111 protein-coding genes, 1 tRNA gene and 1 riboswitch (2 of these 113 running past the window's edge) are annotated in these 115,343 nt (G+C 31.2%); of the genes, 64 read left to right on the top strand and 48 right to left on the bottom strand.

Features of this window, described 5'->3' with window-relative positions; genetic code table 11:
* Both LY08_RS03210 and LY08_RS03215 read right to left on the bottom strand, forming a co-directional pair.
* Positions 1-1,232, bottom strand: the 5' portion of a protein-coding gene (locus tag LY08_RS03210; protein WP_111659002.1) for an endonuclease. Its footprint begins 640 nt before the window's first position; only the first 1,232 of its 1,872 coding nucleotides appear in the window; the start codon lies at positions 1,230-1,232; the stop codon falls past the left edge of the window.
* A 125-nt stretch (positions 1,233-1,357) separates the two neighbouring features.
* Entirely contained in the window at positions 1,358-2,569 is a 1,212-nt protein-coding gene (locus LY08_RS03215; protein ID WP_111659003.1) for an RsmB/NOP family class I SAM-dependent RNA methyltransferase, read from the bottom strand.
* A 163-nt stretch (positions 2,570-2,732) separates the two neighbouring features.
* Between LY08_RS03215 and LY08_RS03220 the strand changes: the two genes are divergently transcribed.
* The 11 genes from LY08_RS03220 (at position 2,733) to LY08_RS03270 (ending at position 10,882) form a co-directional block, all read left to right on the top strand.
* Entirely contained in the window at positions 2,733-3,311 is a 579-nt protein-coding gene (locus LY08_RS03220) for an RNA polymerase sigma factor (RefSeq protein ID WP_111659004.1), read from the top strand.
* 52 nt (positions 3,312-3,363) lie between these two features.
* Complete coding sequence (locus LY08_RS03225; protein WP_111659005.1) at positions 3,364-3,684, top strand: hypothetical protein; 321 nt, start codon at positions 3,364-3,366, stop codon at positions 3,682-3,684.
* Between the two features lie 2 nt (positions 3,685-3,686).
* Positions 3,687-4,148, top strand: coding sequence for a Spy/CpxP family protein refolding chaperone (locus LY08_RS03230; protein ID WP_111659006.1), 462 nt, complete (start codon positions 3,687-3,689; stop codon positions 4,146-4,148).
* A gap of 138 nt (positions 4,149-4,286) precedes the next feature.
* Positions 4,287-4,571 (top strand): EF-hand domain-containing protein, encoded by a 285-nt coding sequence (locus tag LY08_RS03235; RefSeq protein WP_111659007.1) that lies wholly within the window; start codon positions 4,287-4,289, stop codon positions 4,569-4,571.
* A gap of 38 nt (positions 4,572-4,609) precedes the next feature.
* Complete coding sequence (locus LY08_RS03240) at positions 4,610-6,067, top strand: CotH kinase family protein (RefSeq protein ID WP_170120597.1); 1,458 nt, start codon at positions 4,610-4,612, stop codon at positions 6,065-6,067.
* Between the two features lie 103 nt (positions 6,068-6,170).
* The gene (locus LY08_RS03245) at positions 6,171-6,920 is read left to right on the top strand and encodes a hypothetical protein (RefSeq protein ID WP_111659008.1); all 750 of its coding nucleotides are present in this window, start codon (positions 6,171-6,173) and stop codon (positions 6,918-6,920) included.
* A 78-nt stretch (positions 6,921-6,998) separates the two neighbouring features.
* A complete protein-coding gene (locus LY08_RS03250) occupies positions 6,999-7,541 on the top strand; it encodes an EF-hand domain-containing protein (RefSeq protein ID WP_111659009.1) in 543 nt (180 codons plus the stop codon).
* Between the two features lie 86 nt (positions 7,542-7,627).
* Positions 7,628-8,413, top strand: a complete 786-nt coding sequence (locus LY08_RS03255) for a YHYH protein (protein WP_111659010.1) — start codon at positions 7,628-7,630, stop codon at positions 8,411-8,413.
* Positions 8,414-8,423: 10 nt separating this feature from the next.
* The gene (locus LY08_RS03260; RefSeq protein ID WP_111659011.1) at positions 8,424-9,041 is read left to right on the top strand and encodes a toxin-antitoxin system YwqK family antitoxin; all 618 of its coding nucleotides are present in this window, start codon (positions 8,424-8,426) and stop codon (positions 9,039-9,041) included.
* A 4-nt stretch (positions 9,042-9,045) separates the two neighbouring features.
* Complete coding sequence (locus LY08_RS03265; protein WP_245907542.1) at positions 9,046-9,714, top strand: SCO family protein; 669 nt, start codon at positions 9,046-9,048, stop codon at positions 9,712-9,714.
* 79 nt (positions 9,715-9,793) lie between these two features.
* Positions 9,794-10,882 (top strand): WD40/YVTN/BNR-like repeat-containing protein, encoded by a 1,089-nt coding sequence (locus tag LY08_RS03270; protein WP_111659013.1) that lies wholly within the window; start codon positions 9,794-9,796, stop codon positions 10,880-10,882.
* A 29-nt stretch (positions 10,883-10,911) separates the two neighbouring features.
* On the opposite strand, the gene LY08_RS03275 is transcribed toward LY08_RS03270, so the two are convergent.
* From LY08_RS03275 to LY08_RS03305, 7 genes are all read right to left on the bottom strand, one after another.
* Complete coding sequence (locus tag LY08_RS03275; protein ID WP_111659014.1) at positions 10,912-11,355, bottom strand: sensor of ECF-type sigma factor; 444 nt, start codon at positions 11,353-11,355, stop codon at positions 10,912-10,914.
* A 10-nt stretch (positions 11,356-11,365) separates the two neighbouring features.
* Positions 11,366-11,848 (bottom strand): hypothetical protein, encoded by a 483-nt coding sequence (locus tag LY08_RS03280; RefSeq protein ID WP_111659015.1) that lies wholly within the window; start codon positions 11,846-11,848, stop codon positions 11,366-11,368.
* 33 nt (positions 11,849-11,881) lie between these two features.
* Positions 11,882-12,427, bottom strand: a complete 546-nt coding sequence (locus tag LY08_RS03285) for an RNA polymerase sigma factor (RefSeq protein WP_111659016.1) — start codon at positions 12,425-12,427, stop codon at positions 11,882-11,884.
* Between the two features lie 265 nt (positions 12,428-12,692).
* On the bottom strand, positions 12,693-14,522 hold the full coding sequence (locus LY08_RS03290; RefSeq protein WP_111659017.1) for an ABC transporter ATP-binding protein: 1,830 nt from the start codon (positions 14,520-14,522) through the stop codon (positions 12,693-12,695).
* On the bottom strand, positions 14,523-16,253 hold the full coding sequence (locus LY08_RS03295) for a phospho-sugar mutase (protein WP_111659018.1): 1,731 nt from the start codon (positions 16,251-16,253) through the stop codon (positions 14,523-14,525).
* Positions 16,254-16,324: 71 nt separating this feature from the next.
* Entirely contained in the window at positions 16,325-17,278 is a 954-nt protein-coding gene (locus tag LY08_RS03300; protein ID WP_111659019.1) for a glycosyltransferase family 2 protein, read from the bottom strand.
* Between the two features lie 36 nt (positions 17,279-17,314).
* A complete protein-coding gene (locus tag LY08_RS03305; protein ID WP_111659020.1) occupies positions 17,315-17,845 on the bottom strand; it encodes a DUF4199 domain-containing protein in 531 nt (176 codons plus the stop codon).
* 159 nt (positions 17,846-18,004) lie between these two features.
* Here LY08_RS03305 and LY08_RS03310 point away from each other — a divergent pair, with 159 nt between their 5' ends.
* The 4 genes from LY08_RS03310 to LY08_RS03325 all read left to right on the top strand — a co-directional run bounded on the left by LY08_RS03310 (position 18,005) and on the right by LY08_RS03325 (position 21,147).
* Positions 18,005-18,256 carry a type B 50S ribosomal protein L31 gene (locus tag LY08_RS03310; protein ID WP_111659021.1) on the top strand — a complete coding sequence of 84 codons (252 nt, stop codon included), beginning with the start codon at positions 18,005-18,007 and terminating at the stop codon, positions 18,254-18,256.
* Between the two features lie 119 nt (positions 18,257-18,375).
* On the top strand, positions 18,376-19,551 hold the full coding sequence (locus tag LY08_RS03315) for a GlmU family protein (protein ID WP_111659022.1): 1,176 nt from the start codon (positions 18,376-18,378) through the stop codon (positions 19,549-19,551).
* Positions 19,552-19,649: 98 nt separating this feature from the next.
* Positions 19,650-20,357, top strand: coding sequence for a lysoplasmalogenase (locus LY08_RS03320; protein ID WP_111659023.1), 708 nt, complete (start codon positions 19,650-19,652; stop codon positions 20,355-20,357).
* Between the two features lie 73 nt (positions 20,358-20,430).
* Positions 20,431-21,147, top strand: coding sequence for a lysoplasmalogenase (locus tag LY08_RS03325; RefSeq protein ID WP_111659024.1), 717 nt, complete (start codon positions 20,431-20,433; stop codon positions 21,145-21,147).
* Here LY08_RS03325 and LY08_RS03330 read toward each other — a convergent pair.
* A complete protein-coding gene (locus tag LY08_RS03330) occupies positions 21,144-22,763 on the bottom strand; it encodes an ABC transporter substrate-binding protein (RefSeq protein WP_111659025.1) in 1,620 nt (539 codons plus the stop codon). The genes LY08_RS03325 and LY08_RS03330 overlap by 4 nt on opposite strands.
* A gap of 131 nt (positions 22,764-22,894) precedes the next feature.
* Between LY08_RS03330 and mtaB the strand changes: the two genes are divergently transcribed.
* Positions 22,895-24,226, top strand: a complete 1,332-nt coding sequence (mtaB, locus tag LY08_RS03335) for a tRNA (N(6)-L-threonylcarbamoyladenosine(37)-C(2))-methylthiotransferase MtaB (RefSeq protein ID WP_111659026.1) — start codon at positions 22,895-22,897, stop codon at positions 24,224-24,226.
* Between the two features lie 37 nt (positions 24,227-24,263).
* Here the strand turns inward: mtaB and LY08_RS03340 are convergent, their stop codons facing one another.
* The gene (locus LY08_RS03340) at positions 24,264-24,560 is read right to left on the bottom strand and encodes a GNAT family N-acetyltransferase (RefSeq protein ID WP_211305915.1); all 297 of its coding nucleotides are present in this window, start codon (positions 24,558-24,560) and stop codon (positions 24,264-24,266) included.
* Between the two features lie 122 nt (positions 24,561-24,682).
* On the opposite strand from LY08_RS03340, the gene LY08_RS03345 reads away from it, so the two are divergent.
* The 5 genes from LY08_RS03345 (at position 24,683) to LY08_RS03365 (ending at position 31,546) form a co-directional block, all read left to right on the top strand.
* Positions 24,683-25,342 carry an alpha/beta hydrolase family protein gene (locus LY08_RS03345; protein WP_111659027.1) on the top strand — a complete coding sequence of 220 codons (660 nt, stop codon included), beginning with the start codon at positions 24,683-24,685 and terminating at the stop codon, positions 25,340-25,342.
* 51 nt (positions 25,343-25,393) lie between these two features.
* Positions 25,394-26,323: a lytic transglycosylase domain-containing protein gene (locus tag LY08_RS03350; RefSeq protein ID WP_111659028.1), complete on the top strand. Its 930-nt coding sequence runs from the start codon at positions 25,394-25,396 to the stop codon at positions 26,321-26,323.
* The gene (gene cls, locus LY08_RS03355) at positions 26,324-27,781 is read left to right on the top strand and encodes a cardiolipin synthase (protein ID WP_111659029.1); all 1,458 of its coding nucleotides are present in this window, start codon (positions 26,324-26,326) and stop codon (positions 27,779-27,781) included.
* Positions 27,782-27,798: 17 nt separating this feature from the next.
* Positions 27,799-28,173, top strand: coding sequence for a sulfite exporter TauE/SafE family protein (locus LY08_RS03360; protein WP_111659326.1), 375 nt, complete (start codon positions 27,799-27,801; stop codon positions 28,171-28,173).
* 94 nt (positions 28,174-28,267) lie between these two features.
* Positions 28,268-31,546, top strand: coding sequence for a T9SS type B sorting domain-containing protein (locus tag LY08_RS03365; RefSeq protein WP_111659030.1), 3,279 nt, complete (start codon positions 28,268-28,270; stop codon positions 31,544-31,546).
* Positions 31,547-31,554: 8 nt separating this feature from the next.
* Here LY08_RS03365 and LY08_RS03370 read toward each other — a convergent pair whose 3' ends face one another.
* Positions 31,555-32,133: a tetratricopeptide repeat protein gene (locus LY08_RS03370; RefSeq protein ID WP_111659031.1), complete on the bottom strand. Its 579-nt coding sequence runs from the start codon at positions 32,131-32,133 to the stop codon at positions 31,555-31,557.
* Between the two features lie 210 nt (positions 32,134-32,343).
* Between LY08_RS03370 and rpmH the strand changes: the two genes are divergently transcribed.
* The 4 genes from rpmH to LY08_RS03390 all read left to right on the top strand — a co-directional run bounded on the left by rpmH (position 32,344) and on the right by LY08_RS03390 (position 36,956).
* Complete coding sequence (gene rpmH / locus LY08_RS03375; RefSeq protein ID WP_034059443.1) at positions 32,344-32,505, top strand: 50S ribosomal protein L34; 162 nt, start codon at positions 32,344-32,346, stop codon at positions 32,503-32,505.
* Between the two features lie 102 nt (positions 32,506-32,607).
* Positions 32,608-35,460 (top strand): carbamoyl-phosphate synthase large subunit, encoded by a 2,853-nt coding sequence (gene carB / locus LY08_RS03380; protein ID WP_111659032.1) that lies wholly within the window; start codon positions 32,608-32,610, stop codon positions 35,458-35,460.
* A gap of 208 nt (positions 35,461-35,668) precedes the next feature.
* A complete protein-coding gene (locus tag LY08_RS03385; protein ID WP_170120598.1) occupies positions 35,669-36,157 on the top strand; it encodes an ankyrin repeat domain-containing protein in 489 nt (162 codons plus the stop codon).
* A 7-nt stretch (positions 36,158-36,164) separates the two neighbouring features.
* The gene (locus tag LY08_RS03390; protein ID WP_111659033.1) at positions 36,165-36,956 is read left to right on the top strand and encodes a T9SS type A sorting domain-containing protein; all 792 of its coding nucleotides are present in this window, start codon (positions 36,165-36,167) and stop codon (positions 36,954-36,956) included.
* 68 nt (positions 36,957-37,024) lie between these two features.
* On the opposite strand, the gene LY08_RS03395 is transcribed toward LY08_RS03390, so the two are convergent.
* From LY08_RS03395 to LY08_RS03445, 11 genes are all read right to left on the bottom strand, one after another.
* The gene (locus LY08_RS03395) at positions 37,025-37,579 is read right to left on the bottom strand and encodes a YceI family protein (protein ID WP_111659034.1); all 555 of its coding nucleotides are present in this window, start codon (positions 37,577-37,579) and stop codon (positions 37,025-37,027) included.
* 38 nt (positions 37,580-37,617) lie between these two features.
* On the bottom strand, positions 37,618-37,983 hold the full coding sequence (locus LY08_RS03400; protein ID WP_111659035.1) for a hypothetical protein: 366 nt from the start codon (positions 37,981-37,983) through the stop codon (positions 37,618-37,620).
* A gap of 11 nt (positions 37,984-37,994) precedes the next feature.
* On the bottom strand, positions 37,995-38,843 hold the full coding sequence (locus tag LY08_RS03405; protein WP_317046872.1) for a DUF5777 family beta-barrel protein: 849 nt from the start codon (positions 38,841-38,843) through the stop codon (positions 37,995-37,997).
* Between the two features lie 4 nt (positions 38,844-38,847).
* Positions 38,848-39,225: an OB-fold protein gene (locus tag LY08_RS03410; RefSeq protein ID WP_111659037.1), complete on the bottom strand. Its 378-nt coding sequence runs from the start codon at positions 39,223-39,225 to the stop codon at positions 38,848-38,850.
* A 71-nt stretch (positions 39,226-39,296) separates the two neighbouring features.
* Positions 39,297-39,854, bottom strand: coding sequence for an acyl-CoA thioesterase (locus tag LY08_RS03415; protein WP_111659038.1), 558 nt, complete (start codon positions 39,852-39,854; stop codon positions 39,297-39,299).
* A complete protein-coding gene (locus LY08_RS03420; protein WP_111659039.1) occupies positions 39,851-40,102 on the bottom strand; it encodes a hypothetical protein in 252 nt (83 codons plus the stop codon). The genes LY08_RS03415 and LY08_RS03420 overlap by 4 nt, the downstream gene beginning before the upstream one ends.
* Positions 40,102-40,470, bottom strand: coding sequence for a 6-phosphogluconate dehydrogenase (locus LY08_RS03425; protein ID WP_111659040.1), 369 nt, complete (start codon positions 40,468-40,470; stop codon positions 40,102-40,104). The genes LY08_RS03420 and LY08_RS03425 overlap by 1 nt, the downstream gene beginning before the upstream one ends.
* Positions 40,471-40,481: 11 nt before the next feature.
* Positions 40,482-41,801, bottom strand: a complete 1,320-nt coding sequence (locus tag LY08_RS03430) for a DNA recombination protein RmuC (protein ID WP_111659041.1) — start codon at positions 41,799-41,801, stop codon at positions 40,482-40,484.
* Between the two features lie 76 nt (positions 41,802-41,877).
* Entirely contained in the window at positions 41,878-42,672 is a 795-nt protein-coding gene (locus LY08_RS03435) for an ABC transporter ATP-binding protein (protein ID WP_111659042.1), read from the bottom strand.
* Positions 42,673-42,786: 114 nt separating this feature from the next.
* A complete protein-coding gene (locus tag LY08_RS03440) occupies positions 42,787-43,818 on the bottom strand; it encodes a FecCD family ABC transporter permease (RefSeq protein WP_111659043.1) in 1,032 nt (343 codons plus the stop codon).
* Positions 43,815-44,972 (bottom strand): ABC transporter substrate-binding protein, encoded by a 1,158-nt coding sequence (locus LY08_RS03445; RefSeq protein ID WP_111659328.1) that lies wholly within the window; start codon positions 44,970-44,972, stop codon positions 43,815-43,817. The genes LY08_RS03440 and LY08_RS03445 overlap by 4 nt, the downstream gene beginning before the upstream one ends.
* Before the next feature lie 182 nt (positions 44,973-45,154).
* A riboswitch (cobalamin riboswitch) is annotated at positions 45,155-45,376 on the top strand.
* Between the two features lie 67 nt (positions 45,377-45,443).
* Between LY08_RS03445 and LY08_RS03450 the strand changes: the two genes are divergently transcribed.
* Positions 45,444-47,369 (top strand): TonB-dependent receptor plug domain-containing protein, encoded by a 1,926-nt coding sequence (locus LY08_RS03450; RefSeq protein ID WP_111659044.1) that lies wholly within the window; start codon positions 45,444-45,446, stop codon positions 47,367-47,369.
* Between the two features lie 41 nt (positions 47,370-47,410).
* On the opposite strand, the gene LY08_RS03455 is transcribed toward LY08_RS03450, so the two are convergent.
* Positions 47,411-48,874, bottom strand: coding sequence for a S41 family peptidase (locus tag LY08_RS03455; RefSeq protein WP_111659045.1), 1,464 nt, complete (start codon positions 48,872-48,874; stop codon positions 47,411-47,413).
* Positions 48,875-48,981: 107 nt separating this feature from the next.
* Between LY08_RS03455 and LY08_RS03460 the strand changes: the two genes are divergently transcribed.
* Genes LY08_RS03460 through LY08_RS03475 form a run of 4 tightly spaced genes read left to right on the top strand, consistent with a single transcriptional unit; the run spans position 48,982 to position 51,105 of the window.
* Positions 48,982-49,491, top strand: a complete 510-nt coding sequence (locus tag LY08_RS03460) for an RNA polymerase sigma factor (protein ID WP_111659046.1) — start codon at positions 48,982-48,984, stop codon at positions 49,489-49,491.
* A complete protein-coding gene (locus tag LY08_RS03465) occupies positions 49,478-49,954 on the top strand; it encodes a hypothetical protein (protein ID WP_111659047.1) in 477 nt (158 codons plus the stop codon). The genes LY08_RS03460 and LY08_RS03465 overlap by 14 nt, the downstream gene beginning before the upstream one ends.
* A 36-nt stretch (positions 49,955-49,990) precedes the next feature.
* Entirely contained in the window at positions 49,991-50,557 is a 567-nt protein-coding gene (locus LY08_RS03470) for a DUF4252 domain-containing protein (RefSeq protein ID WP_111659329.1), read from the top strand.
* A gap of 5 nt (positions 50,558-50,562) precedes the next feature.
* On the top strand, positions 50,563-51,105 hold the full coding sequence (locus LY08_RS03475) for a DUF4252 domain-containing protein (RefSeq protein WP_111659048.1): 543 nt from the start codon (positions 50,563-50,565) through the stop codon (positions 51,103-51,105).
* A gap of 54 nt (positions 51,106-51,159) precedes the next feature.
* Here the strand turns inward: LY08_RS03475 and LY08_RS03480 are convergent, their stop codons facing one another.
* The 3 genes from LY08_RS03480 to LY08_RS03490 all read right to left on the bottom strand — a co-directional run bounded on the left by LY08_RS03480 (position 51,160) and on the right by LY08_RS03490 (position 53,358).
* A complete protein-coding gene (locus LY08_RS03480) occupies positions 51,160-51,357 on the bottom strand; it encodes a hypothetical protein (RefSeq protein ID WP_111659049.1) in 198 nt (65 codons plus the stop codon).
* A gap of 2 nt (positions 51,358-51,359) precedes the next feature.
* Positions 51,360-52,703 carry an adenylosuccinate lyase gene (gene purB / locus LY08_RS03485; protein WP_111659050.1) on the bottom strand — a complete coding sequence of 448 codons (1,344 nt, stop codon included), beginning with the start codon at positions 52,701-52,703 and terminating at the stop codon, positions 51,360-51,362.
* An 88-nt stretch (positions 52,704-52,791) separates the two neighbouring features.
* Complete coding sequence (locus tag LY08_RS03490) at positions 52,792-53,358, bottom strand: adenylosuccinate lyase (RefSeq protein ID WP_111659051.1); 567 nt, start codon at positions 53,356-53,358, stop codon at positions 52,792-52,794.
* Between the two features lie 36 nt (positions 53,359-53,394).
* Here LY08_RS03490 and LY08_RS03495 point away from each other — a divergent pair, with 36 nt between their 5' ends.
* Together LY08_RS03495 and LY08_RS03500 are read left to right on the top strand one after the other, a co-directional pair.
* A complete protein-coding gene (locus LY08_RS03495) occupies positions 53,395-53,868 on the top strand; it encodes a heme-binding domain-containing protein (RefSeq protein ID WP_111659052.1) in 474 nt (157 codons plus the stop codon).
* A 50-nt stretch (positions 53,869-53,918) separates the two neighbouring features.
* Positions 53,919-55,154, top strand: coding sequence for a glycosyltransferase (locus tag LY08_RS03500; RefSeq protein ID WP_111659053.1), 1,236 nt, complete (start codon positions 53,919-53,921; stop codon positions 55,152-55,154).
* Here the strand turns inward: LY08_RS03500 and LY08_RS03505 are convergent, their stop codons facing one another.
* The 10 genes from LY08_RS03505 to LY08_RS03550 all read right to left on the bottom strand — a co-directional run bounded on the left by LY08_RS03505 (position 55,155) and on the right by LY08_RS03550 (position 65,490).
* The gene (locus LY08_RS03505; protein WP_111659054.1) at positions 55,155-55,379 is read right to left on the bottom strand and encodes a hypothetical protein; all 225 of its coding nucleotides are present in this window, start codon (positions 55,377-55,379) and stop codon (positions 55,155-55,157) included.
* Positions 55,380-55,452: 73 nt separating this feature from the next.
* Complete coding sequence (locus LY08_RS03510; RefSeq protein ID WP_111659055.1) at positions 55,453-57,153, bottom strand: sodium:solute symporter; 1,701 nt, start codon at positions 57,151-57,153, stop codon at positions 55,453-55,455.
* Between the two features lie 247 nt (positions 57,154-57,400).
* Positions 57,401-59,929, bottom strand: coding sequence for a PIG-L family deacetylase (locus LY08_RS03515; RefSeq protein WP_111659056.1), 2,529 nt, complete (start codon positions 59,927-59,929; stop codon positions 57,401-57,403).
* Positions 59,930-60,049: 120 nt separating this feature from the next.
* Complete coding sequence (gene corA, locus LY08_RS03520; RefSeq protein WP_111659057.1) at positions 60,050-61,129, bottom strand: magnesium/cobalt transporter CorA; 1,080 nt, start codon at positions 61,127-61,129, stop codon at positions 60,050-60,052.
* A gap of 9 nt (positions 61,130-61,138) precedes the next feature.
* The gene (locus LY08_RS03525; RefSeq protein WP_111659058.1) at positions 61,139-61,669 is read right to left on the bottom strand and encodes a mechanosensitive ion channel domain-containing protein; all 531 of its coding nucleotides are present in this window, start codon (positions 61,667-61,669) and stop codon (positions 61,139-61,141) included.
* Between the two features lie 32 nt (positions 61,670-61,701).
* Positions 61,702-62,607: a septum formation inhibitor Maf gene (locus LY08_RS03530; RefSeq protein ID WP_111659059.1), complete on the bottom strand. Its 906-nt coding sequence runs from the start codon at positions 62,605-62,607 to the stop codon at positions 61,702-61,704.
* Between the two features lie 31 nt (positions 62,608-62,638).
* Complete coding sequence (locus LY08_RS03535; RefSeq protein ID WP_111659060.1) at positions 62,639-63,232, bottom strand: Maf family nucleotide pyrophosphatase; 594 nt, start codon at positions 63,230-63,232, stop codon at positions 62,639-62,641.
* A 5-nt stretch (positions 63,233-63,237) separates the two neighbouring features.
* A complete protein-coding gene (locus LY08_RS03540) occupies positions 63,238-64,170 on the bottom strand; it encodes a geranylgeranylglycerol-phosphate geranylgeranyltransferase (RefSeq protein ID WP_111659061.1) in 933 nt (310 codons plus the stop codon).
* Between the two features lie 41 nt (positions 64,171-64,211).
* The gene (locus tag LY08_RS03545) at positions 64,212-64,742 is read right to left on the bottom strand and encodes a KdsC family phosphatase (RefSeq protein ID WP_111659062.1); all 531 of its coding nucleotides are present in this window, start codon (positions 64,740-64,742) and stop codon (positions 64,212-64,214) included.
* A complete protein-coding gene (locus LY08_RS03550) occupies positions 64,732-65,490 on the bottom strand; it encodes a Rossmann-like and DUF2520 domain-containing protein (protein ID WP_111659063.1) in 759 nt (252 codons plus the stop codon). The genes LY08_RS03545 and LY08_RS03550 overlap by 11 nt, the downstream gene beginning before the upstream one ends.
* A gap of 58 nt (positions 65,491-65,548) precedes the next feature.
* Here LY08_RS03550 and LY08_RS03555 point away from each other — a divergent pair, with 58 nt between their 5' ends.
* Positions 65,549-65,959 (top strand): group III truncated hemoglobin, encoded by a 411-nt coding sequence (locus LY08_RS03555; protein WP_111659064.1) that lies wholly within the window; start codon positions 65,549-65,551, stop codon positions 65,957-65,959.
* Between the two features lie 85 nt (positions 65,960-66,044).
* Positions 66,045-69,257: a cytochrome c biogenesis protein CcsA gene (gene ccsA, locus LY08_RS03560; RefSeq protein ID WP_111659065.1), complete on the top strand. Its 3,213-nt coding sequence runs from the start codon at positions 66,045-66,047 to the stop codon at positions 69,255-69,257.
* A gap of 75 nt (positions 69,258-69,332) precedes the next feature.
* On the opposite strand, the gene LY08_RS03565 is transcribed toward ccsA, so the two are convergent.
* The gene (locus tag LY08_RS03565; RefSeq protein WP_111659066.1) at positions 69,333-70,217 is read right to left on the bottom strand and encodes a hypothetical protein; all 885 of its coding nucleotides are present in this window, start codon (positions 70,215-70,217) and stop codon (positions 69,333-69,335) included.
* A gap of 238 nt (positions 70,218-70,455) precedes the next feature.
* Between LY08_RS03565 and LY08_RS03570 the strand changes: the two genes are divergently transcribed.
* The 3 genes from LY08_RS03570 (at position 70,456) to LY08_RS13550 (ending at position 71,386) form a co-directional block, all read left to right on the top strand.
* Positions 70,456-70,644, top strand: coding sequence for a hypothetical protein (locus tag LY08_RS03570; RefSeq protein WP_111659067.1), 189 nt, complete (start codon positions 70,456-70,458; stop codon positions 70,642-70,644).
* Positions 70,645-70,787: 143 nt separating this feature from the next.
* Complete coding sequence (gene mscL, locus LY08_RS03575) at positions 70,788-71,234, top strand: large conductance mechanosensitive channel protein MscL (RefSeq protein WP_111659068.1); 447 nt, start codon at positions 70,788-70,790, stop codon at positions 71,232-71,234.
* A 2-nt stretch (positions 71,235-71,236) separates the two neighbouring features.
* Entirely contained in the window at positions 71,237-71,386 is a 150-nt protein-coding gene (locus LY08_RS13550) for a hypothetical protein (RefSeq protein ID WP_170120599.1), read from the top strand.
* 31 nt (positions 71,387-71,417) lie between these two features.
* Here the strand turns inward: LY08_RS13550 and LY08_RS03580 are convergent, their stop codons facing one another.
* Positions 71,418-71,789 carry a hypothetical protein gene (locus tag LY08_RS03580; RefSeq protein ID WP_111659069.1) on the bottom strand — a complete coding sequence of 124 codons (372 nt, stop codon included), beginning with the start codon at positions 71,787-71,789 and terminating at the stop codon, positions 71,418-71,420.
* 140 nt (positions 71,790-71,929) lie between these two features.
* Here LY08_RS03580 and LY08_RS03585 point away from each other — a divergent pair, with 140 nt between their 5' ends.
* From LY08_RS03585 to LY08_RS03615, 7 genes are all read left to right on the top strand, one after another.
* Positions 71,930-73,078, top strand: coding sequence for a trans-sulfuration enzyme family protein (locus tag LY08_RS03585; protein WP_111659070.1), 1,149 nt, complete (start codon positions 71,930-71,932; stop codon positions 73,076-73,078).
* A 10-nt stretch (positions 73,079-73,088) separates the two neighbouring features.
* Positions 73,089-73,982, top strand: a complete 894-nt coding sequence (gene rlmF, locus LY08_RS03590) for a 23S rRNA (adenine(1618)-N(6))-methyltransferase RlmF (protein ID WP_111659071.1) — start codon at positions 73,089-73,091, stop codon at positions 73,980-73,982.
* Positions 73,983-73,985: 3 nt separating this feature from the next.
* The gene (gene bshB1, locus LY08_RS03595) at positions 73,986-74,702 is read left to right on the top strand and encodes a bacillithiol biosynthesis deacetylase BshB1 (RefSeq protein WP_111659072.1); all 717 of its coding nucleotides are present in this window, start codon (positions 73,986-73,988) and stop codon (positions 74,700-74,702) included.
* Between the two features lie 75 nt (positions 74,703-74,777).
* Positions 74,778-74,853, top strand: a tRNA-His gene (locus LY08_RS03600).
* 191 nt (positions 74,854-75,044) lie between these two features.
* A complete protein-coding gene (locus LY08_RS03605; protein WP_111659073.1) occupies positions 75,045-75,380 on the top strand; it encodes a tRNA-binding protein in 336 nt (111 codons plus the stop codon).
* A gap of 3 nt (positions 75,381-75,383) precedes the next feature.
* Entirely contained in the window at positions 75,384-76,283 is a 900-nt protein-coding gene (locus tag LY08_RS03610) for a bile acid:sodium symporter family protein (RefSeq protein ID WP_111659074.1), read from the top strand.
* A complete protein-coding gene (locus LY08_RS03615; RefSeq protein ID WP_245907543.1) occupies positions 76,283-77,320 on the top strand; it encodes a 1-acyl-sn-glycerol-3-phosphate acyltransferase in 1,038 nt (345 codons plus the stop codon). Before LY08_RS03610 ends, LY08_RS03615 begins: the two co-directional genes overlap by 1 nt.
* 72 nt (positions 77,321-77,392) lie before the next feature.
* On the opposite strand, the gene LY08_RS03620 is transcribed toward LY08_RS03615, so the two are convergent.
* On the bottom strand, positions 77,393-77,803 hold the full coding sequence (locus LY08_RS03620) for a PUR family DNA/RNA-binding protein (protein WP_111659075.1): 411 nt from the start codon (positions 77,801-77,803) through the stop codon (positions 77,393-77,395).
* A gap of 84 nt (positions 77,804-77,887) precedes the next feature.
* A complete protein-coding gene (locus LY08_RS03625) occupies positions 77,888-79,630 on the bottom strand; it encodes an ABC transporter ATP-binding protein (RefSeq protein WP_111659076.1) in 1,743 nt (580 codons plus the stop codon).
* A gap of 133 nt (positions 79,631-79,763) precedes the next feature.
* Between LY08_RS03625 and LY08_RS03630 the strand changes: the two genes are divergently transcribed.
* The 5 genes from LY08_RS03630 (at position 79,764) to LY08_RS03650 (ending at position 89,722) form a co-directional block, all read left to right on the top strand.
* Entirely contained in the window at positions 79,764-80,867 is a 1,104-nt protein-coding gene (locus LY08_RS03630; RefSeq protein WP_111659077.1) for a Glu/Leu/Phe/Val family dehydrogenase, read from the top strand.
* A gap of 109 nt (positions 80,868-80,976) precedes the next feature.
* Complete coding sequence (nusB, locus tag LY08_RS03635; protein WP_245907544.1) at positions 80,977-81,921, top strand: transcription antitermination factor NusB; 945 nt, start codon at positions 80,977-80,979, stop codon at positions 81,919-81,921.
* A gap of 88 nt (positions 81,922-82,009) precedes the next feature.
* Positions 82,010-82,507: a DUF1573 domain-containing protein gene (locus LY08_RS03640; protein WP_111659078.1), complete on the top strand. Its 498-nt coding sequence runs from the start codon at positions 82,010-82,012 to the stop codon at positions 82,505-82,507.
* Positions 82,507-82,803 (top strand): preprotein translocase subunit YajC, encoded by a 297-nt coding sequence (yajC, locus tag LY08_RS03645; protein ID WP_111659079.1) that lies wholly within the window; start codon positions 82,507-82,509, stop codon positions 82,801-82,803. Before LY08_RS03640 ends, yajC begins: the two co-directional genes overlap by 1 nt.
* A gap of 277 nt (positions 82,804-83,080) precedes the next feature.
* Positions 83,081-89,722: a LamG-like jellyroll fold domain-containing protein gene (locus LY08_RS03650; RefSeq protein ID WP_111659080.1), complete on the top strand. Its 6,642-nt coding sequence runs from the start codon at positions 83,081-83,083 to the stop codon at positions 89,720-89,722.
* 48 nt (positions 89,723-89,770) lie between these two features.
* Here the strand turns inward: LY08_RS03650 and LY08_RS03655 are convergent, their stop codons facing one another.
* From LY08_RS03655 to LY08_RS03685, 7 genes are all read right to left on the bottom strand, one after another.
* Positions 89,771-90,373, bottom strand: a complete 603-nt coding sequence (locus tag LY08_RS03655; protein WP_111659332.1) for a YdeI/OmpD-associated family protein — start codon at positions 90,371-90,373, stop codon at positions 89,771-89,773.
* Positions 90,374-90,385: 12 nt separating this feature from the next.
* Complete coding sequence (locus LY08_RS03660; protein WP_111659081.1) at positions 90,386-90,802, bottom strand: hypothetical protein; 417 nt, start codon at positions 90,800-90,802, stop codon at positions 90,386-90,388.
* Between the two features lie 106 nt (positions 90,803-90,908).
* The gene (gene secA, locus LY08_RS03665) at positions 90,909-94,265 is read right to left on the bottom strand and encodes a preprotein translocase subunit SecA (RefSeq protein ID WP_111659082.1); all 3,357 of its coding nucleotides are present in this window, start codon (positions 94,263-94,265) and stop codon (positions 90,909-90,911) included.
* Positions 94,266-94,499: 234 nt separating this feature from the next.
* Entirely contained in the window at positions 94,500-94,721 is a 222-nt protein-coding gene (locus LY08_RS03670; protein ID WP_006989959.1) for a DUF2795 domain-containing protein, read from the bottom strand.
* A 163-nt stretch (positions 94,722-94,884) separates the two neighbouring features.
* Complete coding sequence (locus LY08_RS03675) at positions 94,885-95,457, bottom strand: cob(I)yrinic acid a,c-diamide adenosyltransferase (protein ID WP_111659083.1); 573 nt, start codon at positions 95,455-95,457, stop codon at positions 94,885-94,887.
* A gap of 124 nt (positions 95,458-95,581) precedes the next feature.
* Positions 95,582-96,361, bottom strand: coding sequence for an O-methyltransferase (locus LY08_RS03680; protein WP_111659084.1), 780 nt, complete (start codon positions 96,359-96,361; stop codon positions 95,582-95,584).
* A 29-nt stretch (positions 96,362-96,390) separates the two neighbouring features.
* Positions 96,391-98,262, bottom strand: coding sequence for an ABC-F family ATP-binding cassette domain-containing protein (locus LY08_RS03685; protein ID WP_111659085.1), 1,872 nt, complete (start codon positions 98,260-98,262; stop codon positions 96,391-96,393).
* A 221-nt stretch (positions 98,263-98,483) separates the two neighbouring features.
* Between LY08_RS03685 and LY08_RS03690 the strand changes: the two genes are divergently transcribed.
* The 15 genes in view from LY08_RS03690 to LY08_RS03760 are tightly spaced (at most 30 nt apart) and all read left to right on the top strand, a layout consistent with a single transcriptional unit that may run on beyond the window.
* On the top strand, positions 98,484-99,284 hold the full coding sequence (locus tag LY08_RS03690) for a polysaccharide biosynthesis/export family protein (RefSeq protein WP_111659086.1): 801 nt from the start codon (positions 98,484-98,486) through the stop codon (positions 99,282-99,284).
* 9 nt (positions 99,285-99,293) lie between these two features.
* The gene (locus LY08_RS03695) at positions 99,294-101,750 is read left to right on the top strand and encodes an exopolysaccharide transport family protein (RefSeq protein ID WP_111659087.1); all 2,457 of its coding nucleotides are present in this window, start codon (positions 99,294-99,296) and stop codon (positions 101,748-101,750) included.
* 4 nt (positions 101,751-101,754) lie between these two features.
* Positions 101,755-102,633: an ABC transporter permease gene (locus LY08_RS03700; protein ID WP_111659088.1), complete on the top strand. Its 879-nt coding sequence runs from the start codon at positions 101,755-101,757 to the stop codon at positions 102,631-102,633.
* Between the two features lies 1 nt (position 102,634).
* Entirely contained in the window at positions 102,635-103,879 is a 1,245-nt protein-coding gene (locus LY08_RS03705; protein ID WP_111659089.1) for an ABC transporter ATP-binding protein, read from the top strand.
* Positions 103,858-105,933, top strand: coding sequence for a methyltransferase domain-containing protein (locus tag LY08_RS03710; protein ID WP_111659090.1), 2,076 nt, complete (start codon positions 103,858-103,860; stop codon positions 105,931-105,933). The genes LY08_RS03705 and LY08_RS03710 overlap by 22 nt, the downstream gene beginning before the upstream one ends.
* Positions 105,920-106,810 (top strand): hypothetical protein, encoded by an 891-nt coding sequence (locus tag LY08_RS03715; RefSeq protein ID WP_111659091.1) that lies wholly within the window; start codon positions 105,920-105,922, stop codon positions 106,808-106,810. The genes LY08_RS03710 and LY08_RS03715 overlap by 14 nt, the downstream gene beginning before the upstream one ends.
* Positions 106,810-108,081: a glycosyltransferase gene (locus LY08_RS03720; RefSeq protein ID WP_111659092.1), complete on the top strand. Its 1,272-nt coding sequence runs from the start codon at positions 106,810-106,812 to the stop codon at positions 108,079-108,081. Before LY08_RS03715 ends, LY08_RS03720 begins: the two co-directional genes overlap by 1 nt.
* 27 nt (positions 108,082-108,108) lie before the next feature.
* Positions 108,109-108,888, top strand: coding sequence for a glycosyltransferase family 2 protein (locus LY08_RS03725; protein WP_111659093.1), 780 nt, complete (start codon positions 108,109-108,111; stop codon positions 108,886-108,888).
* Positions 108,889-109,839, top strand: coding sequence for a glycosyltransferase family 2 protein (locus LY08_RS03730; protein WP_111659094.1), 951 nt, complete (start codon positions 108,889-108,891; stop codon positions 109,837-109,839).
* A gap of 17 nt (positions 109,840-109,856) precedes the next feature.
* Entirely contained in the window at positions 109,857-110,744 is an 888-nt protein-coding gene (locus tag LY08_RS03735) for a glycosyltransferase family 2 protein (RefSeq protein ID WP_111659095.1), read from the top strand.
* Between the two features lies 1 nt (position 110,745).
* Positions 110,746-111,858: a glycosyltransferase family 4 protein gene (locus tag LY08_RS03740; RefSeq protein WP_111659096.1), complete on the top strand. Its 1,113-nt coding sequence runs from the start codon at positions 110,746-110,748 to the stop codon at positions 111,856-111,858.
* A gap of 30 nt (positions 111,859-111,888) precedes the next feature.
* On the top strand, positions 111,889-112,815 hold the full coding sequence (locus LY08_RS03745; RefSeq protein ID WP_111659097.1) for an NAD-dependent epimerase/dehydratase family protein: 927 nt from the start codon (positions 111,889-111,891) through the stop codon (positions 112,813-112,815).
* A 3-nt stretch (positions 112,816-112,818) separates the two neighbouring features.
* Positions 112,819-113,859: a glycosyltransferase family protein gene (locus LY08_RS03750; protein WP_111659098.1), complete on the top strand. Its 1,041-nt coding sequence runs from the start codon at positions 112,819-112,821 to the stop codon at positions 113,857-113,859.
* Positions 113,840-115,000, top strand: coding sequence for a glycosyltransferase family 4 protein (locus LY08_RS03755; RefSeq protein ID WP_111659099.1), 1,161 nt, complete (start codon positions 113,840-113,842; stop codon positions 114,998-115,000). Before LY08_RS03750 ends, LY08_RS03755 begins: the two co-directional genes overlap by 20 nt.
* Before the next feature lie 24 nt (positions 115,001-115,024).
* Positions 115,025-115,343, top strand: partial view of a glycosyltransferase family 2 protein gene (locus LY08_RS03760; protein ID WP_158526725.1) — the start only. It continues 629 nt past the right edge of the window; only the first 319 of its 948 coding nucleotides appear in the window; the start codon lies at positions 115,025-115,027; the stop codon falls past the right edge of the window.

The following is a 115,343-nucleotide window of genomic DNA, read 5'->3' on the forward strand; positions in this document are numbered from 1 at the left end:
ATATCTGCTCCTGTGAAGTTTGCAATCTCTAAAGCTTTGTTGTTACTAGAGCCTTCCATATATTCTGAAAGAAATAAATCGCTACTACTTGAACTTCCTGCTAATGTGGTTTCTGAAGCAGATGTACTTAGTGAAGACATATTACCAGCTGCATCTTTTGCTAAAATTGTAAAATTATATGTAGTTTCTGGTGTAAGCCCAGAGACAGTAAATGTGGTAGCGTTAGAATTTGTTGACACATAAAAGGCGCCACCAATATAAACATCATAAGCAGTTACTGCAATATTATCTGTAGATGCTGTCCAAGCTAAGTCTACTGTAGTTGCAGTAGGGTTAGAGGCAACTAAATTTGTTGGAATTGAAGGTGGTTGCGAATCTGCAGATGGATTCCAAATTGCATTTACATATTCTGGGTGATCTATAAACGGATTTCTATTATTTTGTATTGCAAATATGGCGTTGTTTCTGTCTATTTCTCTTTGGGATACAGGATCGTTGTTATGCCATGTTAGTAATAAATTTAAAAAAGCATCAGTAAATACTTGATCACTAGTATTGTTAAACATGTCATAATTATAACTTGCTACTGTACTTTCATAACGTGTGGCAAAGTAAAAGTGCATTCTTGCTATATCTCCTTTAAATTCGTCTATAGGCTCAAAAACAGTACCTGAATATCCAGTTACTGCACTAGACCCTCTTTTAGACCCATTAGAGTAGGGTTCTGGACTAGGAGTAGCTACAACCCCAAAAGGAAAACTACCACGTTGACCATTAATATATTTATCTGTTGGTACCACAAAATGTGCGTCAGAGCGCATAGGTGAAGCACTTCCAAATGTAGATTGTGGAATAATGTGTTCTCTATTGTAAAACTGACCTTCTGCTGTTCCGCCAGTTCCCATATCTTGTTGGCTTGGATCTGAATCGTAGAAATATTCATGAATATCTGCCCCTATTGGGTTCTCGGTGTACATATCTAACATTGACCCATTGTTTTCATAATATAAATCAACATCAGAAGTTAAATAAGTATTATAAAGTGCACCATATCCTGGGTCTGTAGAGGTGTATTCTGGAGATAGTCCATCATTAGTGTCATCTATAATGGCTTTTAATTGTGTTTTAAGTGTGTACTCTGTTCCAGTAGCACTACTGTAGTAGTTAGCAGGCACTTGCGCTAAAGCAAACGTTGAAATTAATACAGTAATTAGAAAGTAAATATGTTTCATAATTTAATTTGGGTTGTTATAACGTAGTTGCAATAATATAATGCAACATTTTTTTTATATAATAAACGTGTAAAATTAAACTTTTTAACGACAAAATACGAATTTTGAGGATGAAATACGTAAAACTACTTCTTTTCTAATAATGCCATATAGAAACCATCATAACCCGTTTCATGTGACAAAATCTTATTATCTTTTACTAAAGAGAAGTCTTTTCCGTGTTCTGAAGCTAAAAACTTTTCGACTTGTTCTTGGTTTTCAGAGGGTAAGATAGAGCAAGTCGCATAGACCAGTTTACCACCGGATTTTACCATTCTAGAATAGGTGCTTAAAATTTCGGCTTGCGTGTTTTTAATCCTATCTATAAATTCTGGTTGCATTTTCCATTTAGCATCTGGGTTTCTACGTAACACTCCTAATCCAGAACATGGTGCGTCTATTAATACTCGATCTGCTTTGTCGTATAATTTTTTAATGACTTTGGTCGATTCTATATGTCGTGGTTCTATATTGTGTGCACCATTACGTTTAGCACGACGCTTTAATTCTTTTAACTTGTTAGCATAAATGTCTAAAGCAATAATCTGACCTTTATTTTGCATTATAGATGCTAAATGCAAAGTTTTACCTCCAGCTCCAGCACAAGTATCTATTACACGCATTCCTGGTTCTACATCTAGATATTCTGCTACCAATTGAGAGGAAGCATCTTGGACTTCAAAATGTCCATTCTGGAAAGCTTCCGTAGTAAATACATTGGCACGTTCTTTTAATTTAAGCGCATCAGGATATCCTTTGATGTCTTCAGTCTCTATATCTAAATCAAATAAATCTGCTTTTAGTTTTTCTTTAGTGGTTTTAAGGGTATTTACTCTTAAAATCACATCTGCTTGTTGGTTTAAAGCTGTAGCTTCTTTGTCCCAAACTGCATCGCCTAGTTCTTTTGCAGCTAGTTCATCCATCCAATCTGGAAAAGATTCTTTTATTTTTCTAACCTTAGACAATTCGTCAAAACGACCTTTAATTTTTCTAGTTGGTGTGTTTTCAAAATATTTCCAATCTGGTAGAGTAATGCCTTTTAATGTTGCCCAAACAGCAAACATACGCCAAATATCATCTCTGCTAAATGGTTCTTTTACTTCAGCAATTTCGGCATAAAGACGTTTCCAACGTACAATGTCATAAGTGGTTTCGGCAACAAAACCTCTGTCACGACTTCCCCAACGTTTGTCTCGTTTTAATAATTGTTGTACGACTTTGTCTGCATAATAACCTTCGTTAAAAATAAGTAACAAACCATCTACGGTTGCAAAGCATAAGTTTCTGTGTAAGCGCATTTTTTTCTGTTTAAAAACGTGCAAAGGTACGTTATTTTAAAGGAAATTATGTTGTTTTTTATTAATAAGATGAATAACTTATTTTTTCAGATTAAATAAAGTTTTAGCGCAAGTTTTTTCTAATTTGTGCATCTCAATACCTTAGACCAAAATTTTATTCTTTTTGACTGAAACGGAATTTATAGAACAACTTAAAAATCAAACTAGAGCTTCTTATAGCAGGTTACTAGACGATTTTCAGCAAAAAGTGTTTGGGACTTGCTTATCCTTTGTGCCAAATAAAGAAGATGCAGAAGATATAGCACAAGAGGTGTTTGTTGAAGTGTTTAACTCAATTCATAAATTTAAAGGCGATTCTAAACTGTCCACTTGGATTTACAGAATTACAACCAACAAATGTCTAGAATTTATAAGAAAGAGGAATGCAAAAAAGCGTTTTGCTTTTTTACAATCGCTAACAGGAAGTGATTACACATTAGATAAAGCTAGCTATTTTACAGAGATTAATCATCCTGGTTTAATGCTTGAACAAAAGGAAACTAGCGAAACTTTATTTTTAGCGATTAATAAATTACCCGAAGCACAGCAACTAGTATTTACATTAAACAAAATAGATGATAAAAGCTATAAAGAGATAAGTGAAATAACTAATAAAAGTATTGGTTCTATCGAGTCTTTGTTATTTAGAGCTAAAAAAAATTTACAATCTATATTATTCGAATTTTATAACAACCATAATTAAGACGCAAGTTTTTTAAGATTTATGCATCTAAAATTATGAATTACAAATACAAATGGAAACAAATAAAAACATACATGAAAGAGTAGACCATACATTACACAGTTTGGAACAACTACAACCTGTAAATGTGTCACCGTTTTTTAAAGATAAAACCATGCAACGCTTATTTGCAGAAAAAGAAGTGGTAGAGTCTAAGTCATTATTTAGTTGGTTTACACCACAATTGCAATTAGCTATGTTAGTTTGTGTATTAGCAATTAATGTATATGCTATAGCACAAATTAAAAATTCTAGTTATAACGCATCTATTTCAAGTTTCGCTTCAGAATATGGATTAACAACTGAAACTAATTCATCTATATTAAATCTATAATTATGAAAAAGAATACAATTCTATACCTATTAATCTTTGTTTTAATTGTTGTAAACGGGTTTTTCTTATATAATTACTTGGTAAGACCACAACATCAAGGACCAAAGGAATCTGGAAATTTTATAGCAAAGGAGTTACATTTAAATAAGGCACAAATGCAAGAATTTAACACTCTTGAAGATAAGCACCATAATGTTATGAAAGGTATTAATGATGATATTAAAAATGATAAAGATGCCTTGTTTGAAAAAATAACAGCTTCTCAAATTAATAAAGCTACTGTTGACAGTTTAATTACTTCAATTACAAACAAAAAAGGGTTAAAAGAAAAGGAAATGTTTAGCAGACTAAGAGGTATTTACTTGTTGTGTAACGATAAACAAAAAGAACGTTTTAGCGATATTATAAAAAAAGCAAGACGATTTGACAATTCAGTTCCAAAAAATCCACCTAAGCGGGATTAAAAATATTAGTTTAATTAGGCTATTTAAAAAGACAATCTAATTTTAAGAAGGTCTTTTTTTTGTGTTTTATTTAACAAAGCGCTGCACAAGTTTTTAAATAAAAGGTCATCTAAAACTACATAACTAAAAAAATTAAAGATGAAAAGTGGCACAATAAAATTGACAATCTTAACCTTGGGGATAATAGTATTGATTTCAAATAATTCTTTTGGACAATCTCAAAACAGACAAGAAAAAAAACCACCAACATTTAGTCAACTATTAAAAGAAATGGATAAAAATGAAGATGGTAAATTGTCTGTAGATGAAATTAAAGGTCCATTAAAAGAAGATTTTGATAAAATTGATACAGATGAGGATGGATTTATCTCAGAAAAAGAATTTAAAAAAGCACCTAAACCTAAAAGAAGAGAACGTAATTAAATAGTTTTCAATTAATAAAATCTAAAAACCAATAAAGGATGAAAAGATTAAACAAAAATCTAAAATTATTAATGGCAACATTAATATTTACCTTAACTGTAGTAACAATTAATAGTTGCAGTAGTGATGATACTTCAATTACTACTGAAGAAGAAGAAGAGGAAGTTGTAGTTGTAATAGATGATACAGATTTTGAAGCAACAGACTGGACTACAGCAACCCACACCAAAGATGTTGATCCAAATTTTACTGAAGTTTTTCAGGACAATGCAGTAAAACGATTAGATATTGTTATCACAGAAGGACGTTGGCAAAATATGTTAGATGATATGACTAATCTTTACGGAGCATTTGGAGCTGGTTCTGGTGGTGGTCCAGGAGGAGGTGGTCCAGGAGGAGGGCTTGTAGAAACTGATGAAAACCCAATTTTTGTGCCTGCAGAAGTTTTTTATAATGGCATAGAATGGTATAGAGTTGGTGTGCGTTTTAAAGGAAACTCTAGCCTACAAACTAGCTGGCAAAATGGGATTTTAAAATTATCATTCAAATTAGACTTTGATGAGTTTGAAGATGATTACCCACAAATCAACAACCAACGTTTTTATGGCTTTAAAAAATTAAGTCTTAAAAATAATTATGATGATAAATCTATGTTACGCGAAAAAGTAGCAACAGATGTGTTTAGAAATGCTGGGTTAGCAGCTTCTCATACTGCTTTTTATACTGTTTACGTAGATCATGGAGATGGACCACAATATTTTGGATTATATACTATGGTAGAAGAGGTAGATGATACTGTTATAGATACACAATTCTCTGACGATAATGGTAATTTATACAAGCCAGATGGTGATGCAGCAAGTTTTGCAGCAGGTACTTATGACGAGGATGAGTATGTAAAAAAAACCAATGAAGATGAGGCAGATTTTAGTGATGTTTCTAATTTATTAGCCATTATTAATGATGGCACAAGAACATCAGATCCAGCCACTTGGAGAACAAATTTAGACGCCACTTTAGACACAGAAGTATTTTTAAAATACTTGGCTGTAAATACGGTTATTCAAAACTGGGATACATATGGGCGTATGACACATAATTATTTTTTATACAATAATCCAGACAATAGTAAATTAACTTGGATCCCTTGGGATAATAACGAAGCTTTACAACTAGGAAAACAAGGAGGTTCACTTCCATTAGATTTTTCAGGATTAAATGCTTCAGAATGGCCTTTAATAGGATATATGTATCAAGATTCGGTTTATAAAACACAATATGACACTTATGTTCAAGAATTAGTAGATGGCGCGTTTAATGTTAGTACAATTCAGTCATTGTATGCTTCATATTCAGCTTTAGTACAACCTTACGCAACATCAGAAGTTGCAGGTTATAGTTTTTTAAATAACAGTTCAGAGTTTCAAACTGCAATTAACGAGTTAAATGCGCATGTACAATCTCGCGCTACAGCAGTAAGTGATTATTTAAATTAAAAAAGAAAAGAATTTAAAACAGTTTTTGATTGGTTAGTAGTAGTTAAAGGCTTCGTAAGCGATTTCGAGGCTTTTTTCTTTTTTAAATTAATCGTTTAATATCATGAAAATATTCAGAAAAATTAGAAGAACATTAATTGTTTCAGGTAAAACTAAAAGTTATTTACTATACGCTTTTGGCGAAATTATATTAATTGTGATTGGTATATTAATCGCTTGGAAGATTAACAGTTTAAATGAGATTAGAAAAAATAAAATTGTAGAACTTAAAATATATCAAACGTTATTAGAAGAATTAGATGCTAACGCAATAGTTTTAGATTCTTCAATTGCTAATTATACAAACAACTTAAAAATCATAAGAACAACAATTAAAAGTATTGGTTTGAAGCCAGATCAATTAAGCGATAAAATTAAAGAAGGCATTGTAAACGTTAATTATAAACCAATCCAATTGCATAATGGAGCAATAAACTCGGTTAACAGTACAAACAAATTTGAATTTATAGAAAATGTATTATTAAAAGATCTTATAGCATCGTATCCAAATGAGTTAGATAGTTTTGAAAGTCAGGAGGCCAAAATTAAAAATATAGTTATCAATAAATTGCAACCAGTCATTGAAAAGCACGTGTCTTTAATTGATATTCTTTCTGTTAGAGATTTAGAATTTAAACGTGTTCAAAGTGTTTTAAAACCATCTAATTATATGGAGTTACTCAATAGTAGAGATTACCAAAACGCTATAGTCGATAGACTTTTACAAACAGAAAATCAATTAGTAATCGCCAAAAGTTTAAAAGAAAAAACGCAGACAATAGTTGTAAAATTAAATAACGAGTTAGGGAGTTAATTATAATTACATAAAAACTTAATGAATAGACAGCAAGTTTTTTTGTAGTACTGCATCTAAATAACAAACACAATACAGATGAAAAACAAAAAATTAAAATCCGCTTTAACCTTAATAATTATATTACTAACTTTTAGCTTATACGCACAAGGACCTCCTGGAGGTGGTCAAGGTGGAGGAAGAGGTCAAGGTCAGCAAGGAGGACAACGTGGCGGAAAGCCAGATGCGTCTAAAATTCTAGAAAAATTAGACACTAATAACGATAAAGTTATTGATAAGGACGAAGCTTCAAAAGATCAAAGAGGTAAAATTGCAGAAGACTTTGATGAGATAGATACTAATGATGATGAGGTTATAGATTTAGAAGAACTTAAAGCTTCTTTAAATGACAGAAAACCTAAAAAGATTTCAGCTAAAAAAATAATAAAAGAGCTAGACGATAATGACGATGGGACTTTAAATAAACTTGAAGTTGCTGCAAAAAATAAAAAAGAATTATCAGAGAATTTTAGCGAAATTGATACTAATAACGATAACGAACTTGATTTGGAAGAATTAAAGGCGTTTTATGCTAAAAATCTGGACAAGCCAAAAAAAAATAAAAGAAGAGAGAGAGACTAAAGAGTATAAATGTTAATTTATCTTTAAAGTCCTATAAAACAATTGTTTGCATCTAAATATCATATAATAATAAAACACTAAAATCCATGAAAATTTATTTTAAACCCTTTACCTACATTACAATTTTTGCATGTATCATATTATCTTGTAGTAATGATGATACTTCAAATACTACAAGTAATAACAACAATGATGATGTTGCAGTAACAGAACTTCACGCAGCGTTTACAGAGTTTAATCCAGATGCAGTCACCGTTATTTTATCAGATGATGGTACTGAATATTATATTGAAACAACTGGGTTTCCTGACCATACCTCAATTTATTGGGAGCCAAGTCATGCATTGTATATAGATGAACCTGGAGTTACAAAAACAACTCAAAACACTTACATTGGTGGTGGACAAGGTGAAGCTGCAAGCTTTACAGTTGATGCAACTCCTAATTTAACAGGTGCAACTGTTGCAACACAATTAAATACTATTGGAATAGCTGTTAGTGGTGCCTCTATATTTAATGATCAAGAAGGTATGGGAGATTTAGATCAAGCAGCTCAAAGCTTAGATTGGGCAGGAGCACATAAAGGTCCAGGTGTGTATCACTACCATTTAGAGCCTACACCAATTTCTAGTGATGACGACAGTTTAGTGGGTATTTTACTTGATGGTGTCTTTATTTACGGAAGACAATGTAGTTCTACAGGAACTCATCCAACAGACCTTGATGCTTCAGGTGGTCATACAACTACAACACAGTTTACTAATGGAGTAGAAGAGTATCATTATCATATTATTAATGACGTGTATCCTGCAGGTAATTATGCATATGCACCAGCATATGTTTTATTTGCTGGTCCATTTCAGGGATACTAAAATTTTAACTATGAAATCAATTCTATTAATAACACTTATTATATTTTCAATATTAGGTTGTAAAGAAACTTCAACTAGTAAAAATACTAGTTCTGTTATTCTTGAAGAACAATCTATGGTTATTGATAGTGTAGAAGTTTTGAAGGAAGAATTGGTTCTTAATGGAAATAAGGGTATCTGGTATTATAAGGATAAACCGTACAATGGTTATTCTTTAAGCTATTATCCAAATGGCGTTTTAAAAGAAAAATGGGGTTTTTTTAATGGTAAAAGAGAAGGGGTTGCTAGACGTTGGACAAACAATAAAATACTTCAATCAGAATATTATTATAAAAATAATAGGTTAGATAGTATTTATAAAACTTGGTGGGAAAATGGTGTTTTGGCTGGTGAAACCTACTATAAAAACGGTGTTAAGCAAGGTGAAGAAAGAAAATGGTTTTCAAATGGGCAATTAAATAAATTAAGGCATTTTGTAAATGGAAAAGAGGAGGGTTTTCAAAAAGCTTGGCTTGCAAACGGTAAAATATACGTTAATTATGAAGCTAAAAATGGACGTATTTTTGGACTTAGCAGAGCAAACTCGTGTGTTAGATTAGAAGATGAAGTTGTTGTTAGAAAAAAATAATATTATGAAATACTTAGGTGTCCTAGTACTACTAGTTTTAGTAAGTTGTAAGAAGGAGGTAAAAAAAGAAAATATTACAGTTGTTGAAAATAGTAGGGTTGACTATTTACCGTATTATAACGATGACTCTTTTACACCGCATTGGTTAACACCAAATACTGAAGAAGAAAAACAGTTTCATAAAATTCCGGATTTTGCGTTAACAAATCAATTAGGTGAGGTTGTAACACAACAAACATTTAAAGATAAAATTTATATTACAGATTTCTTTTTTACAACTTGTCCTGGTATTTGCCCTAAAATGACTGGAAATATGGCAAAAATTCAGGAAGAATTTAAGAATGACAAAGACATCTTATTATTATCACATTCTGTAATGCCAAGTACAGATTCAGTCTCTGTTTTAAAAGCTTATGCTAATAATAATAATGTTATTGATAATAAGTGGCATTTAGTAACAGGTAACAGAAATGAAATTTATAATCTTGGAAGAGATCATTATTTTGTAGAAAGCGATTTAGGAGAAGTAAAAAGTATTGACGATTTTCTACATACCGAAAACTTCTTGTTGATAGACAAAAACAAACATATTCGTGGTATCTATAATGGATTAAACAGAGCGTCAATAGCGCAATTAATAGTGGATATTTATGCATTAAAAAAAGAAGAATAAAAATTTTGGTTGATTTTTATTTAATAAAGGCTTCGCTATAATGGTGAAGCTTTTTTACTTTTATAAAAATTTGAAACCGATGAAACATTCCATTATATTTCTTTTACTAGTAACAATTTTCTTTTCTTGTGAAAAGAAAGAACAATTAAAACTTAAAACATTTTCTGAGGTACACTTTCAAACCCTTTTGCAAGATTCTACTTTAAATGTAAGAGCTTTGGAAATTGATAAAGAAGGAGTTGGAATTTTTGCTTCTTCTAATGGTAATTTAGGAAGTATCTTTAAAGAAAGGTATCTTGACATGAATTTGAACCACAAAGAAGAATTAGTGGCTAGAATTTTTCATACTATACATTTTAAAAAAGATTCGATTCCAAATTTTAGATCCATAGCAAAAACAAGAAAAAGTACATACGCATTAGGAATAGGTTCTCCAGCTATATTAATTAAAGTATCTGAAAGCTACGATTGGCCAATCGTTTACCAAGAAAACCACCCAAAAGCCTTCTACGATTCAATGGAATTTTGGAACGACCAAGAAGGTATTGCTATTGGCGATCCAACAGACGATTGTATGAGTGTGATTATTACTAGAGACGGCGGAAACACTTGGAATAAATTATCCTGTGACGTATTACCAAAAGCTAAAGAAGGCGAAGCTGCTTTTGCAGCAAGCGATACTAATATTGCTATAGTTGGAGATCACACTTGGGTAGCTACAGGAGGAAAGGCTAGTCGTATTTTGTATTCTCCAGATAAAGGAAATACATGGACAGTGTATGACACACCAATCGTACAGGGTTTAGAAACTACAGGTATGTATAGTATCGATTTTTATGATGCGTTAAATGGTTTTGCAATAGGTGGCGATTATACCAAAGCAGATGCTAATATTAAAAATAAAATTAAAACCTTGGACGGTGGTAAAACATGGACTGTAGTGTCTGATGGAGTAGGACCAGGTTACAGAAGTTGTGTGCAATATGTGCCTAATAGCAATGCACAACAATTAGTGGCAATTGGCTTTAAAGGGATAGATTACAGTAGTGATGCTGGTAATACCTGGAAGCATTTAAGTGATGAAGGCTTTTATACACTAAGATTTTTGAACGATAGCGTAGCTTATGCTGCAGGAAATGGAAGGATAAGTAAATTAACCTTTAAATAAAAAAAGGAAGCTATTTAGCTTCCTTTTTGTTATTCTTTTTTAGAATGGTTACGTCTTTGTCTAAACTCTTCTATCATTTTTCGTTTAAAAGAGCGTTCTGCTTTAAATAAACTTATAATTTTTGTTGCTGGTAATACTGCTAATAAATCGTTTACATATTTATTTTCAAGCTCTTGCTTTTGTTTTTCAATGTTTAGCATGTTAAGCAACATTTTTTTTGCTTCACTTTCAGATAATTCATCAACATTTATTTCTTTTCTTTTGTCAAAAGACTCCTTTCTAAGGGTATTAATCTTTTCTTCATGCGCATTGTAAATTGGCCAAAACGCTTGTGCTTCTTTTTTAGTTAAATCTAATTGCTCTGTAATATGAGCTACTTTTAAAGCTTTAAGCTTTTCTCTTTGTTTGTCATTTTGGGCAACTGCACCAAAAGAAATCAATAGGATTAGTAATGTTATAATATGTTTTTTCATGGTCTTGTGTTTATTCTTGATATAAATCGTTTAAATCAATATCATCAATATAATCTTCTACATCTATTAAATTGTCATCTATAAAATCTGTTTGAGAGAGTTCTGAGTCTTCAATTAATAGATTAAGGTCGTGTATTTCTATTTCGTCTATAATGTAATTTTCTACTGTATCGTTATTTAATTTTGCTAAAGAGGGAGTTGGGTTAAATACATTTAAGCTAAATAACAGTACAATAGTTGCTGCAATACTGGTTACAGATACCCAAACTTTTTTACTAAATATAGATATAATTTTAGGTTCGGGTTTTTGTATTTGTTGTAAAACTGAACGCTCTACAGTATCAAAATACCCTTCAGGTGCAGTAAAGCCACTAGTTTTTGGTAAAGCATCTAATTGTGCTTTTTCCAAAATACGGTCTTCCATTCCTTTAAAGTAATCTTTAGGAACTTTAAAACCAGAAGTTTTAATTGTATTTAAGTTTTCTTTTTTCATTATAATACTAAGACTAAAATAATCTTAAAAAGTTTAATGGTCTTTTAAGTAGGCTTCTATTTTTTTTGCTGCCAAGTGGTATGATGCTTTTAAAGCTCCTTCACTAGTTTCTAAAATCTCTGATAATTCGCTATATTTTAATTCTTGAAAATATTTCATGTTAAACACTAATTGTTGCTTTTCTGGAAGCGTAGCAATTGCTTGTTGTAATTTTAATTGAATGGCGTCACCTTCAAAATACACATCAGACTGTAAATTGTTAATCAATACATCTAGTGTGTCTTCACTTTTTATGTTTTTAAGTTTAGTGTTCTTCTTTAAAAACGATAAAGACTCGTTAGTAGCTATTCTGTACAACCATGAGTATAATTTACTATCTCCTTTAAACTTATCTATATTTTTAAACACTTTAATAAACGTGTTTTGTAAAACGTCATCTGCATCGTCATGAGACTTAACAATATGTCTTATATGCCAATATAACCGCTCTTTATAAAGCGAAATTAAAGTTTTAAAAGCAGCATTTTTATTGGTGTCCGATTGTAACTGCTTGACTAGTTTGGTCTCTTTTTCTGACATATTTATATTAGACACTAATTTAGCAGAAAAGTTTAATATAAATTAATGCTTTTTTAGATTTCTGAAAATCAGTTGATTATACTCAAAATTATCGTTTAAATGTAAATTAATACGATAAAGTGTATTTTTTTCTTGTTTTGTATGTTTTTTTATTATAAGTTTACATTGTAAAACTTACTTATTTAGTTAGCCCCAAATCTAACTATTAACTAAAAAAAGGATAAGCAGCTGCTTATCCTTTTTTATTTTAATTTGTTTAGAATTATTATTCAAAACTTTGCATCTCAACTAGTTTTTTATACATCCCATTTTTATTGAGAAGCTCTGTATGTGTGCCTTGTTCTACTATTTGTCCTTTTTGCATGACAATAATTTCATCTGCATTTTGTATGGTAGAAAGTCTGTGTGCTATTACAATAGAAGTACGGTTTTTCATCATGTTCTCTAATGCAACTTGCACTAAACGCTCGCTTTCGGTATCTAATGCAGAGGTAGCCTCATCCAAAATCATGATTGGAGGATTTTTTAATACAGCTCTAGCAATACTTAAACGTTGTTTTTGTCCACCAGAAAAATTGTTACCTGCATCACCAACATTAGTTTCAATACCGTTAGGTAATTGACTAACAAATTCCCAAGCATTAGCAATTTTTAAAGCGTCAATAATTTGATCATCGGTTGCAGTTTGATCACCAATTAAAACATTGTTTTTAATGGTATCATTAAATAAAATGGAGTCTTGTGTTACTAATCCCATTAAATGCCTTAATGATTTTTTAGTGACTTGTTTAATATCAACTCCGTCTACTTTTATACTACCTTGGTTAATGTCGTAAAACCTTGTTACTAGATTAGCAATGGTACTTTTTCCGCTACCTGATTGTCCAACAAGTGCAACGGTTTTACCTTTTGGTACTTTTAAACTAAAGTTTTTAAGCACATAATCGTCATCATATTTAAATGAAATATTTTCTACAGATACTTCTTTGTTAAATCCGTCTAATACTGTAGCGTTAGGTACGTCTGCTAAGTGGTCTTCTTCATGTAAAATTTCAAAAACACGATCTGCTGCAGCAATCCCATTTTTAACTCTGTAAGAGGCTTTACTAATGGCTTTAGCAGGTGTTAAAATAGCGTAAGCTAATCCCATAAACGCTAAAAAGTCTGTGCCTTTTATAACATTTTCTATTAAAACTAATTGTCCTCCATACCATAACAAAACAGCAATAGTTGCAATACCTAATACCTCACTGACTGGTCCTGCAAGGTTGTTTTTTAGACCAATTTTATTACTTAATTTAAGAATTTTGTCTGCCGAATTTTTAAAATTTGAAGTAAACGTATGTTCTGCATTATAGCCTTTAACAATTTTTAGACCTGTTAAAGATTCTTCGACTATTGAAATTAATTTACCAGATTCTTGTTGCGCTTTTAACGAGTTGCTTTTTAAACTTTTTCCAATTCTAGAAATTAAAAATCCAGCTATAGGAATAAAAAATAACACAAATAAAGTGAGTTTCCAGCTAAAGGTGAACATGAAAATTAACGAAAATATGATGGTTGCAGGTTCTCTAATAACCAACTCTAAAGCAATAAAAAAAGAGTTTTGCATTTCGTTAATATCACCTAAAATTCTAGCCATAACATCTCCTTTTTGTCTTTTGGAATAGAAACTTAAAGGTAGATTTATAATTTTTTGGTACATGTCTTTTCTAAGGTCATTTAAAATACCATTTTTAAGGTACATTAAATGTTGCATAGATAAATAACCAAATAGGTTTTTAAGTAAAAAAGTAATTATTACCAGTGCAATTACTATAACTAATGCCATTTGCGCATTACCTTCTTGAAGATAACTGCTTACTTTATAATTTAGTAATTGTTCTCCGTAGTTTTTAATATCTGATATGCCTTTCCACACAGGAGCTTCTGTAACAACTGTTGTTTTATCAAATAAAACATTTAGCATTGGAATTAACGATACAAATGCTAATGCGCTAAATAGTGCATATAATAAATTAAAAAGCACATTAAAAAAAACGTGCTTTTTAAACTTTTTAATAAATGGTAAAAGCTGATTTATTATTTTTTTCATCTAATCTAGTTGCATATCTTTAATGATAGCGTCAATCTTGTTTTCCAATTTTTGTTCCGTAGCTTTAAATGCTGACACATTGTCTAATGTGGTATTGACACTAATGTAGAATTTAATTTTAGGTTCTGTACCACTAGGTCTTAACGCTATTTTGCTTCCGTCTTCTGTATAGTAAATTAATACGTTAGATTTAGGTATGTCTATAGAAGTAGTTGTACCTTCAATAACGTTTTTAGCTTCAGATAATTGATAGTCTTCAATTCTAATTACTTTAGATCCACATACTTCTTTTAAAGGGTTTTCTCTAGCATCAATCATCATTTGTTTAATTTCTTGAGCGCCTTCAATACCTTTTTTAGTCATCGATATTAATCGTTCTTTGTAAAAACCATTATCAACATAAAGTTGAATCAATTCTTTATAAAACGAACTACCATTAGCTTTGGCTTGCGCTGCAATCTCGCAAGCTAATAAGGCAGAAGTCACTGCATCTTTATCGCGAACAAAATCGCCAACCATATACCCAAAACTTTCTTCACCACCACCAATAAATTCTTGGTTTGGGTAGTCTTTAATCATTTTAGCAATCCATTTAAAGCCTGTTAGTCCAATTTTATATTCTACTTGGTATGCATCAGCAACCGCTTGCATCATCGGAGTAGAAACAATGGTACTAGCTATAAATTGATTATCGTTAAGTTTATTGTTGTTTTTCCATTGTTTTAGTAAAAAATCGGTCATCATAACCATGGTTTGATTTCCGTTTAACAACAACATTTCGTTATTTAATCCTCTTACAGCAATACCAACACGATCACTATCTGGATCTGTACCAATTACGATGTCACCATTAACTTTTTCGGCTAAATCTAAAGCCATCTTTAGTGCTTCAGGTTCTTCTGGGTTAGGCGATTGTACAGTAGGGAAATCACCATTAGGTTCACGCTGTTCTTCAACAATGTGGACATTGTTATAGCCTGCGCGCTTAAAAGTTTCTGGTATGGTTGTTATTGAGGTACCATGTAATGAGGTAAACACAATGTTTAGATTGTCTTTGGCATCTTTTGAGGTGTCAAAGCTTCCGTTTTTTACTGATGCATCAATAAACACATCATCTACTTCTTGTCCTATGTATTGAATTAATTTAGGATTAGCTTCAAACTTTATTTCGGCATAATCTAATGCATTTATTACGTCAATAATTTCTGAATCTTGTGGTGGTACCAATTGTCCACCATCTTGCCAATACACTTTGTAACCATTATATTCTGGAGGGTTGTGTGATGCGGTTAATACAATTCCGCAGTGACAATCCAGATATTTTAAAGCAAAAGACAGCTCTGGAGTAGGGCGTAAGTCTTCAAACAAATACACTTTAATAGTATTGGCAGAAAATACATCTGCAACAACTTTTGCAAGGCTTTTACTGTTGTGTCTACAGTCATAAGCAATAACAACTTTTAGGTCTTTTCCAGGAAAGGTTTGATGCATATAATTGCTAATACCTTGTGTGTTTTTACCCAATGTATATTTATTAATACGATTGGTGCCAATACCCATAACGCCTCGCATTCCGCCAGTTCCAAACTCTAAATCTTTATAAAAACTTTCTTTAAGTTCTGTAGGCTCTAAAGCAATTAAATGCTTTATTTGGTCTTGTGTATCTTTATCAAAAGCAGGAGTTAACCAGGTGTTTACTCGTTTTAAAAGCTCAGGTTCTATATATCTCATATTAACGCTATTTAATAGCAAAAGTAAGCAATTGCAAAAATGTTAGTAATAAACAAATAGTAAATTTGATTTTAGTCTTCTAAATTTAGCGATTCTTTAATTAAATATCGCTTTTTATCTGTTCTTTGACGTAAAATGATTTCGCCTAAAAAGCCAGCAACAAAAAACTGAGAGCCTAAAATCATGGTGGCTAATGCTAAGTAAAATTGTGGTCTTTGGGTAATTAATCTGCTATCTGGATTAAAAAATAGTTTGTCAATTCCTAAATACAGCGAAAAAACAAATCCCATTCCAAACATAATAACACCTAATGCGCCAAATAGATGCATTGGTCGTTTACCAAATCTAGACAAAAACCAAATGGTTATTAAGTCTAAAAACCCATTGATAAAGCGATCCATACCAAATTTAGTAACACCATATTTTCTAGCTTGATGTTGGACCACTTTTTCGCCAATGTTAGAAAACCCAGCGTTTTTAGCTAGCACAGGAATGTATCTGTGCATTTCTCCGTTAACATCAATGTTTTTAACCACGTTTTTGTGGTAGGCTTTAAGTCCGCAATTAAAGTCGTTTAGTTTTACGCCAGAGGTTTTACGCGCAGCCCAATTAAATAATTTTGAAGGTAAATTTTTAGTCAATTTATTATCAAAACGTTTCTTTTTCCAACCCGATACCAAATCAAAATGTTGTTTGGTAATCATGTTGTACAGTTCTGGGATTTCTTCTGGATTGTCTTGTAAATCGGCATCCATTGTAATAATAACATCGCCTTTTGCTTGTGCAAAACCAGCATGAAGTGCTTGAGATTTACCAAAGTTTTTTAAAAATCGGATGCCTTTAACGTTGGAGTCTTTGTCTTGAAGCGATTGTATGATTTGCCAAGAGTTATCTGTGCTACCATCGTCAATAAAAAGTATTTCATAAGAAAAACCATTGGATTGCAAGACATTTGCAATCCAATGGTGTAATTCTGTTAGTGATTCTTCTTCGTTAAGTAGTGGTATGACTACTGATATATTCATAATTTAACTTGAAAATATATTTCAAATATAAAACTATTAAATGTCTTCGTTGGTTTTTTTCATTATTAATGATGCTATAAGACCAATCACGCTATAAATTACTAATTGAATAAATAAAGATTGTACTAAGCTTCCAATAGCAAATTGGCTAGGTGCTTCTTCCATTTTTATAACAGCTTCAGCAATATCGTCCTCTGGTGCATTAAAGCTTCTCATCATTTCTACAGAAGCTTCAATAATTTTTTCTTTTAGTGTTAATGCAGCTTCTGGGTCTATAAAATTGAAAATAATTACACTAACCACAGAACTAATTAAAATACCAATTAAAACTGTAATAAAATAAGAGGTGAAAGCATCTTTAAAACTAATAAAGCCTTCTAAAGCAGATTTTGATTGAGTAATAGAGATGATTCCAAATGTAATGATGACTAAAAATAGAGAAATACCTATCCACCATTTAGTTAATATTTCTAGATTCAACGCGTAAGCTAATACAGTTACACTAGCTAGTAGTATCCCAAGATAAAGTCCGTAATTAGTTGCAATGGATTTGACTGTTTTGTCCATAATTTTTAGTTTTTAGTTAGTTTATAATAAATTAGTATAAAAATACAATAAAACGTTACATTTTGAATGAATAAAATTTTTTAATAAATAAGTTGTTGGTTTGTAAAAAATACTTAAATTTGCACCTCGAATTTAGTAAAGACAATAAAGCATTTAGCGATGAAAAAAGATATACATCCAGAAAATTATAGAATTGTAGCATTTAAAGATATGTCAAACGATGACGTATTTTTAACAAAATCTACAGCAGCAACCAGTGAAACTTTAGAAGTAGATGGTGTTGAGTATCCATTAATTAAGATGGAGATTTCTAGAACGTCTCACCCGTTTTACACAGGTAAGTCTAAATTAATTGATACTGCAGGACGTATTGATAAATTCAAAAACAAGTACGCAAAATTCAAAAAATAATTTTAGCGTTAATCATATTTTAAAAGCCTTTCATTTTTATGAAAGGCTTTTTTGTTTATGTTAATTAAGTTACTTTTGATTACAGAGCACTTAACCTTATTATTTTAAATAGTTTTAAAATGAATTATATTTTATTTGATGGTCCAGTACGTAACCAATTACTACCATTTACCTACACCAGACCTGTAGCAGATATTAGAGTAGGTATTTTAACCATAAGAGAAAAGTGGGAGCATTATCTGCAAACTACTACCACTACGGTTACGGAAGATTATCTGTCAGATAAATTTCCAATGGTAGAAATGGAAGAAAACATCATGCTAAATGCGTCTTATTTACCAAATAATGAGTTGGTAGAACTAGTAAAAGGCTTAGAAGCAAACCAAGCTATATTTTGCGGTGAAGATGTTATTGCTTTTTATACCACTGAAGCACAAGAAGATATTGATTTTTCTACTTTTGAAGCTATAGAGTTTGATAACGACATTATTAAGATAGAACACACTTGGGACATTTTTTCTAAAAATGGAGACGCTATCCAGCAAGATTTTGATTTGTTAACAGAGGGTAGAACGTCTCAACCAATACCAACAAGTAATAATATTATAGCACCAGAAAATATTTTTATAGAAGAAGGTGCAAAACTAGAATATACAACACTTAATGCTAGTTCTGGACCAATTTATATTGGTAAGCATGCCGAAATTATGGAAGGTAGCTTGGTTAGAGGTCCATTGGCATTATGTGATCATGCAACCTTAAAATTAGGCGCAAAAATTTACGGACCAACAACTGTTGGACCACATAGCAAAGTAGGAGGAGAGGTAAATAATTCCGTAATATTTGGCTATTCTAACAAAGGTCATGATGGATTTTTAGGAAACTCTGTGCTAGGCGAATGGTGTAATTTGGGTGCAGACACTAATAATTCTAACCTTAAAAATAATTATGTTGAAGTCAAACTTTGGGATTACCAAACGGGACGTTTTGCAAAAACTGGGTTACAATTTTGTGGATTAATTATGGGAGACCACAGTAAATGTGGGATTAATACCATGTTTAACACAGGTACAGTTATAGGCGTTAATGCCAATATTTTTGGAAGTGGATTTCCAAGAAACTTTGTGCCAAGCTATAGTTGGGGAGGCGCTTCAGGTTTTACTACTTATCTAACTTCAAAAGCTTTTGAAGTGGCTAAAGTGGTTATGGCAAGACGGAATGTTGAGTTTACAGCTCAAGATGAAGCTATATTAACACAGGTTTTTGAAGACACTAAAAAGTACAGGAAAGAATAAGTTTGTTGCTGAAAATCAGTGAGATAAATAAAATTTTTGTCAAAAATCTATTACATTTTATTTAAAAAAGTTTTATATTGGTTTTCCCTAACGCCAATATGAAATTACTATTTAAAAATACTTTATATTTTTCTGTATTTTATTTATTGCTCTATCTTTTAGATTCTTATTTTAAAAATAACGAGCATTTATTTTCTTACAGATATTTCTCTAAAACAATGCTTAGTTTAAGCTTGTTAATTTTTTACGTGGTAAACACTCACCAGAGTAATACTATTAAAAAGCAATTAGTAATTGCTGCGTTATGTTGTTTTATTCTTGGAGATATCCTGTTTATTACAGGTAATTATGGTCATACCCTGCATTTTATTGTAGCTTCAGTTTTGTTTATCATCGCAAAGGTGTTTTATTCAATTCGTTTTTTAAATAATAAAGATTTTAATATTGTTAAGTTAGTACCATTCCTTCTATTTTGCTTTTTGTATATGAGTATTATTATGTATATAGTTTATAATAATTTAGGCGATTTATTTATACCACTTTTATTGTATTTGTTTGTGGTAATGATGCTAATGCAATTTGCTTATTTAAGAAAAAACGAGGTTAACCCTAAAAGCTTTTGGTTGGTAATTATTGGCGTATTTATATCTATGATAGCAGATAGCATTAACATACTTAAAATATTTTATAATACAGATATAGCATACAACAAGATAACAGTAATGCTTTTTTATGGCTTATCTCAATATTTAATTGTGTTAGGAATTTTAAATGAAGCCACAGAAAAAAGCGCCAAGAAATTATAACAACTAATAACTAATATAACGCTATATTATACTTGCTTTAAAGTAACAACAAATCAAATTAGATCTATATTAAATGCTTACTTTTTTTAAAAATAAACTATATGCATCGCTATTATTTTTTTTAGTATTAGCAATAGATATTTATATTAAATTAAGTGATTATCAATTACCATTAAGGTATGTTACCAAGTCTTTGGTAATAATAATATTGTTTTTGATTTTTAATTACAATAAAAAAGAGAAAGATTCTAGTAACAAATATTTTGTTTTAGGTTTATTGTCATTTTGGATTGGTGATATTTTTTTATTGATGTACGAAACACCTTTGTTTTTTAAGCTTGGAATTGTGTTTTTTATAATTGGTAAATTAATGTATACTAAAAGATTTTCTCATCAAAACGATTTTAACATTGGAAGATTATTACCCTTTTTTGTAGTGTTATTTACCTATATGGTAATTGTTACACTTTATGTTTATGATAATTTAGGGGACTTCTTTTTACCAACTCTTGCCTATTTGTTTTCAGCTATGCTAATGGCTTTATTTGCATATTTAAGAAAGGATTCGGTTAATAAAATGAGTTTTTATTTAGTGTTAGTTGCTATGTTTTTTAAAGTTGTATCGGATACTATAGGTGTTTTGCATTCTTTTTATAATCCTGATATTGCTTATCATAAAATAACTATTATGTTATTTTATGGCTTGTTTCAGTATTTTGTTGTGTTGGGTTTAATTAAAGAAGAAAAGTATACCAGAAACATAAAAGAAGATAACTTTACTAAACTTTAATTGTTTTTTCTGACATGTTTTAGTTCTAACATGTTTATTGGGTTACTGCCTAATCCCATAATATTTTTTTGAGAAAATCTAATTACTTCATCATAATATAAAGGAACGATAGGAGCTTTTTTCAATACTAAACTATCCATTTTTTTATATAAGTTAATTCTATTTTTAATATCGGTTTCTAAAAAAGATTGTTTGTACCAATCATCAAATTGTACATTAGAAAAATGGGTGTAATTAGGACCGTTTGGCGCAAAATTTTCAGAATAAAATAACGATAAATAATTTTGTGCGTCCGGATAATCTGCCACCCAGCTGGCTCTAAATAAGTCTAATTTTCCGTTAGCTTTTCCTTCTTTTAAAGTAGAAGCAGGTATAACATCTACATTAACTTTTAAACCTGTTTTAGTCAGTTCGCGTTGTATGTACTCGCAAAAATTAAGATAATTGCTAGTTGTGGTAATGGTAATTTCAGGATTTGCATTGCCAGATATAGCTTTGTATTCTGCAATTAGCTGCTTCGCTTTTTCTGGTTGATAATTGTAACCTATGTTAGATTGATGTCCAGGTAGTCCCATTGGAATAAAACCTCCAGTTGCAGGAATACCTATCCCGTTGCGTAAATACGTCATCATTTTTTGTCTGTCAAATCCATAATTAACAGCCTCACGGATTAACTTAGATTGGATTTCATCTAATTCAGACTCCATAAAAAATGCCAAGTATTCTGTATTTAGATAAGGACTTCTTATTAAATCTACTGTAGAGGTGTATTTATCCCTTAATTCACCTTTTGTCGTAATAATTTCATCTTGATAAGACGCGTCCAAACTGTTTAAAAAATCAAGGTTTCCTTGAATAAATTGCATAAATTCACTTTGTTTATCTGGTAAAAAAGTGATGGAAACTGCTTCTAGATAGGGTAGTTTTTTGCCAGTTTTATCAGTTTCAAAATAATTATTGTTTTTTCTAAAAACTAATTTTATGTTTTCCTCCCAACGTTTAAAAATAAATGGACCAGTCCCTATGGGATTAGATCTAAAATCACTTCCATAATATTCAGTTATTTCTTTAGGGACCACACTGCAATATTTCATGGTTAAAAGTCCTAAAAAGGCTGGAAAAGGCTGTTTTAGTTTTATACTAAAAACACTGTCGTGTACAGCTTTAAAGCTGTCTACCTTATTAAATACCCAACGTCCAGAAGAGGCTATTTTAGGGTCTAAAACGCGATTAAAACTATATTCAAAATCAAAAGCTGTAACTTGTCTAGTAGAGTCTTTTTTAAATAATTTGTGTTTATGAAAAAACACATCGTCTCTCAACACAAAAATATAGGATAATCCATCATTAGAAACTGTCCAATCTTTAGCTATACTGGGTTTAACTTGTAAACTGTCATCCATTTGTACTAAACCGTTAAACAACTGGTTTACTGCCCAAATGTCTGCATTATCTTTAGCAAAAGCAGGATCTAAAGAACCTATGTTTTTATGCTCGTTATATCTAAAAACAAGATGGTCTCTATTACTTTTAGCTGTGTTATTACAAGAAATAAATAGTGTAACTAAAACACATAAATTTAAAATAGTAAATATGGTTCTGTTAAAAAAAATCATTAGTTGTGGTAATGGTTAAAGCTTTAAAACACCTTTTAGGGCTTAAAAAAAATGTGTAATTTTGCATTCGCAAATTTGTAATTAGACTAGGTAAATATAAACAATCTTGCTTAGCATTAAAGTTATTTAAATTGAATACCAAAAAGAAAGTAGGCTTTTATACTTTAGGTTGTAAACTTAATTTTTCTGAAACATCAACCATTGCACGATCGTTTAAAGACGAAGGTTTTGACCGTGTAGATTTTAATGATGCAGCAGATATATATGTTATTAATACTTGTTCTGTAACAGAAAATGCAGATAAGCGTTTTAAAACCATAGTTAAGCAGGCGCAAAAATCTAATCCTGAAGCTTTTATAGTTGCGGTTGGATGTTATGCACAATTAAAGCCACAAGAATTAGCAGATGTACATGGTGTGGATTTGGTATTAGGTGCTACCGAAAAATTTAAAATAACAGATTACTTAAATGATTTATCTAAAAACGATTTAGGAGAAATCCACTCTTGCGAGATTGAAGAAGCAGACTTTTACGTAGGTAGTTATTCTATTGGTGATCGTACCAGAGCTTTTTTAAAAGTTCAAGACGGTTGTGATTATAAATGTACCTACTGTACTATACCTTTAGCTAGAGGTATTTCTAGAAGCGATACTTTAAATAATGTTTTAAAAAATGCCAAAGAAATATCTGAACAAAACATTAAAGAAATTGTCCTTACTGGTGTTAATATAGGTGACTATGGAAAAGGCGAATTTGGCAACAAAAAACACGAACATACGTTTTATGAATTGGTACAAGCTTTAGATGATGTTGATGGTATAGAACGTTTGAGAATATCTTCAATAGAGCCTAATTTGCTTAAAAATGAAACGATTGAGTTTGTTGCTACTAGTGATACGTTTGTACCTCATTTTCATATTCCACTTCAAAGCGGAAGCAATACTGTTTTAAAAGCAATGCGTCGTCGTTACATGCGCGAATTGTATGTAGATCGCGTAAAAAAAATAAAACAAGTGATGCCTCATGCTTGTATAGGTGTAGATGTTATTGTAGGCTTTCCTGGAGAAACCGAAGAGCATTTTTTAGAAACCTATAACTTTTTAAACGACTTAGATATTAGTTATCTACATGTGTTTACCTATTCTGAAAGAGCAAATACTATAGCAGCAAATTTAGATGGAGTAGTGCCTAAAAACATACGTTCTAAACGCAGTAAAATGTTACGTGGTTTAAGTGCAAAAAAACGTCGTGCTTTTTATGAGAGTCAAATAGGAACCACTAGAAAAGTGTTATTTGAATCTGAAAATAAGGAAGGTTACATACACGGATTTACAGGTAATTACGTTAAAGTTAAAGCACCTTGGAATCCAGAATTAGTCAATACTTTGTATGAAGTAGAGTTAACAAAAATTGATGACGATGGTTTGGTAAGATTCGAATTTTTAAAACAATATTCTGCATAAAAAAACCGAAACAGTAGCTTCGGTTATTTATTTATTGTTAGATTCTAACTCCAACTGGTAATAATTTTTTGTATTGTCTATTTCGTCTAATAAATTTTGCAATTTCAGGACTTGTAGGGACAACACTTAAATTACGTTCTTCAATATTTTCAAAAACAGTTTTTAAAAAATCTGTAACAAAATCATCATTATTAAGTTCCTCTGGAACAATTAATTTAGTTAGAAAAATTTTACGTTCTTGTAAAGAGTATTCAATCTTAGCAAAATGATTATCAATTTTAAGTTCAAATTGACGTAAAAAATCATTGTCAACTAACTCAGCTGCATCAATCATAATATAAAGTTTTATTAATTATTAAGGGAGTTTCAAAAATAGTACCAAACTATTTTATAGCTTTACCCTACAAATGTACTAAAAATTCTAATAGCAATACGCTTGTATTGTGTTAAAACCTTATGAATCAGGAAGTAATACCAGTTTATTTAATGCCAGGAATGGCAGCTAATCCTTCAATTTTTGAGCATATAAAATTACCAGAAGACCACTATAAAATTTACTGGCTAGAATGGAAGTTACCTTTAAAAAAAGAGACACTGTCAAACTACGCTAAACGGATGTGTCAAGATATAAAACATGACAACCCTGTGCTGCTAGGCGTATCTTTTGGTGGGATTTTAGTTCAAGAAATGAGTAAACATATCCCTTTAAGAAAATTAATTATTGTCTCTAGTGTAAAAACTAAGCACGAATTGCCTAAAAGAATGCGGTTGTTAAAAATGACTAAAGCGTATAAATTTTTGCCAACTAGATTATTAAGTAATATAGATTTATTAGCAAAATATGCTTACGGAAAAACAATAACTAAGCGTATAGAATTATATAAAAAATACTTGTCTGTAAGTGATAGAACCTATTTAGATTGGGCAATAGAACAAGTAGTATGTTGGGAGCAAGATCAACCTTTAGAAAATGTCATACATATACATGGTGATAACGATATGGTGTTTCCGTTTTCTAAGCTTAAAAACTGTATAACCATTAAAGGAGGCACGCACATAATGATAATAAATAAGTATAAATGGTTTAATGAAAATTTACCAAAACTAATTGCTTAAAATGAAGTGATTTAGATATTTTTTTTTAATTTTAAACAAAAAGAGAAGAAGATGAAGATAGTACAAAAAAGTTTAGCTATAGTTGGTTTAGCAGTCCTTGGGATGTTATTTATTAATGCCTTTCAAAACGCACCAACTGATGAAAATTTTGAAAAGAAAATCATAAACGATTACAACGTTTATGCCATCCAAATGCCACCATATTTAGAGTTTGCAGGAGAAGCTGTTCCACTTTCCAATCCGGATATTTATGAGCGTATGGATAAAGAGCTTTTGGTAAACACCTATTGGCAATCCAACGGTTTATTAATGTTTAAACGTGCCAAAAAATATTTCCCAATCATCGAGCCTATTTTGGCAAAACATGGTGTGCCAGACGATTTTAAATATTTAGCAGTTATAGAAAGTGGTCTTACTGATGCACGTTCTCCAGCAGGTGCCAGTGGATTTTGGCAAATCATGAAAGCTACAGGTCGAGAATATGGTCTTGAAGTCAATGATAATGTCGATGAGCGCTATCATCTTGAAAAAGCAACAGAAGTAGCTTGTGAATATTTAAAGAAAGCTAAAGAAAGTTTAGGCTCTTGGACATCTGCTGCAGCAGCATATAATGCTGGTAATTATGGAATATCTAAACGATTAGAAGCGCAAAAGGTAAGTAGCTATTACGATTTGTTATTAGGCGAAGAAACGGGACGATATGTTTTCAGAATAATAGCTCTAAAAGAAATATTATCTAATCCAGATAAATACGGTTTTAACTTTAGAGACAAAGATTTATACAAATCCATTCCAACTTATCAAGTAGCAGTAGACACAGCAGTAACAGATTTTGCAAACTTTGCAAAACAATTCGGAATTAATTATAAAATATTAAAATTGCATAATCCTTGGTTAAGAGAACCACATTTAAATAATAATTCCAGAAAACAATACTTCATAGATATTCCAAGAGAAGGATTTTATCAAACTAACCCTTAAATGATTGAATTTTTAAAGGATAATTGGTGGACAATTGCTATTGTGCTAAATTACATTTTAGCTATTATAGCAGTAACTACAATATTATTTAAATCTATAAATCCTACAAAAACACTAACATACATTATTGTATTGTTAGTGTTTCCTTTTTTTGGGCTAATTGTATATTACTTTTTTGGGCAAGAATACAGAAAAAATAAAATTTTTAACCGTAAAGATGTACTTAACAATAAGCTTATCAAGTCCATTAATGAAAACTTAAAAATAGATCCTGAATCAATTGCAAAGCACGAAACTAACGCTGACGAAGACCAAATAAGATTAATTCAATTACTTCAAAAAAATGATAAGTCACCATTAACAAAATATAATCAAGTAGAAATTATTATTAACGGTGAAAACAAATTTGAAAAATTATTTAAAGATATTGAATCTGCAAAACAGCACATTCATATCGAATATTATATTTTAAAAGACGATAAAATAGGTACTAAGTTTCTTGACCTATTGTGTCAAAAAGCTAAGGAAGGTGTTAAAGTAAGATTAAGCTTTGATGATGTTGGTAGTAAGATTTCTTCAAAAATGAAAAGTAAAATGAAGAATTCAAAAATAGAATTTCATGCTTTTATGCCAGTATTATTTCCAAGGTTTACAGGAAAAATGAACTACAGAAACCACAGAAAAATAGTAATAATTGATGGAGAAATAGGCTATGTAGGTGGTATTAACGTGTCGGATACGTATGTAAATTATCCAGAAAACAAAAAATATTGGAGAGACACACATTTAAGAATTGAAGGAGAAGCAGTTTTTTCGTTACAAACTCAATTTTTAACCAATTGGAATTTTGTTTCAGAATCTACTTTAAGACTAGATCGTAGTTTCTTCCCTCAAAATAAAATCAAAACAGTTGAGCATGTTCAAATTGCAGCTAGTGGTCCAGATACAGATTGGGCTAATATTATGGAAGCTATCTTTTTTGCTATAGTAACTGCAGAGGATTATGTGTATATAACAACGCCTTACTTTATACCTAATGACCAGATTATTACAGCTATGCAAGTGGCTTCAAAAAGTGGTGTGGATGTTAGATTGTTAATTCCAGATAAATCAGATTCTTGGACTGCAAAACATGCTACCAATTCTTATTTAGAGCAATTACTAAAAGCAAATATTAAAGTGTATAGGTATCAAAAAGGATTTATACATGCAAAAACCATGGTGGTTGACGATATTTTTACAACCATTGGTACCTGTAATATGGATTACAGAAGTTTTAATATTAATTTTGAAATAAATGCATTAATCTACAATAAAGATAAAACAAAAGAAGCCAAAGCTATGTTTATTAAGGATTTAGAAAATGCAGATCAAATAGACTTTAAAAGATGGCAAAACAGGTCTAATTTCCTCATTATTCAAGAAGCCTATTGTAGGCTTTGGGCACCTTTATTATAACTAAAATGAAAGATACAATGAGCTTAACAACATTTTTAATACTAATAATCATAGGGTTATTAGCAGGTTTATTCAGTGGTATGTTTGGAATTGGTGGCGGAGTGGTTATGGTGCCACTTATGGTGTTTTTGTTAAGTTATACGCAACACCAAGCGCAAGGGACAAGTCTTGCTGTTTTAGCTGTTCCTGTCACTTTTTTAGCAGCTTATACATATCATAAAACAGGAGAAGATCCATTAAATTGGAAATATGCTATTATTATAGCAGTAACCTTTGTAATTGGTGGTTTTTTAGGTACTAAAGTTGCTCTCAATATCAATGAAAATATCTTAAAAAAAATGTTTAGTGTCTTGCTAATTTTAGTGGCTGTTAAAATGTTTTTTAGTAAATAATCACTCTTCTTAACCACTTTATGCAATTACAGTATAATAATAGTATTGGGTATTATATTGTATATTTATAAGTTACTAATAGAGTTAAAATAAAGTGCAAAATTCTTTAAAAATAAAAGACGAAATAATAAAGCTAAGGGCTGTTCTTGCTATATTTTTATTGTTTACTAACGGACTTTGTTATTCTCAACTTTCTGATTTTAATTTAACAGTTACTGCAACAGATCAAACATGTACAGGTAATGGTGCTTTACAGATGTCAGTATCTAACACAACACCTGGCTCCACAATAACTTACACATTGTATCTTTTACCGGATGTTAATAATCCTATAGCAGAAACTACAGAAGATTTTTTTAATAGTCTTCAAGCTGGAAATTACAGTGTTGTAGCTACACAGATTCTTAGCAACCAGGAAAACTCGCAACAACAAGATATTACTATAAACGATTTAACTACAGCATTAGACTACCAAGTTTCACATACCACGTCAACAGATTGTGATCCAGAAGGAACAATTACTGTAAATGTTTTATCTGGTAATGCGGTTTTATTCGAAATCATTTCGGGTCCAGTAATGGTAAGTCCACAATCTTCTAATATATTTCCTAATCTTCAAGCCGGAAGCTATGTTATTAGAGTCTTTGACGATTGTGATAATGCAGTTTCAAAAACCTATACAATGGTTTTAAATACTAATAATTTTAGTATTTCAAATGCTACACTTCCTGTAACTTATAATGATTGTGATGAGGTCGACATGTCTACTAATATTATCGCTTTTGAAGGCTATCCAATATTATATCCTTTGTTAGTGACCTATACCATTTTACCACCAGATGGTTCGCCTAATATTGTAGTTACTCAAAATATATCTTCTGGACCACCAGAGGGAGTTACTATTAACCAAATAATACCACTTTTTGGATCAGATAATTTTATTGTCAACATGCAAATTACAGATTCTTGTGATGATTTATTTGAGGTCAATCATCCCATTAATCCAAACCCTAAAGTTAATTTGGTTAAAGAGGAAGCCTCTTGTGGAGAGTTTTTAAATGTAAATATTGAAAATTTTTTCCCGCCATATAATATAAATTTCACCTCTTTTCCTACAGGATTTGATCCTTCAAATTATAATGCAGATTATCCTGGACCATATACACAGGATGCAACAACTTTTGGTGATGATAGTAATTTATTGCCTATTGGTACTTATAACATTGATATAATTGATGCTTGTGGAAGAATAGGTACTGGGACAATTTCTATTGAAGAAATTCAGGCAGAGCCAATAGTAAATACAAGTAATAGTGGGTGTTCTGTTTCGTCAGGTTTTATTGGTGTAAGTGTGTCTAACAGAGAATTAATTTCTGTTATTATTACTGCTGCACCTACAAGTTATAGTCAACCATTACCTCATAATGTCAGTAATTTTATTAATAATGGCATGTTTTCTATTCAAGATAATATTCCACCTGGAAATTATACTTTATTAATAACTGATGATTGCGGAGTAGAGTATACCATTGAAGCTTCAGTTCCTGATTTTGAGTTTCAAGAATTAATGGTGTCAACCCTTCCAAATTGTGAAACTGCAACAGGTTCGTTAAATTTATCAAGTGCTCATGGAAGTCTCAACGCTGTGGTTATTACTTCTGCACCAGCAACGTTTAACCAAAATCTTCCAGCTGATGTCAGTAATAATATAAACGATTCTGGTAGTTTATTTATTAACAATTTACCCATTGGTAATTACATTTTTGAATCTACAGATGAATGTGGTTTTCAGTATACAACAGATGTAACAATTAATAGTTATTCTAGTAATCCAGGGATTTATACCTTATCGCGAAATTGTGGGTCGTTTGATGTGACAATTAATGATTTTGATGAAAGTACAATGAATCAAACCTATTGGCTACAAAGATTAAATCCAGATACTAATATTTGGACACATCCTAATACTGAAGCTGAATACACAGAAGGACAAATACCTAATACGACAACTGCAATACAGATTGAAAATTTTGAGACTCTTTTTAATGTATTTTTAACTGGAGAATTTAGATTAATAAAAGTATTTCAACCTTTAAACACCACAAACCCTGATGTGTTTTGCTTAGATATTTTTACAAACTTTACCATCTTCTCAGATTTAATAATTTCTGGAGTTTATAATTTAGATTGTACAGGTGGATCTGATAATAATGATGTAATAGTTGATGTGATAGGTGTAGAGCCTTTTAATTTTAGCATAATAGCTCCAAGTAACATAGATAATGGAGCTAATAACACCTTTACAGATTTAGCGCCTGGAACCTATGAAATTAGGGTAGAAGATGCTTGTGGAAGTATTGAAAATATTATTGTTAATCTTGAAAATTTATTACCACTAGCAAGAGCAAACACACCTGATAATTTATCTATATGTAGAAATGATAGCATAGAAGCAGATGTATTTATACTATCAGATCAAAACGCTCAAATATTAGGTAACCAAAACCCTAACAATTATAATGTAACCTATCACCTTAGTCAAGAAGATGCTAATACAGGTAACAATGCGTTACCAGATTCTTATACCAATATCACTAATCCTCAAACTATTTATGCAAGGGTGTTTCATAACAATTTAATTGTCTGTTATGCTACAACTTCATTTCAAATTTTTGTTGGTCAAACACCAGTTTTAAGTCCTGAGACTACAAGTTTTATTTGTCCTGAAGACGTAGTAACTTTAACAGCAGACCCAGGTTTTGACAGTTATTTATGGTCCACAGGAGATGCTACTCAAACTATTATTGTTGATCAGCCAGGAACTTATCAAGTAGCTGTAACTAATAATTACGGAGCTTTTAATTGCAATACTACTAAAGAGTTTGTGGTTGTTAGTTCAGAACCTGCAATTATTCAGGAGATAAAAACCTTAGATTGGACTGCAACAGAAAATACCATTACTGTTCTGGTTACAGGAGCTGGTAATTATCAATTTTCTTTAGATAATATTAATTACCAAACCAATAATACTTTCTCTAACTTATTACCTGGAGACTATACCGTTTATATCAAGGATTTAAATGGTTGTGATACAGTTACAGAAGAAGTGTATTTACTAAACTATCCTCGTTTTTTTACTCCAAATGGCGATAATAAAAACGACGTATGGCAAATCAAATTTTCTAATTCAGAACCAGAACTGCAAGTAGTTATTTTTGATAGGTACGGAAAATTAATCACACAATTTGGAAGCCAAGATGCTGGTTGGGATGGTACCTATAATGGTCAAAAAATGCCAACCAGCGACTATTGGTTTGAAGTTACTAGAGCAAATGGAGCAGTTTATAAAGGTCACTTTACTTTAAAAAGGTAAATTTTTTATTATCTACCACGTCTTTTTTGTGCACGTAAAGATCCACCTTGCCCATAATGTTGTTTTGGTGCTTGGGCACGTTTCATGTTGTCTTTCATCATTTTTATTTGATCTGTCAACATACCTTGTTTGTCTAGCTTTTGTGCTTCAGCTAATAATTTAGTAGCTTCTTGCTTACGTCTTTTAGACATGGCTACACCAGCTAAATTAAGTTTTACCATAGCCATATCGTGATCCATGGATAATCCTAATTGTTCTGCTTTTCTAAAATAACGCTCAGCTTCATTCATATTATCCTGAGAGACCATAATTCCGTTTAAAAAATTATAATAACCTTGTTGTTTTCTAACAAGTGCGGTTTCAGGATTTTTAATTTTATCTAACCATTTTTTTGCACCAGGAAAATCTTGCTTTCTTAAACGTAAAAAAGCAAGTAAAATAAATTCATTTTTAAAATATAAGAACAAAAATATTAGCGATAAAAAGATAAACATGATGCCATTTCCTATCTCTCCTTCAGTAAATTGCCAAATAGCTACTCCAAATATTCCTATTGATAAAATTAATTTTATTACTTTATTGTACATTTTTGTTAAGTTTAAAAGTCTTGTATTACTTGATTTTTAACGTTTTTAAACGTTTTTTTAATTGGAGTACAAAGAAACTAAAAATTTCTTTAAAAATATTTTTAAAATTAGGTTTGTCAAATAAAAAACCCTTTGTATATTTGCGCTCAGTTTTAGAGAAAGTCTAAAGCAATAAAATATTTACTATAAAGATTTTTAAAATATAAGACAATGCCAAAAAGAACGTTTCAGCCATCAAAAAGAAAGAGAAGAAATAAACATGGTTTTAGAGAAAGAATGGCTTCTGCTAATGGTAGAAAAGTATTAGCGCGTCGTCGTGCTAAAGGAAGAAAGAAATTATCTGTTTCAACTGAAACTAGACATAAAAAATAATGATTAACAATTGTTAATATTTTAAAGGCGTTACTTAGGTGTAACGCCTTTTTTTGTATCCAGTGATTACCTATTTTTGAAAACGCTTAAAAAACTAGAAAAATGCCAAAAAATCCGAAGTTAAAATCTATTCTTATTATTGGTTCTGGTCCTATTATTATTGGTCAAGCTTGCGAGTTTGATTATTCCGGTACTCAAGCCTTACGTTCACTTAGAGAAGACGGAATAGAGACTATTTTAATCAATTCTAATCCAGCAACAATCATGACTGACCCAAGTATGGCAGATCATGTATACTTGTTACCCTTAAATACTAAATCCATTTTAAAAATCTTAAAAGAGCACCCTCAAATTGATGCTGTTTTACCAACAATGGGTGGGCAAACTGCACTTAATTTATGTATTGAGGCTGATGAAAAAGGGATTTGGAAAGATTTTGGAGTAGACATTATTGGTGTAGATATTGACGCTATAAATATTACAGAAGATAGAGAAAAGTTTAGAGAGTTAATGCTTGAAATTGGCATACCTATGGCGCCTCAAGCTACTGCGACCTCTTATTTACAAGGTAAGGAAATTGCTCAAGAGTTTGGTTTTCCATTAATTATTAGAGCATCATTTACTTTAGGAGGTGCTGGTGCTTCTTTTGTATATAAAGAAGAAGATTTTGACGAGTTATTAACACGTGGTTTGGAAACTTCTCCAATCCATGAAGTTATGATAGATAAAGCATTAATTGGTTGGAAGGAGTATGAATTAGAGCTACTTAGAGACTCTAATGATAATGTTGTTATTATTTGTGCTATTGAAAACATGGACCCAATCGGAATCCATACAGGTGACTCAATTACTGTTGCACCTGCAATGACATTAAGTGATAAAACTTACCAAAAAATGCGTGATATGGCTATCCATATGATGCGAAGTATTGGAGATTTTGCTGGAGGTTGTAACGTACAATTTGCTGTAAGCCCAGACGAAAAAGAAGATATTATTGCTATAGAAATTAACCCTCGTGTTTCTCGTTCTTCTGCTCTAGCAAGTAAAGCTACTGGATATCCAATCGCTAAAGTGGCTGCTAAATTATCTATGGGTTACCATTTAGACGAATTACAAAATCAAATTACTAAGTCAACTTCTGCGTTATTTGAGCCAACATTAGATTATGTCATTGTAAAAATACCACGTTGGAATTTTGATAAATTTGAAGGGTCTGATCGTACTCTTGGTTTACAAATGAAGTCTGTTGGTGAGGTTATGGGTATTGGTCGTTCTTTTCAAGAAGCACTTCATAAAGCAACACAATCTTTAGAAATTAAACGTAACGGTTTAGGTGCAGATGGAAAAGGATATAAAAATTATGAGCAAATCATTGAAAAACTAACATATGCAAGTTGGGATCGTGTGTTTGTGATTTATGATGCTATTCAAATGGGAATTCCGTTAAGTCGTATCCACGAAATCACTAAAATAGATATGTGGTTTTTACGTCAGTATGAGGAGTTATACCAACTTGAAAAAGAAATTTCAACCTTTACTATTGATACAATTGATAGAGAACTATTACTTGAAGCAAAGCAAAAAGGTTATGGAGACCGTCAAATAGCTCATATGTTAGGTTGTTTAGAAAGTCAGGTGTACAATAAACGTGACGAGCTAAACATCAATCGTGTATATAAGTTAGTAGATACATGTGCAGCCGAGTTTGAAGCAAAAACACCATATTATTATTCTACGTTTGAAAACGAAGTTGAAACTCCAGATGGAAAACGTTTTGCCGACAATGACAGTATTGTTTCTGACAAGAAAAAAATTATTGTTTTAGGATCAGGTCCTAACCGTATTGGACAAGGTATCGAGTTTGATTATTGTTGTGTTCATGGTGTATTGGCTGCAGCAGAATGTGGTTATGAAACGATCATGATTAACTGTAATCCAGAAACGGTTTCAACCGATTTTGATACTGCAGATAAACTGTATTTTGAACCTGTTTTTTGGGAACATATTTATGATATTATTCGTCATGAAAAACCAGAAGGTGTTATTGTACAATTAGGTGGTCAGACCGCTTTAAAATTAGCAGAAAAACTATCTAAATACGGAATCAAAATTCTTGGTACTAGCTTTGAATCTTTAGACTTAGCTGAAGATAGAGGAAGTTTTTCAAAATTATTACAAGAAAATAATATCCCTTATCCAGAATTTGATGTTGCTGAAACAGCTGAAGAAGCATTAGCAATTGCAGATGTGTTGGATTTCCCAATATTAGTTAGACCATCTTATGTACTTGGAGGACAAGGGATGAAAATTGTTATAAACAAACAAGAGTTAGAAGAGCATGTGGTTGACTTGTTAAGACGTATGCCAAACAACAAGTTGTTATTAGATCATTATCTAGATGGAGCAATTGAAGCGGAAGCAGATGCTATATGCGACGGAGAAAATGTGTACATAATTGGTATTATGGAACATATTGAACCATGCGGAATCCACTCTGGAGATAGTAATGCGACACTTCCACCTTTTAATTTAGGAGAATTTGTTATGCAACAAATAAAAGACCATACAAAAAAGATTGCATTAGCTTTAAATACAGTTGGTTTAATAAATATCCAATTTGCAATTAAAGATGACATGGTTTACATAATTGAAGCTAACCCTAGAGCTTCTAGAACGGTTCCGTTTATTGCAAAAGCTTATGGAGAACCATACGTAAACTATGCTACTAAAGTTATGTTGGGAGAGAAAAAAGTAACCGACTTTAATTTTAACCCAAAATTAGAAGGTTATGCTATCAAGCAACCTGTATTCTCCTTTAATAAATTTCATAACGTTAATAAAAAGTTAGGTCCAGAAATGAAGAGTACTGGAGAAAGTATCTTATTTATAGAAAGTTTAAAAGACGATGAGTTTTACGATTTATATTCAAGACGTAAAATGTATTTAAGTAAATAATATAACTATTGTAGTTATAAAAAAAGCTCCTATTTGGAGCTTTTTTTGTTTCTATAACTTAAGCTAATTAGTTTAAAATGTGGTTTTTATTAAAAAAAACGCTAAATTTACTATAGATAATTACCTAGGAAAGTATCTTATGTTTCTAAAAATTGCTTTTTTTTCTATTACTAAATTTGGTAAAGCACTATTGTTTAGCACGTTATTAATGTGTTCATTGTTTAGCTATGCACAAACGGATATTTTTGAAGTCAGCAGAAATGGTACACTAGAAGATATTGAGGCAATTTATAAACAAGATCAGCAATCCATAAACAAAAAAAACGATCAAGGCTATACACCATTAACTTTAGCCTGTTATAATGGTAATGTAGCAGTAGCTAATTTTTTAGCAGGAAAAGTAGATGATATAAATGGAAACAGTAATTATGGTACACCTTTAATGGCAGCTGTCTACAAAGGCTACACTAAAATAGTTGCTATATTACTGCAGCATGATGCTAATCCTAACATTCAAGATAAGCAAGGCGGAACTGCAATGCACTACGCGGTTTTATTTAAAAAATATGACATTATTAAATTACTAGTAGACGCTGATGCTGATTTTAACATCAAAAATAATGCAAATAAATCTGCTTTAGATTTTGCTATTAGTTATAAAGATGAAACATTAAATGAATTGTTAAACCTAAAATAAATTGACTATGAGAAAAATTACTTTATTACTTTTTTTACTAACAGCTCCATTTGCTTTTTCGCAAACATGGAGTACAGGTGTTGTCACTTTGGATACTGATTATTCAGTACAATTTGATATAACATCAACTACCGTAACTATGACTATGATTGGTCCTAGTGATAGATGGTTAGGTGTAGCATTAACTAACACTAATTATTCTTCTGGTGGTTCTATGGGACAGTTTAGCGGAGATGACGCAGTTATTTTTGTTAGCAATAGTTTATCTGATAGGTTTATGCCAGGAGGAAACGGAACACCAGGTACTGATGCTGATCAAGACTGGATGTTAAGTACAAATACAGTTAATGGGTCAGTCAGAACCGTTGTTGGTACTCGAGATAGAGATACTGGAGATGCTAATGATTTTGTTTTCCCTGCAAGTGATACAAATTTTGTTGTTGTTTGGGCTAAAGGAAGTGCAAACTCTCAAAACTCGTTAGCTTACCATGGAGGTGGAAGAAATGCAACAATGGCATCTACAACTTTAAGTGTTCCAACATTTGAAGATACTTTAACTGCAATTAATGTTTATCCAAATCCAGCATCTACAACTTTAAATATAGATATTCCAAATAGAATAGATGAAGGAATAACTATTGAAGTATATAATGTGTTGGGTAAAAGAATATTGTTACAAACGGTTAATCAATTAAATACAAGTCTATCTATTTCTTCATGGAATGATGGTGTGTACTTAATGAAAATTTCATCTTTAAAAGATGGTAAATCTGTAACCAAACGATTTGTCAAAATTTAGACATAAATTTAATAGACATAAAAAAAGCCTTAACAAGTGTTAAGGCTTTTTTTATGAGACAATATTAATTATTTTTTCTTTAATGTAAAGCTGAAAGCTACATCTACAGTTTTAGATAATTTATTGCTTACCACTTTTGGTATTTCAATATCAAAGTCGTCAACATTAACACTAAATGTTCCTGACAATACGATTTGACCAGCTTCATTTTTAGAAATTGTCATAGGGAGATCTGTTAAGGTATTTGTTTTACCATGAAACTCTAATGTGCCTGAGTATAACATTTTTTTGTTAGTGGTATTTAGAGAATCAAAATCAAAGTCACTAATTTTTCCTTTAAAATTAGCTTTAGGATAGGTATCAGATTCCGCATAGTTTTCATTAAAATGCTCTTCCATTAATGCGTTTTTAAATCTAAACGCTTTTACAAAAACCAATGCAGCAAATTCGCCATTTTCAGTATTTAAAATTACTGTTGTGGCTTCGTTTTTAGCTTTAACTTCTTCAAAAGAAGGGACTGATGCTTCAAAAGTAATTTGACCTGTTTTAGTCAAATACTTGTCTTGTGCAATGCTTGATACACTTAAAATACAAGCCATTATTAGGGTTAATACTGTTTTCATTATTATAATTTTTTAAAATGTTGCAAATAGCTTGCCAATTAATTTTCTAATAAACCATCCTCTATCCATTGTTGAAATAAATCAATAGATGCTTGTGGTAATCTTGGACCACCTAAAGGCATCGCACCTCCTTCACCAGATTGTAATGAAATACGGTTTAAAACAGTATTTGCTTGATTAGAAACATCTTGATATGTCACTAAGCTGTTTGACGCACCATTTACGGGAGGATTGCTATGACAACTAATACAGTTATTATCTATAATTGTTTTAATATCTGCAGTGTAAGTTACTTTTTGTCCCTCAGGAAGTGGTGTATTGTCTATTAAATCGTCTTCACTATTATTAGAACAACTAAAAAATGTTAGACTAATAATTGTTATTAAATAAGTTATCTTTTTCATAGTATTTATTATTAAAAGCGTCTGCTTAAATTAAATCCAAAGTAAATATCTCCATCGCTCCAATCTCCTGTAGCTTGACCTAAAAACCCATTGGTATTCATAGCTTGTGCGTTGGTAAAATGCATTTGGAAGACGTGTCCACCAGTTTCTAAATCTATACCAATAGATAGTGGATTTTTAAATGGAGAGGTACTAGATCTATTTAAATGCCAACCATAATCAGCATTTAAACTCCAACGTTTACCTAGTTTGTAGCGTGTTCCCATCCCTAAAGCAAATTGAGTGTTGTCTTGATTGTTATCTAGCACAAAATTATCATGAAACAGGGTTGGAGCTAATTCAAAAGACAGGTTAGTGCTTACTTTTCTGGCTATTAGTAGTTGTGCAGTATAACCTAGTCTGTCTTTAAATTCAAGTTTTGGATAATTAGCTTTGTCTAATGCAGTATTGATTAAAATTGAATTATAACCAACAATTGTAAACGGAAACCCATTATCCTGTTGCTGAGTTAGCCTATATTTTAAAGCACTTTCATATATTTTTTGAAAACTACTTCTGGACACACTTATATTGATAGCATCACTTAAACCATAAATAAAATTTAATCGTGTAACTGCATCATCTAATCCAAAAAAAGTATCTAATCCATTTTTTAGACTTCCAAATCGGTGTGCAACAACAAAAGTAAATTCTTTATCTGCCACTAGTTTAGTAGATTCAAAATTGACAATTTTTAAACCTTTAAAAGTCGCTGTAGCGTAGTTGTCTGTAGCTTCAGTATCAATTTCATTTAATAAATCATCTTGAGCTAAACTTAAAAATGGCAAGCAAAAGAGTAGGAAAATAAGCTGTTTCATCATGTGGTTATTTTATAATTGTGCATTGGTCAAGTTTAACTTCTTCTAATAAATCGTCAAACCCTATGCAACGACCTTTAATGGTTGTGTTAGAATGAAGTGCAACTGTAGAACTATTAGACAGTGTACAAAATATAACATTATCTAGTGTTACAGAATTTGCGTCTTTAGCGGTAACAATACCTGTTACTTCAATAGTTTTATTTAAATATTTGTCCTGTGTTGTGGACACATCCTTAATAAAATCTTCAACTAAGTTAGTTGATGTTACCTTGTATTCGGCAGTTTCTTCACTGATATTTCTGTGGTCTTGGTAAATATAATTATAGGCTAAAACAGATCCAATAGCTAGTATACCTAGGAGAAGTAGAAGTTTCTTTTTCATAGTAAATTTAATTTCCTTGGAAACTAATTTACAATATTTTTTTTAAAGTCGCTTTACTAGTAGTAGTGAAATTAATAATTATCCGGTAAATCTATTCTAACTTTATGGTCTTTTAGGATAGGTAAATAGTCAATATGCGAAAAGTCTTGGTGATTAAATTCATATTGACGTTGTTGTTTGGTTTCAATACGCTTTAACGCTTTTAAAAAACGTATTACTTCAATTTTATCGTTTAAAATAAGTCCTGGAACTTCTACAGATTGTCCATGGTCGTCCTTTGCAACCATAGTAAAATAAGACGAGTTGCAATGTTTGATAACTCCTGTTTGTATATTTTCTGCTTCTACACGAATACCAACAACCATAGACGTGTTTCCAACAAAATTAACTGAGGCTTTCATAGTAACTAACTCACCAACTTCTATGGGTTTTAAAAAATCTACTGTATCGACACTTGCAGTAACACAATAGGTTTTAGAGTGTTTTGATGCACAAGCAAATGCAATTTGATCCATGAGGTTTAATATATAGCCACCATGAATTTTTCCACTAAAATTAGAGTGGGACGGTAGCATTAATTCTGAAATACTAATTCTAGAGGCATCTACTTTAATATAGGCTTTACTCATAATTTTTGTTGAAGAATATATTTTTCTACTTCATTTTTTCTGTAAAATCCAATGATAATAATTATAAATCCAAATAATATGGAACCAAAGCCCATTAAATAATTTAGCTCTTCTCTATCAGTTAGTTTACCTGGTTCTATTAATGTATCCAAACCAAAAGAAACTAATCCAGCTCCAGCCAAAAATATATAAATGTAATTAGCTCTTAACGTCCATTTGTATATTATGTTTTGAGTGGATTCTTTCATTAATAATTACCTCTTGGTTCTCTATCTTTTTCTTCTACTTTGGTAATAAAGTATTTAGTGTCTCCTAACCAGAAAAATGAGGCGTAGCGCTCAAAATAGGTGAGTTTTACAAAACGACCTTGTAATCTGTTTAAATCTTCAATCACTTGTGTTTCTTTACCTTCAACAGAGAATTTAAAAATTTGAGCTTCGGACACACCTTGGCTAATTTCGCCTTCCCAAGTTTTAAAAATCACACCTTTTTTACTAAATTTTACCAACTCTCCAGCTCTTACACCTTCACTATAGGTTACAAAATAAATAAAGCAGAAATAAGCAGCTATTATAAGTACTATTGCAATTAAAGATTTTACTAGAAATTTTATCATGTTTTTATGTTTTAGTCCTCAGATTCGGCACGTTTTATAATGCTTTCTGGTAACGATTTTTTAGCTTTTGCTCCTAATTTTTTAATTTTTTCGACACTTTTAATTAGGTTTCCTCGACCTTCTACTAATTTATTCATAGCTGCTGAATAATCAGATTTAGCTGCATCAATCTTTTTACCTACACCTGTTAAATCTGCGACTAAGCCTTCAAACTTATCATATAATGCACCAGCTTGACGTGCAATTTCTATAGCGTTTTGTTGTTGCTTTTCGTTGTTCCACATGCTATCAACCGTTCTTAATGTAGCTAAAAGGGTAGCAGGAGTTACAATGACAATATTTTTTTCAAAAGCTTTGTTATAAATAGAGTTATCCTGATTAATTGCTACAGCAAACGCTGGTTCTATTGGTATAAAAAGTAAAACAAAATCTGGACTTTCTATATCATATAAATCTTGATAATTTTTTTCTGCAAGTTGCTCGACGTGTTTTCTAATAGAGTTTATATGCGCTTTTAAATATAAATCTCTTTCATTGTCTTCTGCATTGACATAACGCTCATAATCTGTTAATGACACTTTAGAATCAATAATCATTTTCTTGTTATCTGGTAAATGTAATACCACATCTGGTAGCACTCTAGTGCCATCTTCGCGTGTAAAGTTTTGCTGTACAAAATATTCGCGGTCTTTTTCTAAACCAGATTTTTCAAGAACACGCTCAAGTACCAATTCGCCCCAATTTCCTTGCATTTTACTATCACCTTTCAAGGCTCTGGTTAGGTTTGTTGCTTCTTTGGTCATTTGTTGGTTTAAATCTTTTAAACCTAACAATTGCTCTTTTAAAGCACTGTGCATACTGATGCTTTCTTTTTGGGTATCGTCTACTTTTTTCTCAAATATTTGAATTTTCTCTTGTAACGGATTTAGAATATTTTTGATATTTTCTTTATTCTGAAGAGTGAATTTCTCTGTTTTTTCGTCTAAAATTTTATTGGCAAGAAGTTCAAAATCTTTACGTAGTTGTTCTTGTCGTAATTCCAGCTCTTCATCACGCTTTAAGTTGAGTTGTTGTAGGTTTTCTAATTCGGTATTTTTTCTGGCTAATTCAGCATTTAAAAAGTCTTTTTCACGTCTTATTTCCTCACGTTCGGTTTCAATTTTTGTTAAATTATCTTTAAGCTCTTGAATGTTTAAACTTAATTGATTTTGACGTTCTTCTAAAGTACTTTGTTCGCTTTTACTTTTTAGTTTCGTAAAAAGCATACCTAAATAAGCACCAATTATTGCAGCTATTAGGATAGAAATAATAAGAATAATGTTGTCGTTCATTTAAAACAATTGAATTTTATCAAATATATAAATATAAAGTTGCAAGATGAAAGCAGCAAGTCAAAAAGTTAGAGTGTTATTTCTTTACTCTGAAACTTCCAGTTTTGTCATCAAAAATAATCATGTCTTTAGGGAACAAATTATTGAAAGCACCTTCTTCTATCAATTGACATGGCGAATTGCTTGCAATTCCTTCCTTAGACATCACAATCATACTATCACATAATTGTATGGCTAAGTCAATTTCATGCGAAGAAAATAAGATAGTTTTACCAGTATCTTTAGTCAATTTCTGAAGGAGTTTTAGGATGTAAGCCTTGTGGTACATATCTAAATGAGTGGTTGGCTCGTCTAAAATTATTAGGTCTGTATCTTGTGCTAATGCACGTGCTATCATCACTTTTTGTAGTTGTCCATCGCTAAGCTCGAAACATTTTTTATGTTTTAAATCTTCTATATTAGTTTGAAGTATTGCTGTATTAATAATTGAAATATCATGTTCTGACAAGTTGCCAACCCAATTAGTATAAGGTTGTCTACCTAAAGCCACAACCTCAAAAACGGTTAGGTTTTTAGACGCTATAGGCTCTGTTAACACTAGACTCAGGGTTTTTGCTAATTCAAGATTAATGTAATTTTTTAAGTCTTTGTTGTTTAAAATAATAGTTCCTTGTAAAGGATGTTGAACCTTAGTGAGTGTTCTTAATAAGGTAGATTTACCAATACCATTTCCACCCACTAATCCAATTAACTCTCCTTTTTGTAATGAAATATTGATGTTGGATGCAACAACAGTGTCCTCTTTTTTAGAAGAATAACCTATGGTTAGGTTTTCGGTTTTAAGGATGGTATGTTGAGTTTTAATTTTCATAAATTCAATTAAAAAAATCTCAAATTCCAATTACTAAAACCCAAAAAGTCACTCGTATTTAAAAATCGAATGTTTTGGAATTTTGATTTTGTTATTTTGGAATTTAAATTCATATTAAAACACCATTTTACGTTGTCTTACCAATAACCAAACTACTATTGGTGCGCCAAATAATGAGGTGATGGCATTAATAGGTAACATATAATCTGTATTTGGTAATTGTGCAATACTATCGCAAATAAGCATAATTATAGCTCCAAATAAAAATACTGCTGGTAATAAAATCTTGTGGTTGGATGTATTAAACACTTGACGTGTGACATGCGGAATGGCTAAACCAATAAATGCAATTGGTCCAGCAAATGCAGTGATGGTTCCAGCTAAAAGGCTAGTAGCTATAATGATTAACAATCGACTTTGCTTGATGTTTAATCCTAAGCTTTTAGCGTAATTTTCGCCTAACAATAAAGTGTTTAATCCTTTTATGGATAACACGCAAAACAAGATACCAATACTATAAATCAACCCAAAAATTTTAACTTCAGACCAATCTAAATCGCCTAAACTTCCAAATCCCCAAAAGATATATTGCTGTAATTGTTCTGCACTACTAAAGTAAGAGAGAACACTTACTATAGCAGCAGTAATGCTTCCAAACATTAAACCTATAATTAGAATAGCCATAGTATCTCTAACTTTAGACGACACTATTAGTACTAATAATAATACTAAAAAACTTCCTAAACTAGCTGCTATCACTAGGCTCCATTTTGAGACTAAAAAAGTTGCTAAAAATCCGCCAAATACACTACTTCCTAAAATGACTAAAGCGACTCCAAGACTAGCTCCAGAGGTAATCCCTAATACAAAAGGTCCAGCTAAAGGATTACGAAATAAGGTTTGCATTAACAATCCAGAAATCCCTAAACCAGAACCTACTAAAATGGCAGTTATAGCTTTAGGTAAACGGTAATTTTGTATGATATATTCGTGATTAGATAACTGATCTGTTTTGGTGAAAAAACTACTAAAAATAGTATCTAAAGAGATAGACACAGAGCCTAAACTAATATTAACAACAAATAATACTAGTAGTAAAACTGCTAATAATACAAAAGAAGTGTTATAGGATTTAGTATTAATCACTGTAAGGGTTTAAAAAAGTAAGTTTGGTAATCTGTTAGTAATTCTGGATGACAAATTTTAATGATGTCTTTTAATACTAAGTCTGGTCTTGCCAAACCTAACTCGTAGTACAAAACACCACCTGTTTGACCTGTTGTGTTTGAAAAAGTATAGATGTTATTGTTTTTAAATGCATCAAATTGAGTGTAATGTTGGTTAGCCTCTTTTAATGCCTCCATAGTAGTGTAATACGATGGACTTAACCATATATCTGCAGTTTTGGCTTTTTCAAAAACCGACTCGAAGCTTAGTGCCAAACTACCTTCTCCTGTAGTGTCTGCATACAAATAATTAACATTAGCATCTTTTAAAAGCTGTGCTTCAGTACTTGTTCCGTTAGGTAAATACCAAACATCTTTATGCATAGCTCCACTAAGTACTGTAGGTTGTTTAGTTACTTGTTTGGCAAGTGCTTTTGCTTTGTTATAACTGGTTTCTATGGTTTTAAAAATAGAATCGGCTGCTTTTTCTTTATTATAAAGTACTCCAAAAAACTTTATCCATTCTGCTTTGGCTAAAGGGGATTTTTCTACCCAATCTCCATTAAAAATAACAGGAATCCCTGATTTCTGAATGGTATTTAACGATTTGTTATTTCCATCAATTCCAAAACCAACGACTACATCTGGTTTTAATTCTAATAAAACCTCAGTATTTAAACCTTCATTTTTTCCTAATTCTCTAACCTGTCCTTGGTCAATGTTTTTTCTTATGGATTCTGAAGAAATATAATCTGTACCAGGAAAACCGACCAAGGTGTTTTCTACGCCTAATAATTCTAAAGCAGGAAGATGTGTTGTGGATGTTGTAACAATTTTTTGGATTGGTGTTACAATTATACCATCGTATTCACCTTTCATAAAACTAGTTTTAGCTAATTCTTCTGCAGATATTAAAACATATTTATAGTCTTTATCTGTATTTGGCCAAGGGTTGTTAACCGTTATCACTTTAAAATTTCCAGAATTATAAATGTTAAATCCTTTAGCATAGGTAATTGTGTCTTGTGCCACTTCCATTGGTGGAAGTTGTCTAGATAGACCTTTGTCTTCTTTACAATTCAGCAACAATAACAACGAAAAAAGGAGTAGTAAAAACGGTTTGTTTTGTAACATTGGTGATATTTTAACGGAATACTTTCCTATAAATTTATATAAAAATTTAGTCATGCAAGACGATTCAAATTTAACAATATATATAGTAGCTGGAGTGATAATTGTGCACTTTTTGTTAGCCTTTATGTATCTAGTTTATAAAATGAATAAAAAAAAGTAGCAACCACTTCATTTTAAATAGTATTTTCGCGTCGAATTTAGGTTTCATTCAAAATATGTTTGAATGAATTAAAAGGGAATCTGGTTAAAATCCAGAACTGTTCCCGCAACTGTAAGTTTATGTTCAATAGTATTGGACACCTTATTACAAGGCTATTATTTGCTCTTAAAACCACTGGCTTTTTGCTGGGAAGGTAAAATAATAGAAAACAAGTCAGGAGACCTGCCAAATTCAAACAAATAAGTCAAACTTTCGGGATAAAAGTTTACGTATGATAACACATACTATTCTCGAGTAATTAGTACATTAACATGAACAAAAAACAAGTTCTAACGACGCTATGTATTGTAGCTGGTAGTTTTGTTTTTGCGCAAGAGCAAGACAAAACAGAAAAGGTAACGCTATTAGATGAAGTTACCATTACAGACTCTAGATTTGAGTTAAAACGCGAAAATTCTGGTAAAACAGTAGTCAAAATTTCTGCTGAAGAATTGCAACAACATGCAGACAAAACCATTGCACAAATCATTAACACCAAATCCGGAATTGCTATTATAGGTAGCAACAGTCAAGCGGGACAACCCTTGACAACTAGTGTTAGAGGTGGGCAAAATCGTCAGGTTTTAGTATTGATAGATGGTGTAGCGGTAAATGATGCCTCGCAAATAGAAAATAATTTTGATTTACAACTATTGGCATTAAATCAGATTGAAGAAATAGAAATTTTAAAAGGAGCATCTAGTGCATTGTATGGAAACAGAGCCAGTACTGCTGTAATAAATATTACGCTTAAAAAGGCTAAAAGTGGTACAGTGAATGCTTCATTTTCTTCGTTTTTAGGAACCAATAAATCTGCAAACGATTCTAATTTTGCTATTGAAGATTTTACCAATTCGGTAGGAGTTAATGGTCGTACCAAAAACTTTAATTACTTGGTTAATTTTAGTAATACGTTTACCGATGGATTATCTGCTGTCAAAGCAACTGAAAATTCTGAAGCTAATGACAGTGATAGATACTCAAAAATTAATACCAATGTCAAGTTAGGTTATGATTTTTCTCAACATTTCCAGTTGAATACTCTTTTTAGTCACGATAAGTATAGTACAGATTATGATGGTGGTTTCTTTTTTGTAGATGAAAACAATGTCTCTAAAAACGAACAGGTAAGAGTCTCTGTTTCACCTAAGTATAGCTACAACAATGGTAGCGTAACTGTAAATGCAGCTTTAACATCAGTAAATCGCGAGTTTCAATCTGATTTTCCAGCAACTTTTGATGCTAAAACGTTAAGCGTAGACGCTTTTAATAAGTATGCATTTAGCGATAAGCTATATACTGTTTTAGGTGTAAATGTGGTTAAAAATGAAATGAATAACCCAAGTCCATTTAGCCCAATAACAGCAGATGAAGCTAATGACCAGATAGTAGATCCTTATGCTAGTGTCACGTATTTAACAGATTTTGGTTTTAATCTTAATGCAGGATTACGATTAAATAATCATAGCGCGTATGGAAGTCATGTTGTTTATAACATTAATCCGTCTTATGTATTTAATTTAGATGAAACTAAAACTTTAAAACTCTTAGCTTCTTACAGTACTGCTTATGTCACACCAAGTTTATACCAATTGTTTGTACCTGGTTTTGGAAATGCTAATCTAGAAGCACAAGAAGACACAACTATTGAAGCTGGTTTTGATGTTTCTTTAAATGAAAATTTGCAGTTAAGTGCAGTTTATTTTAACAGGAATCAGGATAATTTTATCGATTATGTGACTACAGATTTTGTAACTTTTGCTGGAGAATACCAAAATATAAATGAAGACTTTAAGGTGCAAGGTGTAGAGGTGGAGCTTAGTTACAAACCAACAGAGCGTTTAAACCTAAATGCTAACTACACATTTACAGAACGTCAAGACGCTATTATTTTTAGAGTGCCAAAACAAAAAGTAAATGCTATTTTAGGGTATCAAATTTGTAAAAGCACTTCTACTAATGTTAGTTACCAATTTAATAGTGATAGAGTGTCTCCATTTTTTGAAGACGATTTTACAACTAATCGTACATTAGAGAGTTACAGTTTAGTTAACCTATCGCTTAACCATAAGGTGCTACATAATAAAATGACCTTGTTTTTTAGTGTTAACAACCTTTTTGATGAAGATTATGAAGAGTTGTATAGGTTTTCAACCCTTGGTCGAAACTTTAAGTTTGGGTTTCAATTAAATTTATAATTACAAAAAAGCCTCTAAATAGTTAGAGGCTTTTTTGTATTCTATTTGTAAAGGTTTGGAATGTCTTCCGGTTCTAAATACATATTATCTTTAGTTAAAGTGTGTAAGTTAGATTGGTCTAGACTTTCAAATGATGCATGAGATTCAGTGGTAAAACCAAATCTTCCATTTCCAGTAATATGCTGAATAGCTCTAGCTAAAAGAGGCTCGTTTTGGTCACCTAAAACACCAAAGTTTTCAATGTCTTCTATTAATTGAAAATCTGGAGCTAGCCCATTTTCATATTGATAAAAACCATTAGCATTTTCATTTTTACCTACCAAAGGTTGCATAGCCCAAGTGTGGTTTGGATTTATGCTACCAGAGCAACCACTAAAGTTTAAATAAGAACAATCTGGATTGTCATACAATGTAATAGAAAATTCATTTTTACCTCTTGTGGTATTTCCAATATGTATTAATTCACTTATATGTGGTTCTAATCCGTTAATAAGCAACTCGCTTGCAGATGCAGAGGACCGTTGCGCTAAAATGTAGACTTTATTTAAATTTAGGCTATTAATGGGTGTGCCATCAGGTAATTGGTTTACAAAATACCTGCTAACTTCTTCCTCTGTAAATACCGCTTGTATTTTTTCATTCCAACGTTGTCTTAAAAATAAAGCAGAATTTGGTTCGCCAGCAATCATACTAGCTAAATGTATTGCAGAACTCACACTACCACCAGGATTATATCTTAGATCTACTACTAAATCTTGCACGCCTTCAGCAATAAAATCTCCAAAAACGTCATTTAGTTGCTGGTCATAATTGCTAGTAAAACGGTTATACATTAAGTAACCAACCTTTATACCATCAACGGTAAATGTATTAGCAATAAATATTGGGTTTTCTTCATATACTTGCTTGGTAAGGGTTACAGTTTCTCCTGTTAATACTAAATTGTCGTTAGCATCAATCTCTGCTAAACCTATAGTATACGTGTCATTACTAGAAAATAATAGGCTTAAGTAATTATTTTGGGTAAGTTGTGTGCCATTTACGGTTAAAAAAATGTCACCGCGTTCTAAATTACTAGTAGATGCACTGGTATTAGGTAAAATATATTGCACAATACCTCCAAAAGTAGTCTGTGATCCTACGGTAATATTACCAACTCCAAAGGACATTCCGTTATTTTTAGTGACACCATTTAAGGTGTTATTTAGTGCAAAATAGTCGTCAACAATCCAACTAAAACGATCTTCGGGAGATAATAAAGCTTCAAAAAGCACGTCTGGAGAATCGTAACTATTTAAAAAGTCCGTATACTCTGTACTATTAGCAAATCTATCATCCGCTAAATCGGTTACAGTTTGTTGCCAAAAGTACCATTGGTTTAATCCTTTCCACACAAAATCTTTGATATCGGTTTCAGAAATAGCGTTATCATCTATATCTTCAAAACAACTGGTAAAAGTTACTGAAACTACAAGCAGGATGGTGTATATCCATGTCTTTTTCATAAGCTAAAAGAATTTTTTTTAATAAAAGTACTTACTTTATTCTATATTGAAAATAAATTGTAACAAATTTAATAGTCGCTCGTCGTAATAGAAACCAACAAACCAAAATGACACAATCGGAGTTTTTAAGCATTGTAATGCCTTTTAAAGATAAGGTCTTTCGTTTAGCTAAACGATTATTGGTGTCACGCGAAGAAGCAGAAGATGCAACGCAAGAAGTATTGTTGAAATTATGGAGTAATAAAAGTAACATTGAAAACTATAAAAATGTTGAGGCGTTTTCAATGACGATGACAAAAAACTTTTGTTTAGATAAATTAAAATCTAAGCAAGCGCAGAATTTAAAAATTGTACATAGTAATTATAAAGATCACAACGTAGCTTTACAAAAGCAAGTAGAATTGAGCGATAGTATGCAATGGGTAGCTAAAATTATCGAGGAGCTACCAGAACAACAAAAGCTAGTTGTACAATTAAGAGATATAGAGCAGTATGATTATGATGAGATTGCAAAAATGCTGGATATGAATCCTACAGCAGTACGTGTAGCCTTATCTAGAGCAAGAAAAGTAATAAGAGAAAAATTAACTAAAACACACAATTATGGTGTTAAATAATATAGAAGACTTACTAGAAAAGTACGAAAACGGAGAAACCACTCTACAAGAAGAAGCACAGTTAAAAACCTATTTTTCGCAAGACACTGTAGCTCCACATTTAGAGCATTATAAAACCATTTTTGGGTACTTTATGGTAAACCAACAAGAGACTTTTACCAAAGACGTGCCACTAAACACTAAAAAGCAATTTAATTTCAAGTGGTTAAGCGTCGCAGCAGTAGCAGTTTTAATGGTTGGAATTTATTTTAATTTACCTTCAAAGGAGGATAACATTACAGAAGCAGATCGAATAGCTTATAATCAAGCAAAATCTTACCTAGAATTGGTGTCCAAAACACTTAATAAAGGGACTGCTCAAGTTAATTACTTAGGAGCTCTAAACAAAGCTGGCACACAAGTTGACTATTTAAAAGAAATGGAAAACCCAATTGGCCGAATTTTAAAAATTAATAACCAATAAAAAATTAAGACAATGAAAACTTTAAATATTAATACAATGAAAAAACAAGTAACACTTTTAGTAATGGCTATCTTATTGATGCCTCTAACTGCTATGGCTCAAGATATATTTGAGAAATATAGCGATAATGACAAGGTAAGTTACGTCTCGATAAAGCCTAAAATGTTTCAAATGTTAGCGAAAATAGACATTGATACTGACGATGCAGATGCTAAAGCATACATGGAAATGGTAAATAGTATCACTAGTTTTAAAACTATGGCTACAGACGATAAAGTGATAGCAAAAGATATTGCAAAATGGGTAACCTCTCGTACTGCATCTTTAGAAGAACTAATGGAAGTAAAAGATAATGGTGTGGTTATGAAGTTTTACGTAAAACAAGGTAAAGACGATGACCATATTAGCGAATTGCTAATGTTTATTAATGGATTAGATGCTGTAATGAAAGATTCTGAAATCAAAATAAATGGAGAAAATAGATCTATTGAAACTGTTGTTATTTCGTTAACTGGAGATATAGATTTAAACCAGATTTCTAAATTAACTCAAAAAATGAATCTTCCAGGTGGAGAGGAATTAGAAAAGAAAAGCAAAAAATAAACACTATGAAAACGCCATTAAAATTTGTTTTCACACTGTTATGCTTATCACTTGTTTTAATAAGCTGTAAAGACGAAAACTCCATACAAACCTATTTTGTGGACCATCAAGAATTACCAGAGTTTACCTCGTTTGATGTGTCAGCAAAACTGGTTGATTTTTCCAAAGCTAACTTAACTGAAGAAGAACAAACAGCTTACGAGTCTATTAGAAAACTAGATGTTTTAGCTTATAGAGTAAATGAGGATACTAAAGATAAATATCAGCAAGAGTTAAATAAGGCTAAAAAAGTATTTAAAAATCCAAAGTACGACGAGTTAATGGAGTTTAAAGATAGCGGAGTTTCTGTTACAATAAACACTATTGGAGAAGAGGATACAGTAGACGAGTTTTTAGTACTTGCTAGCTCTAAAGATACAGGTTTTACAGTCATTAGAGTATTAGGTGATGATATGAAACCCGAAGCGTTGATTAAATTGACCAACAAGCTGCAAAATGCAGATGTAGATCAAGGACAACTCAAAAACCTTATGGATTTTTTTAAATAATAATCTATAGTTTAATGTAAATGTTAAAGGCTTATCCATTGGATAAGCCTTTTTTTATACGTCGTTTTCTATAGTCTCGTTTTCTTTTACTTCGGGTTGTTTATTGATAAAAATATTAACAATAATAAGAAGGTAAATAATTACAACAAATCCTAAGTAATAGGGATTATTTAAAAGCCCAGTAATGCCTCCAACAAAAAAGAGTAATAAAGTTACACTACAAAGGGCTATTGCTGTATTATCGTTAAACATAATTAGATACCTGTATAGTTACTAGGTGATATGGCTTTTAATTCGGTTTTAATAGCATCACTTACCTCTAAGGTATCAATAAAATTTGAAATAGAGGCTTTATTAATAGCTTCGTTAGTTCTTGTTAACCCTTTTAAGGCTTCGTATGGATTTGGATAAGCTTCACGCCTTAAAATGGTTTGTATAGCTTCTGCAACTACTGCCCAATTATTTTCTAAATCTTGTTCAAATTTGGTTTCATTTAATAATAACTTGCCTAAACCTTTTTGTGTAGATTTAAAACCAATTAAAGTGTGTCCAAATGGGACGCCAACATTACGTAACACAGTACTATCAGTTAAGTCGCGTTGTAATCTTGATATTGGTAATTTAGCAGATAGATGTTCAAAAATAGCATTAGCTAGACCTAAATTTCCTTCAGAGTTTTCAAAGTCTATTGGATTGACTTTATGTGGCATAGCACTACTACCAACTTCACCTTTTTTAATTTTTTGTTTAAAATAGTCCATAGACACATAGGTCCAAATGTCTCTATCTAAATCTATAATAATGGTATTGATACGTTTTAAGCAATCAAATAAAGCAGCCATATGGTCGTAATGCTCTATTTGCGTTGTTGGAAAGGAATGTTGCAACCCTAATTTTTCTTGTACAAAGTTACCACCAAACGCTTTCCAATCTATATTTGGATAAGCCACTTTATGGGCATTAAAATTTCCTGTAGCACCACCAAATTTTGCAGCACTTGGGATATCATTTAATAAATTAAATTGCTCTTCTAATCGGACCACAAAAACCTTGATTTCTTTTCCTAATCTGGTTGGAGAAGCAGGTTGACCATGGGTTCTAGCTAACATTGGGATGTCTTTCCATTCTTCGGCTAGACGCTTTAATTCTTTTAAAACATTAAAATATTCTGGGACGTAAACGTCATTCATAGCATCCTTTATACTTAAAGGAATTGCAGTGTTGTTAATGTCCTGAGAGGTTAATCCAAAGTGAATAAACTCTTTATAGTCACTTAAACCTAAAGCGTCAAATTGTTCTTTAATAAAATACTCGACTGCTTTAACATCATGATTGGTTACTTTCTCTATGTCCTTGATGGCTTGTGCATTTTCGGAAGTAAACGATTGGTAAATGTCTCGTAAACCTTCAAATTTACTACTGTCAACACCTTTTAGCTGAGGTAAAGGAATTTCGCATAATGCAATAAAGTACTCAATTTCAACTAAAACACGATATTTTATAAGTGCTTCCTCAGAGAAATATTCTTGCAATTTTTCAATTTTATTGCGGTAACGACCATCAATTGGTGAGATGGCATTTAGTTGGTTTAAAGACATAAAAAGGGTGTTTTTTAACAAGCCATAAAGATAGTTTTTTTAAAGAGAAGACTAAAACAATCCGCTTTAAGAATTTAATAAAAATGGACTACTTTTTCTTGATTTTTTTCAAGATATGCCTAGCTCTAGCTTTAAATGCTGCACTTTGTGTATGAAAATCGCGTTCTAAAATTAAAACCAACTCTGGATAGATCCAATCATAATCTTTCCCAAAAAGGTGTAAGGTGTTCATTGCGTATGCTTTAGGTGCTACTTTTACATCGTTAATCATGAAATCAAAACAGAGTTCAATAATTTTTTCATGATGTCTAGAAAGTAATGCCTGTTTAATTTTTGAAGGCTCTTTTCCGTAGTATGCTTTTGCAAGATATTCGCAAATTTTTGCAACAGGTCTTTGAGCAGAATCTAAATGTACTTTACTCATATGCTCTGTAAGCTGGTCTAAATAAGGGATGATAGCTTCAATATTTTCGCCACACATAAATTCTAAAATCCATGCAGCACGAGGAGAAATTTTATCGTCAACCATAAATAAAATATCCAAAACTTCAGGAATTAAACTGGTGTCTGCCAACAATACATTTGCATAATACAAGCGTTTTTCGCGGGAATGATTGACGTAATTTAATTCTTGATATAGCGTGTTAGAAGTCAAAGATTTTAGTATTTTTAAAATCTAAAAATAGTTAAAATGAAAATAATTAAAAAAATAGGGTTGGCTTTATTAATCGTTTTTATTGTTGCCCAATTTTTCTCGCCTGAAAAAAATGAAGGTAATACAGAAGATTTAACAGCTTTTTTGACTGAAACAACTCCATCCAACGAAGTAAAAACTATTTTAAAATCTACTTGCTTTGATTGTCATAGTAGTCATACTAATTACCCTTGGTACAATAAAATAACTCCAGTTAATTACTGGTTAGCTGGTCATGTAGATAATGGTAAAAAACATTTAAATTTCTCTAAATGGGCAGACTATTCTATTAAGCGTAAAGACCACAAATTTGAAGAAATTGCAGAAGAAGTAGTTGAAAAAAAAATGCCACTACCTAGTTATACTTGGACACATGGTGATGCTAATTTAACGGACGCACAAATACAAGCTATAGTGGATTGGGTTGGACAAGTTAGAGCTGGTTATGCTTTAGCACCTAGACCAGAATAATTTTTTTAGGCTGTAGCGTTTAGTTATTGTAAATTGAGATTTTACATTTTATGAATAAAAATTTATTAATTATTGGCTTTGTTTGGCCAGAACCTAAAAGTTCTGCAGCGGGTTGTAGAATGATGCAATTAATTGAAGTCTTTCAGGCTGGTAATTACAACATAACATTTGCATCTGCTTGTGCTAAAACAGATAACGCATTTGATTTATCAACTATTGGTGTTAAAACAGAGCCTATTGTGTTAAACGATAGTAGCTTTGATACATTTATTACTAAATTAAATCCAAATATTGTGTTGTTTGACCGTTTTATGGTTGAGGAACAATTTGGTTGGCGTGTTGCAGAGCATTGTCCTGATGCGTTAAGATTGTTGGATACAGAAGACTTGCACAGTTTGCGTAAAGGACGTCAACAAGCCTTAAAAGATCAAGCGTTTTTTGATAAAAACTATTTACAAAACGACATAGCAAAACGTGAAATAGCAAGTATTTTAAGATGTGATTTAACTTTTATGATCTCTCAAGTGGAGATAGAAATATTGGTCAATCAATTTAAAGTAGATGAACACTTATTATATTATCTACCGTTTTTATTAGACCCAATTTCCCCAGAAGCACAGCGCAACAGTCCAAAATTTAAAGACCGAAACCATTTTATTACCATTGGTAATTTTATGCACGAGCCTAATTTTGATGCAGTTTTATTTTTAAAAGAACAGATTTGGCCACTCATAAAAAAAGAATTGCCTAAAGCAGAAATGCATATTTACGGATCCTATGTGTCGGAAAAAGCTAAACAATTACATAGCGATAAAGACAGTTTTTTAATTAAAGGCTTTGCAGAAGATGTTAATCAAGTCATGAAAGAGGCTAAAGTATGTTTAGCACCTTTACGTTTTGGAGCAGGATTAAAAGGTAAACTAATTGATGCCATGATAAATGGTACACCATGTATTACTACAACCATTGGAGCAGAAGGTATGTATGGCACCTTAAAAGATACTAATGCATTTATAGAGGATGATGCTACAATGTTTGCTAAACAAGCAGTAGAACTGTATTCTAACAAAATATACTGGAATGGTAAGCAAAAAAATGGTTTTATGATTATTAACACCCTTTATGATAAAGCTATTTATACCAAAGATGTGTTATATAAATTAGACTTATTACAAGCAGGTTTGCAAAGTCATAGACAGCAACATTTTTTAGGACAAATCTTGATGCATCAAACCATGCAAAGTACTAAATACATGAGTAAGTGGATAGAAGAGAAGAATAAGTAGTTAGTCTTCGATTTGATAGTCAATATCTAACTTTCGTAATGCTCTTAATGCAGAACCAGAGTTTTTATTTAATACTTCAATATCTACAGCATCTCCTTCTAAAAGAATATCAGTTAATTGGTTTGATAGGTTTTGATCTACGTTAATCGAGATTTCTAAAATGCATTTAGCTATCGCTCTTTTATCTGGTCTAATCGCATCACATGACAATAAGTTTAATTTCATAATTCCAATTTGTGTAGGTAATATACCATAATTAACTTGTGATAAGTTAAGCCAGAGTTATTAAATCAAATTATTAAGACTCCACGCTTTTGTTTTTCATAAGCGATTGTAATACAAAAGCAATTATCATAACAATTGCACAACCCACAAAATTTAACCATAAAAACGGTAGGTTAATAAAATCGTATTCATCTAAAAAGTATAGTGCAATAACAATAACTTGAGTGATTAGTGCAGCAATAAACACTGCATTAGCTTTGATGTATTTAAAGAAAAATGCTAATAAGAAAATACCCAATACATTACCGTAAAAAATAGAGCCAATAATATTAACTAATTGAATTAAATTTTCAGCGAGATTAGCAACACAGGCGACACCTATTGCAATAATTCCCCAAAGTAACGTAAATCCTTTTGAGGCTTTAACCATTTCAGATTCCGTTTTTGGACCCACTTTATGTTTATATAAATCGATAGTTGTAGTGCTAGCTAAAGCATTTAGCTCTGATGCTGTACTGGACATAGCAGCACTTAAAATAACTGCTAACAATAGTCCAATTAACCCTTTAGGCAAATTATTAAGGATAAAATGGATAAACACATAGTCTTTATCGTTATCCTCAACTTTTAAACTTTTAGCTTCACCAGCTTTTACAATTAGTGCTCTAGCGTTTGCTCTTAATGTATCACTTTGTGTGTTGTAACTGGCTATCAACTCTTGGTTAATAGTTCCGTTAGCATTGGCAAACTCTGTAATAGCTGCTTTTTTTAAGTCAAATACTTCCTGTTGTTTAATTTGCAGAGCTTTGTATTTGTCTGCATAATCTGAGTTTAATACCACTTCTGTAGCTGTGGGATTAAAGTTTATTGGTGCTTCATTAAATTGATAAAACACAAACACCATGACACCAACTAACAGAATAAAAAACTGCATAGGTACTTTTAGCAGTCCATTAAAAATTAGTCCTAAACGCATTTCTCTAACAGATTTTCCTGACAAATAACGTTGTACTTGACTTTGGTCAGTACCGAAATAAGAGAGCATTAAAAAAGTACCACCAATTAATCCAGTCCAAACCGTATATCTGTTATCTAGGTCAAAAGAAAAATCTAGCACTTCCATTTTACCACTAGCACCAGCAATATCTAGTGCTTTTCTAAAAGTGATATCGTCAGGTAAATGATTTAATATTAATATGAAAGCAATGATCATTCCTGTAAAAATCACAATCATTTGATGCTTTTGTGTCACATTGACTGCTTTTGTACCACCTGAAACCGTATAAATTATGACTAAAACACCAATTAAAATATTAAGGACTAATAAGTTCCAGCCCAAAACAGCAGATAGGATAATTGCTGGAGCAAAAATGGTGATTCCTGCTGCCAATCCACGTTGTATTAAAAAGAGAATAGCAGTTAACGATCTGGTTTTACGATCAAAACGCTTTTCTAAAAACTCGTATGCAGTATAGACTTTTAATCTGTGATATAATGGGATAAAAACCATGCAAATCACAATCATTGCTATAGGTAACCCAAAATAAAATTGGACAAATCCCATTCCAGAATGAAATGCTTGTCCAGGTGTGCTTAAAAAGGTAATGGCACTAGCTTGAGTCGCCATAACCGATAAGCCAATAGTCCACCATTTGCTGGTATTACCACCTTTTAAATAGTCTTGTACGTTTTTACTTCCTCTGGTTTGGTATGTACCATAAATCACTATAGTTAGTAACGTTCCTAATAAGACAATCCAATCTAATGTTTGCATAATTTAGAACAGTTTAGTGATAAAGTAAAAAGCCAAAATATATAAAGCATTAGCTACTAATAGTAAGGTGTACAGAGGTTTCCATTGGTATTTTGGTTGGTCTTGCATTTTCTATTTTTTAGTGTAACACTTCGACAAGCTCAGTGTGACATTTTGATTTTGTATTAAAATTATATTATAAATTAAGCCTATTGAAACGAAGCTGTCAGTCTGAGCATGTCGAAGACTTCATTTATAGTGTTATTTATTAATTTTTTAGTCGATTATTTCTGTTTAAATCCTCTTTTCCAATACTCAACATGTTTGCAAATAATCTGTAAGCACCAGACACACCAGCAGGAAATTCTCTAAAAAAGCTAAGTCCTGTATAGATATAATGTCCTTTTCCATGCTTTGCAACTAAGAGGCTTCCTGTTTTTGGTGTTTCACCTGAATCATTCATGGATAAAATGGGTGTAAATTCTGGAGCCCATTCGTCTGGAAAATACAGTCCACGCTCTTGGGTCCATCCTTCAAAATCTTGAGAAGTAATTGTATTAGGAAAATTAAGCAACTCGTGTTTAGGATTTAGTAAGGTGACTTCAGCCTGTTCATCAGTGACACGATCTCTGGATAATTTTAAACTATAAGGTGCAATATTATCTACTTTAATCCCTCGACTGGTATTGTATTGTACAATCATATTTCCACCTTTTTCAACAAAATCAAATAAAATATCTTGTTTAAATTTTAAGTCTTCCACAATATTATAGGCTCTAATTCCAACAACAACTGCATCAAAAGCACTTAATCTTTCAGTAGTGATATCTTCAGGTTTTAACACTAGCACGTTGTAACCAATTTGTCTTAAACTTTCTGGTACTACGTCTCCTGCACCTTCTATATAAGCGATGTTTTTACCACGTTTTTTAATGTCTAGTCGCACGACTTTACTCTCGCTAGGTAACGATACGGTTTGAAACGGAATATGATTGTAATCAATCTCTACCAATTCTCTGGTATAAATCTGATCACCTACGTGCACCATTGGTGTCATAAGACCTTCGTTTTGGTTTTTAGGAGGTATTACAGTAAAAATTAAAGTCTGTTCTTGACCTTTATTAGCGATTAAAAACTTTTGTTTTTCAGGATATACAGACCATCCATTAGGGTGTGCAATTTGTACAAAGCCTTCTAAATTATCGCGACCAGCTTTTACTATAACAGGAATGTCTTTTTGTTGGTCTGTTTCAAAAATGATTACTTTTTCAGCAATTTTAGCTGAAGCTTCTGGAATAATCTCGAACGGTCTATACAATTCGCCTTTATCTGGTTTAGAATAGCGATATATTAAATCCTTAGTGGTTTTATATGAAAAACCATTAATGGTTAAATTAAAATCAACAGTAATTGCTCGAGGAGTCTCAGGTTTACCTATTAAACTTTTGTCTTCTACTTTATACATCCCTAAACTTCCTTTTTGGTTTAACCAATACGGAGTTGTTGGATTTAGATAGGTTGGGATGGTTACGCTTTCTTTTATCTCTTCTTTTTCGTTAGGTTTTAAAACAATTCCAGAGGACATACTAGCACCTTTATTAATTATAGAATAACTGTCTAATCTAATAGAAGCATTACTTCTGTTTAATGCTTCAATAGCAATGTCTATAGTTTGATTGGTGCTGCTGGTTGGTGTGTTAGCTGATGCTTCTAAATACAATCCAGCACATGCTTCAATAATACGGTCAATCTCTTTAGTTTTTATAGTTTTCCAGTGATTGTCTTCAAGATTTTGAATGAGTGTTCTGGCTTTTAACAAATCATTTAAATGTATAGAAGGGTTTTCAAAATTAAAATTGTTTTGAACTGTTTTTAAAATAGATTCAATTTTATCTCCACCTTTTACTCGTGTCCAAGTCGTGTTAATACCATCAAACAAGTTGGATTTGTCTTTAGGTAAATCGCCTTTAATTAATTCTACCCATTCTGTTTGGCTACCTCTAGTTGTTAATCTTCCAAAACCTTGACATAAATGTTTGCTACTAGCTAACGATGCAATCTCGTTATTAGATAGCCCTAAAGCAGGATAATAGACACCAACATCAAAGTTTAATAAGTTGGTTTTATCTGCTTCGTCAAATTTTTCTTGACTTCCGTAAAACCACCATGAGGTATTAAAAAACCCGCGTTTTGGTTGCCAGGTCCCATATTGATTGACTTGATCTGGGTAGGCATTTTTATCATTTGCCATATCGAAAGCTTCCAAACTTAGCATTGCAGAACTAGTGTGGTGACCATGAGTAGTACCTGGAGTTCTGTGGTTAAATCTGTTAATAATAATATCTGGTTTAAATTGTCTAATAGCCAAAACCACATCGCTAAGGACTTCTTCTTTATTCCAAATATCTAGGGTTTCGTCTGGGTGTTTTGAGTAGCCAAAGTCGTTTGCTCTAGTAAAGCGTTGTTCGCCACCATCTGTTCGTCTTGCAGCCAATAATTCTTGGGTACGTATAACACCTAATAGCTCTCTAAGTTCTGGGCCAATTAAGTTTTGGCCACCATCACCACGAGTTAACGACAAATAAGCTGTACGTGCTTTTATATGGTTGGACATATAGCTTATTAAACGTGTGTTTTCATCATCTGGATGCGCAGCAACGTATAAAACAGAACCTAAAAAATTAAGTTTTTTTATGGCTTGATGTATCTCTGATGCGTTTAATTTTTCTGGTTGTTGAGCTTGTAAACTAATTGTAAAGCAACATATAAATAGGAGAGAAGCAATTATTTTTTGCATGGTAATGTTTAATAATTTGAAAGTCTTTCAAATATAAACAATCGTGTTTGTAATTGACGTTTTTTAGATTTCTTTAACTTTATGAAAGTTAATATGATGTTTAATCAACTATTTACTACACTAAAGCCACTTTTTACGTTTAAAATAAATAAGCATACCAATTAAAACCACAATCATAACCACCCAAACTACGTAATAACCATATTGATAATGTAATTCTGGCATGTGCTCAAAATTCATCCCATAGATACCAGCAATAAAGGTTAATGGTATAAAAATGGTAGCAATGATGGTTAGTACTTTCATGACTTCGTTCATTTTATTACTAATAGTAGTCATGTACATATCCATTAAACTCCATATCATATCTCTGTAAATATCTATGGTTTCTGTGACTTGGATAATATGGTCATAAACATCTCTAAAAAAGTGTGTCGTTTTTTCTTCAATTAGGTTATTATCGTTTTTTTCTAAACGACTTATAATTTCGCGAAGCGGAAAAATAGCACGTCTTATTTTTAATATTTCACGCTTTAAATCTTGGATTTGTTGTGCAATTTCTTCTTGAGTTAGGCCTGTAAATAAATCGTCTTCAAGATCTTCAATCTTGTTACCCATGGTTTCTATAATAGCATAGTAATGGTCGACAATTGCATCTATAAGTGCATATAATAAATAGTCTGCGCCTTCGCTTCTAATACGTCCCTTTTTTTTGCGAATTCGTTCTCTAACACTATCAAAAACATCACCATCAGACTCTTGAAAGGTAAGTACGTAATTTTTACCCATAATCATGCTAACTTGTTCTGAAACAATGTGTTCTGCATCATCATAATACATCATTTTTAATACAATAAAAATGTAATCTTTATAGGTGTCTATTTTGGGACGTTGTGAGGTATTTACTATATCCTCTAAAATTAAAGGGTGTAAATTGTAATAGTTCCCTATTCTTTCAATTTCGTCAATAAAATTTAAACCATTAAGATTAAACCAAGTTGCGGTTTCTGAATCTTTAAAATGAAAGGCTTCATCAACCGAGTTTATATCGGCTTCCTTAAAGTCGTCTTCACTATAATCAAAAACATGAAGATGTAACGCTTTATTTTGCTTAGCTCCTGTGTAAATTAATGCACCAGGAATTTGCCCTATTTGCTTTTTGTAATGCTGTGTGCGCTTTTTTTGTTTTTTTTTAGCCATAACTACCTTTTAATGCATATCTCCAAAATCTTCTATTGCATCTTTCTGAACTAAAGTTACAGCTTTTTGTAGAATTAGATTGTTTGGGTAAGTCACTAAGTCGCCATTATCCAATCTTAAATGTAATTGAAACGCACGTATATCTTCTATAATCCCTTCAATTGGCGCATCTTTATCGTGTATTTTAATTTTGTCTCCTACTTTGTAAGGAAAAGAGAAAAACATAATAATACCAGAAGTAATGTTGCTTAAAATAGACCAAATAGCAAATAATCCAATACCAATAACAGCAAAAACAGAAGAGAAAATAACTGCTAAGTCTTCAAATTTTGCTCCAAAAATGTAGGCTACAAATAAGATGAATATTAAAAATAAAGTAACTGTAGTGTAACGGGAAATTAGACCAATTCTAGCATCATTGATTCCGGTTTTTTGTCCTAATTTTTTTATTGAAACTTTTAATATAAAGCGAATAAGAATAAATATAGCTAATACTATGGTTGTATTAATTAATTCTGTTTTAAAATGTTCTAAAAACATAAGCACGTTTAATTGTATAACAAATATAGTTTTTATTCTAAGCCTAAGGTTTTTCTTAACTCTAAATCTGCATTACTATTTTTATTCCAATAGGCAGATTTTATAGTTTTCAATTTTGTAGCTTTTGTTGTTAATCCCTTGGTGGTTTCGGACCATGATTCAATATTATAAGGGAATTCTGGATTGTAGTTTATCTCTAGTGTTTTGTCTAATTCTTTATTAGTTAGCTTATATGTTCCTGGCACATGTTCCGCGAAAGCGTTATAACTTTTTAAAGGTTTATGGTTAAGTCTAATAAACTCTAAATTTGGAATTACAGATATATTACCAGTAGGTAAGCTGTTAGGATTAATACGTAGTTGGGTCCAAATTTCGTTTTCTAACACTGTTTTTTCTAAGGTAAATTGCTGGTCTGCTTCTCCTTGAAAATAGGAGTGTGACGTTACTTGAAACTGATCTCTGTTATTAAGTTGAGTGTAAACTTGACCACACCATTCTTGCACAGAAGCACTAATTTTTATTGCATGCTGATTGTTGGCAACTGGATAAAAGGTGCTTTGCATGATGGAATATGGGTAAATACCTGTATTGAAATTTTTAGTGCTATTTAATTTTAAGACGTTAATGTTTGATGGATTACTCTGGTCTGCTTTTACTTGCTCTTTTGCTAAAAAAGGTTCTGTAACATAAACCAATACTGCATGACCATCTCTTATTTCTCCATAACGCGCTTGTTCTAGTTTGTAAGATGAGATTTCTGCTTCTCCTGCATACCAATAGTTGTTAAACTGTTGGTCTGGTTTAAAAGCTGGTGTGTTGTTTGATTTAGAGACAATAGTTTGGCTTACTACTTCTTTATTGTTGACGTTTTTATTTTTGTTACAACCAAAAAGTAATAGAATAAATGGAATGAGTACGAGTGTTTTAATGGGTTTCATAGTCGATTTTATTTAGTATAAAATTACAACTCTAAAACTCGTCTGCAATGGTATTTAACGTTTCGTAAACAAGATGTGTGGGCATGCCAACTACATTAAAAAACGAACCTTCTATACCAACAACACCTATTTGACCAATCCACTCTTGGATACCATAAGCACCAGCTTTATCTAAAGGTGAGTAGTTGTTTATGTAGTGCCAAATCTCATTATCTGTAAAGTCTTTAAAAGTAACTTTTGTCACAGCGTTTACTGTTTTTTGATAAATTTTTGTACGTATGCAAACCGAAGTAATCACCTCGTGTGTTTGATCACTCATGGCTTTTAGCATTGCAAAAGCCTCGTCGTTATTTCTAGGTTTACCTAAAGCAGTATTTTTATGCCATACTATAGTATCGCTAGTCACCAGAATATCATTGTCTTTTAGCTCATCTAAAAAGGGTAAGGATTTAAGTTGAGCTAGGTAATCGCTAATTTCAAAATGAAGAAGTTTATTTGGGTACTCTTCTTTAACTTCTTTTAATCGGACTTCAAAGTCTAGACCTAAGTCTTTAAAAAATTGTTGACGTCTGGGCGATCCTGATGCGAGTATAATATGACGGTCTTTAAGTTTTTCTTTGAGCATAGTTTTTAAGTTAGTCGGTAAATAATCATCGATAACATACCTAGCAACATCACTAATTTAAGCAAATTGCTAATAGTTTTGAAGTCTTTTTTATGCTCTGCTGTAAACAATTTTATAGCTATGTAGATTAAAGGTCCAACAACCGTTACAATAAAATATACAACAACAATTTTTTGCATAAATAAAAATGTTGCTAAATAATAGACTAACACTACAATTGCTAATAATGTTATTGCAAATGCTATTTTGGCTGCTCTGTCTTTGCCTAATACAATAGGAAGGGTTTTAAGTTGCGCTTTATAATCTCCATCTACATCTTGGATGTCTTTTACAATCTCTCTAATTAATGATATTATAAAAGCAAAAATGGCATAATCAAAAAGCACCTCTAGCATTGACGATTGAATAAATTGGTTTTGAGGTGTAATGGCTGGATATAATTCAAAAACTCCAACTATCATCAGGCTTAGACCAACTAACATGCTTATAATAATATTACCAACTAATAGCATGTGTTGTAAAAAAGACGAATAAATATAAAGTAGAGCAGCTATAATAACAAAAATGGCAAAAAAGCTACTAACACCTACAGTGTGCGATAAGTAAAACCCTAAAACAACTCCAATGACTGTAAAAGCCATATAAAAGTTGTATCCTTTTTCTGTGGTAATATGTTGACCAATAATTTGTTGTTTAGGTTTATTGATTTTATCTGCGTCAACATCAAAAATATCGTTTATAATATAACCGCCTGCTGCAATACAAAGTGTAGAAAGCATTAATAATACAAATTGAAAGTGTGTTAATGTAGTAGATACAAAAACTTGTTGACCACCTATTAGCATACTTAACGAAGGGAATAATGCATATTTTATTAAAACTTGTACTAATGCAATTAGTAGTAAGTTTTTGTACCTAATAAGTTGGAGTAGTTTCAATTTTGTGTTGGTTTAAGTTGATGGTTAATTATTGGATGGTGTTAAAACGTTTGTGCATCAAAATCGCTATCCCATTTGTCTTGCACTTTTAGGACTTGTTCGATAACATCTCTTACACAACCTTCGCCTCCTAATTTATGCGAAATATATTTTGAAATACGCTTGACCTCCGGAACAGCATCTTGCGGACAAGTAGCCATACCAACCAATTTTAAAACTGGCACATCTGGTATGTCGTCTCCCATATATAATACGTGTTCAGGTTTAATTTGGTTATTGTTAATATACTCTTCAAACTGAACTATTTTTTTATGAGCACCTAAATACACATCTTTTACACCAAGATGTTGCAAACGCATTCTTACACCCTCGTTTGTGCCTCCAGAGATAATGCAAACATTAAATCCATGGTTTAGAGCTTGCTTCATAGCGTAACCATCTTTTACATTCATATGTCTTATCATTTCTCCTGAAGTAGTAATGGTAACCATTCCGTTAGTTAGCACACCATCTACGTCAAAAATAAATGTGGTTATTTGGTGTAGGTATTCTTTATAGCTTTTAGTGTCCATGTGTTTTCTTAATTGATGAGGTTAGCAGTTTGTAAATGGCTTCGTGATGTTGATTATCCAGTAATTTTAAATGTCTTTTTATAGTTTTTTTATCGTTACGCTTAGCTGGACCTGTTTGTGCCATATAAGGTGATACATCTTGAATTTTTCTAGCAGTTTCTGTAATTAATGGTTTTAAAATATCAAAATCAGCGCCATGTTTTTCGGTAATCTCATGAGCAACTCTGTAAATCTGATTGGTAAAATTGTTAACAAAAACAGCTGCTAAATGTAAAGCAGGTCTTTGATCTGGATTTACTTTATAGGTTTTACATCCAAGAGATTCGCCTATTGTTTTAAGTAACTTGTAATCTTGTTTTCTAAGCGTTTCTATACAAATAGGTACAGTAGTAAAATCTAAATCAACCGTTTTGCTAAAGGTCTGTAATGGGTAAAATACGCCTCTAAAATGTTTTTTATCAATATCATACAGGCTTGCGCTACCAGAAGTGTGTACCACTAATCGTTTGTCAAAGGGTAAAGCACTACTTAACGCTTCAATTGCATCATCACTAACTGCAATGATATATACATCTGCATCAGCTAATTGATTAAGGTTGTCTGTGATATTTACTTCATTTTTATAACTGTCAATTGTTTTTTTGTTTCGGTTATACCATTGCACAACTTCTATGTTAGAAGGGCTTTTAAAAGCTTTGTAAAGGTGTGTGGCAACGTTTCCTGCGCCAAGCAAAACTATTTTAATCATACTGCTAAAATACTAAGAAAATACAGAATTAAAATAACAAAGTTTATCTTTGTGTAAGATGAATAGAAAAACAATTAGTACTAGAGATGATGTGACTTTATTGGTCCATGAGTTTTACAAAAAAGTAAGAGTTGATACGTTATTAGGACCTATTTTTAACGATGCAATTACAGATTGGGATACGCATCTAGACCATTTAGTTACGTTTTGGGAAACGAGTTTATTTATTGGTAAAAAACTAAAAAACAAATATGAAGGAAACCCACTAGAAGCACACGTAAAAGTAGATAAAACGTACAATCATACAATTACCGAATTACATTTTGGTGTGTGGTTAAACTTATGGTATGCAACCATTGACCAGTATTTTGAAGGTGAAATTGCAGATAATGCTAAGCGACGAGCCAGAAAAATGGGCACTTTTATGTACTTGAAAATTTTTGAAGCCAGACAAAATAATAAACCTTAATTTTAACACAAGATTTGGATGTTTTTGAGGAATTAAAACCAACAAAAACAATTATCTTTGCACGAGCTTAAAAAGGCCTATTATTATGCAAAATAAAATTGCCAAAATCCTATTTTCTACACGATTAACCTCTATTTTATTTATTGTATTTGCTGTAGCTATGGCTACGGGAACTATTTTAGATAGAAATATGGACACCTCTCCAACGCCTTACACCAGAAATTTAATATACAATGCGTGGTGGTTTGAAGCTATTATGGTGTTTTTTGTAATAAATTTTGTTGGAAACATTTTTAGGTTTAGGTTGTTGCGTAAAGAAAAATGGGCAACGTTAATTCTGCATTTAGCTTTTATTTTAATTATTGTAGGAGCTGGTATTACACGTTATTTTGGTTTTGAAGGTATGATTGCTATTAGAGAAGGAGAAACAGAACATGCTTTTTTGTCTCAAAAAACTTACATTACTGCATACATTGATGGCGACTATAAAATTGATGGTGTTCCACAACGTTTACCAGTAGAGGCTGAGGTAGATTTTTCTCCACGAATGGAGAATAGTTTTAACCTAGATGTAAAATATAACCAAACTCCTGTTAGTTTTGAGTTAACCGATTTCATACAAGGTGCAGAAATGGATATTGTACCAGATGAAAACGGTGAAAATTATCTTAAAATTGTAGAAGCCAGAGGTAATAATCCGCATAACCACTTTTTAAAACAAGGAGAGGTTGAAAACATACATAATTTACTAGTGTCCTTAGATAAGCCCACTCCTGGTGCTGTAAATATTATAACAACAGATAAAGGGTTGATGGTTGAGTCTCCTTTTGAAGGCGAATATCTACAAATGGCTACTATGACCACAGGAACTTTGGTAAAAGATAGCATCCAGCCTTTAATGTTGCGTTCAAGATACGTTATTGGAGATATGCAATTAGTGTTTCCTAAGCCAGTAGTAAAAGGTACCTTTGATGTGGTTAAAAAATCATCTTTACTAAAACAAGATGAAAACGCTGTAGTATTAAATGTAACAGCTAATGGAGAAACTAAAGAAGTAAAATTATTAGGAAGCCAATGGTCTAATAATCCGTTTAAGCAAATACAAGTTGGTGGATTAGATATTGCTTTAAAATATGGCTCTAAAGTATTAGAGTTACCGTTTGAGATTAAGTTAAACGATTTTATAGCCGAAAAATATCCAGGTACAGAAAATAACTATTCGTCTTACGAAAGTAAAGTGACTGTTTTAGATCAGGAAGAAGGCGATTTTGACTTTCATATTTACATGAATAATATATTGGATCATAGAGGATACCGATTTTTTCAAGCAGATTTTGATAAAGATTTAAAAGGAACCATACTGTCTGTTAATCATGATTTTTGGGGAACTTGGGTAACTTATGCTGGTTACTTTTTATTGTATTTTGGGATGATGGCCATTTTATTTGCTAATCATACAAGATTTAGAGATTTGCAGAATGGATTGGAAAAAGTGAAAAACAAAAAAGCTAAGTTAACAGCAATGTTTCTGTTATGTTTTGGTTTGTTTGGTTTCGCTCAAGACAATCAGCACTCAGAAAACGATGGACATGGTCATGAAAAAACAGAACGTAAAGTGGCTTCAAAATTTCAAGTAGATTCTATTTTAAAAGCTAATGTCGCACCTAAAGAACACGCAGACAAATTTGGTAGAATAGTCATCCAAGATTTAGATGGACGTATGATGCCTGTAGATACTTATGCATCAGAGCTGTTACGTAAACTAACTAAGTATGAAACTTACGAAGGGATGACTGCAAATCAGATCTTTTTAAGTATTCAAGAAAGTCCGATGTTATGGTACAACGTACCTATTATTTACATAAAACCTAAAAAAGCAGATTCTATTAGAAAAGTTATTGGTATACCACAAGACCAAAAGTTTGCAAGTTTACTAGACTTTTTTACCGATGATTTTAAATACAAATTAGACCCTTATTTAGAGGAAGCTTCTGCAGTAAAGTCACAAACAGGAATACAAAAAGAGTTTTTAGAAACTAACCAACGTGTTAACCTATTAAGTAATGCAATTGAAGGTAGATCGTTAAAAATTTTCCCTGTTCCAGAAGATGAAAATAATACTTGGATTTCACCTTTTGAATATAAAAATGAAGGGTACAATCAAAAAATAAATGACAGTACCTATGGAAGTTTTATAGGTTCTGGTTTTGATTGGTATTTATACGCGCTTAACGAGGCTAAACAATCTGGAGACTTCACTAAACCAGAAAAACTTTTAAACGCTTTTAAAACTTCGCAATCTAAAGTAGGAGCAGAGGTCATGCTTAGTGATGATAAGATTAATGCCGAAATATTATATAATAAATACGATGTCTTTAAAAAGCTGTTTAGTTGGTATTTATACGCTGGTACTTTATTGTTTATTCTGCTTATTTGGCAAATCTTTAAAGACGGAAACAAGTGGTTAAATACAAGTGTAAGGGTATTTAAATTTATTATTTTAGGATTGTTTATTATACATACCCTAGGTTTAATTGCACGATGGTATATTTCTGGTCATGCACCTTGGAGTGATGCTTATGAGTCTATGATTTATGTTGCGTGGGCAACCATGTTTTTTGGTTTGGCATTTGGTAGAAAAAGCGATTTAACCTTAGCGTCTACCGCTTTTGTTACAGCAATGATTTTAATGATAGCACATTGGAATTGGATGGATCCAGCTATAGCTAATTTACAGCCTGTTTTAAATAGTTATTGGTTAATGATACACGTAGCGGTAATTGTAGCTAGTTATGGACCATTTACCTTAGGGATGATAATTGGATTAGTCACTTTAGTGTTAATGATTTTAACCAATAAAGACAATAAGTCTAAAATGGACTTAAATATTAAAGAGCTAACCATAATTAACGAAATGGCTTTAACCGTAGGTTTGGTTATGTTAACAATAGGTAATTTCCTTGGTGGACAATGGGCTAATGAGAGTTGGGGAAGATATTGGGGTTGGGATCCAAAAGAAACTTGGGCATTAATTAGTATTATGTTGTATGCGTTTGTAATACATATGCGTTTAGTACCTGGTTTACGTGGACGTTGGTTATTTAATCTAATGTCTGTACTTACCTTTGGAAGTATATTAATGACTTATTTTGGAGTGAACTTTTACCTATCTGGATTACATAGTTATGCTAGTGGAGATCAAATATTAAGCTTCCAGTTTATTGCTGGTACACTAGTAGTAATAGCTATTATAGGTTTTTTCTCTTACAGAAAATATATTCAGTATTATAAAAAGTAATATTGGTAAATTAAGGATATAAAAAAAACTCACTATTTCTAGTGAGTTTTTTTATTTGTAGTTGTTTTATTATTGTTAGTTGTTAACCACTATTTGCTTTACAAATGTTTCATTTTCTGTTACAACATGTAAAATTAAGTTTGTGTTTTCTGTGGTTAAGTTTATAGTAGCTTCTTCGCTGTTAATGTTACTTAAAGACTGAATTAAACTTCCATTATAGTCATAAGTATGAATTTCTAAAATCTTATTTTTCTTATGACTTTTAATTTTAAGTTGGTTTAAACCTTTGATGTATTTTACTTTTACTTTTTTGTTTGTTACCTCAGTATTAGTATCGTTTGTTGTATCATCACTATCACTAGAGTTATCTGTAGTGTCACTAGAATCAGTAGTATCAGAAGTGTCAGTATCATCAGTCGTATCAGTATTATCTGAAGTATCATTATTATCTGAAGCTGGTTGAGAGAAAGCAATATAAAAACGATCTAAATAGTCTTCAGCATTTATTGTCTCTGTGTAAGCAGTGTCATTAATTTTTGTGTAAGTATCTAAAAGTGCATCGTAAATAAAAACTTCAATATCAGTATTAAAATTTTCTAAAGAGGTCAACTCTATTGTTGCAGTTCCTGCTACTTCATTAAATAGACCAAATAAGTATTGCTTCGTGTTGTCAAAAGCTCCAACACCTTGGATTACATATCTATTGCCTTCAATTAACCAATTTAAATCGTTAGCAAAAGGCTGACTTACAGTAGCGTCATATCCATAATCTACTCCGTCTGAAGCTGCATTATCTGATGTAAAACCTAATACAAGTTCTCTTATTGCACCATTAGGTGAGGTGTAATCTAATCTTATGATTTGAACAGAATTAACTGCTGCGCTATTATTGTTAGTGTTTGTTGCAAAAATAGGGTTGCAAAATATTAGAGTTAGTAGAAGTAAAGTAATTTTTTTCATGATAAGGGATATTTATCGGTTAAAGGGTTATTTTCTTCGACTAAGATACAGAGTATTTTAAATAATCACCATTAACTACATATTTTTTCGATGAAATACACAATATTTTGTGTTTGTTATTTAAATAATCGATTAAAAGTAAATAACATCGATTAAAAGATATTTTATTACAATTCATTCACTTGATTTGATATCATTTAATTATTTGTTAACTTGTTAAAAATTATAAATCAGATTAATGGAATACATTAAAAATTTTGGAATAAGCAACTTGTTATTATTGGTTTTATGCCTAGCCATTATATTGGTTGCAGAATATTTATTTCTTCAAGGAGACCAACTTCATGGTATTTTTATAGGCTTATGGGCGCCAACATTGTTAGGTGTAATGATATATATTAAATTAGTTAATAATGGAAGGAGATAATATAGTATTATGGTTTTCTGTTATTGTCTTTCTATGTGTATTTGCATGGGCATTTGCAATGGTTAGAGCCTATAATAAAACTCGTAATCAATAAAAAGAGTTGCTAGTTTAAAGATGTTTTACAAGTAATAAATTTTTTCAGAATGAAATTTTTAAAAGAATTTAAAGAATTTGCTGTAAAAGGCAATATGATGGATATGGCTATTGGTATAATAATAGGTGCATCCTTTAATAAAGTAATTGATGTTTTAGTAAAAAAAGTGTTTATGCCACCTTTATCTTTAATGACAGATGGTTTAAATTTTCAAAACAAACGTTATGTGTTAAGAGAAGAGGTTGTAAATAGTAAAGGCAAAACAACCACTGAAGAGGTCGCTATATATTATGGTGAATTATTTGAAGTTATACTAGACTTTATAATTATTGGTATTACTGTATTCTTAGTGGTTAAGGCTATGAATAAATTACGCGATAAGTCTCAGGATGTTAAAAACAAAACGGTTAAAACACCAAAGGATATTGAGTTACTGGCTAAATTATCTGACTTAATGGAAGAGCAAAACGCTTTATTAAAAGCCTCAAAAAAATAGATATGCCTAAACCTAAAGGTCAAAAAAATACCAAAAATAAGGCTAAGCATTCTAAATTAATGGCTAGAAAAATTAATAAGAAGAAAAAAGAAGCTGCTTTAAGAAAAGAAAAACTAAAAGCAATAATAGATAGAAAGAATCAAGAGCAATAAAAAAAAAACAGCATCTGCTGTTTTTTTTATTTTAAATTTTAATTAGGGTTTTATCTAAATTTAAGTCGTTTAATATTTTGTTGGTAAAACTATAATGACCTCTGGTAGTAATTATCTTAAACCGTTGATCTTTCATCCTAGTAACAACGTCTAACAGTCGCCATTTGGTTTTTAATAGTTTTGGTTTTTCGCTTTTTATACCTAATTCAAAAAAATACTTTTTGGTACGCTTGTAGGCGGTTATATCTGGTGTAATAACCAAATTATTTTCTTTTTTAATAAACGCTTTTGGTTGATCATAGCCTTCTAAATCAGCTTTGATATTTTCGTAACCTAAAAATTCTAAGTGATTAATAGATTGTTTTAAAATGTCTTCGTGTGTTTCTTTGTCTTGTGCTATCATAATCTATAGTATACAAAATTTAGATTAAAAATTCCGTTAAAGACTCGTTAAATCCTAATTTTATACTGTATTAATATAGATACTTTTTAATATTCATCTTTTAAATTAGTAATTTAGAGCTTTAAAATCGTTGATTAAAAATGAAATCAAAACATATCGGATTAAATACTGTTTGTACACATGTAGGGGAAGTGCCTGACCAACAGTTTAAAGGAGCAATTTCTCCTATTTATTTATCATCCTCTTACGAGTTTATGGATGTTGATGTCAAACGTTATCCACGATATTTTAATACACCAAACCAAGAATACTTAGCTAAAAAAATTGCAGCTTTAGAACATACAGAAACTGCAATGATTTTTGGTTCTGGTATGGCTGCAATAAGTCATATGTTTTTAGCTTTTTTAAAATCTGGAGATCATATTGTTGTGCAAAATACCTTGTATGGTGGTACAACTAATTTTATTAGAGAAGAATTTCCTAAACTAAATATAGAATTTACGTTTACCAATGGGTATAAGGTAGAAGATTTTGAAGCTGCAATCCAGCCCAATACCAAATTGATACATATTGAAACACCTTCAAACCCATTATTAACCATTACAGATATTAAAGCAATTGCAACTTTAGCTCAACAAAAAAGTATTGTAACTAGTATAGATAATACGTTTGCTAGTCCTGTAAATCAAAATCCAGCAGATTTTGGTATAGATTTAATCATGCATTCAGCAACCAAATATTTTGGTGGTCATAGCGACATTTGTGCAGGCGCTGTTGCAGGAAGCAAAAATCACATGGATAAAATTTGGAATGTGTCTAAAAACTATGGAGGAAGTCTTAGCGATTTTACGGTTTGGATGTTAGAACGAAGTATGAAAACTATGGGTTTACGTGTTAAAGCGCAAACCAAAAACGCTATGAAACTAGCTAAATGGTTAAATAAACAATCTTTTGTAAAACAGGTGTATTATCCAGGTCTTAAAACACATCCAGAACACCAATTAGCTACTGAGCAAATGAAAGGATTTGGAGCTATGTTATCTTTTGAATTAACAGACTCTATAGATTCTAATCAATTTATGAAACAATTACAATTAATTAAAGCGTCTATGAGTTTGGCAGGTATTGAAAGTACAATGCTATCTCCAGCGCAAACATCTCATTCGTTATTAACTGCAGAACAGCGCGAAGCAGTTGGAATTACCGATGGATTAATTAGATTTTCAGTAGGAATAGAAGACGTTAAAGATTTAAAAACAGATATTTTACAAGCCATACAAAATCTATAATTTAAACACAATGCACAAAAATAACAAGCACACAGATAATTATAATTTTGATCAACTGGTTACTGAGTATCCAAAATTAGAGCCTTATATATTTACTAATGCAACCAACAAAAAAACTATTGATTTTGCCAACCCTAAAGCAGTAAAAGCTTTAAATGCAGCGTTGTTAAAAAAGCATTATAATATCAATTATTGGGAGTTTCCAGATCATTTTTTATGTCCTCCAATTCCGGGTCGTGTAGATTATATACATCATATAGCAGATATGTTAGAGCGTTCTAAAATTAATGAAAACGTCACAGTTATGGATATTGGCACAGGAGCCAATTGCATTTATCCATTGCTAGGATCTTCAGAATATGGCTGGGATTTTATTGGTGTTGACAGTAATGAAGAGGCATTGACAATTGCACAAAATATTATCAATCAAAATAATCTGCAAGAAAAGATAACATTAAGACAGCAAAATGACACGACTCATGTTTTAGAAGGTGTTTTAACCCAATTAGATAAAGTAACTGTAACCATGTGTAATCCACCTTTTTTTAAAAATGAAGCAGATGCACTTGCAGCAACAAAACGAAAATTGAAAGGACTTGGGCAACCAACAGATGAGATGGTACGTAACTTTGCTGGTCAGGCGCACGAGTTGTGGTACAAAGGAGGCGAGAAGGCTTTTTTGCATACCTATTTATACGAAAGTTCTTTAAAACAAACAGACAGTTTTTGGTACACTAGTTTAGTGTCTAATAAGGATAATGTAAAAACGATGAATCAATCTTTAAAAAAGTTGGGTGCTACAGCAGTTTTGACTTTAGGTATGAATATTGGAAATAAAAAGAGTAGGATAGTAGCTTGGACGTTTTTAGACAAAAAGCAACAACAAGATTGGAATAATAAATAATTTATGAAAGTAGATATACTAGCATTTGGTGCACATCCTGATGATGTCGAGTTAGGAGCAGGAGCTACAATAGCTAAAGAAATTGCTAACGGAAAAACTGTAGCGATTGTAGATTTAACTAAAGGAGAACTGGGTACTCGTGGGACAGACATTACACGACAATCTGAAGCTGAAAACGCTAAGACTATTTTGGGAGTAACCCATAGAGAAAACCTAGGATTTGCAGATGGTTTTTTTATTAATGATAAGCAACATCAATTAGAAGTTATTAAAATGATACGCAAATATCAACCAGAAATAGTGCTTTGTAATGCTATAGACGACAGACATATCGATCATAGTAAAGGTAGTAAGCTTGTTAGTGATGCTTGTTTTTTAAGTGGATTAATCAAAATTGAAACGACATATAATGGTCTGCAACAAAAGCAACATAGACCTAAACAAGTGTATCATTATATTCAATGGAAAAATATAACTCCAGATGTTGTGGTTGATGTATCAGATTTTATGGAAGTAAAATTAAAAAGTGTTTTAGCCTATAAAACTCAATTTTTTGATCCTAGTAGCAAAGAACCAGAAACCCCAATATCAAGTAAAAACTTTACAGATAGCGTGACGTACAGAGCTAAAGATTTAGGACGATTAATAAATGTAGAATATGCAGAGGGCTTTACAGCAGAGCGTTACGTTGCAGTAGATAGTTTATTTAATTTAAAATAAAAATTTTAATAAAAACGTTTGCAATAACTACTAAATAATTTACCTTTGCACACGCATTATTTAATGCACACAAATGGTGGTTGTAGCTCAGCTGGTTAGAGCGTCGGTTTGTGGTACCGAAAGTCGCCGGTTCGAACCCGGTCTTCCACCCAAAAGCAAAAAGCTTCTCTTTTTAGAGAAGCTTTTTTTGTGATTTATATTTAGGTATAGTAAGTGTTTTATTTTCAAGCTAAAAATAAACTTTAAACTGTTATTAATTTTATTGTAGCATCCTATTAATATTCAATGTAATGATTTCAATATAAAACATTAAATTGCAATCAACTAAAACTAACTAATTTTATGAGTCATACCATTCAATTTGACGATTTTACTAAAGTAGATTTACGTGTAGGAACTATTGTTGAGGTTAACGATTTTCCTAAAGCTAAAAACCCAGCGTATCAACTAACTATAGATTTTGGAGATTTAGGTATTAAAAAAAGTAGCGCACAAATTACTACTTTATATACAAAAGAAGACTTGCTAAATAAACAGATTGTAGCTGTAGTAAACTTTCCTAAAAAGCAAATTGCTACATTTATGAGTGAGTGCTTAGTGCTTGGAGCAGTTAATAATAAAGACGTTATCTTACTTAATCCAGAAAATAAAGTGCCTAATGGTACAGTCGTATCTTAGTCTATGATAGATGTCAATCAAGCACAAGTCCAATTTGATGCTAACGGATTGTTTATGCTTAACATTGCATTGGCAATAGTTATGTTTGGCGTGGCTTTGGGTATTAATTTAAAAGATTTTAAACAACTATTTAAGCAACCTAAACCTATCTTAATTGGCTTATTATCTCAGTTTATTTTATTACCATTAGTAACCTTTTTACTAGTATTATTAATTAAACCTGTACCAAGTATTGCTTTAGGTATGTTTATGGTAGCAGCTTGTCCTGGCGGAAATATTAGTAATTTTATGACTCATTTATCCAAAGGAAACACTGCATTATCTGTAAGTTTAACTGCTTTTGCATCTGCTTTAGCCTTGTTTTTTACACCGTTTAATTTTCAGTTGTATGGAAACTTATATCAGCCTACTGCTACAATCTTAAAAGCGGTAACATTGCATCCTATGGATATTTTTAAGATTATGATTTTAATTCTAGGTATTCCATTATTATTAGGTATGTTATTTAATAGTTACAATCCTAAACTTGCTGTTAAGCTTTCTAATATTTTAAAACCCATTTCCATCTTAATTTTTGTAAGTATCGTTGTTATCGCATTTTCTAAAAATTTAGACGTGTTTACTGGTTTTATTCATCATGTGTTGGCAATAGGTGTTGGTCATAATATTGTAGCTTTACTTCTTGGTTTTAGTATAGCCAAACTTTTTAGGTTATCTTTTAAAAATCAAAAAACGTTAAGTATAGAAACAGGAATACAAAATTCTGGCTTAGGTCTGTTACTTGTTTTTACTTTTTTTAATGGCTTGGGCGGAATGGCTGTTTTAGTTGCCTTTTGGGGAATTTGGCATATTATATCTGGATTGATACTATCGTTTTTCTGGTCAAAAACTAACAACACTTAATGGCTACTTTGAAATCTATTTGGTTACATAGCGTACGATTATACATCCAAATAGGGTTATTTTTTTATTATAAAAAAATTACTCTAAAAGGAAAACACAACGTACCCAAAAAGCAACCAATTTTGTTTTTAGGTAACCACCAAAATGCTTTATTAGACCCTTTACTAATAGCAACCAAATCTGGACGATTTTGTTATTACTTAACCAGAGCAGCAGTGTTTAAAAAGCCTTTAATAAGTCGTTTATTAAGAAGTTTGAATATGCTTCCTGTGTATCGCGTTAGAGATGGTTGGAGCACAATAACTAAAAACAATTCAATTTTTAATAAAAGCGTTCAATTACTAAGCAATAATTACGCAATCACTATTTTCCCTGAGGGTAGTCATAATATAGTAAGACGTGTTAGACCTTTAAGTAAAGGGTTTACTAGAATTATTTTAGAGTTTACAGAAAAGTTTCCCGATCAAACTATTCACCTTATTCCAGTTGGGTTTAATTATGAAAATATAAAAGCCAAAGGGAATCGTGTGTCTATTCACTTTGGAAAGCCCATATTATCTTCAGCTTACGCTGATATAAATACAGTTGATGCTACTAACCTATTAAAACAAGATGTTTTTGAGGCTATGAGCAAGTTGACCACTCATATTCCTGAAGCTAATTATGAAACAACATTACAACAATTACAAGATTTAAATGTTGATTTTACTAATCCAGAACAAGTCAATACATGTATTAAAACCAATTTTAAAAATTGTGTGTCTACACCTTATAACCCTTCCTTTATTAAAGCATTAGTAAAACCTTTGGTGTATTTATTATTATGTGTTCCTATAATTATTTGGAGAACCCTTGTTAAACCCAAAGTTGATGAAGAAGAGTTTATGTCCACCTTTAGATTTGCAATATGTTTATCTTTAGTTCCTTTATGGGTTTTACTTTTATGTATTGTATTATTTTATGCGTTTGGGCTTACAGTAGCAGGTATAGGGTTAGGTGTGTTAATTGTGCTGATGTTAGTGTATATAAAGTCATAAAAAAAAGGTCAATTTATATTAAAATTGACCTTTATTAAAATCGTATATCAAAAAATCTACAATTGTAAATCTTTAAATATCATCAAAATCTATATCAGTAAATCTGCTTTCTGCACTTGATGCATCAGTAGTTTCTGTAGTTGCAGTATCTTCAGTAGATTCTGCTTTTGGTGTATCGTATTCTTTTTTAAAGTCCTTTTGGTGACGCTCGCTAATTACTTCATCTCCTTTTTCAGTAATGATATAATCCGTCATTTCTTTTAAAATATCATTAAATTCATTAAAATCTTCTTTGTACAAATAGATTTTATGTTTTTTATAATGAAACGATCCGTCGTCATTAGTAAACTTTTTACTTTCCGTAATGGTTAAGTAATAATCATCTGCTTTAGTAGCTCTTACATCAAAAAAATAAGTACGTCGTCCTGCTCTTAATACTTTCGAAAAAATTTCTTCCTTCTCCATCATCTCGTTATTGCGCATAATTTGAATTTATTTGTTAGTTAATTCTTAATCTCAAAAATCAAAAAAAAAGTTGAATGACACAACATTTTATAACAATTCTTTTTACTTGGTTGTTTTTAAATATAACTCTTTGTAGTAACCATCAATGTTTATAAGCTCTTCATGCGTACCTGATTGTACAATATGTCCATCGTCCAATACTATAATTTGGTCTGCATTTTTAGCAGAAGAGATTCTGTGACTAACAATTATTGTTGTTTTACCTTCGGTAATAGTTTTTAGATTATTTAATATTTTTTCTTCTGTTTCTGTATCTACTGCAGATAAACAATCATCAAACAACATAATTTGAGGCTTTTTAATAATAGCTCTGGCTATAGAGACACGTTGTTTTTGCCCACCAGAAAGTGTAATACCACGTTCGCCTAAAACAGTATCGTATTTATTATTAAATTTTATAATGTTTTTATGTACTTGGGCTAATTTAGCTGCTTCAATAACCTCGTCATCAGTCGCATTTTCTTTACCAAACTTAATATTTTTGTTTATGGTATCACTAAATAAAAAGGCATCTTGCGGTACGTAGCCAGTTGCGTCACGTAAGCTGTAAAGGTTTAAAGATTCGATAGGTTGGTTATCAATTTGTATTTCGCCTTTATCCACATCGTATAAACGCCCTACTAAATCTAAAATAGTCGATTTTCCAGAACCCGTTTTTCCAATAATTGCTAGAGTTTCGCCAGAATTGACTTTAAAACTAATGTTTTTTAGTGCTTGGATATTGGTGTCGTCATAAGTAAAATACACATTTTTAAACTCTATATCACCTTTAATGTCAGAGAGTTGGTGATTATGATTTTGTATTTCTGGTTTGGTATTTAAAAACTCGTTAATTCGTTTTTGAGAGGCTTCCGCTTCTTGTACTATAGAAGTCACCCAACCAACAGTTGCAACAGGCCAGGTTAGTAGGTTTACATACATGATAAATTCTGAAATAGTACCTAGGCTAATCTCGCCATTCATGTATTGCTTACCACCAATATATATAACAAGTACATTACTTAATCCAATTAATAATATCATCATTGGAAAAAATAAAGCTTGAATACGGACTAAACTTAATTGTTTGTCTTTACTGGTTTCAGATAATTCGTCAAAATTTACTGAAGTTTCAGGTTCTATTCCGTAAGCTTTAATGACAGAAATTCCGCTAAATGTTTCTTGAGAAAACGTAGAAAGTTTAGACAAATATTGTTGAACAATGGTACTGCGTTTATGTATTTCGGAACTTATTTTATAAATAATTACAGATAAAATAGGTAAAGGAATAATAGTGTATAACGTTAACATTGGTGCTTGCCTAAACATAAAAACTAGTGCAACAGCAAATAAAGTAAGCGTGTTGATACTATACATAATAGCAGGACCAGCATACATACGGACTTTACCAACGTCTTCGCTAATACGATTCATTAAATCACCTGTTCTGTTTTTTTTGTAAAAGTTTAAGGATAGCTTTTGGTACTGTTGGTAAATTTCATTTTTTAAATCAAACTCTATATAACGGGATACATTAATTATGGTTTGACGCATCCAAAAGGTTAATATACCAGAGAGCACAGCAGATCCAAGAAGTAGTAGGATAAATTTTAATAATTCTGCTCTGTAAATTGTTTCGTCTACTTCTGGTTGTAACAGCTGATTATTAACAACATCTATAATAGAACCAATAAATTTTGGTACAAAAACGGTAAACAGTTTAGATCCAATAGTAATTAAAATACCTATAATAATTTGGACTCTATATTTATAAAAGTATTTGTTAAGATGCTGTAATTCTTTCATTTAGTTAAAATGGCGATTTCAAAAGTTTTTAACATTTTCGCATTTTTAAATGCTAAAAATTGTTTTAATATTAATTATGAGTTAATTTTGCATGCTAATTTTACAAATAACGTAATCTTTATACATTAATTAAATGGTTTCAGAATTAATTAACACCAATCAATTATCAAAAGCAGATCCTGTTTTTGGACAATTGTCTTTCGATAATCATGAACAAGTCGTTTTTTGCAACGACAAAGATACAGGATTAAAAGCAATAATTGGAATACATAATACGGTTTTAGGACCTGCATTAGGAGGTACCAGAATGTGGCAATATGCTAACGAGTGGGAAGCACTAAACGATGTTTTGCGTTTGTCAAGAGGGATGACCTTTAAATCTGCTATTACTGGTTTAAATTTAGGTGGTGGAAAAGCAGTCATTATTGGTGACGCTAAAACACAAAAGACACCAGAATTAATGAAGCGTTTTGGCGAATTTGTGCATAGTTTAAGCGGAAAATACATAACCGCAGAAGATGTTGGTATGGAAACTGCAGATATGGATTTGGTTAGAGAAGTTACCCCTTATGTAACTGGTATTTCTGAAGCTAAAGGTGGCGCAGGTAATCCGTCACCAATTACAGCTTATGGTGTGTTTATGGGTATGAAAGCTGCTGCTAAATACAAATTTGGAACCGATGTTTTAGAAGACAAAACGGTTATTGTACAAGGGATTGGACACGTAGGAGAGTCTTTAGTAGAGCATTTAACTAATGATGGAGCAAAGGTTATTATTGATGATATTAACGAAGACCGTTTAGAAGCAATCAGCAAAAAATATGGAGCGACTATTTACAAAGGACATAATATATATGCCGAAAATGTAGATATTTATGCGCCTTGTGCTTTAGGAGCAACAATTAATGATGCAACTATTAACACGTTAAAAGCTAAAGTAATAGCTGGAGCAGCTAATAACCAATTGGCAGACGAGTTGAAGCATGGAAGATTATTGCAAGAAAAAGGAATTGTATATGCGCCAGACTTTTTAATTAATGCAGGTGGTATTATAAATGTGTATGCCGAGCTTGAAAATTATGGTAAGCAAGAAATTATGCGTAAAACAGAAAATATCTACAATACAACGTTAGAAATTTTGAATAATGCTAATACCAATCATATCACAACGCATCAAGCAGCATTAGATATTGCTAAAAGTAGAATTGAAGCTAGAAAAAAAGAAAATCTACAATAGATATCATTTAAATTATACTATTTTTGCAAGGCGAAAGTGAAGACTTTCGCCTTTTTTAATTCATTATAAGTATTTCAAATAATATTGAAATTTAAAGTTCTTTGTAAGTATGCTAAGTAGAAGACATATTCGTGTTAAAGTAATGCAAGTTTTATATGCATTTAATGGTACAGAAAGTGACGATTTTTCAAAAGATCAAAAGTTTTTATTATACAGTATAGATAACATGTATAATTTATACTTAATGTTGATGTCTTTATTAATTGAGGTTAATAAAAAATCTATAACTCAATTAGAAAATATCCAAAAAAAGCACCTAGCAACTCCAGAAGAAAAAAATCCAAATAAAAAGTTTATAAATAATCAAGTGCTTCAGTTAATTGCTAATAACGAAGCATTACAGGCTGCTTTTGAAGCTAAAAAGATTAATAATTGGCAATTAGATAATGAGTATGTAGATATTATTTACAAAGCCATTATTGCTAGTGATTTGTATAAAGATTACATGCAAACTAAAACGTCTACTTTTAAAGAAGACAAAGACTTTATAGTAGATATTTATAAAGAAATAATAGCGCCAAACGATAAGCTTTACGATTATATAGAAGATAAAAACTTAACATGGTTAGACGATTTGCCAACAGTAAATACCTCTATTGTAAAGCTACTTCGTAAATTAAAAGAAACTTCTAATGCCCATCTTCTTACTCCTAAATTATATAAAGACGCAGAAGACAAACAGTTTGCTATAGATTTGTTTAAAAAGACATTGCTTAATCAATCTAAATTAGGCGAAGAAATTGCAGGAAAAACAAATAATTGGGATACAGAGCGTATAGCAACTTTAGACCTTGTATTATTAAAAATGGCTATTTGTGAGTTAAGTCATTTTCCTTCCATACCAACTAAAGTAACAATAAACGAATATTTAGAAATTGCCAAAGAATACTCTACACCAAAAAGCAGTATTTTTATTAATGGTATTTTAGATAAGTTATTAAAACAGTACCAGGAACAAGGCAAACTAAATAAAGTTGGTCGAGGATTGATGTAGTTAAAAAATATTATTATTTTTACAATCCAAATTTTATAACAATCAGAAGCCTAAATTAAAGGTTTCACCAAATCTAAAAATAAGTATTATGAAAAAAGTAATGATTCTATTAAGCGCTATTTGCTTAATAAGCCTATCTTCTTGTAAAGAAGATGCAACTGCTAAAATTGATTCAGGAAATGTCGCAGAAGCTGCAGAAAGAGATGCAAAATCTAACAAATTACCTGTAATTACATTTGATAAAAAAGAACATGATTTTGGAGAAATAATTTCTGGAACACCTCAAGAAACTGTATTTACTTACACTAACACTGGTGAAGCACCTTTAGTAATTACAGATATTAAAAGTACTTGTGGGTGTACTGTACCAAAAGATTGGTCAAGAGAACCATTAGCAGTAGGAGAGTCTGATAAATTTACTGTTAAATTTAACGGAAAAGGCGCTAATAAAACCTCTAAAGTAATTAATATTACTGCAAATACTGCAACAGGAAAAGAATCTGTAAAGATTACAGCTTTTATCAAGCCAGATCCTAATGCACCAAAGCCGGCAGCTAATACTAACTTAGGACCTGTAACTCAATAATGGAAGGAATTAGCGGATTTTTACCGATTATAGCTATGTTTGCTGTTGTGTATTTCTTTATGATTGCACCACAGATGAAACGAGCTAAACAAGAAAAACAATTTGCTGCAGCATTAAAACGTGGCGATAAAGTGATAACAAAAAGTGGGTTGCACGGAAAGATTGCAGACCTTAACGATAAAGACAACAGTTGTATTATAGAGACTATGTCTGGAAAGTTAAAGTATGATCGTTCTGCTATTTCTATGGAAATGAGCAAATCCCTTAACAAACCAACTACAGATGTAAAAAAGTAGTTTTATATAATTTTTATTACAAAAAAGGCGACCAATTCTGGTCGCCTTTTTTTTGCTATTTACTTTTATAAATCATTGATAAACAGGGCTTTATTTTGCTGAAAAACTACATTTTGTCGTATTTATATTACATTTTAACGATTAAATGATTTTGCATGGAATTTAAAAAACTACATTCGTTAATCGATTTATAGTTTTGATTAAACATCTTCCCTCAAACAAATCAAATTATAAATTTAGTTAAACCCCAAGTTTAATATTATTAATTACCTACTTAATGAAAAAGTTTTTACTAATTCTATTGGTTTGTGCATTTTTTTGTGCTCAAAAAATTAATGCTCAATGCTCTTCTTTTGTACCAAATCAAAATACTATTTATGGTTTAGTTTTTAATGACTTTAACCAAAATGGTAATAAAGGTATATTTGAGCCCACCCTACAAAATATAGGTGTTAATCTGTATCAAGATGTAAATTCAAATGGAATTTTAGATTCAGAAGATATTTTAACAGATTCAGATATTTCAGATAATACTGGTAATTATACTTTAGTTGCTCCAGAATTATTTACCTATGAAAACGTAGCCGATAACTTTGATACATCATCATGGTCTGGAAATAATGGCTCTATTAATTGGAATAACGATTGGCAAGAATTAGGTGAAAGCGGTGTAACCACAGGTAATGTAAGGGTTGATAATAATAAGTTAAGATTTGGAAGATTTGTCGATGGTGGTTCTAATATTTCTGGGGATGGTGTTGTTAGACAAATTACTACATCTGCTTATTCTAATGGGATTTTATCCTTTGATTTTAGTAAAAGTATAAGCTCAACTAGTGGGCAAGATTTCTCAGTGAATGTTCAAATTTCTTCAGATGGTACAAATTTTACAACCATAGATAATATATCGTTTTCTGATACTGAACAAAACTATACTTACGATGTGTCATCCGTAATTGGAGGAACCACTTATGTTAGATTTTTAGGAAGTGGAAGTGTTGGTAGTGAAATAAATAATTTTTTATATATAGATAATATTGATTTAAACCTAGCTCTTGGTGGTGGTTATGGTACAGATTTTTTAGTAGTTCTTGATGATGCAACTATACCAGCAGGTATGACATTAACATCAGCAAACACAATTGCTGTTTCTTTTAGCGGTCTAGGTAATAGAAGTTGCAATAATAATTTTGGTTTGTATTCCTGTGGTTCAAGTTGTGCCCCTAATGCATTTGACGATTATGCGTCTATGATACAGGGTAGCTCTGTGATAATAGATGTATTAAGTAATGATTTTGATGGAAATAACAACATTGACACTTCCTCTTTAGTTATAAGTACACAACCAACTAATGGATCTGTAAGTATTGATGCTTCTGGTAATTTAATATATTCTCCAAACGGAGTTTTTTATGGTACAGATACATTTCAATATCAAATTTGTGATTCTACTTTTCTAACACCCTTATGTGATAATGCTACAGTAACAGTTTATGTAGAAGAAAATTATATAGACCCTTGCGTGCAAGCAGTACAAGAGCAAGTGTATTATGTTCCTTTTTCTGATGACGATTTAAGAACTGCATTATATAACTCTGGAAATACTAATTTAGCGTCTTGTAACTATCCATTATCTAATGAGGTTAATAGAGTAACAAGTATAAAAAGCCCATATCCAGGTACAGTGATAGTTTATGACCATTGGGAAGATGGATATGAAGCTGATATAAATAATCCCGTTCAAGCAACTACACAAGTTTGGGGAGACGAGGACGTGACTAATGGAACATCACCTAATTACTCAAATGATTATATCCCATCTGGAGGAGATATAGTTTTAGAAAACACTTATAATTATAATCCTAGAAATTCAACCAATATTGTTTATGATGGTAGAGATAAAATTGTAACATCAAATGATATAGCAATGTCTGCAATTGCTGGAGATGTTGATAGATTTGAAATACAATTAGCAAAAACAGATGTTTATAGTGTTGATAAATTTGGAACTTCATTTACAGTACCTTTTGGAGAAGATTTAGGTCAAGAGTTTGTTTATACAGGCTTATTTGCTAGAGCAAGTGAAGATGGTACAACTATAAACATAGATTTAGATAATAATGGTACAGTTGATGCCACTCAGACTATTAATGAAGGTGAAGTTATGTTTATTGATGGTGGCGTGCAATCAGGTGCTTATATAACAAGTAACTTACCTATAGGTGTAGATTTGTTTTTTGGTGGTCAAGATTGTTTTGGTACAAGACAAATAAACATTTATCCATCTAAGTTTTATTCAGATGTGTATTATTCACCAGTACCTACAACTAGAAGTTCTGCACCAGCAGTAGTATATTTTTATAATAGTTTAAATAGAACAATAGCTATTGATTGGGAATCTAATATTAATACAGGAACCATTACTATTGCAGCAAAATCATCTGGATCGCTAACTTTAAGTGATAATTCTGGATATAAGTTTGAAAGTCAAGATGGTTCTTCATATGTAGCAAGTGAAGTAATTGATTCCGATGCAACTGGACAGCAATACGATTGGGCTTTTAATTTAATATCAGAAGAACGATTAACAGATTTTACTGCAATAGCATGGGCACCAGGAACTATAGATTTTCAGTATAATTATAATCCGGTTTGGGTAACTCCAACTGACAATACAACAATATACATAAAATATGATGGTGATTTAACAGATGCAACTGCATCATTAAGTCCTTGCAATATACCTTATGACGAATCTAGAACATTAAATGCACTTAATTATACTCAAATATTTGACACATTTAATGCAGATAATGACCAGGGAGGGTTAGCTGTGTTTACTTGCGATGGCACAAAAATTTTTTCTGTGTATGGTCAAGATGCTAATTTAGCAACTACTGGTACAGGTACAGGAACGATAGATGTAGGGACAACCATGCAGCCATTATGTTTAAAAGCATTAGTGTTTGCAAATAAGGATATAGCGTATGGGTTATTTAACACACCAACAGAAGTTAATGTAGCATATAATGACGCTCAGTTTTTAACTAATTTAGATGAAACGTCCATAACTACTAATGGATTACAACCTCAAAATGGTACTATAGTCATAAATGGTGACGGAACAATAACTTATACACCTAATGATGGTTTTATTGGACAAGATACTTTTGAATATACTATATGTTCTTTAGAGTTTCCCGGGACTTGCGATATTGCAACAGTAACTGTTCATATAGCAGATTGTCCAACACCAGGGAACAAAAATATAGTTTATGGTCAAGTATTTTTTGATTTAGATGAAGATACCGTTAATAATGATGATTTAGGAATTGATGACATCAATATTAATATTTATGAGGATGTAAATTCAAATGGTTTAGTCGATAGTGGTACAGATATATTTTATTCATCGGTTTCATCTAATTCGCTTGGTTTTTATAGTTTTGAATCTCCTAACTTTAATGTTGAAATAGAAGATGATTTTGATTCTAATACTTACAGTGGTGGTTCAGGTTGGTCAAGTAATTGGACTGAAGTAAGTGATGACAATAATAGTTCATCTGGTGATGTACAAATCTGGGGTACAAAAAGAAGACTTCAAATAAAAAACAATAAATCGGCTTATAGAAGTGCTAATTTATCTGGAGTTACAGAAGCAAATATCTCTTTTAAAGTCTATGAAAGAGGTAAAATTGATGCCTCAGATGATGTAACTGTTGAAATATGTAGCGATAATTCATTTTCAAATTGTCAGACATTATTTTTTAAAGCTAACGATTTTAGAAGCTCCACAATTAATGGTGTATTAATTGATTCAGATAAAATAACATCAAACACAACAATTAGGGCTAGAGTCAATGGTTATACCTCTAGTGATGAGTATTTTTATATTGATAATATTGTGATTAGGTATAAAGTAAATGGTGAAAATTTAGTACTAGAGATTGATACTGCTTCTTTACCAGCTGGTTATATATTTAGTACTGATAACGTAGAGGTAGCTTCATTTGCAAGTGGTAGTTATGGTTCGTGTGCAAAATCTAACGATTTTGGATTGCTGAGATGTAATCTTGAAGATCCAAGAGTTGAAATTATTTGTGATGATAATGGGACGCCAAATGATGCTTCAGATGATGGGTTTAATATATCTTTAGATCCAGCAGGTACTAGAATAGGTACTACTTATACAGTAACAGGTGATTTGTCAGGGTCTGGTACTTATGGTACACCATTAATATTTGGTCCTTTTTCTAATACAGACAATAGCTTTGTTTTTACTATTACAGATGATTCTGGAAATTGTTCTATAGATAATTATGAAATTGAAGTCCCATCTAATTATTGCTTATTCTCTGATTCATCTTCTACTTTAGATTTTGATGGTGTTGACGATTATTTAGATAGTACTTTAAATTTAAGTGGTTATGCTTCAGCTTCAATGATGGCTTGGGTAAAAATAGATGATACTTTCTCTAACACAGGGACAGTATTAAGTCAAGGTAGTTTTACACTTTCTGTTGATAATAATCAAACCATTAAAGCCACTTTAAATGAGACGTCAATTAGCTTACCGATAACTTCAGCTATAAGTAAAAATATTTGGGCTCATGTTGCAGTTGTTTTTGATTCTAGTCTTAGTTCTGACCAGGTTAAAATATTTATAAATGGTAGTTTGGAAGGTACAATTACAAATACATCACTAACATCTGTTATTACTTCATCTTCAGACTCGTTTAATATTGGACGTAATGTAAGTAGTAATAACCAATATTTTAAAGGTGCATTAGATGAAGTTAGGGTTTTTGATACTGCTCTTACAATTTCTCAATTACAACAGGTTATTTATCAAGAAATAGCTGAGGTTTCAAATAATGTTGGAGGTGTTATACTTCCAAAACAAGTAAAAGATACAGTAAATAATTCAACAATTTCTTGGGCAAATTTACAAGCATACTACCAAATGAATGATGTTGAAAATTCAAAAACATCTGATGCCTCAATCTATGGTAGGACTGCAGAATTGAATAATATAACTACTATGCAAGAACAGACTGCGCCAATACCGTTTATAACAAGCACTGACGGGAATTGGGCATCAACAACGACTTGGTTGCATGGTAATGTTTGGAATTTATCAGAGCTAAATAATTCTGGTTACGCCATTGCTATAGTAGATAATTTGTTAACTACAAATTCTGGAATTGAAGTATTAGGGTTAATAATAGAAGACAATAAAAAACTTACCGTAAATACGGATAATTTCGTTAAAGTTAACTCTTACTTAGAACTTAATGGTCAATTAGATTTACAACAAGACTCACAGTTAATACAAGGGGTAAATAGTGATTTAGTAACTTCTGTTAATGGAGAAATTTTAAGACGTCAAGAAGGTAATTCTAGTGTGTATTGGTATAACTATTTTAGTTCTCCCGTAAGTGATGCATCTGTGTCTGTTTTAACAGATAATAACTCAACTAATAATTTAAACAACACCGGATTTACTTTAAATAATTTACAATATGGAAATGGTAATGTAGTAACTTATACTAATGCTTATCATGCAACTGGTAGTATAAGTACTTATTGGATGTACGACTTTATAAATGGAGTAACTTATTATGATTGGGCATTTGTAAATCCAAGTGTAGCAATAGCTCCTGGGACTGGATATACTCAAAAAGGAACAGGTGTAGGAACCGAACAGCAGTATATATTTAAAGGAAAACCTAATAATGGTGTGATTCATATTGATGCAATAGATACAGGAGGACCAGGTTCTGATCCTACACAAGCTGGTGGTTATACTAAAACAGATTATCTATTAGGAAATCCTTATCCTTCTGCATTAGATATTCATAAATTTATTGATGACAATGCAGGAGTTTCAGATGGAAGTATTAGGTTGTGGCAACAATGGAGTGGGAATTCACATAACTTAACAGATTATAATGGTGGTTATGCTGTTGTAAATAAATTAGCTTCTGTTAAAGCGTATCAATTTGTTGGTATAGAAGGAGGAATAGACAATACAGCTCAAAATGGAACATCTGTACCTACTAGATATCTACCAGTTGGTCAAGGGTTTATTACAGAGATTATTGCTAATGGAACTATAGAGTTTAACAATTCGCAACGTGTATTTATTAAAGAAACTGATGCAGATGGAAGTTATTCTAATGGTTCTGTATTTTTTAGATCAAACAATAATTTAAATAATTTAAGTAATTCAGATTCTACTATAAGCAAGTTTAGATTGTTTATGAATGCAGAAAATGGAGCTTCAAGAGAATTAGTTCTTGGTTTTAGTAATATTACTTCAGATGATTTTGATTATGGATATGATGCTAAAAGTGAATCTTTTAAAGCTGATGATTTAAACTTAGTTTTAAATCAAACTCCAATGGTAATGCAAGCTTATAGCCCAATTACTGAAGATAAAGTAATTCCTTTAGTGTTTAATGCTACAACCAGTCAGTCTTATACTATTAGTATTGGTGCTTTTGAGGATTTTGATGCTAATCAAGATGTATTTATAAAAGATAATTACACTAATACATATCATGATATTAGACAGTCTGATTATACATTTACTTCTCAAGCAGGTCATTTTAATGATAGATTTGAAATAGTTTTTAAAGATCAACCTGTTTTATCTACAGACGATATATTATTTGAAGAAGGTGTTACAGTTTTCTTTAATAATTCAAATGATGTATTAGTTATTAATGGATTAAAAGAAGATCTTAAATCTGTTAGCTTAATTAATATGTTAGGACAACAAGTAATAACATTTAATAATGTAACTATTGAAGACGCTAAATACGGTATTTCAATTACTGGATTAAGCTCTGGTGCTTATTTGGTTAATCTTACAGGAAAATCAAGAAATGGTACCAAAAAGATAATAATAGAATAAATTGTAATATCATTAAAAAAAGGCGACCAATTCTGGTCGCCTTTTTTGTTAGCAGTTTTTATACTTATCGTGTAACCCTTTGGATTCTATAATCATAGGTTTTATTTTTTCAAGTCTAGACAATTTTGTAGCTTCTCTTTTTGCTTCAGCAATGTAATTACAATACTCTCTTTGATGAGAAGGTGACAATACCTTAAACGCAGTATGTAATTCAGTATTATTTTTTAATTCACTTTTTAACTCTGCAGGAATCACAACATCTTTTTTTGTGGCTCTTATAGGTTTGAGTTCTTTTCCTAATTTTTGATTGTCTATAGCTTCATTTATATACGCTAAAACCACAGGTTTGTTAATGTCGTCAAGGGTTTTAAAGCGTAATTGACGCAAAGCTTTAGTTTTACCTTCTTGAGCATTATATAATAAGTTATGCTCATCTTTTAAAAACACACCATTAAAAAACCACAAACAAAAATGGTTTTTAAAAGCGCCTAAACCAACCACATTTTTACCTTGATAACTATAGACTGGTGCGCTCCATTTTATGGATTCTTCTAAATTAGTAGATAGTAGTAACTCACGAAGCGTTACTAAAGCGTCTTTGAAATGTGCGTTAACTTCTATGTATTCTTCAACCGAATAAACTTTTTTCATTGCCATTACATTTTAAATTAACTTCCCGTAAACATATCTGTTAGCAAACGATTTTCCGAAGAAAAAAGCAGCAATTGCAAGCAAGCCATCAGCTAAACTAAACCATAGTTCTTTTGGTAACATAATAATATTAAAGGCTGTAGCTGCAAGCATAAATCCTCCTACGATGTAGGCTGGAATCAAACTGGTTTTAGAAATCATTCCTGCTATCCACATTCCGCATACAATTCCTGCAAAATGACCAATAACTACAAATACTTTAGCACCTACTGGAATTAAGTGCATATTTGCTTTTAGGGATTCCATATTCTTTGGGTCTATACCTTCTGGTAAAGGGAAAACGCTATGTCCTATTAAAGATTCAAACAGAAAGACTACTCCAGAAGCTATCACTAAACCTACTATGGTTGCTATTACATTTTTAAGCATGATATAAATTGTTTATACTCAAAATTGAGTGAGTTAGTATTTCAATTTACAAAAAAATCCTAAAGCTTTACACTTTAGGATTTATATTATTTGGTGTTTAAGTAAGTTAATCGTTAACCAAAACCCATTCGCCTTTTGCAATTAAAGGCTCTGCTTGTTTGTATTTTAAGGTTTTGTTTTCACCACTCATAACATGCTTAATGGTCACCTTATCATTACGTCCAATTTTAGGTTGGTCTCTAACAATAGTTTCAACCACTTGTTGTTGACGTTGCGTGTTTCCAGCAGCTCTGCTTTGTGCTGCACGTTCATCCATATTAGGGATTTCGTCTTTTTGAGTTTGTAAATTTTCTTTTTTACGAACCTCTCTAGCTTCACTAATTGCATTTGTTGTTTCAGTAGGTAATTCACCTTTAAATAAAAATGAAATTACATCTTTATTCACTTGATCAATCATGCTTTTAAACAATTCAAAAGCTTCAAACTTATATATTAATAAAGGATCTTTTTGCTCATGGACTGCTAATTGTACAGATTGCTTTAACTCGTCCATTTTACGTAAATGCGTTTTCCAAGCATCATCAATAATGGCTAATGATATGTTTTTCTCAAAGTCAGTAACTAATTGTTTTCCTTTAGTTTCATATGCTTTTTCAAGGTCAGTTACAACTTGTAAAGTTTTAGTACCATCTGTAAACGGTACAACTATACGTTTGTATTTATCACGTTGGTTAAGATATACATTTTCAATAACAGGAAATGCGATTTCTGCATTGCGCTCCATTTTTTGTTTGTAGTGCTCAAATGCTGCTTTGTAAATGGTTTGTGCAACCTCTAGTGCAGATAATTTATTAAATTCTGCTTCTGAAATTGGAGAAGACATTGAAAAATATCTAATCAACTCAAATTCAAAATTCTTAAAGTCGTTAGCTTCTTTGTTAGTTTCTGCAATACCTTCTGATGTGTCATAGATCATATTGGCTAAATCCACGCGAAGACGCTCTCCAAATAAGGCATGGTAACGACGTTTGTATACCACTTCACGTTGCGAGTTCATCACATCATCATATTCTAGTAGACGCTTACGCACACCAAATTGGTTTTCTTCTACTTTTTTCTGTGCACGCTCAATAGATTTAGAGATCATAGAATGCTGAATCACTTCACCTTCTTTTAATCCCATTCTATCCATCATCTTAGCAATACGATCTGAACCAAACAAACGCATTAAATTATCTTCTAGCGATACATAAAATTGCGAGCTTCCTGGATCTCCTTGACGACCAGCACGACCACGTAACTGTCGGTCTACACGACGCGAGTCATGACGTTCTGTACCAATAATTGCCAATCCACCAGCAGCTTTAACCTCGTCTGACAATTTAATATCTGTACCACGACCTGCCATGTTGGTTGCTATGGTTACCTGTCCAGCTTTACCTGCTTGGTCTACTATTTCTGCCTCTTTTTTGTGCTGCTTTGCGTTTAAGACATTGTGTGGCACTTTTCTAATAGATAGCATTTTACCTAACAACTCAGAAATCTCTACACTAGTTGTACCAATTAACACAGGACGACCTTGTTGAGATAGTTTTGTAACCTCGTCTATAACAGCATTGTATTTCTCACGCTTGGTTTTGTAAACTAAATCTTGTCTGTCATCTCTTGCAATTGGTCTGTTAGTTGGAATCTCTACAACATCTAATTTGTAGATTTCCCAAAACTCTCCAGCTTCTGTTACTGCAGTACCTGTCATACCAGACAGTTTTTTGTACATTCTAAAGTAGTTTTGAAGCGTTACCGTTGCAAAAGTTTGCGTTGCATCTTCAATTTTTACATTTTCTTTAGCTTCAATTGCTTGGTGTAATCCATCGCTATAACGACGACCATCCATAATACGACCTGTTTGCTCGTCTACAATCATTACTTTATTATCCATGACCACGTATTGTGTGTCTTTTTCAAATAAAGCATAGGCTTTTAGTAATTGGTTTAGGGTATGAATACGTTCAGATTTTACACCAAAGTCTCTAAATAAATCTTCTTTGGCTTCTGCTTCTTCTTCTTTAGATAAGCCTTTAGCTTCAATTTTTGCAATTTCAACACCAATTTCTGGCATCACAAAAAAGTCAGGATTGTCTTTTCCAGAAAGGAATTCAACCCCTTTATCTGTTAACTCAATTTGATTTGTTTTTTCTTCAATAACATAGTACAACTCCGCATCTACCTTAGGCATCTCACGATTGTTGTCTTGCATGTAAAAGTTTTCTGTTTTTTGAAGAATTTGTTTAACACCTTCTTCACTTAAAAACTTAATTAAAGCTTTGTTTTTAGGAATACCTCTGTACACTCGCAATAGTTGAAAACCACCTTCTTTAGTATCGCCTTCAGCTATTAATTTTTTTGCTTGTACAAGTACTTGAGTTAAATATTTGCGTTGTACAGCAACTATGTTTTCTACTTTTGGCTTTAATTCTGTAAACTCGTGTTCATCCCCTTTTGGGATAGGGCCAGAAATAATTAAAGGTGTACGTGCATCATCAATTAATACCGAATCGACCTCATCGACAATCGCGTAGTGGTGTGGACGTTGTACCAAATCTCCTGGTGCATGTGCCATGTTATCACGTAAGTAGTCAAAACCAAACTCGTTGTTAGTACCATAGGTGATATCTGCATTATAAGCTTTACGACGTGCATCACTATTTGGTTGATGGTAGTCTATACAATCTATACTTAATCCATGAAAGTTAAAGATTGGAGCCATCCAAGCACTATCACGTTTTGCTAGATAGTCGTTTACAGTTACTAAATGCACACCATTTCCAGCTAAAGCATTTAAATAAACAGGTAGTGTTGCCACTAAGGTTTTACCTTCACCTGTTTGCATCTCTGCAATTTTACCTTGGTGCATCGCAACACCACCAATTAGTTGGACATCATAATGTACCATGTCCCAAGTAATGGCTTTACCTGCAGCATCCCAAGAATTTGACCACACTGCTTGGTCACCATCTAAGGTTATAAAATCTTTTTCGCCAGATAAGCTTCTGTCAAACTCGTTAGCTGTAACTGTAATTGTAGTATTGTCTTTAAAACGTTTAGCAGTTTCTTTAACAACAGCAAAAGCTTCTGGAAGGATTTGGTTTAATACATCTTCTGTGACTTTGTAAGCGTCTTCTTTAATTTTATCGATTTCTTGATAGATATCCTCACGTTGGTCAATATCTTCAGTTGCTTCTGCTTCTGTTTTAAGCGCTTCTATTTTGGTGTAGTAAGGCTCACGTGCTTCTGCTATAATAGCCTTAAACTCGGCAGTTTTAGCGCGTAATTGGTCATGTGATAAAGCTTCTAGTGCTTTTTCAAAGGTTTTAATTTTATCTACTATAGGTGTGATGGATTTGACGTCTTGTTTAGACTTGTCACCAACAAACACTTTTAGTACGGAATTTAAAAAACTCATAGTTTTTGTGTTTTATTTAAGATGAAATGCTTCGACTATGCTTAGCATGACATGATTTTATGTTTTAATTTTTTTTGCGACTTTCCCACTGAGCGCAGTCGAAGTGCTTTTTTAAGAAAAATAAGTCTCTTTTAAAAAGGGTCTAAATATACGTTTTTAGCTGCGTTTGGCTAAATTTTAAAGCACAAAAAAAGCCTCTAATTGAGACTTTTTTTTGATACTATTTATAAGTTATTAATATTCATCCTCATTCCAGAGGTAATCTTCGTCAGTTGGATAATCTGGCCAAATTTCTTCTATGGAGTCGTACGAATCACCTTCGTCTTCAATAGACTGTAAGTTTTCTACAACTTCTAAAGGTGCGCCTGTTCTAATAGCGTAATCAATAAGCTCATCTTTAGTTGCTGGCCAAGGCGCATCACTTAAATAAGATGCTAATTCTAATGTCCAATACATTTGTTATGCGGTTTTAATTTTTGCAAAAATAAATTTTTAGTTTAAATAGTCAAGTAAAAAGTGAATTATTTTTTCATTAAAAAAAAGAACGTCTTCTAAACTGAAACTACTTGATACTAAAGTGTTTTGCAGTGTTACTAATCACAGCGCTTTGTAAAGTAGTTTACTTTTTTTCTGGTATCCACTTAACTTCGTCTGCTTGTAAGTCATGAGACAATTTTCGTGCCAACACAAAAAGGTAGTCAGAAAGACGGTTTAAATAGGTTAAGGTATTCGCTTCAAAAGGTTCTAAATCGTTAAGTGCTGATGCTAAGCGTTCTGCACGTCTGCATACGGTACGTGCGATGTGACAGAATGACACGGTTTGATGACCACCAGGTAGTACAAAGTGTGTCATAGGTGGTAAAGCTTCATTCATGGTGTCCATTTCAGATTCTAGCAATTCTATATCTTTAGAAGTGATTTTTTCTATGTTTAGTCGCTCTTTTCCGTTTTTTAAAATGGCTTTTTCAGGATCTGTTGCTAAGACAGCACCTACTGTAAATAGTTTGTCCTGTATGTTTATAAGGATGTCTTTATAATGTTGGTTAATGTGTTGGTCTCTAACCAGTCCTATATGCGAGTTTAGCTCGTCTACTGTTCCGTAACTTTCTATGCGTATATGGTGTTTTGGAACACGTGTACCACCAAATAATGCGGTAGTGCCTTTATCTCCTGTTTTTGTGTAAATTTTCATGATTGTAAAGTTAAGTGGAAATAGTTAAAAAGTAAAAACGATTTACTTGAATTTTATGTATTGATTTATTGAAATCAGAATTAAAATGAGAAAGATTGCTTCGTCATGCTTCCTAGCAATGACATTATACTCTAATGGTAAAATGCTCTTTAGCTTGTTCTTTTCTGAAAAATACCAGTCCAAAATGATAGGTATCAATAGTTACTGTGACTTTAGGGTGGTTTTTTATACTTACCCAAGCGTCTGTCATGTCTTTGGACCAATAGATGTCATCAAAAATAAACACAGAATTATTATGACTAGTGGGTAGTAACGTTTCAAAATAGTGTAAAGTAGCTTCTTTTTGATGATTTCCATCAAAGTAAATGAGGTCGTAAGTGTTATTTTTTAGATTAGGTAAATTAGAGTTGAAGTGACCTGTCATGACTTCAATATTTTTTAAGTTGAAATTATTAAACGTGTGTTTAGTAAATTCTGAAATATTTGGACAACCCTCAATGGTAGTAATAGTCGCTTTAGGACTCCCTAAATGCATCGCATGTGTTGCTATACCTAGCGACGTGCCTAGTTCTAAAATAGAATTAAATTGAAAATAATTAGACAGTCTATATAATAATTTTGCTTCTTTAAAGCTGGAGCCAGCAACCTTTGCCATTTTTGAAACTAAACGGGAATTAGTCTTAAACACCTGACTTCCTGAACCTAAATCTTTAACATCTATGGTTTGGTTACTTTTTAATAACTGATTGATGTAGTCTTTGATTGTTTTGTAAGCAACGTGATTTGATTTATCATAAAAACATTTAGTCACTAAGTCAAATACAAAAGGGGAGTGGACACCATGTTGATTGGTGGACCTTATTAAGAATTTTAAATAGGATTGTATTTGATAAACTTTACTCATTTTACTAACTACTAACTACTATCTACTTATTAAGACTGACCTTCCATCTTCTCTGCTAACTCCAACCAGCGTAACTCTTTTTCTTCAATACTATCTATAATAGTTTGGATTTTGTTAGACAGTTCTGTGATTTGATCTTGTGTTAAATCTGGGTTTAAAAACTGTTGTTCTATTTCTTTTTTATCAAATTCTAATGCTTTGATTTTACTTTCTAAATTTTTATACTCTTTCTGCTCGTTATACGATAACGCTATATTGCTGTCTTTTTTCCAGTTTTTCTTTTCTTTTTTATCTTCTGTATTATCGGTGTTTTCAGGAGCTTTACTGTCTTCGTAAGCTCTATAATCTGAATAATTTCCTGGAAAATTCTCAACCTCACCTTCTCCTTTAAAAACCAAAAGATGATCTACGATTTTGTCCATAAAATAACGGTCGTGAGACACAACAATGAGGCAACCCGGAAAATCTAATAAGAAATCTTCAAGCACATTTAGGGTTACAATATCTAAATCGTTTGTAGGTTCATCCAGAATTAAAAAGTTTGGATTTTGGATTAACACTGTACATAAATATAGGCGTTTACGCTCGCCACCACTAAGTTTTTCAACAAAGTCATATTGCTTTTTGCGGTCAAATAAAAAGCGTTCTAATAATTGTTGTGCACTAATTTGACGTCCTTTTTTTAACGGAATATAATCGCCAAAATCTCTAACCACATCAATCACTTTTTGATCTGGCTTTGGAGTAATTCCAGCTTGGGTATAGTATCCAAACTTAACGGTTTCGCCAATAATAATTTTACCACTATCAGGAGGTATGGTTTGGGTTAGCATATTAAGGAACGTTGATTTTCCTGTTCCGTTTTTACCAATAATACCAACACGTTCGCCACGTTGGAAGTTATAATCAAACTTATCCAGTATCATTTTGTCTTTAAACGATTTGGAGAGTTTAACTAACTCGACAATTTTACTTCCAAGACGCTCCATGTTAAGCTCTAACTCGACTACATGATCTTTTCTGCGTTGATGTGCTTTGTGCTTGATGTCAGCAAAATCGTCTATTCTAGATTTAGATTTTGTGGTACGCGCTTTGGGTTGGCGACGCATCCACGTTAATTCTTTTTTATACAGTTGTTTGGCTTTTCCAGTTTCAACTTGTTCTCTAGCGATACGTTCTTCTTTCTTTTCTAGATAATACGAATAGTTTCCTTTGTAATTATATAATTGTCCATGGTCCAGTTCTATAATTTCGTTACACACACGCTCTAAAAAGTAACGGTCGTGGGTGACCATAAATAAGGTGATATTTTCTTTGGCAAAAAAAGCTTCTAGCCACTCAATCATTTCTAAATCAAGGTGGTTAGTTGGCTCATCCAATATTAGTAAATCAGGTTTATTAATTAAAGCGTTAGCTAAACTTAAACGCTTTTTTTGTCCACCCGATAAGCTGCTTACTTTTTGCTCTAAATTATCAAGTTTTAGCTTAAATAAAATTTGTTTGTATTGGGTTTCAAAATCCCACGCATTATGTCTGTCCATTTGCTCAAACGCGATTTGATAGACATCTTCATCTTCAGGGTTTTGTAGGGCTTTTTCGTAATTTTTTATAATATCTAAAATAGGGTTGTCTGTATTAAAAATAGTTTCTTCAACCGTTAAATTAGGCTCTAGTATTGGTTCTTGAGGTAAAAAGGCAACCTTAATATCTTTTCTGTAAATAATATTACCCGTATCTGGTACATCAAGTCCAGCCAACATGTTTAAAATGGAGGTTTTTCCAGTACCGTTTTTGGCAACAAAAGCAATCTTTTGGTCTTTGTGAACGCTAAAGGATAGACCCTCAAATAAGGTTAACTCGCCATAGGATTTGGCTATATTTTCTACTGTTAGATAATTCAATTTTAGATTTTTTTACAAAGATGGGTTTAAATAAGTAAAAAGTGAAAAGTTTAAAGTGAAAAGTTGCAAGCAGAAGACTTACCAACAAGCTATTTGTTATCTAGGACTTGATTTTAAAACTTGAGATTTTATGTTTTATCTTTAAAATACCAAAAAATCCGACAAAAGTTTTATTATTCACGATGAAAGGTTATATTTGTCAATTAACAAACGCCTCAACAATGAAGCAAATTATAGTGTGTGTACTGGTAGTATTTAGTCTTTTAAGTACGTCATGTATTACAAATAAAGACGTGGTTTATCTTCAAGATAAAGGAACTATTGTAGATGACTCACTTCAAATCCAAGCTTTAGCAACGCCTTATCGAGTTCAGGTTAATGATATTTTGAGTATAAGTATCAAGTCAACAGATTCTGAGCTTAAAGGTTTGCTAGAAATTTTTCAGCCTACAAATCAGACTTCTGGAGGTGGAAATGCTCAAAGCTTATATTTTAGTGGTTTTACGGTTGATTTACATGGTAATATTGAGTTTCCAATATTAGATAAAGTTAACGTTTTAGGGTTTACTACAGATGAAATCGAAGATAAAGTTAAAGAGGCTCTATTGGAAAAATATTTAAAAGATGTTTCTAAAATATTTGTGACAGTTAAACTAGCTGGATTACGTTACACGATTACTGGTGAGGTGTCTGGTGGAGGTGTTAAGACATTATTTCAAGACCGTGTTAACATTATTGAAGCCTTAGCCAATGGTGGTGATATATTACCCACAGGAGACAGAAAGGATATTATGGTAATAAGACAATATCCTAATGGTCAAAAAATTCATCATATAGATTTAACAGATATTGCTGCAATGAAATCACCTTACTATTTCATACAACCAAATGATATCATTTTAGTCAAGCCACTTAAGCGTAAAGCTTTAGGTGCTGGGCAAACAGCGACGCAAACCTTTACGACTATAGCTAGTATTTTTTCGGTTTTGGTATCCACTTATTTTTTAGCTAGAAATCTATAATTAGTTATTATGAATGAAGAATTTGATGTTTTAGACTCTGGTCCTGTATTTGATATTAAGGCGTTTTTATTTAAAGCGCTTAGTTATTGGAAGTTGTTTATTATATGTGTTGGAATAGGTGTGTTTATCGTTTATCAACAAAATATAAGAAAGCAACAATCGTACAGATTAAGTACTAAAATATCTATCGAAGACGATAAAAACCCCTTGTTTACCTCTAACACTAATCTAACCTTTAATTATGGTGGTGTGTCTGGAAAAGTGCAGACAGTAATGAATACCCTACAATCTAGAAGTTTACACGAGCAAGTTGTAGATAGTCTTCAATTTTATATTAATTATCTCAAACAATCGCGTTTTAGAAAAGACGATATTTATAAAGCAGCACCATTTAGGTTTAATCCTAGTTTTGATGACTATCAAATATTAAATACACCAATAAAAGTAACTTTTAAAAATCAAGAGACCTTCACTTTAGAATTTGATTTTAAAGGTTTAGCAGTATCCGCACAAAATTATGATGATTATTCAGTTAAAAATTTTGATGTAACACAAGGTGTATTTAGTAGAGAATATAAAGTAGGAGCGCTTATTGATTTGCCATATTTAAATGGAACTTTAAATGTTGTTGAAGACAGAAATATAAAGCCAGGAGATACTTATTTTTTGCAATTTCAATCATTTGATGCTGTAGTAGCCTCTTATCGTTTTAGGTTAAGTGTAAGTAATCCACGTAATTCGGCTATTTTATTGCTGAGTATGGTAGATAATAACACAAAAAAAATAGAAGATTATTTAAATAAAACAGTTGAGGTTTTAACTAAAGAACAGCTAGACAGAAAAAATCAATTTGTAACAAATACCATAAATTTCATTGATAGTCAGATTAACAGAGTTAAATCTGATATGGAAGATAACTCAGACCAGTTAAATGATTACCGCTCCAAAAACGGGATTTTTGACTTGGGACAAGAAAGCATAGCTATTACCCAAAAAATATCAACTTTAGAGTTAGAAAGAGATAATCTTTATGATAAAAAAGATTACTACAATAGATTAAAAAATTATTTACTTACAAGTACAAGTTTTACAGAATTACCTGCACCATCAACAGCAGGAATAGATGAGACAAACATATTAAATAACATATCAAAAATTAATTCGCTATCTGTACAAAAAGCGAAATATGAAGAAACTGTTAAATCTAATACTACAATATTTAAAGATTTAAACCAGCAAATAAATGGTTTAAAATCTGTATTGTTAGAAAATATAAGTGCAGCTCTAAATGGTTTAGATAGAGAATTGAAACGTGTAAATTCAAAAATTGGAGTCGCTAAAGGTGAATTTAAAAAAATGCCAAAAGACCAACAGTTTTTAATGGATATTCAACGTCAATATTTATTAAACGAAAAAACATATACCATGTTCTTGTCTAAACGTGGTGAAGCCGATATTATTAAAGCAGCCACAGTTTCGGATATTCTTTTAATTGATCCAGCAAAAAACACTGGTGCTCAACCAATAGATTTAAAGTTAAGTTCTAGATATATGTTTGCTATTTTTGGTGGGATTTTACCTCCATTATTATTAGCCTTTTTAGTTACATTTTTTGATACCAGAATACATAATCCTCAAAATCTAGAAAGCTTGAGTTCTATACCATTGTTGGGTGTTGTTGGTAAAAATACATTAGATAATAATTTAGTGGTACACCGTAAACCAAAATCTTCTGTAGCAGAAGCGTTTAGGGCAATTAGATCTAGTTTGCAGTACATGTATAAACAACATGATTTGGATAGCACTAAAACGGTTATGGTCACCTCTTCAGTTAGTGGTGAAGGAAAAACGTTTTGCTCTATTAATATTGCAACCGTTTTTGCCTTGAGTGGTAAAAAAACAGTATTAGTAGGTTTAGATTTGCGTAAGCCTAAAATCTTTGGTGATTTTGAAATCCAAAATGATATTGGTGCAGTTAACTACTTAATAGGCCAAAAAAACTTAGACGAGGTCACGCAACAAACTAAAGTTCAAAATTTAGAGGTGATTACCTCAGGTCCCATACCACCCAATCCATCAGAATTATTGATAAGTGAAAAGATGCATGAGTTAATGCAGTTATTAAAAGAAAAATACGACTACATCATACTAGATACACCTCCAATAGGTTTAGTTGCAGATGCTATAGAACTAGTACAGTATGCAGATGCATCATTATATGTGGTAAGACAAGACTACACTAAAAAAGAAATGCTTAATTTAATTAACGATAAGCATAAAAAAGGTGAGGTTAAAAATATAAGTTTATTATATAACGGGTTTAATCAAAAAGGTAAATATGGGTACGGTTACGGTTACGGTTACGGTTATGGTTATGGTAATTATGCTAATGGATACCATGAAAACGAGACTAAGAAAGTTTCAGTCTTAAAGCGTATTTTATCTTTTTTTAATCCTTTAAAGTAACATTTTGAATACTAAAAATAATAGTTCAGATTGGTTATATACCATATCACCAAAAAGGAAGCTTATAGATCTAAATTTTAAAGAGATTTGGCGCTATCGAGATTTGCTTTTATTATTTGTAAAACGTAATGTTATTACACTTTATAAGCAAACCATTTTAGGTCCTTTGTGGTATTTTATCCAACCTTTGTTTACAACTCTTACGTTTACTTTAATTTTTAATAACTTGGCTAATATCCCAACAGGTAATGGGATTCCTGCCTTTTTATTTAATTTAGCAGGTTTAAGTTGTTGGAATTATTTTAGTAGTTGTTTAACTGGTACAAGTAATACCTTTAAAGCCAATCAAGGCTTATTTGGTAAGGTATACTTTCCTCGTGTTATTGTGCCTTTATCTGTAGTAATTACCAATTTGGTCAATTTTGGAATCCGAATGTTGGTATTTATTAGTTTCTATGTTTATTTTAAGTTGTTTACAGAAAGTGCAAGCCAAGCTTTGCCTACCGCTTCTGTAGTTTTATTACCAGTATTAATATTTTTAATGGCACTTTTTGGTTTAGGTTTTGGGATGATTATTTCATCATTTACAACCAAGTATCGTGATTTAACTTATTTGGTTGGTTTTGGTGTACAATTATTAATGTATGGGTCTGCGGTAATGTATCCTTTATCCTATTTTAAAGAAAAACTACCAGAATATTCATGGTTAGTAGAGTATAACCCAATGACCACGTTTATAGAATTATTTAGACATATGACATTAGGGACAGAACAGTTTTCATTAGCCTCATTTTTATATGCAGGAACAGTAAGTATTGTTTTCTTTTTAATAGGGCTAATTGTGTTTAACAGAACAGAAAAATCGTTTATAGACACCGTTTAGTATGAAAAAAAAAGACATCATATTAAAAGCCGAAAACATTTCTAAACAATACCGTTTAGGGTTGGTAGGTACTGGAACTATTAAAGACGATTTAAAGCGTTGGTGGTTTAAAATTAGAGGTAAAGACGATCCTTTTTTAACAGTTGGAGAAAGTAATGACCGAAGTACTAAAGCAGAGTCCGATTATGTTTGGGCTTTAGAGGATATTAATTTTGAAGTTCAACGTGGTGAAGTATTAGGGATTATAGGTAAAAACGGAGCAGGTAAATCTACGTTATTAAAAATTTTATCTAAAGTCACTAGTCCTACAACAGGAGAAATAAAAACTAAAGGGCGAATAGCCTCTTTATTAGAAGTTGGGACAGGCTTTCATGGCGAGATGACAGGTCGAGAAAATGTGTACTTAAATGGCGCTATTTTAGGAATGACTAAAAAGGAAATCAGTTCTAAAATTGATGAGATAATTGCTTTTTCTGGTTGCGAGCGTTACATAGATACACCTGTTAAGCGTTATAGTTCTGGGATGACCGTACGTTTGGCTTTTGCAGTTGCTGCTTTTTTAGAACCAGAGATATTAGTAGTGGATGAGGTACTTGCAGTAGGAGATGCCGAATTCCAGAAAAAAGCTATAGGTAAGATGCAAGACATCTCTAGAGGGGAAGGTCGTACAGTCTTGTTTGTGAGTCATAATATGGCAGCTGTTAGAAGTTTGTGTACTAGAGGTCTTTTATTAGAAAATGGAAAGAACGTTTTTGAAAGTGAAGATATTAATCTTTGTATATCTGAATATTTAAAAAATGAACCTCATTCTAATTTGACAACTAAATATCTTAATGAAGACAAAAAATTTGGTATAACAAGTATTAAATTAACAAGTAACACTAATGTTTTTGATGTAAATGATGAAATTTGCTTTGATTTAAAACTAAGCCAATCTATTGTTGATGAGTATATTTGTGCTTTTTATGTCAGAGATGAATTAGGAGAAGTTTTGTTTTTTAGTGAATCTACAGATGAAAAACTTGTAATTACCAAAGATGATAATAATTTAAAATTTCTTTTTAATGCTCAATATTTACTTGTAGGATTTTATAAAATTACTTTTGGTATAAAATCTAAAAGTGGAAATTTAGTAGATGTTGTAAAAGATGAAATTACTATTAATATTGTCGATACTTATAGAACACGTAGTAAAAGACCTGGAAAAATTATATTACCAACAATATGGAAAAAAGTCAAGAGTTAAAAACTATAAACAGTAAAGTGGGATGTTTTTTATGTAAAAACACTTCCTTCGTTCTTATTTCAGAACTTGACAGAAATGATGACCTTCTAAATAATTTTTCATGTAAGCACTGTGGGTTTATCATGGTATTGCCTAGGCCTAATTTAACAACACACAATGATTTGTATTCTTTGGGAGGTTTTTCTACTGAAGCAAGAGGAGGTAATAAGCCAAATATTGCTAAAATAAAAAGATCAGAAGAAATCGCTTGGTTAAATTTTAAAAGATTACAAACTGTTTTAGGGATTGAGACTTTATATAAATTCAAAGATTCTCTTGAAATTGGATGTGGTGTAGGTAGTTATTTAAGATTGTTAAGCGTTCTTGGCCAAGATGTTATTGGTATCGAGCCAGATTCAAATTTTTCTAAATATGGCAATGAAAATTATAAAATTCAAATAGAAAATACATTTTTAGAAAATTTTAAAACAAAAAAAACTTTTGATTTAATTTCTTCATTTCACGTTATAGAACATGTCGAAAATCCGAAATATTTTGTTGAACGATGCTATGAACTATTAAATCAAGATGGAATTCTTTATTTAGAGTGTCCATCTATAGATAATTTGTATGGTGATAATGAAAAATTCTTTTTTTGGAAACCTCATATAAATTCATTTAGTGATATTACTTTACGATATTTACTAGAGTCAAGTAATTTTGAAGTAATAGATTTAAAACATCATCGTGGATTTGTAAATGTTGTTGCTAAAAAAAGAACTCAACTATATACTCCTGATTTACAATTAGATAGTTACAAAAGAATTATTGAGTTAATTGATATTAAAAAAAATGGAATTAGACCTATTTATAAGAATCAAAATAAAAATTTTAAATACAAATTATATAGTTTAAAAAAACAAACTGAAAGAAAAATAAGAAAACTAAAAGAAATACTTAAAAAGAAAGAAGAAGAAAAGCAATTAAAGAAAGCTAAATATAGAATTGCACATCTAGGATTTCATAACTCTTATAATACTGGAGATATTGCACTTTTTAATGCAGTAAGAAAACAATATGAACATTATTTAGGAAATGTACATTTTGAATTATTTGATTTACACAAAGAAGTAACATTAGACCTTATTGATAGACTAAATGATTTTGATGGTATTATAGTTGGAGGAGGTGGATTATTTTTAAAGGACACAAATGAAAATAATATTTCAGGCTGGCAATGGGCAATCCCTGCAGAGTATTATATTAAAATAAAAGCACCATTATTTATCCATGCTGTAGGATACAATAAGTTTAGAGGTCAGGATGATTTTATCAATAAATTTTCTGAAAATCTAAATATGTTGGTAGAAAAATCTTCTTTTTTTGGATTGAGAAATTCTGGTTCCATACAAAATATTTCATCATATTTAGATGTTGAATTAAAGAAAAAAATATCTTTTCAGCCTTGTCCAACCACGATTTTAGATGAATTATATGCTCCTAAAGCTAAAGTAAAACAAGCCAACAGAAAAAAACGCATAGGAATAAATATTGCATTTGACAGACATAATTTGAGGTATGGCAATCAAAGTGAAGAGAACAAGATTATGTCAAGGCTTTGTCAAGTTATTAAAGCCTTACAAAAGCAAGATTATGAAGTAGTATATATTATTCATGTACCACGTGACGAAGAATTCATGCTATGGGTTTTACAATATAATATTAACATGCCAATTGAAAACTTAGTTGGGCTAAGTATTGATGATATTATTAAAAAGTACAAGACTTTTGATTTAATCATTGGTACAAGAGGGCATGCTCAAATGATACCTTTTGGATTAGATATTAGTATAATTAGCCTTATCAGTCACGAAAAGTTAAAATATTTTTTAAATGATATTAAAATGCCTGAAAGAGGAGTTGAGATTAGTTCAAATAATTTAATTTCTGAATTATTAGATAAAGTAAAAATTTTCATAGACGACTCTGATTATTCAGATGCTAAGGATAATTTTTTAAAATGCACTTCAGATAATTTTTCAACAATTAAGAAAACCTTAGATGGTAAATTATAATCCTAAAGAATGGGTAGTTGTTTTGGGTTCTGGATATAGCATAAACAATCTTCCAGAAAGTTTAATTAGCTGGATAAATCAAACTAAAGCTAGAATTGCCATAAATAAATTTGGATATTTTTTTGATTTGACTAAAGTGAAACCCAACAAGCTATATTTTCATGATTGTAATGATGAAACTGCAGAATTTTTTCTTAGACAATCAATTGAGAAAACTTCTAAATTAGATGACATTTCTTACTATTTAAGTAGTGAAATAGAACAATACGTTTGTCATGAAAAACTTAAATATTTAAGTAAAATAACTAGATTTAGGTCAATTCACTTTTTAGTTTCAATATTAAGAAAATTATATAAGCCATTTTTTAAAAATAGTTTTAATAGAATAAGAGAAGATATTGAGTTAAAAAACTCTTTCAAACCAATTTTTATTAAAAAGAAAAATAAAACAAAATTTATAAGAATTGAGAGTCTTTTTTCAGAAAATAATATTTGGGGAAATAGTTTCAACGATTCATTATATCATTTTAGAGGAAGCCTTACTACCGTTTTTAATGTGATTTCTATAGATTATCCAAAAACGAATATATTAATGTTAGGTGTCGATCTGAATGATAATAGATATTTCTTTGATAGAGAGTTAGATGATTTGAAAAAAAAACATAAAGTGGGAGAAGATTGGACCACCAACTATATGAAAAATTCAGGAAAACATTTCAGCGCAGTTGAAATGAAAGGAGTTAGTATTTTTGATGCAATTAATTATTGTGTAAGTAACTTAGCATCTACAGGTAATATTTTATATGCTTTTCCTAGTGAAAATGCAAGTATTTTTAAATCTGGAATAAAAGAGTTTAAAATCAAAAGCCAAAAGTAATGAAGATTCTTATAATAAGTACTTTGGATAGAGGAGGTGCAGCCAATGCCTGCTTTAGGTTGCATATGGCTTTACAAAATACAGAAGTAGTATCAAATGCTTTAGTGTTAGAAAAAAGTAAGAATTATCAAAATACATTTCAATTTAAAAAAAAGAAAAAGAATATTTTAAGAATAATAATTAAGAAAGTGGCTAATAAGATAATAGGATATTATTCTTTAGAAAAAATATTTGCTAATAGTCAAACTAATTTTCTTAATAAAAGAACAAAAGGGCTAGAATTTTTTTCTTTCCCAAATTCTAAATATGATATTACAAAAACAGAACTTTATAAAAAAGCAGATATTATTAATTTACATTGGGTTGCAAATTTTTTAGATTTTGAATCTTTTTTTAAAAATAATACCAAACCAGTAATTTGGACTCTACATGATATGAACCCTTTTACAGGAGGAGAACATTATGCAGAATTAGAATTTGGCATAAGTAAAGAGGGTAATCCATTAGAAAGGCAATTTACAGATCATGAAAGAAAAGTTTTTAATCAAAATTTAGATTTAAAACTTCAAGCTCTAAAAAATTGTAGTAATTTAACAATAGTAGCACCTTCTATATGGCTAAAGAATCAAGCAGAATCAAGTAATCTGTTTAAAAATAGAGTGGTTTATCATATACCTTATGGGTTAAATGTAGAAGTGTTTAAAACAAGAGACAAAGCATTTTCAAGAGATTTATTTGATATACCATTAAAAAAGAGAGTTGTATTATTTGTTGCAGATTCTGTAGAAAATAATAGAAAAGGATTTGTTTATTTAAAAAGAGCTTTAGAGCAAATAAATGATGATAATATGATTTTATGTTCTATTGGAAGAGGAAAACCAAATTTAGATACATCAATTCAAATCAAACATCTAGGAGCAATAACAGATGAAAAAACAATTAGTATTATTTATTCTTTGGCAGATGTTTTTGTAATACCTTCCTTAATGGATAACTTACCAAATACAGTTTTAGAGTCACTATTGTGTGGTACTCCAGTTATTGGGTTTCCTATTGGAGGTATTCCAGATATGATTATAGATGGTGATAATGGGATGCTTACCCAGACTGTAAGTGTAATATCTCTTGCAGATAAAATACAAGAATTTTTTAGTAAAGGTGTTACTTTAACAAGAGAACAAATTCGCACGCAAGCAATTACTAAATATAATCAAAATATACAGGCAGAAGCCTATATTAAGCTTTATAAGAAGGTGTTAAATAAAACTTAATTTTTTAATAATTAATTTAGAAAAAAAGTGACAATAATTTCTATCATAACTGTAAATTACAATGATAAGCTAGGTTTAGAACGCACTATTAAAAGTGTACAAAACCAAACTGCCTCTAATTTTGAGCATATCATTATTGATGGAAATAGCACAGATGGAAGTCTAGACGTTATTAAGGACAATGAAAACAGTTTTAGTTATTGGATTAGCGAACCTGATACTGGTGTTTACAATGCTATGAATAAAGGAATAAAAGTAGCAAAAGGTGATTATTTGTTGTTTTTAAATAGTGGAGACGATTTTTCAGATAATGATGCATTGAAAAGAGTTAGTAAAGATTTATTTAATTCAGATATTATTTATTGTAATATCAATGTCATTGGAGCTAATTCTCAAAAAATAAAAAAATGTCCAGACCAACTGTCTTTTGAATACCTTTATAATGATGTACCACCACATCAAGCAACGTTTACTAAACGTAACTTATTTGAAACTATAGGACTTTATGATGAGACTTTAAAAATAGTATCTGATTGGAAATTTTTAATACTAGCAATATGTAAATATAATGCGACTTATAAACATTTAGATGATGTAATTACTAATTTTTATGAAGGAGGAATAAGCTCTGTTCAAGAAAACAGAATGCTTTTAAAGCAAGAAAGAGCTACAATTTTAAAAGAGGAGTTTAGCCTTTTTATAAATGATCTAAAAAAAATGATAGAGCTTAGAGATACAATTACAGACTTACGTAATTCAAAAAAAATAAAATTATTAATAAAACTAGGTTTAATTAATAAGTTCTAAATGGAAGCAACTGTATCTGTTATTATACCTGTTTTTAATGCAGAACAATATATTGAAAAAGCAATAATATCTGCAATACAACAACCTGAAGTTAAGCAAATTATAGTTGTTAATGATGGTAGTACAGATAATACGGAACACATACTTGATAAATTACTTATTGACTATTCAATTTTAGAAGTTTATTACCATACAAATAAAGAAAACAGAGGACGTTCTGCTACCAGAAATTTAGCTTTACAAAAAGCAAAATGTAATTATATAGCCTTTTTAGATGCTGATGATTTCTATTTAGAACATAGGTTTTTAAAAGATTTTGAAATTATTAATCATAATAAATTTTTAGATGGTGTATACAATGCAATAGGTGTTCATTTTTATAGAGAATATAAAGATTCAGAATTTGAAAAACTTAAATTAACAACAATTACTAAAAAGATTAGTCCAGAAAATTTATTTGAAAATTTAATTTATCACAAAAACGGACATTTTTCTTTAGATGGATTACTATTAAAAAGTGATGTATTTAATAAAATTGGGCTTTTTAACGAAGAGTTAGCAGTAGGAGAGGACTCTGACTTGATACTAAAAGCTGCAATAGTTTGTAAATTAGAATCTGGGCAAATTGATAAGCCAGTTGCTATACGAGGTGTACACGAAAAAAACATTTTTAATAATAGCCAGTTTTATAGTGACTATAATTTTAAAGTTTTTGAATCACTACTATTTTGGTGTTACAAAAAAAATGTTGATTTAAAATATGTTGATTGGATAATGGATAATTTATGGCGATTAAAATTTAAAGAGAAGCTTAGTATGTTAACTTATATTAGATATTGGAGCACTCTTTTTATAATTAATCCAAAGGTGTTATTTTCAAAGTTAGCAATTAAGTATTTTCCACTAATACGACTCAGAAAACAATATTTTTCATTTTTATATAATAAATAAATCAGTATAACTTATTTATGTTTAATCCATTAGTCTCCATAATCATCCCTAGTTTTAATAGAGGTCATATTATACCTGAGACTTTAGATAGTATTTTAGCTCAAGACTACTCTAATTGGGAATGTATAATTGTAGATGATGGAAGTACAGATAACACAGCCCAAATTGTTAATGCCTATTGTAAAAAAGACACGAGATTTAAATTTCTTGATAGACCAAAACACAAACCAAAAGGTGCCAATGCTTGCAGAAACTATGGTTTTGAGTTATGTAACGGTGAGTATATTCAGTTTTTAGACTCAGACGATTTACTTTCAAAAAATAAATTAAGTAGTCAATTAAAACGGGCTAAACATACAAATGCTGATATCGTGACTTGCAAATGGGGACGATTTACAACTCATGAGGATTTCAAAATTAAAGAGTCTTTACTGTATAAAGATTACAATCCAGCTTACCAACTTTTAATAGCGTATGGAGATTTAAAAAGTTTTTTACCCTCTCATGTGTTTTTAGTAAAAAAAGAAATTTTTTTAAAATCTGGCTTGTGGAACGAAGCGTTAAAAATAAACCAAGATGGAGAACTATTTTGTCGCGTAATTTATCAGTCTAATTCAATAGCTTTTGATAGTAATTGTCATGTAAAATACAGAGCTGCAAGTGATAACAAAACTAGTAACTTAAGCTCTTTAGCCAAAGCAATAGACTTAACCCAAAGCTGGAAATTAATAGCAGAGTATCTTAATACAAAAGACAAAGACAAGTTTAAAAGTTATATAGATTTTGGTAAAAGTTATGCATTTGAAGTATTGAAGGTAAACTTTAAAAATGAAATTTTTAAAAATTTCTATTTTTACCGCAACCAATTAATGCGTTTTGTAAAGAAAAAAATAAACCAAAAATAGTTTGAAACAAGTAGCCATTTTAGGACCCATTAACTCTAGAGGAGGTAGAGAAATTGAGACTGCCTTTATTGCAGATGTCTTAAAAGAGAGATATGAAGTTTCCATTTTTTCTACCGAAACCATTAAACAAAATAATGATTTGTATTTGGTTAATCCAACATTAGATATTTATACCAAATTCAAAAAAAAGACAAACAAATTAAAAGCACTTCTTGGATTTAAAATAAATTATGATAACCTATATTTTAAAAATCTTAACAATCAAAATATAAAGTCTTTAAACCAAGTTATAAAAGAAGCAGATTTGATTGTTATAATGGCTCAATTAACCTCTAATTACACCAAAGAGATAATTTTAGCAGCAAATAACCATAATAAGAAGGTCATTTATAGAACCACTGGTACAATCCCTAAAATTAATTTAAACGACGCGTATTTTTCTTATGTAGAGCACGTCAGTTTATTTATTAATCATTCAGAAAAAAATTCAACAGTATTTAAACAAAAAGATGGTCTTAATTATAAAATAATTGACCAATGTGTTTTTAAAGAAGACGATATTCTAGTTAAGCAAAGAGCTATAGATACTATAAAAAACTTTTATTGTGCTTCAAGATTAGACAAAAATAAAGATGTTATTACTGTAATTAAAGCTTTTAATGCTATAAAAGATAGAGAAGATTTAAAACTACATATAATAGGTGATGGCCCAGAAATAGAACATTTAAAATCTAAAGCAGAGCACAAAAACATTAAGTTTTACGGTCATTTAAAGTATGATAGTATGATTGCTGCCATCTCTAATTTTGATTGTTTAATAGTGTCTTCAATTGAAGAGGCAGGACCTTACAATGCATTAGAAGCAGCATTGTTAGGAATTCCAATATTATCCACTAAAAGTGGTGCAATGCCAGAACGTTTTTTTGGTGAAGATAACTTATGGTTTGACCAAGGTGATTGGGAAGGGCTTTCAATTAAAATTTTAGAGTATTCAAATTTTGATGCTAAACAGATAAAACTAATTCAAAAACGCTATATTGAAATTTATAATAACAATCATTCCAAAAAAACAATAGCTAAAGCTTATTTGGATGCAGTAAGTTTGTATTTATAATTTTAGTTTTTTAGAAATATAAGAAATAAAATGACCACATATTTAATCACAGGAGGTGCAGGAAACGTTGGTAGTACCTTAGCAAAGCACTTAGCTTCAGATAAATCTAATATCATTGTAATTATAGATAATTTATCTACCGGTAGTTTGCATAAAATACCAAAATTGGATAACGTTAAGTTTATTAAATCTGATGTTAATAATTATGAAGATATTGCACCAGTATTTGCACGTTATGATTTTGATTTTGTGTTTCATTATGCTGCTATGGTTGGTGTAAAGCGTACTTTAAAACACCCAATGAGTGTATTAAAAGATATAGAAGGGATTAAAAATATCTTATCCCTATCAAAAAATTCTGGAGTACAACGTGTTTTTTATTCTAGCTCTTCCGAGGTATACGGAGAACCTTTTGAAATCCCTCAAAACGAAAACACAACACCACTTAATTCTAGATTACCCTACGCCATTGTTAAAAATGTTGGAGAGGCGTTTTTTAAATCCTACTATCAAGAATACGGTTTAGAATATACCATTTTCAGGTTTTTTAATACCTATGGACCTAATCAAAGTGAAGACTTTGTATTACCCCGTTTTTTAAAATTAGCACTTCAAAATAAAGACATCAATATTTATGGAGATGGATTACAAACTCGATCCTTTTGTTATGTAGATGATAATGTTGAAACCTGCATTAAAGCCATCACAGATAAATCTTGTGTAAACGAAGTTTTAAATGTTGGTAGTGACAAAGAACAAACCATTTTATCTTTAGCAGAAGAGATTATCAGTTTGACAAACTCTAAAAGTAATATAGTGCATTTACCAGCTTTAAAAGAAGGTGATATGGCACGACGTTGTCCAGATACTTCAAAAATGAAAAAAGTACTAGGTAGAGACTTAATGCCACTTGAAGAAGGCGTTTTAAAACTAGTAGAGTATTACAAGAAACAATAATGTATGCGTAAAGGTTATAATCCAACCAAAGGAGGGAAGTTAGTTGTTAAAGAGCCATGTGATCATAGGGTTATTATTCCATTGCACATACCGCATGAAAACGATTATTTTAAAGATGCTTATAAAATCTTTGAACTGTGCTTGTTTTCTGTATTAAAAACAGCAAGTTCTAAACTAAAAGTATCCATAATTAGTAATAAGTGTAGTCAAGAAGTTAATGAAAGATTGATTAAATTATATGATAGCCATAATATTGATGAGCTCATAATAGAACGAGAAGGTATTGGTAAAATTAATAGTTTGTTAAAAGCATTACGTACAGTTGAAGAGCGGTTAGTAACCATTACAGATGCAGACGTGTTATTTTTAGACCATTGGGAAGATGAGGTAGTCAAGGTCTTTAGTTCGTTTCCAAAAGCTGGTGCTGTATGTCCAGTACCTGTTTATAGAAAACATTTAGACTTAACAGCTAATATTTGGAGCAAATATTTATTCTCTAAAAAATTAAAATTTAGAGCAGTCAAAGATGTAGATGCATTAGAGAATTTTGCAAAAAGCATTGGTTGGACTCATTTACCAGAAGAGTTTGGTGACAGTATAGGTACATTACAAGCAAAGGATGATACTATAGCAGTACTAGGCTGTTCTCATTTTGTTGCGACCTATAAAACCGAAGTGTTTAAAGCCTTGCCAGAAGACAATAGTGCTTATTTAATAGATGGTGATAGCGAGTTTTTATATATGGATAAACCAGTAGTGTTGACTGACGGTTATCGTTTGTCAACCTATACCAATAATGCCTACCACTTAGGGAATGTATTTGAACCCTGGATGCAAGACAACTTTGATGCTTTAAAAGCAAGAGAACAAAAACACATTGATTACTCGTCTTTAAAAACTTTGAAGAAAAATACAGTTAAGTATATTATAATCAATAAACTCTTCAAACGTGCTATAAAAATTAAACCTTTATTAAGATATTTATTAAAAACAAAAGGTTTGACAAATTCGCAAGTGTTTAATTATGTTGACAGAAAATATTAAAAAAATAACTATAATTGGCTTAATTGATAATATTGGAGGTCGTGAAATAGAAGCAAGAAATATTATTATAGCACTATCAAAAAAATTTGAAATAAAAGTGGTTTCTATGTTTTTAATGACTGAAAAGTCTGAGGCAATAAAAGGTTTAAATTGTAATTGGACTAATGTTTATAAAGAGATTAATCGCCAATACATTACCATTAGATTTATCAGCTATTTTCTCAAGCACTATCATAAACGTAAAACACCCTCACATTTTTTAGTAGATAATAAAATAAGTAGACGTCTGTTTAACCTTTCAATTTTAAAAAATAACATTTTAAAAAAAGAAATCGATAAAGCAGATGCTATTTTATATTGTGGCACTTTAAGTTTGAATGCTTTAAACCAAATGATTATATATTGTAATCAAACAAACACACCTATTGTTTTAAGAACTACAGGTAAAATACAGAACATAACGGAGGATTTTAAAAAGTTGATACCAAAGATAGATGTAACTTTAGTACACTCTTTAAAAAATGGATTGTCTTTAATGCCTTTTAAACCCAAAAAAATTATTAAAATTGATCAAACCTCTTTACAAGAACAGTCGTTACTAAATTTGAAAATAAGTGCTACGGAAAAATTAGTCTATGGTTTTTTGGGGCGATTTTCAGCTGAAAAAGGTATAATAGAATTAATGAAAAATTTTAATACTCTAAACGAACTTTTAATTATTGCAGGTTCTGGTCCATTACATAAAGAAGTTAATTGTTTAAAAACAGATAACATAACTATTCTAAAGGTAGTATCACCAGAAAATATTTCCGATTATTTCAAGAAAATTGATGTTTTGATTATACCATCTTATGAAGAAGCAGGACCATTGGTAGGTGTTGAAGCTATGGCTGCAGGTAAAATAATTTTGTCCACAAAAGTTGGTGCAATGGAAGATAGATTAAAAGATACTAAAAATAATTTTTGGTTTGATATAAATGATAAGCAATCTTTAATAGATCAAATTAACTTTTTAGCTAAGAAAACACCCGAAATGATTGTTGAGATTAGAGAAAATGTTAGATCACATTATATTAATAATTATTCTATTAGGACAATATCTAACAATTATATTGATATATTTAAAACATTGTTAGATTAAAATAAATGTAAGTAATTTTCTATCTTGATTTCCATCATAATCCCAATTTACAATCGTGCTCATTTAATTGAAGAAACTATAGCTTCTATTAAAGCACAAACCTATACCCATTGGGAGTGTATTATTGTAGATGATGGTAGTACAGATAATACAGTTGCCTTTACAAAACAATTAATTGAAGCGGATAAACGTTTTCAACTGTTTGAGCGTCCCTCTCATTTAAAAAAAGGACCAAGTACTTGCCGAAACTATGCTATTACAAAAATGACAGGCGATTATATCCAGTTTTTTGATAGTGATGATGTTATGCATCCAGAACATCTTAAGTTAAAGATAGAAGCAA

It is taken from the genome of Olleya aquimaris (assembly GCF_003259525.1).
In the GTDB taxonomy this organism is placed as follows: Bacteria; Bacteroidota; Bacteroidia; order Flavobacteriales; family Flavobacteriaceae; genus Olleya; species Olleya aquimaris.

Bases quoted from the DNA above. Each gene is read 5' to 3' on its own strand.
- LY08_RS03340 (WP_211305915.1), bottom strand. From the start codon at position 24,560: ATGATTGATGCAGCTGAGTTAGTTGACAATGATTTTTTACGTCAATTT.
- LY08_RS03320 (WP_111659023.1), top strand. From the start codon at position 19,650: ATGAAATTACTATTTAAAAATACTTTATATTTTTCTGTATTTTATTTA.
- LY08_RS03500 (WP_111659053.1), top strand. From the start codon at position 53,919: ATGAATAAAAATTTATTAATTATTGGCTTTGTTTGGCCAGAACCTAAA.
- LY08_RS03675 (WP_111659083.1), bottom strand. From the start codon at position 95,457: ATGAAAATTTACACAAAAACAGGAGATAAAGGCACTACCGCATTATTT.
- LY08_RS03615 (WP_245907543.1), top strand. From the start codon at position 76,283: ATGGCTACTTTGAAATCTATTTGGTTACATAGCGTACGATTATACATC.
- LY08_RS03330 (WP_111659025.1), bottom strand. From the start codon at position 22,763: ATGATTTTTTTTAACAGAACCATATTTACTATTTTAAATTTATGTGTT.
- LY08_RS03580 (WP_111659069.1), bottom strand. From the start codon at position 71,789: ATGATAGCACAAGACAAAGAAACACACGAAGACATTTTAAAACAATCT.
- LY08_RS03670 (WP_006989959.1), bottom strand. From the start codon at position 94,721: ATGTATTGGACATTAGAATTAGCATCTTATTTAAGTGATGCGCCTTGG.
- LY08_RS03690 (WP_111659086.1), top strand. From the start codon at position 98,484: ATGAAGCAAATTATAGTGTGTGTACTGGTAGTATTTAGTCTTTTAAGT.
- LY08_RS03585 (WP_111659070.1), top strand. From the start codon at position 71,930: ATGAAATCAAAACATATCGGATTAAATACTGTTTGTACACATGTAGGG.
- LY08_RS03385 (WP_170120598.1), top strand. From the start codon at position 35,669: ATGTGTTCATTGTTTAGCTATGCACAAACGGATATTTTTGAAGTCAGC.
- LY08_RS03235 (WP_111659007.1), top strand. From the start codon at position 4,287: ATGAAAAGTGGCACAATAAAATTGACAATCTTAACCTTGGGGATAATA.
- LY08_RS03660 (WP_111659081.1), bottom strand. From the start codon at position 90,802: ATGCTTAAAAATGTAATAGCAACCATAGTAGGTTTAGTGATAGCTTCT.
- LY08_RS03455 (WP_111659045.1), bottom strand. From the start codon at position 48,874: ATGAAAAAGACATGGATATACACCATCCTGCTTGTAGTTTCAGTAACT.
- LY08_RS03465 (WP_111659047.1), top strand. From the start codon at position 49,478: ATGGTGTTAAATAATATAGAAGACTTACTAGAAAAGTACGAAAACGGA.
- LY08_RS03515 (WP_111659056.1), bottom strand. From the start codon at position 59,929: ATGCAAAAAATAATTGCTTCTCTCCTATTTATATGTTGCTTTACAATT.
- LY08_RS03525 (WP_111659058.1), bottom strand. From the start codon at position 61,669: ATGTTTTTAGAACATTTTAAAACAGAATTAATTAATACAACCATAGTA.
- LY08_RS03640 (WP_111659078.1), top strand. From the start codon at position 82,010: ATGAAAAAAGTAATGATTCTATTAAGCGCTATTTGCTTAATAAGCCTA.
- LY08_RS03280 (WP_111659015.1), bottom strand. From the start codon at position 11,848: ATGAAAAAAGAAAACTTAAATACAATTAAAACTTCTGGTTTTAAAGTT.
- LY08_RS03390 (WP_111659033.1), top strand. From the start codon at position 36,165: ATGAGAAAAATTACTTTATTACTTTTTTTACTAACAGCTCCATTTGCT.
- LY08_RS03285 (WP_111659016.1), bottom strand. From the start codon at position 12,427: ATGTCAGAAAAAGAGACCAAACTAGTCAAGCAGTTACAATCGGACACC.
- LY08_RS03625 (WP_111659076.1), bottom strand. From the start codon at position 79,630: ATGAAAGAATTACAGCATCTTAACAAATACTTTTATAAATATAGAGTC.
- LY08_RS03445 (WP_111659328.1), bottom strand. From the start codon at position 44,972: ATGTTACAAAACAAACCGTTTTTACTACTCCTTTTTTCGTTGTTATTG.
- LY08_RS03680 (WP_111659084.1), bottom strand. From the start codon at position 96,361: ATGAGTAAAGTTTATCAAATACAATCCTATTTAAAATTCTTAATAAGG.
- LY08_RS03750 (WP_111659098.1), top strand. From the start codon at position 112,819: ATGCGTAAAGGTTATAATCCAACCAAAGGAGGGAAGTTAGTTGTTAAA.
- LY08_RS03315 (WP_111659022.1), top strand. From the start codon at position 18,376: ATGAATTATATTTTATTTGATGGTCCAGTACGTAACCAATTACTACCA.
- LY08_RS03745 (WP_111659097.1), top strand. From the start codon at position 111,889: ATGACCACATATTTAATCACAGGAGGTGCAGGAAACGTTGGTAGTACC.
- LY08_RS03705 (WP_111659089.1), top strand. From the start codon at position 102,635: ATGAAAAAAAAAGACATCATATTAAAAGCCGAAAACATTTCTAAACAA.
- LY08_RS03650 (WP_111659080.1), top strand. From the start codon at position 83,081: ATGAAAAAGTTTTTACTAATTCTATTGGTTTGTGCATTTTTTTGTGCT.
- LY08_RS03255 (WP_111659010.1), top strand. From the start codon at position 7,628: ATGAAAATTTATTTTAAACCCTTTACCTACATTACAATTTTTGCATGT.
- LY08_RS03260 (WP_111659011.1), top strand. From the start codon at position 8,424: ATGAAATCAATTCTATTAATAACACTTATTATATTTTCAATATTAGGT.
- LY08_RS03245 (WP_111659008.1), top strand. From the start codon at position 6,171: ATGAAAATATTCAGAAAAATTAGAAGAACATTAATTGTTTCAGGTAAA.
- LY08_RS03325 (WP_111659024.1), top strand. From the start codon at position 20,431: ATGCTTACTTTTTTTAAAAATAAACTATATGCATCGCTATTATTTTTT.
- LY08_RS03310 (WP_111659021.1), top strand. From the start codon at position 18,005: ATGAAAAAAGATATACATCCAGAAAATTATAGAATTGTAGCATTTAAA.
- LY08_RS03545 (WP_111659062.1), bottom strand. From the start codon at position 64,742: ATGGACACTAAAAGCTATAAAGAATACCTACACCAAATAACCACATTT.
- LY08_RS03715 (WP_111659091.1), top strand. From the start codon at position 105,920: ATGGTAAATTATAATCCTAAAGAATGGGTAGTTGTTTTGGGTTCTGGA.
- LY08_RS03300 (WP_111659019.1), bottom strand. From the start codon at position 17,278: ATGAATATATCAGTAGTCATACCACTACTTAACGAAGAAGAATCACTA.
- yajC (WP_111659079.1), top strand. From the start codon at position 82,507: ATGGAAGGAATTAGCGGATTTTTACCGATTATAGCTATGTTTGCTGTT.
- LY08_RS03555 (WP_111659064.1), top strand. From the start codon at position 65,549: ATGAATAGAAAAACAATTAGTACTAGAGATGATGTGACTTTATTGGTC.
- LY08_RS03250 (WP_111659009.1), top strand. From the start codon at position 6,999: ATGAAAAACAAAAAATTAAAATCCGCTTTAACCTTAATAATTATATTA.
- LY08_RS03505 (WP_111659054.1), bottom strand. From the start codon at position 55,379: ATGAAATTAAACTTATTGTCATGTGATGCGATTAGACCAGATAAAAGA.
- LY08_RS03230 (WP_111659006.1), top strand. From the start codon at position 3,687: ATGAAAAAGAATACAATTCTATACCTATTAATCTTTGTTTTAATTGTT.
- LY08_RS03710 (WP_111659090.1), top strand. From the start codon at position 103,858: ATGGAAAAAAGTCAAGAGTTAAAAACTATAAACAGTAAAGTGGGATGT.
- LY08_RS03420 (WP_111659039.1), bottom strand. From the start codon at position 40,102: ATGAAAGAATCCACTCAAAACATAATATACAAATGGACGTTAAGAGCT.
- LY08_RS03345 (WP_111659027.1), top strand. From the start codon at position 24,683: ATGAATCAGGAAGTAATACCAGTTTATTTAATGCCAGGAATGGCAGCT.
- ccsA (WP_111659065.1), top strand. From the start codon at position 66,045: ATGCAAAATAAAATTGCCAAAATCCTATTTTCTACACGATTAACCTCT.
- rlmF (WP_111659071.1), top strand. From the start codon at position 73,089: ATGCACAAAAATAACAAGCACACAGATAATTATAATTTTGATCAACTG.
- LY08_RS03480 (WP_111659049.1), bottom strand. From the start codon at position 51,357: ATGTTTAACGATAATACAGCAATAGCCCTTTGTAGTGTAACTTTATTA.
- LY08_RS03655 (WP_111659332.1), bottom strand. From the start codon at position 90,373: ATGAAAAAAGTTTATTCGGTTGAAGAATACATAGAAGTTAACGCACAT.
- LY08_RS03450 (WP_111659044.1), top strand. From the start codon at position 45,444: ATGAACAAAAAACAAGTTCTAACGACGCTATGTATTGTAGCTGGTAGT.
- LY08_RS03395 (WP_111659034.1), bottom strand. From the start codon at position 37,579: ATGAAAACAGTATTAACCCTAATAATGGCTTGTATTTTAAGTGTATCA.
- LY08_RS03435 (WP_111659042.1), bottom strand. From the start codon at position 42,672: ATGAAAATTAAAACTCAACATACCATCCTTAAAACCGAAAACCTAACC.
- LY08_RS03695 (WP_111659087.1), top strand. From the start codon at position 99,294: ATGAATGAAGAATTTGATGTTTTAGACTCTGGTCCTGTATTTGATATT.
- LY08_RS03270 (WP_111659013.1), top strand. From the start codon at position 9,794: ATGAAACATTCCATTATATTTCTTTTACTAGTAACAATTTTCTTTTCT.
- cls (WP_111659029.1), top strand. From the start codon at position 26,324: ATGATTGAATTTTTAAAGGATAATTGGTGGACAATTGCTATTGTGCTA.
- LY08_RS03410 (WP_111659037.1), bottom strand. From the start codon at position 39,225: ATGAAAAAGAAACTTCTACTTCTCCTAGGTATACTAGCTATTGGATCT.
- LY08_RS03370 (WP_111659031.1), bottom strand. From the start codon at position 32,133: ATGTACAATAAAGTAATAAAATTAATTTTATCAATAGGAATATTTGGA.
- LY08_RS03215 (WP_111659003.1), bottom strand. From the start codon at position 2,569: ATGCGCTTACACAGAAACTTATGCTTTGCAACCGTAGATGGTTTGTTA.
- LY08_RS03510 (WP_111659055.1), bottom strand. From the start codon at position 57,153: ATGCAAACATTAGATTGGATTGTCTTATTAGGAACGTTACTAACTATA.
- LY08_RS03735 (WP_111659095.1), top strand. From the start codon at position 109,857: ATGTTTAATCCATTAGTCTCCATAATCATCCCTAGTTTTAATAGAGGT.
- secA (WP_111659082.1), bottom strand. From the start codon at position 94,265: ATGAGTTTTTTAAATTCCGTACTAAAAGTGTTTGTTGGTGACAAGTCT.
- LY08_RS03295 (WP_111659018.1), bottom strand. From the start codon at position 16,253: ATGAGATATATAGAACCTGAGCTTTTAAAACGAGTAAACACCTGGTTA.
- LY08_RS03350 (WP_111659028.1), top strand. From the start codon at position 25,394: ATGAAGATAGTACAAAAAAGTTTAGCTATAGTTGGTTTAGCAGTCCTT.
- LY08_RS03530 (WP_111659059.1), bottom strand. From the start codon at position 62,607: ATGAAACCCATTAAAACACTCGTACTCATTCCATTTATTCTATTACTT.
- LY08_RS03225 (WP_111659005.1), top strand. From the start codon at position 3,364: ATGGAAACAAATAAAAACATACATGAAAGAGTAGACCATACATTACAC.
- LY08_RS03415 (WP_111659038.1), bottom strand. From the start codon at position 39,854: ATGAGTAAAGCCTATATTAAAGTAGATGCCTCTAGAATTAGTATTTCA.
- LY08_RS03400 (WP_111659035.1), bottom strand. From the start codon at position 37,983: ATGAAAAAGATAACTTATTTAATAACAATTATTAGTCTAACATTTTTT.
- corA (WP_111659057.1), bottom strand. From the start codon at position 61,129: ATGGCTAAAAAAAAACAAAAAAAGCGCACACAGCATTACAAAAAGCAA.
- LY08_RS03430 (WP_111659041.1), bottom strand. From the start codon at position 41,801: ATGAACGACAACATTATTCTTATTATTTCTATCCTAATAGCTGCAATA.
- bshB1 (WP_111659072.1), top strand. From the start codon at position 73,986: ATGAAAGTAGATATACTAGCATTTGGTGCACATCCTGATGATGTCGAG.
- LY08_RS03565 (WP_111659066.1), bottom strand. From the start codon at position 70,217: ATGAAAAAAATTACTTTACTTCTACTAACTCTAATATTTTGCAACCCT.
- LY08_RS03265 (WP_245907542.1), top strand. From the start codon at position 9,046: ATGAAATACTTAGGTGTCCTAGTACTACTAGTTTTAGTAAGTTGTAAG.
- LY08_RS03475 (WP_111659048.1), top strand. From the start codon at position 50,563: ATGAAAACGCCATTAAAATTTGTTTTCACACTGTTATGCTTATCACTT.
- LY08_RS03275 (WP_111659014.1), bottom strand. From the start codon at position 11,355: ATGAAAAAACATATTATAACATTACTAATCCTATTGATTTCTTTTGGT.
- LY08_RS03605 (WP_111659073.1), top strand. From the start codon at position 75,045: ATGAGTCATACCATTCAATTTGACGATTTTACTAAAGTAGATTTACGT.
- LY08_RS03620 (WP_111659075.1), bottom strand. From the start codon at position 77,803: ATGCGCAATAACGAGATGATGGAGAAGGAAGAAATTTTTTCGAAAGTA.
- LY08_RS03240 (WP_170120597.1), top strand. From the start codon at position 4,610: ATGAAAAGATTAAACAAAAATCTAAAATTATTAATGGCAACATTAATA.
- mscL (WP_111659068.1), top strand. From the start codon at position 70,788: ATGAAATTTTTAAAAGAATTTAAAGAATTTGCTGTAAAAGGCAATATG.
- LY08_RS03425 (WP_111659040.1), bottom strand. From the start codon at position 40,470: ATGATAAAATTTCTAGTAAAATCTTTAATTGCAATAGTACTTATAATA.
- LY08_RS03570 (WP_111659067.1), top strand. From the start codon at position 70,456: ATGGAATACATTAAAAATTTTGGAATAAGCAACTTGTTATTATTGGTT.
- LY08_RS03610 (WP_111659074.1), top strand. From the start codon at position 75,384: ATGATAGATGTCAATCAAGCACAAGTCCAATTTGATGCTAACGGATTG.
- LY08_RS03360 (WP_111659326.1), top strand. From the start codon at position 27,799: ATGAGCTTAACAACATTTTTAATACTAATAATCATAGGGTTATTAGCA.
- nusB (WP_245907544.1), top strand. From the start codon at position 80,977: ATGCTAAGTAGAAGACATATTCGTGTTAAAGTAATGCAAGTTTTATAT.
- LY08_RS03730 (WP_111659094.1), top strand. From the start codon at position 108,889: ATGGAAGCAACTGTATCTGTTATTATACCTGTTTTTAATGCAGAACAA.
- LY08_RS03630 (WP_111659077.1), top strand. From the start codon at position 79,764: ATGGTTTCAGAATTAATTAACACCAATCAATTATCAAAAGCAGATCCT.
- LY08_RS03535 (WP_111659060.1), bottom strand. From the start codon at position 63,232: ATGCTCAAAGAAAAACTTAAAGACCGTCATATTATACTCGCATCAGGA.
- LY08_RS03720 (WP_111659092.1), top strand. From the start codon at position 106,810: ATGAAGATTCTTATAATAAGTACTTTGGATAGAGGAGGTGCAGCCAAT.
- LY08_RS03290 (WP_111659017.1), bottom strand. From the start codon at position 14,522: ATGAAAAAAATAATAAATCAGCTTTTACCATTTATTAAAAAGTTTAAA.
- LY08_RS03405 (WP_317046872.1), bottom strand. From the start codon at position 38,843: ATGATGAAACAGCTTATTTTCCTACTCTTTTGCTTGCCATTTTTAAGT.
- LY08_RS13550 (WP_170120599.1), top strand. From the start codon at position 71,237: ATGCCTAAACCTAAAGGTCAAAAAAATACCAAAAATAAGGCTAAGCAT.
- purB (WP_111659050.1), bottom strand. From the start codon at position 52,703: ATGTCTTTAAACCAACTAAATGCCATCTCACCAATTGATGGTCGTTAC.
- LY08_RS03460 (WP_111659046.1), top strand. From the start codon at position 48,982: ATGACACAATCGGAGTTTTTAAGCATTGTAATGCCTTTTAAAGATAAG.
- LY08_RS03755 (WP_111659099.1), top strand. From the start codon at position 113,840: ATGTTGACAGAAAATATTAAAAAAATAACTATAATTGGCTTAATTGAT.
- LY08_RS03495 (WP_111659052.1), top strand. From the start codon at position 53,395: ATGAAAATAATTAAAAAAATAGGGTTGGCTTTATTAATCGTTTTTATT.
- LY08_RS03305 (WP_111659020.1), bottom strand. From the start codon at position 17,845: ATGGACAAAACAGTCAAATCCATTGCAACTAATTACGGACTTTATCTT.
- LY08_RS03550 (WP_111659063.1), bottom strand. From the start codon at position 65,490: ATGATTAAAATAGTTTTGCTTGGCGCAGGAAACGTTGCCACACACCTT.
- rpmH (WP_034059443.1), top strand. From the start codon at position 32,344: ATGCCAAAAAGAACGTTTCAGCCATCAAAAAGAAAGAGAAGAAATAAA.
- LY08_RS03470 (WP_111659329.1), top strand. From the start codon at position 49,991: ATGAAAAAACAAGTAACACTTTTAGTAATGGCTATCTTATTGATGCCT.
- carB (WP_111659032.1), top strand. From the start codon at position 32,608: ATGCCAAAAAATCCGAAGTTAAAATCTATTCTTATTATTGGTTCTGGT.